The organism is Halomonas sp. AOP22-C1-8 (genome assembly GCF_052378905.1).
In the GTDB taxonomy this organism is placed as follows: domain Bacteria; phylum Pseudomonadota; class Gammaproteobacteria; order Pseudomonadales; family Halomonadaceae; genus Vreelandella; species Vreelandella citrativorans.
The window spans coordinates 1-112,239 of sequence record NZ_JBQSYD010000012.1; the positions used below are offsets into that span (position 1 = coordinate 1).

The 112,239-nt window shown below is 52.2% G+C and carries 93 protein-coding genes; 74 read left to right on the top strand and 19 right to left on the bottom strand.

Going from position 1 to position 112,239, the window contains the following annotated elements:
- The 3 genes from ACT3TY_RS08300 to ACT3TY_RS08310 all read left to right on the top strand — a co-directional run.
- Nucleotides 1-3,077 (top strand): type I secretion C-terminal target domain-containing protein (locus ACT3TY_RS08300; protein ID WP_444627865.1); only part of this gene is annotated, 3,077 nt, incomplete at its 5' end.
- A gap of 91 nt (nt 3,078-3,168) precedes the next feature.
- A complete protein-coding gene (locus ACT3TY_RS08305; protein ID WP_444627866.1) occupies nt 3,169-3,648 on the top strand; it encodes a hypothetical protein in 480 nt (159 codons plus the stop codon).
- A gap of 35 nt (nt 3,649-3,683) precedes the next feature.
- Nucleotides 3,684-4,004 (top strand): tryptophan synthase subunit beta like protein, encoded by a 321-nt coding sequence (locus ACT3TY_RS08310; protein WP_444627867.1) that lies wholly within the window; start codon nt 3,684-3,686, stop codon nt 4,002-4,004.
- Between the two features lie 34 nt (nt 4,005-4,038).
- On the opposite strand, the gene ACT3TY_RS08315 is transcribed toward ACT3TY_RS08310, so the two are convergent.
- From ACT3TY_RS08315 to ACT3TY_RS08325, 3 genes are all read right to left on the bottom strand, one after another.
- Nucleotides 4,039-5,952: an EAL domain-containing protein gene (locus ACT3TY_RS08315; protein WP_444627868.1), complete on the bottom strand. Its 1,914-nt coding sequence runs from the start codon at nt 5,950-5,952 to the stop codon at nt 4,039-4,041.
- A gap of 15 nt (nt 5,953-5,967) precedes the next feature.
- On the bottom strand, nt 5,968-6,672 hold the full coding sequence (locus tag ACT3TY_RS08320; protein ID WP_444627869.1) for a transglutaminase-like cysteine peptidase: 705 nt from the start codon (nt 6,670-6,672) through the stop codon (nt 5,968-5,970).
- Nucleotides 6,673-6,752: 80 nt separating this feature from the next.
- Nucleotides 6,753-7,424, bottom strand: a complete 672-nt coding sequence (locus ACT3TY_RS08325) for an arylesterase (RefSeq protein ID WP_444627870.1) — start codon at nt 7,422-7,424, stop codon at nt 6,753-6,755.
- Here ACT3TY_RS08325 and ACT3TY_RS08330 point away from each other — a divergent pair.
- The 3 genes from ACT3TY_RS08330 to glyA all read left to right on the top strand — a co-directional run bounded on the left by ACT3TY_RS08330 (nt 7,423) and on the right by glyA (nt 12,251).
- Complete coding sequence (locus tag ACT3TY_RS08330; RefSeq protein WP_444627871.1) at nt 7,423-8,247, top strand: ABC transporter ATP-binding protein; 825 nt, start codon at nt 7,423-7,425, stop codon at nt 8,245-8,247. The genes ACT3TY_RS08325 and ACT3TY_RS08330 overlap by 2 nt on opposite strands.
- On the top strand, nt 8,244-10,823 hold the full coding sequence (locus ACT3TY_RS08335) for an ABC transporter permease (RefSeq protein ID WP_444627872.1): 2,580 nt from the start codon (nt 8,244-8,246) through the stop codon (nt 10,821-10,823). Before ACT3TY_RS08330 ends, ACT3TY_RS08335 begins: the two co-directional genes overlap by 4 nt.
- 162 nt (nt 10,824-10,985) lie before the next feature.
- Entirely contained in the window at nt 10,986-12,251 is a 1,266-nt protein-coding gene (gene glyA, locus ACT3TY_RS08340) for a serine hydroxymethyltransferase (RefSeq protein ID WP_444627873.1), read from the top strand.
- Between the two features lie 167 nt (nt 12,252-12,418).
- Here the strand turns inward: glyA and ACT3TY_RS08345 are convergent, their stop codons facing one another.
- Nucleotides 12,419-13,585, bottom strand: a complete 1,167-nt coding sequence (locus tag ACT3TY_RS08345; protein WP_444627874.1) for a nucleotide sugar dehydrogenase — start codon at nt 13,583-13,585, stop codon at nt 12,419-12,421.
- Nucleotides 13,586-13,951: 366 nt separating this feature from the next.
- Here ACT3TY_RS08345 and ACT3TY_RS08350 point away from each other — a divergent pair, with 366 nt between their 5' ends.
- Complete coding sequence (locus ACT3TY_RS08350) at nt 13,952-15,331, top strand: undecaprenyl-phosphate glucose phosphotransferase (protein ID WP_444627875.1); 1,380 nt, start codon at nt 13,952-13,954, stop codon at nt 15,329-15,331.
- A gap of 254 nt (nt 15,332-15,585) precedes the next feature.
- Here the strand turns inward: ACT3TY_RS08350 and ACT3TY_RS08355 are convergent, their stop codons facing one another.
- Nucleotides 15,586-16,050, bottom strand: a complete 465-nt coding sequence (locus ACT3TY_RS08355; RefSeq protein WP_172116148.1) for a helix-turn-helix domain-containing protein — start codon at nt 16,048-16,050, stop codon at nt 15,586-15,588.
- On the bottom strand, nt 16,050-16,361 hold the full coding sequence (locus tag ACT3TY_RS08360) for a type II toxin-antitoxin system HigB family toxin (protein ID WP_172116149.1): 312 nt from the start codon (nt 16,359-16,361) through the stop codon (nt 16,050-16,052). Before ACT3TY_RS08360 ends, ACT3TY_RS08355 begins: the two co-directional genes overlap by 1 nt.
- 621 nt (nt 16,362-16,982) lie before the next feature.
- Between ACT3TY_RS08360 and ACT3TY_RS08365 the strand changes: the two genes are divergently transcribed.
- Nucleotides 16,983-18,266, top strand: a complete 1,284-nt coding sequence (locus ACT3TY_RS08365) for an O-antigen ligase family protein (RefSeq protein WP_444627876.1) — start codon at nt 16,983-16,985, stop codon at nt 18,264-18,266.
- On the opposite strand, the gene ACT3TY_RS08370 is transcribed toward ACT3TY_RS08365, so the two are convergent.
- From ACT3TY_RS08370 to ACT3TY_RS08380, 3 genes are all read right to left on the bottom strand, one after another.
- Nucleotides 18,203-19,222, bottom strand: coding sequence for a glycosyltransferase family 9 protein (locus tag ACT3TY_RS08370; RefSeq protein ID WP_444627877.1), 1,020 nt, complete (start codon nt 19,220-19,222; stop codon nt 18,203-18,205). The genes ACT3TY_RS08365 and ACT3TY_RS08370 overlap by 64 nt on opposite strands.
- Before the next feature lie 99 nt (nt 19,223-19,321).
- On the bottom strand, nt 19,322-19,903 hold the full coding sequence (locus ACT3TY_RS08375) for a FlgO family outer membrane protein (protein ID WP_444627878.1): 582 nt from the start codon (nt 19,901-19,903) through the stop codon (nt 19,322-19,324).
- Nucleotides 19,904-19,907: 4 nt separating this feature from the next.
- Nucleotides 19,908-20,645, bottom strand: coding sequence for a hypothetical protein (locus ACT3TY_RS08380; RefSeq protein WP_319022152.1), 738 nt, complete (start codon nt 20,643-20,645; stop codon nt 19,908-19,910).
- A 107-nt stretch (nt 20,646-20,752) separates the two neighbouring features.
- Here ACT3TY_RS08380 and ACT3TY_RS08385 point away from each other — a divergent pair, with 107 nt between their 5' ends.
- Nucleotides 20,753-21,784 carry an OmpA family protein gene (locus ACT3TY_RS08385; protein WP_444627879.1) on the top strand — a complete coding sequence of 344 codons (1,032 nt, stop codon included), beginning with the start codon at nt 20,753-20,755 and terminating at the stop codon, nt 21,782-21,784.
- A gap of 611 nt (nt 21,785-22,395) precedes the next feature.
- Here ACT3TY_RS08385 and ACT3TY_RS08390 read toward each other — a convergent pair.
- From ACT3TY_RS08390 to dsbG, 3 genes are all read right to left on the bottom strand, one after another.
- On the bottom strand, nt 22,396-23,973 hold the full coding sequence (locus ACT3TY_RS08390) for a methyl-accepting chemotaxis protein (protein WP_444627880.1): 1,578 nt from the start codon (nt 23,971-23,973) through the stop codon (nt 22,396-22,398).
- 207 nt (nt 23,974-24,180) lie between these two features.
- On the bottom strand, nt 24,181-25,791 hold the full coding sequence (locus tag ACT3TY_RS08395) for a methyl-accepting chemotaxis protein (protein ID WP_444627881.1): 1,611 nt from the start codon (nt 25,789-25,791) through the stop codon (nt 24,181-24,183).
- 177 nt (nt 25,792-25,968) lie between these two features.
- Entirely contained in the window at nt 25,969-26,850 is an 882-nt protein-coding gene (dsbG, locus tag ACT3TY_RS08400) for a thiol:disulfide interchange protein DsbG (RefSeq protein ID WP_444627882.1), read from the bottom strand.
- 346 nt (nt 26,851-27,196) lie between these two features.
- On the opposite strand from dsbG, the gene nrdR reads away from it, so the two are divergent.
- The 9 genes from nrdR to lon all read left to right on the top strand — a co-directional run bounded on the left by nrdR (nt 27,197) and on the right by lon (nt 36,582).
- A complete protein-coding gene (nrdR, locus tag ACT3TY_RS08405) occupies nt 27,197-27,685 on the top strand; it encodes a transcriptional regulator NrdR (RefSeq protein ID WP_444627883.1) in 489 nt (162 codons plus the stop codon).
- Nucleotides 27,685-28,845, top strand: a complete 1,161-nt coding sequence (gene ribD / locus ACT3TY_RS08410; protein WP_444627884.1) for a bifunctional diaminohydroxyphosphoribosylaminopyrimidine deaminase/5-amino-6-(5-phosphoribosylamino)uracil reductase RibD — start codon at nt 27,685-27,687, stop codon at nt 28,843-28,845. Before nrdR ends, ribD begins: the two co-directional genes overlap by 1 nt.
- Nucleotides 28,846-29,056: 211 nt before the next feature.
- Nucleotides 29,057-30,223: a bifunctional 3,4-dihydroxy-2-butanone-4-phosphate synthase/GTP cyclohydrolase II gene (gene ribBA, locus ACT3TY_RS08415; RefSeq protein ID WP_192527972.1), complete on the top strand. Its 1,167-nt coding sequence runs from the start codon at nt 29,057-29,059 to the stop codon at nt 30,221-30,223.
- A gap of 4 nt (nt 30,224-30,227) precedes the next feature.
- Nucleotides 30,228-30,716: a 6,7-dimethyl-8-ribityllumazine synthase gene (gene ribH, locus ACT3TY_RS08420; RefSeq protein ID WP_192527973.1), complete on the top strand. Its 489-nt coding sequence runs from the start codon at nt 30,228-30,230 to the stop codon at nt 30,714-30,716.
- Nucleotides 30,713-31,216 (top strand): transcription antitermination factor NusB, encoded by a 504-nt coding sequence (nusB, locus tag ACT3TY_RS08425; RefSeq protein ID WP_192527974.1) that lies wholly within the window; start codon nt 30,713-30,715, stop codon nt 31,214-31,216. Before ribH ends, nusB begins: the two co-directional genes overlap by 4 nt.
- A 36-nt stretch (nt 31,217-31,252) precedes the next feature.
- The gene (thiL, locus tag ACT3TY_RS08430) at nt 31,253-32,230 is read left to right on the top strand and encodes a thiamine-phosphate kinase (RefSeq protein WP_444622172.1); all 978 of its coding nucleotides are present in this window, start codon (nt 31,253-31,255) and stop codon (nt 32,228-32,230) included.
- Nucleotides 32,227-32,700, top strand: a complete 474-nt coding sequence (locus ACT3TY_RS08435) for a phosphatidylglycerophosphatase A family protein (RefSeq protein ID WP_087105686.1) — start codon at nt 32,227-32,229, stop codon at nt 32,698-32,700. The genes thiL and ACT3TY_RS08435 overlap by 4 nt, the downstream gene beginning before the upstream one ends.
- Before the next feature lie 66 nt (nt 32,701-32,766).
- A complete protein-coding gene (locus ACT3TY_RS08440) occupies nt 32,767-34,023 on the top strand; it encodes a DUF945 family protein (protein WP_444627885.1) in 1,257 nt (418 codons plus the stop codon).
- A gap of 93 nt (nt 34,024-34,116) precedes the next feature.
- Complete coding sequence (gene lon, locus ACT3TY_RS08445) at nt 34,117-36,582, top strand: endopeptidase La (protein ID WP_444627886.1); 2,466 nt, start codon at nt 34,117-34,119, stop codon at nt 36,580-36,582.
- Between the two features lie 122 nt (nt 36,583-36,704).
- Here the strand turns inward: lon and tnpA are convergent, their stop codons facing one another.
- On the bottom strand, nt 36,705-37,121 hold the full coding sequence (gene tnpA / locus ACT3TY_RS08450; protein WP_172116163.1) for an IS200/IS605 family transposase: 417 nt from the start codon (nt 37,119-37,121) through the stop codon (nt 36,705-36,707).
- Here tnpA and ACT3TY_RS08455 point away from each other — a divergent pair.
- The 4 genes from ACT3TY_RS08455 (at nt 37,014) to ACT3TY_RS08470 (ending at nt 42,408) form a co-directional block, all read left to right on the top strand.
- Nucleotides 37,014-38,204: an RNA-guided endonuclease InsQ/TnpB family protein gene (locus tag ACT3TY_RS08455; RefSeq protein ID WP_253926937.1), complete on the top strand. Its 1,191-nt coding sequence runs from the start codon at nt 37,014-37,016 to the stop codon at nt 38,202-38,204. The genes tnpA and ACT3TY_RS08455 overlap by 108 nt on opposite strands.
- Before the next feature lie 150 nt (nt 38,205-38,354).
- Complete coding sequence (locus ACT3TY_RS08460) at nt 38,355-39,290, top strand: methyl-accepting chemotaxis protein (protein WP_406565412.1); 936 nt, start codon at nt 38,355-38,357, stop codon at nt 39,288-39,290.
- 199 nt (nt 39,291-39,489) lie between these two features.
- A complete protein-coding gene (ilvD, locus tag ACT3TY_RS08465; RefSeq protein WP_172116164.1) occupies nt 39,490-41,334 on the top strand; it encodes a dihydroxy-acid dehydratase in 1,845 nt (614 codons plus the stop codon).
- A gap of 18 nt (nt 41,335-41,352) precedes the next feature.
- A complete protein-coding gene (locus tag ACT3TY_RS08470) occupies nt 41,353-42,408 on the top strand; it encodes an oxidoreductase (RefSeq protein ID WP_444627887.1) in 1,056 nt (351 codons plus the stop codon).
- An 893-nt stretch (nt 42,409-43,301) separates the two neighbouring features.
- Here ACT3TY_RS08470 and nudE read toward each other — a convergent pair.
- The gene (gene nudE, locus ACT3TY_RS08475) at nt 43,302-43,901 is read right to left on the bottom strand and encodes an ADP compounds hydrolase NudE (protein WP_172116166.1); all 600 of its coding nucleotides are present in this window, start codon (nt 43,899-43,901) and stop codon (nt 43,302-43,304) included.
- A 71-nt stretch (nt 43,902-43,972) separates the two neighbouring features.
- Here nudE and yrfG point away from each other — a divergent pair, with 71 nt between their 5' ends.
- The 10 genes from yrfG to ACT3TY_RS08525 all read left to right on the top strand — a co-directional run bounded on the left by yrfG (nt 43,973) and on the right by ACT3TY_RS08525 (nt 56,330).
- A complete protein-coding gene (gene yrfG / locus ACT3TY_RS08480; protein WP_172116167.1) occupies nt 43,973-44,635 on the top strand; it encodes a GMP/IMP nucleotidase in 663 nt (220 codons plus the stop codon).
- Nucleotides 44,636-44,649: 14 nt separating this feature from the next.
- Nucleotides 44,650-45,039 carry a ribosome-associated heat shock protein Hsp15 gene (gene hslR / locus ACT3TY_RS08485; protein ID WP_172116168.1) on the top strand — a complete coding sequence of 130 codons (390 nt, stop codon included), beginning with the start codon at nt 44,650-44,652 and terminating at the stop codon, nt 45,037-45,039.
- 93 nt (nt 45,040-45,132) lie between these two features.
- Nucleotides 45,133-46,008 carry an Hsp33 family molecular chaperone HslO gene (gene hslO, locus ACT3TY_RS08490; RefSeq protein ID WP_193057369.1) on the top strand — a complete coding sequence of 292 codons (876 nt, stop codon included), beginning with the start codon at nt 45,133-45,135 and terminating at the stop codon, nt 46,006-46,008.
- 314 nt (nt 46,009-46,322) lie between these two features.
- Nucleotides 46,323-47,879: a phosphoenolpyruvate carboxykinase gene (locus tag ACT3TY_RS08495; protein ID WP_444627888.1), complete on the top strand. Its 1,557-nt coding sequence runs from the start codon at nt 46,323-46,325 to the stop codon at nt 47,877-47,879.
- Nucleotides 47,880-48,505: 626 nt separating this feature from the next.
- Nucleotides 48,506-49,459 (top strand): glutaminase A, encoded by a 954-nt coding sequence (gene glsA / locus ACT3TY_RS08500; RefSeq protein ID WP_444627889.1) that lies wholly within the window; start codon nt 48,506-48,508, stop codon nt 49,457-49,459.
- A 171-nt stretch (nt 49,460-49,630) separates the two neighbouring features.
- Complete coding sequence (locus tag ACT3TY_RS08505; RefSeq protein WP_441679787.1) at nt 49,631-51,973, top strand: Tex family protein; 2,343 nt, start codon at nt 49,631-49,633, stop codon at nt 51,971-51,973.
- Between the two features lie 208 nt (nt 51,974-52,181).
- The gene (gene gshA, locus ACT3TY_RS08510) at nt 52,182-53,822 is read left to right on the top strand and encodes a glutamate--cysteine ligase (RefSeq protein ID WP_444627890.1); all 1,641 of its coding nucleotides are present in this window, start codon (nt 52,182-52,184) and stop codon (nt 53,820-53,822) included.
- On the top strand, nt 53,819-54,319 hold the full coding sequence (locus ACT3TY_RS08515; protein WP_193057371.1) for a disulfide bond formation protein B: 501 nt from the start codon (nt 53,819-53,821) through the stop codon (nt 54,317-54,319). The genes gshA and ACT3TY_RS08515 overlap by 4 nt, the downstream gene beginning before the upstream one ends.
- Nucleotides 54,320-54,450: 131 nt before the next feature.
- A complete protein-coding gene (gene rsd, locus ACT3TY_RS08520; RefSeq protein WP_193057372.1) occupies nt 54,451-54,921 on the top strand; it encodes a sigma D regulator in 471 nt (156 codons plus the stop codon).
- A gap of 254 nt (nt 54,922-55,175) precedes the next feature.
- Entirely contained in the window at nt 55,176-56,330 is a 1,155-nt protein-coding gene (locus ACT3TY_RS08525; protein WP_444622704.1) for a linear amide C-N hydrolase, read from the top strand.
- Nucleotides 56,331-56,432: 102 nt separating this feature from the next.
- Here the strand turns inward: ACT3TY_RS08525 and ACT3TY_RS08530 are convergent, their stop codons facing one another.
- The gene (locus ACT3TY_RS08530) at nt 56,433-59,510 is read right to left on the bottom strand and encodes an efflux RND transporter permease subunit (protein ID WP_444627891.1); all 3,078 of its coding nucleotides are present in this window, start codon (nt 59,508-59,510) and stop codon (nt 56,433-56,435) included.
- Nucleotides 59,510-60,592: an efflux RND transporter periplasmic adaptor subunit gene (locus tag ACT3TY_RS08535; RefSeq protein WP_444627892.1), complete on the bottom strand. Its 1,083-nt coding sequence runs from the start codon at nt 60,590-60,592 to the stop codon at nt 59,510-59,512. The genes ACT3TY_RS08530 and ACT3TY_RS08535 overlap by 1 nt, the downstream gene beginning before the upstream one ends.
- Nucleotides 60,593-60,814: 222 nt before the next feature.
- Here ACT3TY_RS08535 and ACT3TY_RS08540 point away from each other — a divergent pair, with 222 nt between their 5' ends.
- Both ACT3TY_RS08540 and ACT3TY_RS08545 read left to right on the top strand, forming a co-directional pair.
- Nucleotides 60,815-61,789, top strand: a complete 975-nt coding sequence (locus ACT3TY_RS08540) for a malate dehydrogenase (protein WP_216657922.1) — start codon at nt 60,815-60,817, stop codon at nt 61,787-61,789.
- Between the two features lie 137 nt (nt 61,790-61,926).
- Nucleotides 61,927-63,021: a hypothetical protein gene (locus ACT3TY_RS08545; protein WP_444627893.1), complete on the top strand. Its 1,095-nt coding sequence runs from the start codon at nt 61,927-61,929 to the stop codon at nt 63,019-63,021.
- Between the two features lie 348 nt (nt 63,022-63,369).
- Here ACT3TY_RS08545 and ACT3TY_RS08550 read toward each other — a convergent pair whose 3' ends face one another.
- Both ACT3TY_RS08550 and ACT3TY_RS08555 read right to left on the bottom strand, forming a co-directional pair.
- Nucleotides 63,370-63,498, bottom strand: a complete 129-nt coding sequence (locus tag ACT3TY_RS08550) for a hypothetical protein (RefSeq protein ID WP_444627894.1) — start codon at nt 63,496-63,498, stop codon at nt 63,370-63,372.
- A gap of 914 nt (nt 63,499-64,412) precedes the next feature.
- On the bottom strand, nt 64,413-65,069 hold the full coding sequence (locus ACT3TY_RS08555; protein WP_172116180.1) for an HAD family hydrolase: 657 nt from the start codon (nt 65,067-65,069) through the stop codon (nt 64,413-64,415).
- Between the two features lie 199 nt (nt 65,070-65,268).
- On the opposite strand from ACT3TY_RS08555, the gene ACT3TY_RS08560 reads away from it, so the two are divergent.
- The gene (locus ACT3TY_RS08560; protein WP_087105735.1) at nt 65,269-65,763 is read left to right on the top strand and encodes an RNA pyrophosphohydrolase; all 495 of its coding nucleotides are present in this window, start codon (nt 65,269-65,271) and stop codon (nt 65,761-65,763) included.
- Nucleotides 65,764-65,846: 83 nt separating this feature from the next.
- Nucleotides 65,847-68,108, top strand: a complete 2,262-nt coding sequence (gene ptsP / locus ACT3TY_RS08565; protein WP_444627931.1) for a phosphoenolpyruvate--protein phosphotransferase — start codon at nt 65,847-65,849, stop codon at nt 68,106-68,108.
- 13 nt (nt 68,109-68,121) lie between these two features.
- On the opposite strand, the gene ACT3TY_RS08570 is transcribed toward ptsP, so the two are convergent.
- Nucleotides 68,122-68,880, bottom strand: a complete 759-nt coding sequence (locus tag ACT3TY_RS08570; protein WP_444627895.1) for an NRDE family protein — start codon at nt 68,878-68,880, stop codon at nt 68,122-68,124.
- A 140-nt stretch (nt 68,881-69,020) separates the two neighbouring features.
- Between ACT3TY_RS08570 and ACT3TY_RS08575 the strand changes: the two genes are divergently transcribed.
- The 38 genes from ACT3TY_RS08575 (at nt 69,021) to ACT3TY_RS08760 (ending at nt 112,024) form a co-directional block, all read left to right on the top strand.
- Nucleotides 69,021-70,196 (top strand): response regulator, encoded by a 1,176-nt coding sequence (locus ACT3TY_RS08575; protein ID WP_444627896.1) that lies wholly within the window; start codon nt 69,021-69,023, stop codon nt 70,194-70,196.
- Nucleotides 70,193-70,990 (top strand): sulfite exporter TauE/SafE family protein, encoded by a 798-nt coding sequence (locus tag ACT3TY_RS08580; protein WP_444627897.1) that lies wholly within the window; start codon nt 70,193-70,195, stop codon nt 70,988-70,990. The genes ACT3TY_RS08575 and ACT3TY_RS08580 overlap by 4 nt, the downstream gene beginning before the upstream one ends.
- A gap of 56 nt (nt 70,991-71,046) precedes the next feature.
- Nucleotides 71,047-71,835, top strand: a complete 789-nt coding sequence (gene lgt / locus ACT3TY_RS08585; RefSeq protein ID WP_444627898.1) for a prolipoprotein diacylglyceryl transferase — start codon at nt 71,047-71,049, stop codon at nt 71,833-71,835.
- 474 nt (nt 71,836-72,309) lie between these two features.
- Complete coding sequence (locus ACT3TY_RS08590) at nt 72,310-73,137, top strand: thymidylate synthase (protein ID WP_444627932.1); 828 nt, start codon at nt 72,310-72,312, stop codon at nt 73,135-73,137.
- Complete coding sequence (locus ACT3TY_RS08595; RefSeq protein WP_444621941.1) at nt 73,134-73,673, top strand: dihydrofolate reductase; 540 nt, start codon at nt 73,134-73,136, stop codon at nt 73,671-73,673. Before ACT3TY_RS08590 ends, ACT3TY_RS08595 begins: the two co-directional genes overlap by 4 nt.
- A 191-nt stretch (nt 73,674-73,864) precedes the next feature.
- Nucleotides 73,865-74,476: a ProQ/FINO family protein gene (locus tag ACT3TY_RS08600; RefSeq protein WP_444627899.1), complete on the top strand. Its 612-nt coding sequence runs from the start codon at nt 73,865-73,867 to the stop codon at nt 74,474-74,476.
- Nucleotides 74,477-74,740: 264 nt separating this feature from the next.
- Nucleotides 74,741-75,850 (top strand): porin, encoded by a 1,110-nt coding sequence (locus ACT3TY_RS08605; protein WP_444627900.1) that lies wholly within the window; start codon nt 74,741-74,743, stop codon nt 75,848-75,850.
- Between the two features lie 530 nt (nt 75,851-76,380).
- Nucleotides 76,381-76,866, top strand: coding sequence for a Wzz/FepE/Etk N-terminal domain-containing protein (locus ACT3TY_RS08610; protein ID WP_444627901.1), 486 nt, complete (start codon nt 76,381-76,383; stop codon nt 76,864-76,866).
- Nucleotides 76,867-76,887: 21 nt separating this feature from the next.
- Nucleotides 76,888-77,160 carry a hypothetical protein gene (locus ACT3TY_RS08615; RefSeq protein WP_444627902.1) on the top strand — a complete coding sequence of 91 codons (273 nt, stop codon included), beginning with the start codon at nt 76,888-76,890 and terminating at the stop codon, nt 77,158-77,160.
- A gap of 74 nt (nt 77,161-77,234) precedes the next feature.
- Nucleotides 77,235-78,518: a lipopolysaccharide biosynthesis protein gene (locus ACT3TY_RS08620; RefSeq protein WP_444627903.1), complete on the top strand. Its 1,284-nt coding sequence runs from the start codon at nt 77,235-77,237 to the stop codon at nt 78,516-78,518.
- 36 nt (nt 78,519-78,554) lie between these two features.
- Entirely contained in the window at nt 78,555-79,553 is a 999-nt protein-coding gene (pseB, locus tag ACT3TY_RS08625; RefSeq protein WP_444627904.1) for a UDP-N-acetylglucosamine 4,6-dehydratase (inverting), read from the top strand.
- Entirely contained in the window at nt 79,554-80,714 is a 1,161-nt protein-coding gene (gene pseC / locus ACT3TY_RS08630; protein WP_444627905.1) for a UDP-4-amino-4,6-dideoxy-N-acetyl-beta-L-altrosamine transaminase, read from the top strand. It begins immediately after the preceding gene.
- Nucleotides 80,711-81,427 carry a pseudaminic acid cytidylyltransferase gene (gene pseF, locus ACT3TY_RS08635; protein WP_444627906.1) on the top strand — a complete coding sequence of 239 codons (717 nt, stop codon included), beginning with the start codon at nt 80,711-80,713 and terminating at the stop codon, nt 81,425-81,427. Before pseC ends, pseF begins: the two co-directional genes overlap by 4 nt.
- Before the next feature lie 11 nt (nt 81,428-81,438).
- Nucleotides 81,439-82,584, top strand: a complete 1,146-nt coding sequence (gene pseG, locus ACT3TY_RS08640; protein ID WP_444627907.1) for a UDP-2,4-diacetamido-2,4,6-trideoxy-beta-L-altropyranose hydrolase — start codon at nt 81,439-81,441, stop codon at nt 82,582-82,584.
- The gene (pseH, locus tag ACT3TY_RS08645) at nt 82,581-83,108 is read left to right on the top strand and encodes a UDP-4-amino-4,6-dideoxy-N-acetyl-beta-L-altrosamine N-acetyltransferase (RefSeq protein WP_444627908.1); all 528 of its coding nucleotides are present in this window, start codon (nt 82,581-82,583) and stop codon (nt 83,106-83,108) included. Before pseG ends, pseH begins: the two co-directional genes overlap by 4 nt.
- On the top strand, nt 83,105-84,166 hold the full coding sequence (gene pseI / locus ACT3TY_RS08650) for a pseudaminic acid synthase (RefSeq protein WP_444627909.1): 1,062 nt from the start codon (nt 83,105-83,107) through the stop codon (nt 84,164-84,166). Before pseH ends, pseI begins: the two co-directional genes overlap by 4 nt.
- Nucleotides 84,163-85,374: a hypothetical protein gene (locus ACT3TY_RS08655; RefSeq protein WP_444627910.1), complete on the top strand. Its 1,212-nt coding sequence runs from the start codon at nt 84,163-84,165 to the stop codon at nt 85,372-85,374. Before pseI ends, ACT3TY_RS08655 begins: the two co-directional genes overlap by 4 nt.
- A gap of 15 nt (nt 85,375-85,389) precedes the next feature.
- Nucleotides 85,390-86,700, top strand: a complete 1,311-nt coding sequence (locus ACT3TY_RS08660) for a DUF6418 domain-containing protein (protein WP_444627911.1) — start codon at nt 85,390-85,392, stop codon at nt 86,698-86,700.
- A complete protein-coding gene (locus ACT3TY_RS08665; RefSeq protein ID WP_444627912.1) occupies nt 86,697-87,812 on the top strand; it encodes a glycosyltransferase WbsX family protein in 1,116 nt (371 codons plus the stop codon). Before ACT3TY_RS08660 ends, ACT3TY_RS08665 begins: the two co-directional genes overlap by 4 nt.
- A gap of 390 nt (nt 87,813-88,202) precedes the next feature.
- Nucleotides 88,203-89,156 (top strand): glycosyltransferase, encoded by a 954-nt coding sequence (locus tag ACT3TY_RS08670; RefSeq protein WP_444627913.1) that lies wholly within the window; start codon nt 88,203-88,205, stop codon nt 89,154-89,156.
- Nucleotides 89,157-89,732: 576 nt separating this feature from the next.
- The gene (locus tag ACT3TY_RS08675) at nt 89,733-91,157 is read left to right on the top strand and encodes an undecaprenyl-phosphate glucose phosphotransferase (RefSeq protein WP_444627914.1); all 1,425 of its coding nucleotides are present in this window, start codon (nt 89,733-89,735) and stop codon (nt 91,155-91,157) included.
- 87 nt (nt 91,158-91,244) lie between these two features.
- Nucleotides 91,245-92,486, top strand: coding sequence for an O-antigen ligase family protein (locus tag ACT3TY_RS08680; RefSeq protein WP_444627915.1), 1,242 nt, complete (start codon nt 91,245-91,247; stop codon nt 92,484-92,486).
- A gap of 266 nt (nt 92,487-92,752) precedes the next feature.
- Complete coding sequence (rfbB, locus tag ACT3TY_RS08685; RefSeq protein WP_444627916.1) at nt 92,753-93,811, top strand: dTDP-glucose 4,6-dehydratase; 1,059 nt, start codon at nt 92,753-92,755, stop codon at nt 93,809-93,811.
- Nucleotides 93,812-93,853: 42 nt separating this feature from the next.
- Nucleotides 93,854-94,207: a four helix bundle protein gene (locus tag ACT3TY_RS08690; protein ID WP_444627917.1), complete on the top strand. Its 354-nt coding sequence runs from the start codon at nt 93,854-93,856 to the stop codon at nt 94,205-94,207.
- Nucleotides 94,204-95,139: a dTDP-4-dehydrorhamnose reductase gene (gene rfbD, locus ACT3TY_RS08695; protein ID WP_444627918.1), complete on the top strand. Its 936-nt coding sequence runs from the start codon at nt 94,204-94,206 to the stop codon at nt 95,137-95,139. The genes ACT3TY_RS08690 and rfbD overlap by 4 nt, the downstream gene beginning before the upstream one ends.
- A gap of 31 nt (nt 95,140-95,170) precedes the next feature.
- Nucleotides 95,171-96,055 (top strand): glucose-1-phosphate thymidylyltransferase RfbA, encoded by an 885-nt coding sequence (rfbA, locus tag ACT3TY_RS08700; protein WP_444627919.1) that lies wholly within the window; start codon nt 95,171-95,173, stop codon nt 96,053-96,055.
- The gene (gene rfbC, locus ACT3TY_RS08705) at nt 96,055-96,612 is read left to right on the top strand and encodes a dTDP-4-dehydrorhamnose 3,5-epimerase (protein WP_444627920.1); all 558 of its coding nucleotides are present in this window, start codon (nt 96,055-96,057) and stop codon (nt 96,610-96,612) included. The genes rfbA and rfbC overlap by 1 nt, the downstream gene beginning before the upstream one ends.
- Nucleotides 96,613-96,964: 352 nt before the next feature.
- Nucleotides 96,965-97,375, top strand: coding sequence for a DVU3141 family protein (locus tag ACT3TY_RS08710; protein WP_444627921.1), 411 nt, complete (start codon nt 96,965-96,967; stop codon nt 97,373-97,375).
- Nucleotides 97,375-99,126: a polysaccharide biosynthesis/export family protein gene (locus ACT3TY_RS08715; protein ID WP_444627922.1), complete on the top strand. Its 1,752-nt coding sequence runs from the start codon at nt 97,375-97,377 to the stop codon at nt 99,124-99,126. Before ACT3TY_RS08710 ends, ACT3TY_RS08715 begins: the two co-directional genes overlap by 1 nt.
- Nucleotides 99,127-99,268: 142 nt before the next feature.
- The gene (locus ACT3TY_RS08720; protein ID WP_444627923.1) at nt 99,269-100,078 is read left to right on the top strand and encodes an ABC transporter permease; all 810 of its coding nucleotides are present in this window, start codon (nt 99,269-99,271) and stop codon (nt 100,076-100,078) included.
- Nucleotides 100,079-100,081: 3 nt separating this feature from the next.
- Complete coding sequence (locus ACT3TY_RS08725) at nt 100,082-101,179, top strand: chain-length determining protein (protein WP_444627924.1); 1,098 nt, start codon at nt 100,082-100,084, stop codon at nt 101,177-101,179.
- Between the two features lie 478 nt (nt 101,180-101,657).
- The gene (locus tag ACT3TY_RS08730; RefSeq protein WP_192528017.1) at nt 101,658-101,999 is read left to right on the top strand and encodes a hypothetical protein; all 342 of its coding nucleotides are present in this window, start codon (nt 101,658-101,660) and stop codon (nt 101,997-101,999) included.
- Between the two features lie 552 nt (nt 102,000-102,551).
- Nucleotides 102,552-104,009: an MBL fold metallo-hydrolase RNA specificity domain-containing protein gene (locus ACT3TY_RS08735; protein WP_444627925.1), complete on the top strand. Its 1,458-nt coding sequence runs from the start codon at nt 102,552-102,554 to the stop codon at nt 104,007-104,009.
- 111 nt (nt 104,010-104,120) lie between these two features.
- Nucleotides 104,121-105,230 (top strand): ABC transporter ATP-binding protein, encoded by a 1,110-nt coding sequence (locus ACT3TY_RS08740; protein ID WP_444627926.1) that lies wholly within the window; start codon nt 104,121-104,123, stop codon nt 105,228-105,230.
- A 77-nt stretch (nt 105,231-105,307) separates the two neighbouring features.
- The gene (locus ACT3TY_RS08745) at nt 105,308-106,117 is read left to right on the top strand and encodes a DUF707 domain-containing protein (protein WP_444627927.1); all 810 of its coding nucleotides are present in this window, start codon (nt 105,308-105,310) and stop codon (nt 106,115-106,117) included.
- A gap of 371 nt (nt 106,118-106,488) precedes the next feature.
- Nucleotides 106,489-107,604 (top strand): UDP-galactopyranose mutase, encoded by a 1,116-nt coding sequence (gene glf, locus ACT3TY_RS08750; RefSeq protein ID WP_444627928.1) that lies wholly within the window; start codon nt 106,489-106,491, stop codon nt 107,602-107,604.
- Nucleotides 107,601-109,424 (top strand): hypothetical protein, encoded by a 1,824-nt coding sequence (locus tag ACT3TY_RS08755; protein WP_444627929.1) that lies wholly within the window; start codon nt 107,601-107,603, stop codon nt 109,422-109,424. Before glf ends, ACT3TY_RS08755 begins: the two co-directional genes overlap by 4 nt.
- A gap of 5 nt (nt 109,425-109,429) precedes the next feature.
- Nucleotides 109,430-112,024 carry a polysaccharide pyruvyl transferase family protein gene (locus ACT3TY_RS08760; RefSeq protein WP_444627930.1) on the top strand — a complete coding sequence of 865 codons (2,595 nt, stop codon included), beginning with the start codon at nt 109,430-109,432 and terminating at the stop codon, nt 112,022-112,024.
- Nucleotides 112,025-112,239 lie beyond the last annotated feature (215 nt).

Here is a 112,239-nt window from a genome sequence, read left to right on the forward strand (position 1 = left end):
CCGTGGGCGACGACGCCCGTGAAGGCGACACCGTCACCTTGACGGTGGGCGACGAGACCTTCACCGGCCAGGTAGACGCCGACGGCAACTACGCCATCGACGTGCCGGGCAGCGTGCTGGCCGACAACGACACCGTCACGGCGGACGTCACCGGCACCGACGCGAACGGCAACGGCTACGACGCCGAGACCAACCGTGGCTACGGGGTCGACCTAGCCCCAGTAGCTAAAGATGGACAGCTGGCAGGAAAAGAAGACAAGCCCTTGGACATAACATGGGATGCTTTCAATATATCAGACGCAGATTCTGCTGATGAAGAGCTGGGAGTAACCATCACTCGGTTGCCTGAAGCAGGAGCATTGCAATACAAAGCTGCCGATGGAAGTTGGAAGAGTGTTGAAGAAAATAGCCACTTCACTAAAGCCCAGATCGACGCAGACGAGCTGCGCTTTATGCCGGCAGCTAACGAATCCGGCTTCGACGGCTATGGTGGCGAAGGGGTAGGTAATCAGCAGGCTGATTACGCGCAGTTCAGCTTTATACCTACGGACGCGCGTAACGAGGGTAAAGAGGCAACGCTTGCTATTAATATCAAGCCCGTTGCCGATGCGCCTGATGTATCAATTACGCTAGGGGAAACGGTAGCTTCCGAGCGCGAAACAGCCATTACGGTCAAGCACGGCAACGTCACGATTGATATCCGGGGAGATGAGATTGCTGCTACGGGTATTGATGGCAAAATTATCAAGCCTCCGTTTAGCGATGGAAACTTGAACCCGGGAAGCGCCAATAATACGCATGGTGCTGATGTAATTGCCTTGATAGGCGACTTCAATAAGCTGGTAAGTGGAAACCAGCCTGTTAACTCTATCAACGGGGATAACAAGGATTATGTCTATCTGAGCAAACCTTATGGCAGTTACTCAGTGGCTTTTGGTGAGGAACATCAGAACTCTGGTTATGATGGAACTATTACCGATAAAGCTACTGGTATCCAAATCAGCCTAAACAACATCAAGGGCCTCATTTTTGGTGATGGGCATACCATGATGCCGATTGATGCGGAGACAACGATTACCCAAGAGGGCTTTGACATCGTTGAGCTGGATGTATCCGCGAAGCTTGTGGATACTGATGGCAGTGAGTCCTTGTCAGGCATCACACTATCGGGTATTCCAGATGACGTCATCGTAACCAGTCAAGCAGGTATTGAGGTCAGCAAGCAAAGTGATGGTAGCTGGTTCATCAATAATCCCGATGGTCAAAATCTCACCGATCTAGGCCTGCAGATGCAGGTGCCGCTTAGTGCCGGTGCGTTCGATGTGGTGGCAAGTGCAACATCGAAAGAGGTTGTGGGCTTCAATGATGACGGTACGCCGATCGTCATTGATACAGCAACCAGCACGGCGACCACAGGCATCGAGCAGTACAATATCATCGTCGGCTCGCCCGGGAATGACGGAATCGAAGGCAGTAGTGGCAACGATATCATCATCGGTGACGTGGCTGGCCTACAGCTCGTGCCGGGGGCGGATTACAACATTGCCTTTATGGTCGATACCTCAAGCAGTATGGGTGTCAAAGGCATCGAGGATGCCAAGGCCTCTCTGGCGGAAGTTTTCAATGCATTAAAGAACAGCGCCATTGGCGATGATGCAGGTAAGGTCAACATCTTCCTGACTGACTTCAATACGCAGGTGGGTAAGACCGTAAGCGTGGATCTGAAGGATGCAGGGGCGTTGGCAAAACTGCAGGAGGCTCTTGGTGGCATGAAGTACGTGCATAATAAGGGAACCAATTACGAAGACGTCTTCAAGACGGCCGCCAACTGGTTCCATGGTGACCAGGTTCAAGGTAACCCGGGTACTAATCTGACGTATTTCATCACGGATGGTGCGCCAACGTTCTATCAGAGAAATGAGGCAACTAAGGTCGAAGTAGGTATCAAAGGAAGAAATAGCTGGTCTGTTGATCTCGATACTTTTGATTACACACCAGGCACTGTCTATACATTAAATATCGGAGGCATCAATCGGGCAGTAATTAATTCAGAAGGAAGTGTTATAAAATGGACCTATTCTTCAGGAATTTTTGGCTGGGGAGCGGGCTGGTCTTCTGAAGTCATTGGTAAAGTTGGCGCTGATGGGCGAGGAGAGTACAAGATATCGGAACTTGGTGGCAACGGCAGCAGTACGACTGAGGAGGTGCTTACCAGCTCAAAAGCCGCATTTGCGCTGTTGGATGGACTGTCCGACATCAATGCTATCGGTATCGGGCCAAGCCTCAACGAAAGCTCACTGAGCCAGTTTGATTCTGACGGCATCGTGCAGGCGAACATTGACCCTGAAGATTTGGCTGATGCCATCTTAGGCCAGAACACTACGCTGCCATCGGGCGACGATGTCATCAAGGGCGGCGAAGGGAATGACATTCTCTTTGGCGACCAGATCAAGTTTGCAGGTATCGAAGGAAACGGCTTGCCGGCCATGAAGGCTTACATTGCCGATAAGTTGGGTATCGACGACCCCAATGCGCTGTCAGCACAGCAGATTCATGAATACATTACCGAAAACCATGATGAGTTTGGTCGTTTGGGAGGAGCTACTGGCGGTAACGATATTCTCATCGGTGGTGAAGGGGACGATATTCTCTTTGGCATGGGTGGTAACGATACGCTGGTAGGCGGAACGGGTAACGACATCATGTACGGCGGCAACGGTGCCAATACCACCTTCGTCTGGGAAAGTGGCGACCAAGGTTCTCTTCAAGCACCCGCTGTCGACCAAGTCATGGATTTCCACGTGGGGCGCTTTACCGGTAGTGATTCTGCCGACCGCCTTGATCTGGCCGATTTACTGCAAGGAGAAGACAGCGGCAACATCGATCAGTACATCTATGCTGAGCAACAGGGCAGCGATACGGTGCTGCATATCAAGTCAGATGGTGGCTTGAATGCCGGTGGCGACAATGCCGATCAGCGGATCGTGCTCAAGGATGTCGAGATGCCGCAAGGAGGCAACTCATCAGACTTCATTCAGAGCATGTTGAACGACGGGCAGCTAAAGATTGATCTCTGATATGCCATCGTAGTGTAACGAAGCTTCACCTGTTCTTAACGGGTGGAGCTTTCGCCCCTTTAGGATGCTAATGCTGAGGAAAGCTTGCAACATGTATTTCGACGATGAACAGTTATTACGCTGGATGAAAGGCGATAAATCCGCCGTTGAATTCATTGAAATGATCTGTGACGTAGCGCACAAATGGGATGATCTGATCGACAGAGATAAAGAGCTTAATGACGATAGCATCAATAAGCTCTTTTTCGACTTGCTGATCAGGCTGCCTCGCAACGTGTTTTACCGAAAGAATTTCGAGCATCTGAACTCGGTGCTGATGAATGCTATTTCCAACTGGCAGATTGCAACAGAGATGGAAAGGGAGGGAGGAGATTATGAAACAAGTATCGCCTTTATTCTGCGATCTTCCTATATTGATTTAATTACACAGGCTGCGATGCTCACAGGTGGTAATCAATGGGCATGTAATGTCGGCAAACAAGCACGGGCGATTACGCATAACGAGACCTACGAAGGCTATTTAAAAAACTTAACGAAGGAGAAGCAGGAACGAGCGGCAAGACAGTCGTAAGTATTGAGTGTCTATCCCCAACCTGTAAAGACACTATGTTCTATATCAAACGCAATACCCAAGGCGAGATCATAACGCTCAGCAACGAGCCAACGCCTGAGTGTCGTGAGTCTCTCTCCTCTGATTCGCCCGAAGTGCTGGCTTTTCTTGCCAACCAGCCAGGGTCAGCGGCTAATTTCCTTGCTTCTGACTTGGCCTTTGTGCGCGTAGTCGAAGATATCCTGGGTGTGCTGCTGGAGAAAGGGATTATTTCCTTTACCGATTTGCCCATTGCCGCACAGGAAAAGGTAATAGAACGGCAGTCGCTGCGGGCTAAAAATGAGGTCGGTTTATTAAGCGACGACGATACTATTTAAAAGCCGCCGTCGCTTGTTTCTGTTAAATCGGGGGCTAAAGACGTACACCCGGGCCAGTAACGCCATCCATACCACTTAAAAAGGCATGCATTAATTCCTGCGGTTCAGTGACACCCTCGGCAATGACTTGAATCCCCAGTGAATGACACAGCGTGGCCATCCCCCGCACGATGGTTTGTTGCTCGTGGGAGGTATCCAGCCCACGGATTAGGCTGCTGTCTATTTTAAGATACGACAGCCCTATATCGTGCAGTTCCGCAAGCTTGTTGAAGTCTGCTCCGACATGTTCAATGCCGAACTGACAACCCAGTGGACGCAGCGTGTTACACAGCCCGCGCAGGCTTGTGAGTGCTTGCAGGTTCAGCGTAGCGGGCACTTCAAAGCAGAGCCTAGCGGCCAGCATGGGTGCGCCTTCAAGCAGTGCTCGAAGCTCTGTGACAAATTGCGCATGGGTAATGGACGCCACCGAGAGATTAATGCCCAGGCGTTGCTCGGGTTGTGTTTCAAGCTGGGCCAGCGCGGCCTTCACTACTGCCAAGTCAAGCCTAGGTTCTAATCCGAACCGCGTCACCCAAGGGATAAAAATACCGGCGGCTTGCCACTGTTCGCCTAACGATAACCGGGCCGGGCACTCGTAATGAAGCACATGATTTTGCTCATCCACTACCGGGAAATAGGCGAGTTGTGGGCCTTGATCAATAGCGTTGATCAAAGCGGCTCGCCACTCTGCATGGGTAGTGAATAGCGAGTGATGTTGGTGATGTCGAATAACGATACGGTGATATGCGCTGTCACTTTCCGCCTCGGCCAGGGCTGCGTCCAGTGCTGCTAACAAAAGGCCACGTTGGTCATTCGCGGAGTAGGGCGTAATCGCGGCGGGTAGGACCACATCGCTTGCCAGTGCAGCCGTGTGATCGAGCGCTTGTTGTAGTGCTACTTTTAGCGCCTCAGCGTCTTCAGCTAATGGGATAAGTAAGGCAAAATCGCTTCCGTTCAAACGACCAATCAGCGGAGACTCGCTGGTAGTATCCAATGTCGCCAGTTGCATCACCAGTGCGCGCAGCAACTGGTCAGTTGTCTGATGTCCCAAACGCTCATTGAGCTTATCCAACTCATTGACGCGCACCATTACCATCAAGCCGCTGGCACGCGCTTCATCGCTTTCCAATAAAGCGCTTAATCGTCCCATAAACACATCGCGGCTTAGCGCATCGGTGACAGGGTCATGCTGCAAGCGGCGGCGTAGCTCATCAAGCTTTTGGCTTTCACTGTTAAGCATTTGATGCACATTGGCAGACAACTGGTTCATGGCTTGAGCCAACTGACGTAGCTCCAACGTGCGGGGTTCGCTAATGGTGGTAAAGCGCTGCGCGCTGATATCTTGAGCCTGAGCCACTACACGGTTAAGAGGCCGCTGGATACCACGTACAATGACCAGAGCCAACGCCAGGCTAACGGCACCGGCGAGAAGAAACCAGCCTGCTAATTCTAGTGTGCTGCGCCAGAGTGAGTCATAGGCAAAACTATGCTGGCTCTCTAGTTCCAGCGTACCAAACTGCCGCCAACCATCTTGAACGGTTGCTACACCGCTGGGTACATCAAAGTCAATTAGCTGCCGAAACCATTGTGGCACACTGCCCTGGTAGCTTTGTGCCGAGCGCTCAATCAACACGGTGCCGTCGGTGTCGCGTAGGCTGATCCGCCGGTAGTAGCCGGTATCAAACTGTGCCGCAACGAGTAGCTCCAGGGTAACCGTGTCTTTATCTAGCTGGCTCATGGAAAGCGCAAGGGCGGTGGCATTGTCTGAGTTTTTAATGCGCACTTCCTGCTCAATATAGTCACGGCTGGAGGTGATGCTGACCGCCAGACTGCCTATAAATGACAGCAGCAGCAGCGCAATAATCGCAAGCCAGAGCTGTTTGATGAGTGACAGGGCACCTAATGACATCGTTTCTGGTCCTTGTTAGATAAAGCCTTGTGATTGCATACGCTCAAGTACGCTGCGCCAGCGAGATAGCCTTGCCAATGGGTCAGCACGCGACTCGGACGAGCCGCCCGCCCATAGCCCTTCGCTATTAAAACTGAAGAGTGGATCAAGATCGGTACGTTGAGAGGCGGGGGTGATAGACGGTGCAATATTATCAAGTACCAGCGGCTCGGCATTCGGTGTCGAATAATAACCCAGCACCATGTGGGCTTGGGTGATCTGGCTGCGCCCGATACGGGCGCGCACGTAGATCATCCGCAGTCGTTCCCCCGGCACTCCTAGCTGCTTGAGCGTTATATATTTAGCGATGGAGTAATCTTCGCAATCTCCACGGCCATTACCCATCGCTTCAAGCGGTGTGGCCCAGTAGTCCTTTTCACCCCATACCACTATGTCATCGACCCAGCGGATACGGCGGTTGAAGAAGTCGTTGACCTCGCGCAGCTGCATTTGGACATCCTGACCCCGCAGACGCTCCAGCAGGGCAAACCACTCCTCAAGCACGGCAAGGCCTGCTTGCCCATACGCTTGCTGCATACTTTGGCGTAGGCGTTCAGGGTCAAACGCCGCCGCAGGCGTTGGGTGAATGCCTAAACCAGCACCTAATAGTAAAGCACCCGCCGTTGCCAGGAATTGGCGGCGGGGAAGCGTAAAAGAGGAAGGATGTAAAGGCGCGGGCATGAGTCGCCATCGTCATATAAGAGTCTGCCAAGACTACAAGCTGTCGCGCTGAACTTCTACCTTTGCTTAATGATATATAACTACTGTACCGATACCTGATAACCACCGCCCAAAAGCGGTTCAAGCTCAGGCCACACGTTATCCAGAATCATAGGCTGTGCCTCGGCCGTAGGGTGGATGCCATCCTCCTGCATAAGCTGTTCGTTAAGTGCCACACCCTCTAATAAAAACGGCAACAGCGGCACGTCATACTCTTCGGCCAGGGAGTGGTAAACGCCGGTAAAGGCATCCCGGTAGGCCTGGCCATAGTTGGGTGGGATATCGATACCTAACAGCAGTACCTGAGCATCAACCTCTTGGCTTTGCTCAATCATACTGGCCAGGTTAGAACGCATCTGATTGGGTGCCAGCCCACGCAAACCATCGTTGCCCCCCAACTCCAGTAGCACGATATCAGGCTGCTGCTTCTCCAAAATGGCGCTAAACCGCTGTAATCCACCTGAGGTGGTTTCGCCGCTAATACTGGCATTGACCACGTCTGCTTGGCCGCTCAGACGCTCTTCTAGCAGAGGAACCCAGCCTTGCTCGTGCTCAATACCATAAGCAGCACTCAGGCTATCACCCATAACGAGTACGGTGGGAGGCTCACTTGCGTTGAGCGCAGGAACGCTTAAGGTGACTATCAGAACCACCAGATAGCCGGTTACCATACGGTTACGTTTTTGCCATGTCACAGGGATGCCTCGCTTCATGCCTTACTCCTCAGATAAAGCTGCATACTCGTCCAGCGCTGATGCGTCGCCACAAGCAGACAGTCACTCTATCACTGACGGTATTGCGCAGAACAAGGTTCCCCATGCTGCGTTGGGTCGGCCTGTGCTGCATGCAGAAATGCTATCGAAGAAAGTGACCAGTGGCGAACGCACGCTAACCATTCTGGATCAACTGTCGTTAAGCGTAGCAGCCGGAGAGAGCGTTGCCATTTTAGGTAAAAGCGGGGCTGGAAAATCAACACTGTTGGGTCTGCTCGCCGGGTTGGATACCCCCAGCGATGGCGAACTCACGCTGTTTGGTAAGGCGCTTAGTCGTTTGGATGAGGATGGCCGCGCGGCGTTAAGAGCTGGGCGCGTGGGCTTTGTGTTCCAGAACTTTCAACTGCTACCCACCTTAAGCGCGCTAGAGAATGTGTTACTGCCTTTGGAGCTTTCGCCGCGCGCCGGAGAAGACCATATTGCCCAAACATGGCTTGCTAAAGTGGGGTTGGGTGAACGTGTAGACCATCTACCCAAGCAGCTTTCAGGCGGCGAGCAGCAGCGGGTAGCGATTGCCCGGGCGTTTGTCACCGACCCTGAACTGGTGTTTGCGGATGAGCCGACCGGCAACCTCGACCCTGATACCGGCGCTCAGGTGATCGACCTGCTGTTTACCTTGAATCACGAGGTTGGAACAACGCTTATCCTGGTCACCCACGACCACGCTTTGGCACGCCGCTGTGATCGATGCCTGCAGTTAACTCAAGGCAAGCTATTACCCTTTGTACCTGCTGAACCCGGTGTGGCAGGAGACGGGCAATGAGCGATATGCCATGGCGGCTGGCCGCCAGAAGCTTAAGGCGTGACTTACGCTCGGCGGATGTTCGTGCGCTCTTTGTCGCCCTTGTGCTGGCGGTTGCCGCCTCCACGATGATCGCTTTTTTTCTCGACCGGTTAGAGCGTGGCCTTGAGCGTCAGGCTGGGCAAATGCTGGGAGGGGATATCGTATTGGAGCAGCGCACCCCTTTTTCAGAAGAGCTACGCACGACGCTGGAAGAGGCAGGCTTTACGCTAAGCGACCAGGTCGGGCTGGTATCCATGATTAGCTTAGGGGACCGTTTTCAACCAGCTAGCCTTAAAGCCGTGGACGACGTGTACCCGCACTATGGCGTATCGCGTGTCGATTTAGGGGAGGGAACCGAGCAGATAGCCTCCGGGCCACCAGCGGGAGAGGCATGGGCAGACCCGCGCTTGGCGCAGCTCATTGAGATAGAGCTTGGCGACCGTGTAAAGGTAGGGCGAGCCGAGTTAACGATCAGCGGGATTATCGAACGGGAAGCGGATCAATCCGCGGGCTTTAGTAATTTTAATCCCCGTTTGATGCTCAATACGGCGGACCTGGAAGCAACCGGTCTTGTTCAGGAGGGCTCGCGTGTCGAGTTCGAATTATTGGCGGCTGGGCCTCCTCAAGCCCTCGACACTGTGCAGGGATTACTTACCGAGTTGCGCCAGCAAGGGGTCGAGGTGCGTGATGTTCGAGTAGACCGGCCGCAATTAGGTAACGCATTGCAACGCGCAGACAGCTACCTGGGGCTGGCAGGGCTCGCCGCCGTACTGCTGGCCGGAGTCGCGGTCGCCATGTCAGCAAAGCGCTATGTTGAACGCCATTTGGACACGGCAGCGTTGCTCCGCTGCTTTGGCGCCAGCCAGCAACAGCTTGTCATGCTGTTTAGCCTACAGCTTATCGGGCTGGCGTTGGCGGCATCCTTGCTTGGCGCCCTGTTCGGCGTGGCAGGGCAGGCGCTGTTGCTGCACTTACTCGCCAGCTTTTTACCTATAACCTTACCGCCGCCAGGCATTATGCCGCTATGGCTGGGCGTATTAACGGCAATGGCGGTGCTTGTAGGGTTTGCCGGGCCAACGCTATTACGCATTAAACAGGTAAGTGCGCTGAAAGTGCTGCGTCGAGAGTTGGACCCTTTGCCTCCTGCCGCCTGGTGGGTAGCCGGTGTTGCCGCTATCGTATTTGGCGGCCTGCTATGGCTCTATTCCGGTAGTGCGCCTTTGGCGGTCGCCCTGCTATTGGGGGGAAGCATCATGCTCAGTGCGCTTTGGGGCATCAGCGCGCTGCTACTCAATGGCATTCTTCACGGCATAAAAAAACTAACGGGCACAAGCGAGTGGATGCAGGCATTGCGCCTGGGCGGGCGCCAACTAGCGCGTCGCCGCCAAGCAGGCGTGGGCCAACTGCTGGCATTCTCTGTCACGTTCTTTGCCATGGCGATGATCGTACTGGTGCGTGGTGACCTGCTTTCAACCTGGCAGGCCCAGTTGCCCGATGACATGCCCAACTACTTCGCCATTAATATCCAGCCTGATGAGCGTGACCCCTTTGAGCAAGCCGTGGCGCCCCGTGTTGATATCCAAAGCACGCTGTATCCCATGGTGCGTGGGCGTATTACCTCTATTAATCAGCAGCCCCCAATGAACGCTGTGCCAGAGGATGCCAGAGGCGATGGCGCACTGCGCCGCGAGCTAAACCTGACCTGGCAGGCCGAGCTGCCTGAAGATAACCAGATAGTGGCGGGAGAGTGGTTCTCCAACGAAGCACCCGCTGATGAGCTACCTGTTGATAAACCACAAGGCTGGCTAGGCGCGGTTGATGCAGTATCTGCCGATACCGTGCCTGTTTCCATTGAAGAAGGCTTGGCGGACCGGCTGGGACTATCACTCAACGATACGCTCACCTTCTCTGTGGGCGGTGATGAGCTGATGACGCGTATCACCAGCGTGCGCAGCCTCAATTGGGATACTTTTAAGCCCAACTTCTTTTTGATTTTCCCGCCGGGCGTGTTGGAGTCGTTTGGACATAGCTATATCACCGCGTTTCATCTGCCTGATGAGGAGCAAGGCCTAATTCGCCAACTGGTGAGCGACTTCCCCGGTGTATCGTTAATAAACGTTGATGCCATTTTAGGCCAGGTACGTGATGTGCTAACTCAGGTAACGCGTGCCATCGAGCTTGTACTGGTACTGGTGTTGTTGGCGGGTGTCAGCGTGCTCTATGCTGCCTTGACCGCAAGCCAGCCGGTACGCGCCCATGAAAGTGGCCTACTGCGTGTCTTTGGAGCAGGTCAGCGAATGATTTCCCGCGTCCAAGGGGCTGAGTATGCCCTGTTGGGGTTTGCCAGCGGTTTAATGGGCGCTGTACTGGCCGAAGTCGCGACCGCCGCACTCTATCTCTACTGGCTAGAACTACCGCCGCGCTTTCACCTCACCCTTTGGCTAACGCTACCCCTTGGCGGCGCGCTACTGATCGGATTTATCGGCCATGCGTTATCGCGTGGGCTACGCCGTCAAGCGCCTGCGGCGAGCCTGGGTTTGCTCGGTGAGGCCTAGGGATATGACTGACTAAAATTAAATCCAGCAAAGCGATCCAACCGCCATGAGTGGCATTCATGCAGTACCTGACGCGGATGCGATGAAAGTCGCGTCCGGCTGCGTTATGATAGCGGCCTGATTTCTTCCTTGAACGATCCTTATCTACGAGGTTTCCCGCCAATGTTCAGCCGTGATATGACAATTGCCGGATTTGATGATGCGCTGTTTGACGCCATGCAGAAAGAAGTGGCCCGCCAAGAAGCGCACATTGAGTTAATTGCTTCCGAAAACTACGCAAGCCCCCGCGTAATGGAAGCGCAAGGCAGCCAGCTGACCAACAAATACGCTGAAGGTTATCCGGGCAAGCGCTACTATGGCGGCTGCGAGTTTGTCGATATCGCTGAAAACCTCGCGATTGACTACGCAAAAGAGCTGTTTGGCGCCACCTACGTGAACGTGCAGCCGCACTCCGGCTCCCAGGCCAACAGCGCGGTATTTTTAGCGCTGGTTAAGCCGGGCGACACCATTTTAGGCATGAGCCTGGACGCAGGCGGTCACTTGACCCACGGCGCCAAGCCTAGCTTCTCTGGCAAGCAGTACAATGCGGTTCAGTACGGCTTAAACGAGCAAGGCCTGATCGATTATGATCAAGTCGCAGAGCTTGCCCGCGAGCACAAGCCGAAAATGATCATTGCCGGTTTCTCTGCCTACTCTCAAATTGTCGATTGGGCCAAGTTCCGCGAAATCGCCGATGAAGTAGGCGCTTACTTATTGGTTGATATGGCACACGTGGCGGGTCTGGTCGCGGCAGGCGTGTACCCAAGCCCCTTGCCTCATGCTCATGTGGTCACTTCAACGACACACAAAACGCTGCGTGGTCCGCGTAGTGGCGTGATTCTGTCAGCTGAAAATGATGCCGATATTGAGAAAAAGCTGCAGTCTGCCGTATTCCCCGGCGGTCAGGGCGGCCCGTTAATGCACGCGATTGCGGCAAAAGCGGTCTGCTTCAAAGAAGCCATGTCGCCTGAGTTTAAAGCCTACCAGCAGCAGGTCGTTAAAAATGCCAAGGTAATGGCCGGTGTGTTTATGGAGCGCGGCTTTGATATCGTTTCCGGCGGCACCGAAGACCACTTGTTCCTGCTCTCATTAATCAAGCAGGGCGTGACCGGTAAAGATGCTGATGCGGCACTAGGCCGTGCCCATATCACCGTTAACAAAAATGCCGTTCCTAACGACCCGCAAAGCCCGTTTGTAACCTCAGGCCTGCGTATCGGTACGCCAGCGGTAACTACACGTGGTTTTGGTGAAGAAGAGTGCCGTCAGCTTGCTGGCTGGATCAGTGACATCCTGGACGTATTGGCCAAAGGCGAAGACACCGGCGCTATTGAAGCCCAAGTGGCAGAGAAAGTGGCAGAAGTGTGTGGACACTTCCCGGTTTATAAGTAATTTAGAGAAGCGTGCAATGCACGACTGCGTTAAAGGCTAAACAGTTCTCCGGCTAGGGACGGCCAAAAACGGGCACCCGCAAGGGTGCCCGTTTTCTATTGTGCCTATCCAGCCAGCATCATCAGCCGCCTTGCAGGGTAGGGCAGAGCAGGGCGGCGCACCGCACTTCAATCGCTACCAAACAGGTCGCGTGTATAAACTTTCTCAGTAATATCGCTTAATTCGCTTGTCATTCGGTTGGCCAATACCACATCGCACAAATGCTTGAATGATGCCAAGTCGTTAATAACGGTAGACCCGAAGAACTCGCGCTGCTCCAGCACCGGCTCATAAACCACCACCTTAATACCCTTCGCCTTGATGCGCTTCATTACCCCCTGCATGGCACTGGCGCGAAAATTATCTGACCCCGTTTTCATGATTAAACGATACACGCCCACAACCTGAGGGTTTTGTTTGATAATACAGTCAGCAATAAAATCCTTGCGCGTGCGGTTGGCATCCACAATGGCCTGGATAATATTGCTGGGCACGTTCTGGTAGTTTGCCAATAGCTGCTTAGTGTCTTTTGGTAAACAGTAGCCGCCGTAACCAAAACTGGGATTGTTGTAATGCTGGCCAATACGGGGGTCCAGGCCCACGCCTTCAATAATTTGTCGAGTATCCAGGTTTAGGCTCTCGGCGTAAGTATCCAGCTCGTTAAAGTAGGCCACGCGCATGGCAAGGTAGGTATTAGCAAATAGCTTGATCGCCTCGGCTTCCGTGCTGTTGGTAAGCAGCAAGGGAATCTCCTGCTTAACCGCGCCCGCCAATAACAGCTCGGCAAATTGCTGGGCACGCTCCGAACGCTCGCCTACCACAATGCGCGAAGGATGCAGGTTATCGTAAAGTGCCTTGCCCTCACGCAGAAACTCGGGAGAAAAGAGCAGGTTTTGCGTATTAAAACGCGTGCTTGCACTGAGGGTATAGCCCACCGGTACCGTCGATTTAATCACCATGACCGCATGGGGATTAACGCGCATCACCTGCTCAATGACCGCCTCTACGCTTGAGGTATCAAATGTGTTCGTATCCGGGTCGTAATCAGTCGGGGTTGCGATAATGACATAGTCAGCGTTTTCATAAGCGACCATGGGGTCAAGCGTGGCATTGAAGCGTAAATCATCACGCTGTAGAAACGCCGAAATGTCTGGATCCTCAATCGGAGAAACACGCCTGTTCAACATGGCTATTTTTTCAGGCACAAGGTCTACGGCAGTTACGTCGTTCCGCTGCGCCAGCAGCATCGCGTTGGAAAGCCCAACATAACCCGTTCCGGCAACGGCGATTTTCATATCCATCTTCCTGCAGCGTGGTCGGTCGTCAGCCTGCCTAAAATGTGGGCAGAAATGTAAACATGGAAGCTAAAAGCGCTGAAAGCAATATGGCGGTTATCTCATATTATGTTGATAGCTGGTAAGTACGTCTTTTAAAAAAAGACTTATTACTCCTAAGCTTCTCGGCGGACAAGCATCCAACCTACCGCTGCAAGGCATGTTCTGGTATGCTGCCGCGATTAATTTTTTCCGCACGTGACGCCTCTTCGATTCAACGGTGAACCCTTCATGTCAAAGCAACATAGCGCAGACCTTAGCGACGTAATGCAGCTGCTGATATCGCTAACCGACCTAACCGCCGCAACATAAAGGTAGGCGCATCGCATGGCTGCGTTGAAAGGACTCCAAAGCAACGATTGGCTGCGTCGCATTATGCGCTGTTTCGACGCAGCCATCGCGGTTGGGGTGTCCACGCTGGTGCTATGGTTAATGCCCCATATCACCCTTAACGGCGAATACTACCTCTTCCTTATGCTTATAGGGTGCCTGTTATTGCCTGCCATGGGCGAACTAATGGGGCTTTATCAGCCGTGGCGCGGGCGTAGCCTTTTCAGCATGTTGGGCGCTTATGCCGTTAGTTGGTTAATTACTATCGTGCTGCTGAGCCTTTTGTTGGTGGCCACCCAAAATACCCAAAATTTTTCACGACTTTGGATGGGCGTTTCGTCGACCGCCGTACTGGTAATGGGCAGCCTAATGCGTTCGGCGCTCTATGTTTATCTCAGGCACCTGCGTTCCAAAGGTAAAAACCGAAAGCAAATTATTATTATCGGGCGCGAGGACAATCTTATCCGATTGGAAGGGCACCTGAATGCCATGCTATACGCAGGCTATGTGCTACAGCACGCCTATCTGGATGATGACTCAGACGATTTCCACAAGCGCTTGCATACGCTGGCTGAAGAGAGCACGTTCGAACGCAGCTTTGACGAAATATGGTTAACCTATCCGCTAAGTGATGGTGACAAAGTACGTTTAGTGTCTGCCAGCCTGATCAATATCCCTGTTAATGTTCGTTACTTCCCCGATCTTTCCGATATTCGCCTGTTAAATCACCGCATGGCTCAAGTTGTTGGCCTTTATTCACTAGAGCTTAATTACAGCCCCTTGGATAGCAGCCCGCTACGGTTTATCAAAAGTGTGGAAGATCGTCTCTTGGGGGGCGTACTATTTATTCTCTTTTTTCCTGTGATGCTGCTTATTGCCGCGCTGGTGAAATGGAAAATGGGCGGGCCGGTTTTGTTCAAGCAGCATCGTCACGGCATTGATGGAAAATGCTTTAAAATTTACAAGTTCAGAAGCATGAGCGTTCATCAATCAGACAAGACCCTTCAGGCCCATCAAAATGACCCGCGTATTACTCCCTTGGGCGCTTTTCTAAGGCGCACAAGCCTGGATGAACTGCCTCAGCTCTACAATGTACTGCAAGGCAGAATGTCGCTCGTTGGCCCACGCCCGCACGCGCTTGACCATAACCAGTATTATCAAGGTGTGATCCAAAACTACATGCAACGCCACCGCGTGAAGCCAGGCATGACCGGCTGGGCGCAGGTCAATGGTTACCGTGGTAATACCGATACACTAGAGCAGATGCAAAAGCGCGTAGAGCTTGATCTTTACTACATAGATAACTGGTCACTAGGCTTCGATTTAAAAATCCTCGCCATGACCATCACCCGTGGCTTTATCAATTACCAGCCCTGACCTCTTTGGCATTGGTTTAACCCCGGGAGGCCCGATAAACATTGTAGGAGCAGGCTTCAGCCAGCGAAGGGGTCGGGCCGGGAGTCCTTCGGCCTCCTTCGCCCAATGAATTGGGCTCCCACAATGTTTACCCAGCCCCAAAGGTCTGACAAACATTGTAGGAGCAGGCTTCAGCCAGCGAAGGGGTTGGCCCCCTCTGCCCCGACACTATTTATCACGGCGCTCCGAGGCAGGCACTGTGCGGCTGTGTGTCGTTAGTGCGGATTATTTGAGCGTTTACGTTGCCCAGGAGACCATTGTTTAGCAGCTAAAAATAGAGCAGGTTCGACCCCAAATCGGGCTGATAGTGCCTCGATATGGCGGCGAGTCAGGTCGCGTTTCCGATTAAGCACTTTTGAAACATAAGATTTGCTGCCGATTTCGGGAAGTTCGGCAGTGCCTAAGCCGTTCTGCTCCATTAGGAATTTCAGCATATCCACGCCATCCAGCGCCGCTATGGACTCGTTGAAGGCTGAGAACTCATGAGCTGTGTCCTCCCACTCCTCGATCACATCGGTAAGCCGCTCGATGAGAAAATCATTATCCTCATTTTCCTCGTCTAGCAGCGTTTCCACCAGGGCCAGCGCTTCTTCGTACTCAGCGCGATTATGGATTCGCACGAGGAAAGGCGCCTCTTTAAATAGTTTGGCAGCGGGTTGGATAATAGCAATTGCATTCATTATCTCTTCTCCTGTGCGTATTTTTTGCACAGCTTGTTGTACTCGGCATGAGTCACCAGGTGCTTGGCAAACAACCGTTGTTTATCAAAGTCTATAAAGGCAATAAGCCTAAGATTGTTGCCCCCTATGTCAACCACCCACCATTTGTCCACGTATTTGAAGTTATCCAGGCTTGGGAACACGACTTTCATTTTTTCTGGGCTACTGAATCGGGATGACCTCAATACTTTGTAGGTTTTGTCTACTGCGGCAGCATCGTTTGGAAACTTGGCCATAGCGTCAGCGAATGGCCCTCTTGATATAACTCTCATTGATCTACCTGGCTGCCAGTTGATGCCATATTGGTCCTCGGTGTCCTATTTGTCAACCAGCATTCTTTATGGGCGAAGGAGGCCGGAGGCCTCCCGGGGTTGGTTCAATCCCATCGCTGGCTGAAGCCTGCTCCCACAATGTTTACCAGGCCTCCCAGGGTTGGTTCAACCCCATCGCTGGCTAAAGCCTGTTCCTACAATGTTTGCCAGGCCTTTTGGGGTTGGTTCAACCCCATCGCTGGCTGAAGCCTGCTCCCACAATGTTTATCAGGCCTTGGGGAGTGGGCAGATAGTGTGGAAGTCTAATTCACCAAGCCTCAGAACTGGGTAAATATAGGGAAAACCAATCCATTAAACCTTCGGGGCTGGGTAAACGTTGTGGGAGCCCAGTTCCACTGGGCGAAGGAGGCCGGAGGCCTCCCGGGGTTGGTTCAACCCCATCGCTGGCTAAAGCCTGCTCCCACAATGTTTATGGTGCCTCCCGAGGTTAAGCTCGCCTAAAGCTTGCTCCCATAATGTTCAACAAGTCTCTAAGGCTTGGCATTGAGGGCTTCATTTCGGTGACGATGGGGAGGCTATGCTACTATTTGTGGCTTCCTGTACTGGTTAGGTTTCCCCGTTATGCTGAGTTCTCCACTGCCTGGCGCTGATCCGTTGCGCACGTTTACAAGTGCTGCTGTATTTTTAATGGGTGCGCTGGCGCTTGTGGTGCCTACGGGTTACTCGGTCGGGGCGGCGTTGTTGTTGCTGGGGAGCGCGGCACTACTGTTCAAGCGCGCTCCTTATTCGCTTGGCGCCTCGGACCGTTGGGTGATCCTGGCGTTAGCGCTCTATGGCTGTGTGGTGGGGGGTCTTTCAGTGGTTGATTTGGGGAGCAGCGGGTTTGATATACCCATGCGCTTTTTATTAGCGATACCCGTGTTGCTCTTGATAGTACGTTTTCCTCCGCGGCAGGCGTGCCTGTGGGCGGGTATGGCGGTAGGTGCTGGGGGCGCGGGTAGCTGGGCGTTATGGCAGAAATCCGTGATTGGCGTTGAGCGCGCAGGGGGGTATCTCCACGTTATACAGTTTGGCAACTTGAGCATGCTAATGGGTGTGTTGTGCCTGGCGGGGTTGGGTTGGGCAATGGTTCAGCGCTATCGTTCGGTGTGGGTGAGCATGCTCTTGGCAGGTGCATTGCTTGGCATGTTAGGATCACTGCTTTCGGGAAGCCGCGGCGGGTGGATTGGCTTGCCGGTAGTGGGCTATGTGCTGTATCGCGGCTATGGGCGTCAACTGAGTATGAGTATCAAGCTGGCGGCCGTCGGGGCGTTATTGGCGATTGCCGTCACCATGTACGCGTTGCCTCAAACGGGTGTGCAGCAGCGTGTTCATGCGGGAATAAACGATGTTCACCAGTATGTGTCGGGGGCGGAGCGCGATACATCGCTTGGCCTGCGTTTTGAAATGTGGCGCGGGGCGTCATCACTGATTCGTGAGCGCCCGGTGCTTGGGTGGGGGGAGTCCGGTTACCAGGCAGAAATGGTGCGCTTGGGTCAGCAGGGCGATATCACGATGGCCGCCACGCAGTTTGGCCACGCCCACAATGAATTTGTTGATGCTTTTGCCAAGCGCGGCATGGTAGGGCTATTTGTGTTGCTCTTTTTATACCTGGTGCCCATGCGAATGTTTGCATCCGGCTTGCAGCATCCACATCTTGAGGTAAGAGCCTTGGCGCTGGCGGGTACGTTATTGCCGGTCGCGTACATTGACTTCGGGCTGTCTCAGGCGTTTTTATCCCATAACAGCGGGGCCATGTTTTATGCCTTCTGGCTTGCCGTGTTATGGGGGAGCTACCGTGCTTATGCCAAGGCATTTACTGAACAGGCGGGCTCGACGAATGACGCCATCGCTTCAAGAATTTGATCAACGTCAGGGATGCGCCCATCCTGGTTAAATAAACACGTATGCTGTGGCTCGTACCTGGGCCAATAGCGGTAAGGCAGCGTCGAATAAAAAATGCCTAAGGTGGGCGTGTGCGTGGCCAGTGCCAGGTTTCTTACGCCCGTATCGCCACAAACAAGTAAATCTGCTTGGGCCATGGTGTGCGCCAGCTCATCTAGGGAAAGTTTGTGCTGGATCGTAATGTTGGCGTGCTGCGAGGCCTCGGCGAGCAGGAAATCCCCTTTTTCACTCTCGTTGGCCCCTTCCAGCAAAATATGCTGATAATCAGGAAACTGTGAGGCAGCGCGTAACATAAGCGCCTTCCATACGTCCTGTGGAACAGATTTATTGGTTCCAGACGCGAAGGGGAAATAGTAGATAGCGCGAGCGCTCTCGCTTGGGGAGTGAGCGGGCAGCGCAAAATCGAGCGGATACGAGGGCTGGTTGCCGAATACGCTTAAGAAGTCGAGTAATACCTCGGCTTCGTAATGGTAGTTTGAGCGGGGCAGAGTAACATCATACAGCCAGCGGTTGTACCAGGGGCGATATGGAAAACCCATTTTTAAATGCGCACTGCTCAATAGTGTGAGTGCCCTTGAGCGAGAAGTATCCGCAAGGTCAAACACAATATCGAACTGACCAAGCGTTGTAAGCGATTTGTACTGTTCTTGAATGCCGGTTGATGTGTCATGGATGAAAATGTCATCGACCAGGTCTTCAGGCACGGCATAGCGGTATTTGCGGGTGGTTGCCAGCGTCACGTGCGCGTTAGGAAAGGTCCTTTTTAATTCAACCAGGAAGGGACGGGCCGCCATATAGTCGCCGAAAGCACATTGGCGTATCACTAAAACACGCTGGATATCCTCATGGCGTGTTTGGTTGGCCCACTGTAGAGATTTTTTCTTGAAATAACCTGACTTATCTTTCCATATCTTCATACTGCAGGGCCTGATAATAACGATTAAAACGACATTGCCGGTGAGACATACAGGGCAGTTGAGTAGGTGGCCCATAGTGAGTGTTCACTATGGGCGCGTTTACCAGCCCCCTTGGCCTTCCAGCAAGCTACGCATGTTATTATCCAGCTTTACTTGAAAATCTGCACTGCCCAATACCATGGCATCGCTTGAACGTACGACACGTGTGCTTACGTAGAGATAATCCTGCCCTTGGGCATAGGTGCCCATCAAAATAGAGCGTGCATTATATTGTGAGCTTAAGCTCTGTACCTCGCGAGAAAGAATCAACTCGCCCACTTTCTCCTCAATAAACATGCTGTGGCGCATTTTGACTTCACGCACTTGCATACCCTGCTGCACAAGGGCCGAGGCCATGATTTCCGAACTGATACGCCCAAACGTGGAGGATTGCGTGAGGTTGTCGATGTTGACAAAGGTCGCGGCAATCATGGGGTTGTAGCGCGTGATATCCGGGTTGCCAGCCACCATCTGTTGAGCGGCTTTATGCGCCAGTTCAGAGAGGTCGGGCTCTGGCGGGCGCGTGTTAGCACTGTTCGTGGCACAACCTGCTATGAAAAGCAGCAAAAGGCCCATCAATAACAGGCGGCTAGTCGCTAGAAACGTGTGCGGATGCGGTGATGTCGACGATATGAGATGCATGGCGTTACCAGGTACCTGTTACCGGGATAGAGGGGACAGCCGGCGCTTGCGGAACGCGATGCGGCGCATATTGGCGGCGGTCGCCTGCATTGATGTAATAGATATTCGATGAGGAGTAAAGAATACGCTCATCGTCGGTTATCTGAATGGTGATAATCACCTCTTCATTGCCTGTAGAGGTCCAGCTACCGCTAACGGCGTCGGCAGCAATCCCGGCGGGTATTAATCCAAGCGCGGGTTCTGTCCAGTGGTTATACGGAATAGTCGCGACCGCAATGCCTGCTGTTAGCGCTGTAAAGGTACCGACTGGCGGGCGAATAAAGCCCCGGTCTCGGTGTTCAACTACTTCCACGCCGATATGGACGTCGGCGGTGTTGGCCGTTGGCAGCGTAGTGAGGTTGGCGCCACGCGAAACGAGCTCGCTGGTCAGTAGCGTGCGGAAACCGCGTTCAAATTCGCCGCCGCTATACGTGCTCAGGCCTTGGTGGTCAGGCTCGGTAATATATAAATCCCGAAAACGTACGCGTTCACGCTGTAGAATGCGGTTGGTTTCATAGCGCGCCAGTACTTCCCAGTGGTGAGCGGCCTGCATACGTTGCTGCTCAGTATAGGGATAGGTGGTGGCGATGGGGGCCTGCGAGGTGTTGGCATAGAAGCAGCCGCTTAGCAGTAAGCTTGCAAACCCTGCACAGGCAATGCGGAATAATGGGGGCGTTAGTAAATGGCTTAAGCAGCTCTGCACCAGAGGTTCCTTATCGTGTCATAGGGTCTTTGATAGACTTGTCTAGTTTTACCATGCTTGGTAACCATCGGCCACGGGATTGAAAACTTGAATGAGCGATAACACGCATGCTTGAAGACCATCGCGGCGGCTCGCGCCATGATACGCTAATGTCCGCCTATCCTGCCGATGAAAGTGGTAGCGGATGGATGATTAGCTACATCGATATTATGACGCTGCTGGTGGCGCTATTTGTCATTATTGTGGCGGCAGCGGGTGCCAAGGCACCTGAACTGTTTCAATCATCCTCAGAAGAGGCGGCTCAAACGTCAGACCTTGCACTTGACATATCGCTTCCAGAGCCAATAGAAGATGCACGGCAGCAGCGCACTATTGAGGCGTGGCGGCGAGGGCTGGACCCTTACGCGCTGAGCGCGGCACTTGGCGTTGCCGGGTTGCCCAATCGTATTGCTGAACCTGAGGCTACACCCGAAGCGCCGCCGCCACTGCTGGCACTTGCCCCGGTGGAGGTTTTACCGCCTGAAGAGGTTGCTGAACCGTTAGCGTGGATGCCTCCTGTAGAGCTGCCTACGCTGTTAATGCGCACGGATGATGAGGCATTAGCGACGCCCTTGGCTGACTATATGGTGCTACTGACAGACCACCCTCCGGTTAACGTTCAGGAAGTATCCATGGATGCGATCAATAGTGCCCAGGTACTTCAGGCCTCCCTGGTCGAGCGTGTTGATGTCTCCCCCTATTTGCCCGACCTGGAAGGTGTTGAGGTTTCCCGGGTGGCGGAGGGGATTAGTTTACGCGTTCAGGATCAACTGCTGTTCCCTTCCGCTGAGGCACAGCTCACCAGTGGAGGAAGCTCACTGGTCGGCAGCCTGCTGGAAACCATTCAGCGATACGAAGGGGAGGTATGGGTAGAGGGCCACTCAGACAGCCAGAGTATTAGCACCGAGGAGTTTTCTTCAAACTGGGCACTCTCCAGTGCACGGGCCATTGCCATTGTCGAAGCACTAGAAGCGGAAGGCGTCGCGCCTGAGCGCCTAAGAGCGGTTGGGCTCGCCGCTACTCAGCCACTTGAAGATAACAGTACGCCAGAAGGTCGGTCACGCAATCGACGCGTCGAAGTCGTCATTCATATTGAGTAAAAAAGCCCGCCGGGGTGGGCGGGCAAAAGAGCTTGGCTCGAAGTAGCTCGCTAGCCTCAGGGGAGGGGGGGGAATTGCTAGCGAGTACAATTTAAGTATAGTTGTAGTGTAGGTTTTTCCAAGCGTTTAAAGTCGGCTTAAACGTTTTGACAAGGCTCACGTTTTTATAATCTTGCATGAATTGGTTTTCTTAATATTTGCCCAGCCCAAAAGGCCTGATAAGCATTGTGGGAGCAGGCTTCAGCCAGCGATGGGGGTGGTTCAACCCCGGGAGGCCTCCGGCCTCCTTCGCCGATGTGTCGGACCACCAGTGGAACTGGGCTCCCACAATGTTTACCTGGCCTCCAGAATTAATAAATTGGTTTTCTTAATATTTGCCCAGCCCAAAAGGCCTGATAAGCATTGTGGGAGCAGGCTTCAGCCAGCGATGGGGTTGTTTCAACCCCGGGAGGCCTCCGGCCTCCTTCGCCCAGTGGAACTGAGCTCCCACAATATATGCCAAGCTCCGAGGCTTAATGAACTGGCCCCCCCCGCAATGCTCGCCCACCCCCGGAAGCTTGATAAACACTGTGGGAGCAGGCTTTAGCCAGCGAATGGGGCTTGTGTGATTGTTAGTGGTATTGCGGGAGGGCTGCTTGCGCTTCTTCGCCGTTTTGATCTACACGAAAGTGGGCAACTTTCTGGCGCAGCTGAGTACTAAGCTGCGCTAACGTTTGGGTGGTATGGGTGCTCTGTTGCACCAGCCCGGCGTTTTGTTGGGTCATCTGGTCCATCTGGGTCACGGCCAGGTTGACCTGCTCAATGCCGCTGCTCTGCTCACTGGTGGCGGCGGATATCTCCTGTACCAGCGTACTGAGCTGTTGGATATCGGTGACCACGCTATTGATAATGTCACCGGTATTGCGGACTTGCTGGCTGCCTTCGGCGACTTTAGCGCCGGAGTTTTCAATCAGCTTTTTGATTTCCTGAGCGGCCGATGCTGAACGGCTGGCAAGCTGGCGTACCTCATTGGCGACCACTGCAAAGCCACGGCCCTGTTCGCCTGCGCGTGCTGCTTCCACCGAGGCATTCAGTGCCAAAATGTTGGTCTGAAATGCGATAGCGTCAATGGTGTTCACGATACTGCTCATTTCTGCCGAGCTTTCGTTAATCGTGGCCATGGTACTGACCACTGTGGTCATCGCGTCGCTTCCGCGCTGCGCATTATTCGCCGTGTTCGTGGCCAATTGGCGGGCATGCTCGGCATGGTCAGCATTCTGTTTCACGGTGGCCGTAAGTTCTTCCATGCTGGAGGCTGTTTCGGCAAGGGAGGCTGCCTGCTGTTCGGTGCGCGTTGAAAGCTCTTCGTTAACGCCCACAATTTGCTCAACACCACTGTTGACCTGGTCGGCACCGTGATGAATATCGCCAATCGTTCCGGCTAGCGTCTGCCGCATACGGTTAATATCATAAAGTAGGCTTGCTTGGTCACGGCTGGAGAGCTGGGTACTACGGGTAAGGTCGCCATCCGCAATATAACGCACCACCGTTGCCGCATAACGCGGGTCTCCGCCCAGGCGGCGAGAAACATCGCGAATTACCCAGCCCATCAGCAGAGTGGCCGGCAAGCCGATGATTAACAGCATGATGATGGAATGCAGCAAGTTGGCGATGAATGCTTCGTTAATATCATCCACATAAACGCCGGTTGCCAGTGACCACTGCCATTCAGGCAGGTAGGCCACATAGCTGATTTTAGGTAGATGCTCGTCACCATTGGCACGGCGGGCGTAGTACTCAACGTGGCCGCCTCCCGCTTGCGCTGTGCGAAGCAATTCGGGATATAGCAGCATGCCGCCGGCATCTTCATAGTGGCTCATATCATCGCCAGGTGTTCGGCTAGGGTGGGAGATGACAATTAAATCGTCATTGAAAGAGAAGATATATTCGCCAGCGCCAAAGCGCACGCTGGACATATTATCGATAGCGCGTTGTTGCGCTTCTTCAAGACTCAGTTCGCCAGTGGCGACCCTTTCTTGTAACACTTCAATCTGGTTATGCACGCTTTCGACGATGTACTGAATGCTGTCACGGCGTTCGCTTTCGATCGTTTGGCGGTTCTCCCAGGCAAGCCAGCCCACCAGCAGCAGCATGGTGATCCAAATAATGCCCAGCGTTCCCCAGAGTTTTTGTGTTGTTGTTATTTGCATTAATATTTTCCTATCACAGCTAAGTAAGTAACGAATACATCCTATACCTATATCGGCCTAACGCTCTGTTACTTAAGGCGAACTACATAAAACTCGTTAGAAGGGCGTTGAAAATTCGCTATAAGCGCGCTGAAAAGGCGGCGGCATACAATCAAAAACGCCCCCGTGGCCAAAGCCAAGAGGGCGCTTTTCTGCTGCTAGCCTGGTTTAAAAATCGCTATCGTCGTGTGTGGAGCGTGATGTTGATGAGCGTGATGGGAGAGGGGTTAAGGTCGACTGGCGATCCACTCGGAAGTGAGACACACGCTCGCGCAGTTGGGTGCTAAGCTGCGCAAGCATCTGGGTCGCGTGATTGCTCTCTTGCACCAGCCCGGCATTTTGTTGGGTCATCTGGTCCATCTGGGTCACGGCCAGGTTGACCTGTTCAATGCCGCTGCTCTGTTCACTGGTGGCTGCGGATATTTCCTGTACCAGCGTGCTGAGCTGTTGGATATCGGTGACCACACTATTGATAATGTCACCGGTATTGCGAACTTGCTGGCTGCCTTCGGCGACTTGAGCGCCGGAGTTTTCAATCAGCTTTTTGATTTCCTGAGCAGCCGATGCCGAACGGCTGGCAAGCTGACGTACTTCATTGGCAACCACCGCAAAACCACGCCCCTGTTCACCTGCGCGTGCCGCTTCCACCGAGGCATTCAGTGCCAAAATGTTGGTTTGAAACGCGATAGCATCAATGGTGTTCACGATACTGCTCATTTCTGCCGAGCTTTCGTTAATCGTGGCCATGGTACTGACTACCGTGGCCATTGCATCACTGCCGTGCTGCGCATTATTCGCCGTGTTTGTAGCCAGTTTGCGGGCATGCTCGGCATGGTCAGCATTCTGTTTCACAGTGGCTGTGAGCTCTTCCATGCTGGAGGCTGTTTCGGCAAGGGAGGCTGCCTGCTGTTCGGTACGCGTTGAAAGCTCTTCGTTAACGCCCACAATTTGCTCAACACCACTGTTGACCTGGTCGGCACCGTGATCGATATTGCCAATCGTTTCGGCCAATGATTCCCGCATACGATTAATATCATAAAGCAGGCTCGCTTGGTCACGGCTGGAAAGCTGGGTACTACGGGTAAGGTCGCCATCCGCAATATAACGCACCACCGTTGCCGCGTAGCGCGGGTCGCCGCCCAAGCGGCGAGAAACATCACGAATGACCCAGCTCATCAGCACCGCAACAGGAATGCCAATAATTAACAGCGCAATCAGCGAGCGAATGATACTGCTAACAAAAGCAGTTCTAATATCATCTACATACACACCTGCGCCAAAGGCCCAGTTCCATTCGGGAATATAGGCAAAATAACTGATTTTAGGGAACTGTTCGTCACCGGAGATTCGGCGCGAAAAGTAATCAACGTGCCCACCCCCTGAGCGTGCAGCATCAAGAAACGCGGCGTACAAATGCATGCCTTGTGTGTCTTGGTAACCACTCATGTCCTCGCCAAGCGGTCGATTTGGATGTGATACGATCTTTAGTTGGTCGTCAAAGGCAAACAGATACTCCCCTTCAGCGAAGCTGGCGTTTGCCAGGCTGTCAATTCCGCGTTGCTGCGCTTCGGCGAGTGTGAGCTCGCCGCTGGCTACCTTGCCTTGAAGGGCATCTAGCTGTGAGTGAAGGCTTTCAACGACGTTTTGAATAGTGTTACGACGTTCCTGCTCAATGGTTTGACGAGTCTCCCAGGTTAGCCAGCCAACCAGCGTTAGCATGGCAAGGCAAATAATTCCCAGGATGCTCCAGAGTTTTTGATTCGTGGTTAATCGTGTCATGGTGTTCTTATCATAGCCTTTCAAATAATGATTGAAGCTTGTATATCGGCCGAATTGGCGATGTATTTAAGAGAAAGGCCATTTAATTTTTCTAGAGGGGGGCACAAACGAAATGCCTGCGGTGCAGGCATTTTTAAAACAGCATGTTAGCTATTTTTATTAAGAAAAATTAATGTGTTATTGTGTTTCTGGCGCAGGGCTGCCCATCAGTTCGATCAGCTGTGCGTCCTCCGGCATTCCTTGAATGCGATCAATGCGCACAACGCCGTTGGCTACTTCACGCTGAAAAGCGCTGGTGGGTGTCGCGTATAGCCCTAATGCGTCAAACAGCTGGTTATTCGTGTACACCTGCTCTTCAATATCACGGGGTTGTGCGCTGGCTGTTATTGCTTCCCCCTCTTCATGACGCTTGAGGGCTGCACTTGGGTCATCAGCCGCCAGCAGCGTTGCGGCTTTGGCAGGGCTATCAGGCGCTAAAATACCCACCATGATATGGCGTAACTGTACCTCGCCAGCCTCCACCCACGGGCGGGTTTTCTTCCAAAATGCCTGACAGTAGGGGCAGTTGGCATCCGTGAAGGTGTATATCACCCTGGGGGCTTCGGTGCTGCCATCCTGTATCCAGTGACTATCTTCGAGTAGTTGCCATGTTTCGGCTTCCAACACTGCGCGGACATGCTGGTCCAACTGGGCTTCCGTCAGGTTCTCGCCCTGGTGATCCGTTAGCGTGCCGACAATCGCGTGCTCGCCATCGGGTGTTAAATAAATGGCTATTTCCTGGCCTTGGGCGCTCGCACCAAACCCGCTTAGCCCACCTGGCGCGTCAAACTGGCCGTGAATTTCCCAGCCCTGGTCAGCCAATGCCTGCACCGGTGCAGGTAACTCGTTAGCTTGGCTGATATTGAAGCCTGCTAACAGTATCAAGCCGCTGAGCGCGGCAGGCAGCGTGAGCGCAGAGCTCTGGAAGGCAGGAAGTTTAAACGCAAATAATTTAAAAGTAGGGCGTTTTTTAATAGAGTATTTAATAGAGCAGTTTGATGTGCCAAACGTAAGCGGCATTACAACATCCTTGCGTAAGAACCAGAATAAGGTGACTAACTTATCAGAGCTTGTTCTGGTGGCATACCTTAACCCCCCGTGAACGTGTTGATAGAAGAAAAGGCAAGCGCAGGTATTGAACCAATGCAGCGTGTGTGTCAAATCGTTACAATGGCGGGCTAGACACTGCTGTTATTGCATCATGGTCCGCGCTTAAACGCTGCAAGCATAATGTCTGGGGCGATTGATGAATGAAAACGCGTTTGAGAACAGTCTTGAAAAAAGTCTGAAAAACAGTGAGTAATAACAGGTTATAACATGCTTACTCGTGCGGCTTACAGCACGGACTGACAACAGGTTGACCGCTATGCATTGCCCTTTTTGTGGTGCTAATGATACTCGAGTGACTGATTCGCGTTTGGTAGCGGAGGGTGATCAGGTGCGTCGGCGCCGACAGTGTGCCAGTTGCCAGGAGCGCTTTACTACCTATGAAACGGCTGAGCTTTTGATGCCAAGGGTAGTAAAATCGGATGGCTCGCGCGAAAGCTTTAATGAAGTAAAGCTACGTGACGGAATGTTGCGCGCCTTAGAGAAGCGCCCGGTCAGCGCTGAAGCCATTGAAGCGGCGGTTGAGCGTATTCGCCAAACCCTGCGCGCCCGAGGCGATCGTGAAATCAATGCGCGTGATATTGGTGAATCTGTGATGCAGGCATTAAGCAACCTGGATCAGGTGGCGTATATCCGGTTTGCCTCGGTCTATCGTAAGTTCCAGGACATAGACGAGTTTCGCGCTGAAATTGATCGTCTCTCCCAAGCGCCCTCTTTGCCATCGGAGCGTGACAAGGAAGATACGTAATGAGCACCGTTGCCGCGTTTAGTGACGCTGACCACCGCTATATGGCTCGTGCCTTGCAATTAGCCAGGCAAGGGCTTTATACCACTGACCCTAATCCGCGCGTAGGCTGCGTCATTGTACAGCAGCCGCCTGGCCAGCCCGGGCATATTGTGGGGGAGGGTTTTCATGTGCGGGCGGGCGAGCCGCATGCGGAAGTTCATGCGCTCAATGCCGCGGGTGACAAGGCCAAAGGGGCAACGGCTTACGTCACGTTAGAGCCCTGTTTTCATACAGGGCGGACAGGGCCGTGTGCGTTGGCGCTTAAAAATGCCCAAGTGGCACGTGTCGTGGTCGCCATGGTCGACCCTAACCCGCAGGTCAGTGGGCAAGGAATTGAGCTACTAAAGGCGGCCGGTATCGACGTGCAAATCGGCTTGTTAGAGCAAGATGCACGGGCGTTAAATCCTGGTTTTATCGCTCGTATGCAGCGTAAACGACCCTTTGTGCGTCTAAAAATGGCCATGAGTTTGGATGGGCGTACAGCGATGGGGTCGGGTGAATCGCAGTGGATAACGGGCCCTGAAGCGCGCAGCCATGTTCAGCGCCTGCGCGCGCGTTCGAGCGCTATTTTGAGTGGCGTTGACTCGATCATTATGGATGATTCACGGTTGACGCTGCGGGCTGATCAATTGCAAGTAGAGAATGCTGACATCGTGGCGTTACGCCAGCCACTGCGCGTTATTGTGGATACGCGTTTGCGCCTGCCTTTAGCGGCGGCCTGTTTACGTGAGCCTGGCCGTACCTTAATAATGACCACGCCTGCACACTCGCCAGAAAAACGCGCCAAGTTAACGGCGGCTGGCGCAGAAGTGCATGTGTTTGAGGCGGGGAGCGATGGGCGTCTTCCGCTGGGCGAATTGCTTGGCTGGCTGGCTGAAAACGAACAGGTCAACGAGCTGCTGGTGGAGACAGGTGCTACGCTCGCCGGTGCGCTGCTGGATGCCAGGTTGGTGGATGAGTTGCAGCTTTTTGTGGCACCCACGTTATTGGGGGGCGAGGCAAAACCGCTCTTTGCGCTACCTGGGCTTTCACAAATGGCGGATCAGCGGCGTTTAAGCATTCATGATATACGAGCGATAGGGCGAGATTGGCGTATTATTGCCTCGCCAGAGCCCGACTAGCGCAGGCGGCGATAGCAAGGTACTCTGTCGCAATTGATCGTGTCGCAATTATCCGTATTGCAATTGGTTGTGTTGTAATTCAGTGCCGCTATCGGCTTTTGATGGTTGCCCGCTTATTGTTATCAATGTTGGCGGTACGATGGTTACGTAGTGCGCAGCCCCAGTGTTGCGCGGCATCGCATACGCTGCGAACTCATATTTAGGAGCTTCCATGGTGAATTCTTCCTCGGGGGGCTTAGCCTCTATTGCTGAACTGGTAGACGATATCCGCCAAGGCAAGATGGTCATCCTTATGGATGATGAGGGGCGCGAAAATGAAGGCGATATCATCATGGCGGCTGAAAAAGTGCAGGCCGAGCATATCAACTTTATGGCGCGGTTTGCCCGTGGCCTGATTTGTATGCCGATGACGCGCGAACGGTGCGAGCAGCTTAACCTGCCGTTGATGGTGCGCGACAATGGCTCGGGGTTTGGTACCAAGTTCACGCTCTCTATTGAAGCAACCCAAGGCGTGACCACGGGTATTTCTGCGGCAGACCGGGCGCGGACGGTTCAAGCGGCCTGTGCGCCTTATGCCAAACCGACCGACCTTGTTCAGCCGGGGCACATTTTTCCGTTAATGGCTGAGCCCGGCGGTGTGTTGCGTCGTGCAGGCCATACCGAGGCGGCCTGTGATCTGGCAGCGCTGGCGGGCTGTGACCCCAGCGGTGTCATTTGTGAAGTGATGAACGATGATGGCAGTATGGCGCGCCGCCCAGAGCTTGAGGCGTTTGCCCTACAGCATGGTATCAAAATCGGTACCATTGCCGACTTGATTCATTACCGTATTGTTCATGAGCAAACCATTGACCATGTTGAAACATCAATGGTCATGACGTCCCAGGGCGAGCTGGCGCTGCATGTTTTCCGTGATCGTATTCAGGGCGCACATCATTTGGCGCTGGTGAAAGGGCAGCCCACGCCAGAGCAGACCACGACCGTACGCGTTCATTTAGCCGATACGCTGCGTGACGTGCTTGGTTTGGCGAAAGATGATCAGGGGCGCTGGAACGCCCATCGCGCCCTGGAAGAGGTCGCGGGTTCTTCCGCCGGCGTACTGGTGCTTATTGATGATGGCCGCCCACATCAGGATTTGAAAGACCAGTTGGATGTGTTCTTGGATCGTGTGCGCGCCCCGCGCACCAGTGAGTCTGATGGCACAGGCAACTATTTAACGATTGGTACTGGCTCGCAGATTCTACGCCATCTAGGGGTAGGTAAGATGCGGCTACTAAGCTCACCGTGGAAATTTTCAGCGCTCTCGGGCTTCGACCTTGAAGTGGTCGAGCTTGTGGGGCCTGATGACATCACGTGTGAGCCAATTTCTCAGCAGGAATAAATTGATGCAATCCCTCTCTCAAGTAGAAGGCACGTTTGTCGACGTCGATGGTCGCTACGTTATTGTGGTTGGCCGGTTCAATCATCATGTGGTTGATAGCCTTGTGGAAGGCGCGATTGATAGTTTGACACGTCATGGCGTAGACGCCGAAAACATTCACCTTGTTCACGTGCCGGGCGCCTGGGAATTGCCGCTCGCTGTGAAGCGTGTTCTGAAGGTAATGAAACCTGATGCAGTGATTGCGCTGGGCGCGGTTATTCGTGGCGGTACGCCGCACTTTGAGTACGTGGCGGGCGGCTGTAATACGGCTATCAACCATTTACAGCTGGAGTTTGATACACCGGTTGCCAATGGCGTTTTAACCGTTGAGTCCATCGAACAGGCAATTGAGCGTGCGGGCACCAAAGCGGGTAATAAAGGAACGGAAGCTGCAATGGCGGCGATGGAGATGGTCTCACTGCTGCGCGCGTTACCGCCAGGAGAGTCACAATGAGCGAGCGCCGTGAGCGTAAGGCCTCTGCTGCCCAGCAGAGCCGCCATGCTGCCCGTGAGCTAGCCGTCCAGGGGCTTTACCAGTGGCAGATGACGGGTAAATCAATCACCGCCGTTGAAGCCGAGTTCCGCAGCCAGCTCGCCGATGACGACCTGGAAGACCATGAAAACTGGGTTAAGGTAATGGAGATTGCCGACAAGGCACTCTTTCATGAGCTTTTGCACAATACGGCACGCTATAAGACCGAGCTGGATCGCGAAATATCACCGTTGCTGGATCGCCGTCTGGAAGACCTGGATGCCGTCGAACTGGCTATTCTACGCTTGGGCGCCTATGAACTTTCTCGCCGTATGGAAGTGCCGTATCGCGTGGTGATTAACGAAGGCGTTGAACTGGCCAAATCCTTTGGCGCAACCGACGGCCATAAATACGTAAACGGTATTCTCGACAAGTTGGCTAACCGCTTGCGAAGTGCCGAGGTCAGCGCCCGCCGCCTGTAACGGCGCGCCGTCTGGTACTGTGGTTAAGGGGCCTTTGTGCTTGCTGAATTTGATTTGATTCGCCGTTATCTGATGCCGTCGCAAGCGCCACTCCCGGCAGATGGTGTCGCACTGGGTGGTGGCGACGACGCCGCACTGTTAGTGCCTAAAGCGGGTCATCAGCTAGCGGTGAGCGTTGATACCTCTGTCGTTGATGTTCACTTCCCGCATGATGCGCCCGCCTTTGCGGTAGGGCATCGTTCGCTCGCCGTCGCATTAAGCGATTTGGCGGCCATGGGGGCAGACCCTCGCTGGTGTTTTATGGCGCTCACGCTTGATCAGCGTACGTTTGCCAATGATCAAGCGATTCATGCCTGGCTTGAAGCGTTCGCCAAGGGGTTTCATACGCTTTGTCAGCGTCATGCCACCACCTTGGCCGGTGGCGATGTTACCTCAGGTGCGCTTACGATTGGCGTTACCGTGATGGGAGAGGCGCCGACGGGGCATGCCTTGACCCGCTCTGGGGCAACGCCTGGCGATATGATCGCCGTGACCGGCGCCTTGGGCGGCGGGGCGGGTGGGCTAGCCCTTTGGCAACGTGGCGAGCGTGATCTTCAACACCCCCTGCTACGTCGTTATCTCCTGCCTGAGCCACGTTTGGCCGCAGGCGTTGCGCTTCGAGGGCTAGCCAACGCCGCTATTGATATTTCTGACGGGCTGCTGGCGGACCTTGGTCATCTACGCAAGGCATCAGGCGTTGGGGCGGCGCTTGATATGGCATCGCTGCCGCTGGCTGAGGCGCTGGAAAGTACCCTTGGCCGTGACGCTGCCTGCAACGCTGCGCTCTCGGGGGGGGATGATTATGAACTGTTGGTTACTCTGCCTGCTGAGAACGTTGCCAGCGCGCAGCGTGCGCTTGGCAAGCTGGGGCTACCCTTAACCGTTATTGGCCAATGCAGCGACACGTTGGGTGTAAAAGGGATTGCACCTAACCTGGATACTGGCTGGCAGCATTTTCATGAGGGGGCGCCATGAACCGTGCACCACCAAGTGTGTGGCGTCGCCCAACGCATTTTTTTGCGTTTGGTTTAGGCAGTGGAACGGTGCCCTGGGCGCCAGGCACCTTTGGCACGCTGGCCGCTATTCCTTTCTACTGGATTATGGCGGAACTGCCCTTGGGTTGGTATTTGGGCATCGTGTTCGTGGCCTTTGTGGTTGGCGTTTGGCTCTGTGATAAAACATCGCACGATTTAGGGGTACATGATCATTCCGGCATTGTTTGGGATGAGTTTGTCGGCTACTGGATCACCATGGCTGCCGTTCCCTTCTCCTGGGAGGCGGCGCTGTGGGGCTTTATTGTTTTTCGCATTTTTGATGTGTTTAAGCCTTGGCCTATCCGCTGGGCTGACCGACGAGTGGCTGGTGGCTTTGGCATCATGATTGATGATGTCATGGCCGGGATCTATGCCTGGAGCACCATGCACTTATGGTATTGGTTGCACTAAAACGCAACCGCAGGTGACACTGGGCAACACTCACTTCCTATTCGTGCGGTTGCTCAAGGAGATGGCATGCGCAAGGAACGCTTAATTGTCCCTATTCTGGCCGCATTAGCCATTGTTTGGATGGTGGGGCAACTGCTATCCAGCGTGCTGTTTGAGCGCAGCCTCCGCCAAGCGCTGGAAGACCTGGAGGCACGGGGCGAGTGGCGCGTGTCTCGCGTCGAGCGCAGCCAGGGGTGGTTAAGTTCTCAGGGTCGCCTGCTGCTTTCCCCCTTGCTGGGACGCCCCTGGCAGTTGGAGCTTACTTACCGTGCACGTCACGGTATTTTAAGCACGGACGTTGAAGGTACGTTTCTGCCCCGGCTGGATTCGGCGTTACAGCAGGCGGTAGGGGAGGTGACTGCCACCTCTGCACCACGTTGGAAAGGCCGTTACCACACGCTTAGTGGGCATAGTGAGCTACAGCTGGCGCTGGCGCCGTTTATTATTCAGCAAAGCGGGCGGGAGCTTGAGGTCCGTGGAGGGCGGCTGCGGTTGGAGGGCGTGTTTGGCGATTGGCGATTACGCGTTCGTATGGACCAGTTGGCGCTAACCGATGGCGCGGCACAGTTAACCCTGGGGCCGTTGCTGCTTGAAAGCCGTTACACCTATATCGAAGATGCCCACCACTTCGCTCAGCGCGACCATCTGCATATTGACGCCTTGTCACTTCACTACCCAGCCTATGACGTAAAACTGGCACCGCTGGATATACACAGCTACATGGTGCTGGATGAAAGTGAGTTGCGTCTCACTGGCGAACTCATTATGGGCGACGTTATGGTGCCTACGGAGGCACCCGATACGGCGCTGCTTAATGGGCATATTGTCATGGAGCTATCACGCCTTAACGCTGATGCGATACGTCAGGCTATCCGTCGGCTGCGCCAGGAAGCTGCTTGGGGAGATGCCAGCTTGCCGATGGCCGAAGGGCTGCTATCCCGGCTTGAACCTGACCTGCTGCAAATATTGAGTGACTCTCCGCGATTGGATGTTATCACCGTAGACGCGGATAGCCCGCTGTTGGGGATTCGCGTTGACGCTGATGGCGCGCTCTTCTTCGATGCTCGAAAGCTGGATCAGCTCAATGTCACTTTGCTTGATAAGCAGGAAGAGCGTGCCCGTTGGCTTGAACGCCTTGACGGCGATTTTATTTGGCATGATGCACCGACGGTAGTTGCCTTATGGCTGGGCTTGCCGTTAGGAACCCGTGAGCTGCAGTTTGACGTTATACGCGGGAAGTGGCGTGTTAACGGTCGTCCCATGCCGGACCTCTGGTCGCAATAGGCGGCGCCAAGGGTTGAAGTTTAAGCCTGTTGCCCGCATTCCATAAGCAATGCTAAGCGGTATATCCGCTAGTCACTGTTTACCGGAGGGTATATGAGCGACCAGGAGTACGACCGCGATGACGACAATCTCGGCTGGCAGGGAGAAGATGTCCCGTCATCTGCTGAGACTGACCATATAGGTGAAGAAGAGCATCATCGCTCCGATGGCGAGCGGACAAACTCGCTGGTTCCTGCCAGTGATATGCTGCCTGAACGCATTTATTTACTGCCTATTCATAACCGCCCTTTTTTCCCCGCCCAGGTTCAGCCACTGGTCATTAATCGTGAACGCTGGGAAGAGACCATGCGTCGCGTAGGCAATACGCCTCATAAAACATTGGGCGTTGCCTTTGTGGGCGAGGGCGGTGTGGAGTCGTTGGGTCACGACGATTTTCCCGAGATTGGCACCGCCGTTAAAGTGCATAAACTAAAGGGCGAGGACCAGCAGATTCAGTTTATTGCCCAAGGCGTGCAGCGTTTTCAAATCAAACGCTGGTTGTCTAAAGAGCCGCCGTATCTCGTTGAAGTTACCTATCCCAAAGAGCCTGTTGATGCGGAAAACGAGGAGACGCGTGCGTATGCCATGGCGATTATTAACGGCATCAAAGAGTTGCTGCCGATTAATCCGCTGTATGGCGAAGAGTTAAAGCACTATCTGAACCGCTTTAGCCCTCATCAGCCAGGCCCCCTTACCGATTTTGCCGCCGCGATTACGTCAGCCAAAGGCCCTGAGCTTCAGGATGTGCTGGATACGTTGCCGGTAGAAGAGCGGATGCACAAGGTGCTGCCACTACTGCGTAAGGAAATTGAAGTCGCGCAACTGCAAAGCGAGATCAGCGAGCAGGTTAATGCGCAAATGCAGGACCGACAGCGTGAATTCTTCCTGCGCGAGCAATTAAAGGTCATTCAGCGTGAGCTGGGTATTTCCAAGGATGACCGCGAAAACGACGTTGATACCTTTAAAGGCCGTTTGGAGTCGCTGGTTGTTCCTGAGCGCGTCCAGAACCGTATCGATGATGAGCTTAATAAGCTAAGTGTGTTGGAAACCGGGTCACCCGAGTACGGTACGACCCGTAACTACCTGGATTGGCTAACGTCATTGCCCTGGGGGGTCACCAGCCAGGATAAGCTTGACCTAAGCCATGCGCGTGAAGTGTTAAACCGCGATCACGATGGTTTGCAGGACGTGAAAGAACGTATTGTCGAGTTCCTCGCGGAAGGCACATTTAAAGGCGATGTAGGCGGTTCCATCGTACTGCTGGTAGGCCCGCCAGGGGTTGGTAAGACGTCTATTGGCCGCTCTATCGCAGAGGCGCTGGGCCGCGAGTTTTATCGTTTTTCTGTCGGCGGAATGCGCGATGAAGCCGAGATTAAGGGCCATCGCCGTACCTATGTGGGCGCCATGCCCGGTAAGCTGGTGCAGGCATTTAAAGAAGTCGAAGTCGAGAACCCGGTGATCATGCTGGATGAAATCGACAAGCTGGGGCAGTCGTTCCAGGGGGACCCCGCCTCAGCGCTGCTTGAGGTGTTAGACCCTGAGCAGAATGTCGACTTCCTGGACCACTATCTGGATGTCCGGATGGACCTTTCCAAGGTGCTGTTTATCTGCACGGCCAACACGCTGGACTCGATCCCCGGCCCGCTTTTGGACCGCATGGAGCAAATTCGCCTTTCAGGTTATATCGCGGAAGAGAAGCAGGCGATTGCCAAGCACCACCTGTGGCCGAAGCTTCTTAAGCGCAATAACATGCCTAAAAAGCGCATCAACTTAACCGAGGCGGCGTTAAAGCAGGTTATTGAAGGCTACGCCCGTGAGGCTGGCGTTCGGCAACTCGAAAAGCAGCTTCACCGTATTGTACGTAAAGCGGCGGTTAAGCTCCTGGAAGAGGAGATCGAAACCGTCAAGATTTCGGTCAATAACCTGGAGGAGTTTTTGGGAGCGCCTCTTTTCCGTAAGGAAAAAGCCCTCAAAGGCGAAGGCGTGGTGACAGGGCTTGCCTGGACATCAATGGGCGGGGCTACCTTGCCCATTGAAGCGGGTAAAGTTCACGCGCTGGACCGTGGGTTCAAGCTAACCGGTAAGCTTGGCGATGTCATGAAAGAGTCTGCCAACATTGCCTACAGCTACACCCTGGGCCACCTGCAGGAGTATGGCGCAGATACTGACTTCTTTGATTCAGCGTTTGTTCACCTGCATGTGCCCGAGGGCGCAACACCCAAGGATGGCCCTTCGGCGGGTGTCACCATGACCACCGCGCTACTCTCGCTCGCCAAGCATCAGCCCATTACGCGGCCACTGGCAATGACGGGAGAGCTCACCCTGACCGGTCAGGTGCTTCCTGTTGGCGGCATTCGTGAGAAAGTGATTGCTGCCCGGCGTAGCGACATTTTTGAGGTGATACTGCCCGAGGCCAACCGCCGCGATTACGAAGAGCTCCCTGATTATCTTAAGAAAGGTATGACGGTACACTTCGCTAACCGCTATAAAGACGTGGCTAACGTTGTCTTTAAGAATTGAAACATACGCCAGGGAAGGGCTGAGCGAGGGTAGATGATTTAAAACATATTTTCTTATCGAACATCGCGAAAAACCTCGTACTTCTAGTGCGAGGATGGATAGCGAGGGGCGCGAGAGCGTCCCTAGTCCGGCCTCGATTGTTGCTCAATATACTGTTTGACCATGCTCAGGGGGGCGCCTCCGACACTTCCCGCAAAGTAGCTTGGACTCCACAGCGAGTTCTTCCGGTAGGCGGGCTGCACCAGTTCAGGGTGTAGTAACTTCATCCGCCGGCTGGATACCCCCTTCAAACTATTCACCAGCTTGGATACCGCCACTTTGGGTGGAAAGTTGACAAGCAAATGGACGTGATCGGTTTCACCGTTGAACTCCTGTAGCTCCGCCTCGAAGTCCCGACACACTCGGTCGAAAAGCAATTCGAGGGAGTTGAGATGCGCGCCGGTGAACACCTTGCCCCGATACTTGGTGACAAAGACCAAATGGGCATGGAGTTTAAAAACGCAGTTTCTTCCTGTTCTGATAGCTTGTTTGGTTTCCATAGACCAAGTATATTCGAAGCCATGAAGCAGACCAAGACCCTCAAGGTTCGAGTGAAGGACAAACACGCCGCCGAGCTTAACCGCATGGCCCGCAGCGTGAATTTTGTTTGGAACTACCTCAACGAACTGTCTTCTCGAGCCATTCGGGAGAAAGGTCTGTTTCTGTCTGCCTACGACATGCATCCCTATACCAAGGGTGCTGGCAAGGACCTCGGCCTGCACAGCCAAACGCTGCAATGCATCGCTGCTGAATACGTTGCCCGCCGCAAGCAGTTCAAAAAGCCCCGCCTGAATTGGCGCAAGTCCGGCGGTGTACGCCGCTCACTTGGCTGGATTCCGGTCAATACCGGCGCGGCCAAGTGGAAGAACGGGCAGGTATTTCACAACGGCACCTACTTCAAGGTGTGGGATAGCTACGGCCTGTCGACATACAAGTTCCGTGCCGGCAGTTTCAACGAAGATAGCCGGGGCCGGTGGTATTTCAATGTTGCGGTCGAGGTGGACGTGCAGCCAACGCTTGGGCAGGGCGCCGTTGGCATCGACCTTGGGCTCAAGGATGTGGCCACCTGTAGCGATGGAGGAAGGCTGGAAAATAGCCGCTTCTACCGCCGCATGGAAGACCAGTTGGCGACAGCCCAACGTGCGCGTAACAAGCGGCGGGTAAAGGCTATTCACGCCAAGATCAAGAACCGTCGCCAAGACGCGCAGCACAAGTTTTCCCGGAAACTCGTCAACCAGTACGGCGAAATCGTCGTGGGCGATGTTTCCTCAACCAAGCTCGCGAAGACCAAGATGGCCAAAAGCGTCTACGACGCTGGCTGGTCACAACTGAAAACGATGCTGGAATATAAATGCGCTCACGCAGGCATCGTCTTCAAGGTCGTTCGCGAAACCAACACCACCCGCGCCTGTTCGTCGTGCGGCTCGCTTAGCGGGCCGCAGGGCGTCAACGGGTTGCGAGTAAGGGTCTGGGAGTGCGTGGAGTGTGGTGTACTCCACGACCGGGACGTGAATGCGGCCCGGAATATCCTCAGCCTCGGGGCAGGACGTTGCCCTCAAGAAGTTGGAATCCCCGTCCTTTAGGGCGGGGAGGACGTCAATCTACGCAATGTACTCAACGGCTTAGCGGGTGCGCGCCACCTGACCTTTCAGATTGCGGCAGGGAACCTGGCGGCCAGCAACAAGCAAACTAGCCACGATGAGCTCGGGGAGCTGCTCTACTCACTGGATACCATGCGCTTTAGTTTGGCCAGTATCGTCACTGATCTGGATAGCCGAGTGTCGATCGTGACCCCGGCCGTTAGGCAGATTGCTGCTGAAAACGAAGAGCTTTCATCACGTACCGAGCAGCAAGCATCATCGCTTCAGCAAACCGCTGCCAGCATGGAAGAGATGACCTCTACCGTGCAGCAGAATACTGAAAACGCGCGCCAGGCAACCGAGCTTGCCATGCAAAATGCCGACAGTACACGCGATACTGGCAAACAGATGGAAGCCCTGGTTGAGCGTATGCAGCGCATTGCTCAAAGCGCAGAAAAAATGACCGAAATGATCAGCGTGATTGATGGCATCGCGTTTCAGACCAACATACTGGCGCTTAATGCCTCTGTCGAGGCTGCCCGCGCGGGCGATCATGGCCGTGGCTTTGCCGTTGTCGCCAGCGAAGTGCGTAATCTAGCGGGGCGGAGCGCGACGGCTTCCCAGGAAATTCGCAAAATGATCGACAGTACTACTCAAGAGGTCAGCGGCGGGCGGAGTGCTGTAGAGCAGGCAGAGCGCGCCATTGAAAATGTGATGCAGCAGGTAAACCGTGTCAGCGTGTTAATGGAATCCATTAGTGCAGCCTCTAATGAGCAGAGCAGCGGTATCGGACAAATTAATTCAGCCGTCGCTGAAATGGACCATGTGACACAGCAAAATGCATCAAAAGTGCAGTCAATCGCGGCGTCAGCTGACAATTTGGCGCTAGAGGCCTTTGAGCTGGCCAACGTGGTCGATGCGTTCCGCTTAAAAGGCTTTCAAGAAGAGAGTGCCAAGGCTGCCCGCGATAAGCTTTCGTTTACGCATAAGGCTCAGCAGAAAACAACCAGGCAACTGCCTGCCGCCAGTAATGCCGCACTTGGTAAACTCGCCGCCCAGCCTCAGCACGACCAGTGGGAAGAGTTTTAAGCGTCTAACGCCTCAACACGCCCGTACCTGATAGATGCCACCCTCCAGGGTGGCATTTTAGAAACGCGTCAGCGGATTAATCTCGTCGGACACTACATCTGGCGCTGTGGGCAGCGCTCATGCCACAATCATGGGCGCTGGATTCACCTGCCCACCGCCGAGTTGGCAGCGGGCCAAAAAAAAAGATGTAGAGGACACTATGCCTGAGTATCGCTCCCGTACGACCACCGCTGGCCGCAATATGGCTGGCGCCCGCGCTTTATGGCGCGCCACGGGTATGAAAGATGACGATTTTCACAAACCTATTATCGCGGTCGCCAACTCCTTTACCCAATTTGTCCCCGGTCACGTCCACCTGAAAGATATGGGCCAACTGGTTGCGCGTGAAATTGAGAAAGCCGGTGGCGTAGCCAAGGAATTCAACACTATTGCCGTCGATGACGGCATTGCGATGGGCCACGACGGCATGCTGTACTCGCTGCCCAGCCGCGACATTATCGCCGACAGCGTTGAGTACATGTGTAACGCGCACTGTGCCGATGCGTTGGTCTGTATCTCCAACTGCGACAAGATCACCCCTGGCATGTTGATGGCTGCCATGCGCCTGAATATTCCGGTCGTCTTTGTCTCAGGCGGGCCGATGGAGGCCGGCAAAACCAAGCTGTTAAATCATGGCCTGGATTTGGTAGACGCCATGGTAATGGCGGCTGACGACAGCGTGGATGATGAAATGCTGGCCGAAGTTGAGCGTAGCGCTTGCCCCACTTGCGGCAGCTGCTCAGGCATGTTTACCGCCAACTCAATGAACTGCCTGACCGAAGCGCTCGGCCTGGCGCTGCCGGGTAACGGCACTGTGCTGGCAACGCACTCGGACCGTCGTCGTCTGTTTGAAAACGCCGGCCACAAGATTGTTGAGCTGGCCAAGCGTTACTACGAAGGCGATGAGGCGCACCTGCTGCCTCGCGCGATTGGCTCGAAAGCCGCTTTTCGTAACGCGATGACCCTCGATATCGCCATGGGCGGTTCCACCAATACCATTTTGCACCTGCTGGCGGCCGCGCAAGAAGCGGAAGTCGACTTCACCATGTCGGATATCGATCAGCTTTCCCGTGAAGTGCCTCAACTGTGTAAAGTGGCGCCCAATACCCAAAAGTACCACATTGAAGATGTGCACCGGGCGGGTGGCATCATGGCGATTTTGGGTGAGCTTGATCGCGCGGGCGTGCTGGATACCTCGGTGCCCACGGTTTACGGTGATAGTCTCAAAATCGCGCTGGACGAGTGGGACATCATGCGCTCACCCAGTCCGGAAGTGGTTGAGTTCTTTAAAGCAGGCCCTGGTGGCGTGCCCACCCAGACGGCCTTCTCGCAAAGCACGCGCTGGCCGAGCCTGGACGGCGACCGAGCGACTGGCTGTATCCGTAACCTGGAGCACGCATTCTCAACCCAGGGCGGCTTGGCCGTGCTTTACGGCAACATCGCGCTGGACGGCTGTGTGGTCAAAACCGCCGGCGTCGATGACTCGATCCTGCTGTTTGAAGGCACGGCTCATGTGGTGGAGTCCCAAGATCAGGCGGTCGCCAACGTACTGGATGGCAAGGTAAAAGAGGGCGATGTCGTGGTAATCCGCTACGAAGGCCCTAAAGGCGGTCCCGGCATGCAGGAAATGCTTTATCCAACCTCATACCTTAAATCCAAAGGGCTGGGCAAGGCCTGCGCGCTACTGACCGATGGTCGCTTCTCGGGGGGTACATCCGGCTTGTCCATCGGTCACGTATCGCCTGAAGCGGCAGCGGGGGGCGCAATCGGCCTGGTGGAACAGGGCGATACCATCATCATTGATATCCCCAACCGCACGATTAACGTCAAGCTTTCCGATGCTGAGCTTACCGCTCGTCGCGAAGCGATGGATGCTAAAGGAAAAGAGGCCTGGAAACCGGTCGAGCAGCGCCCCCGCAAAGTGACGCCTGCGCTAAAGGCCTATGCACTGTTAGCGACGTCCGCTGACAAAGGAGCGGTGCGCGATCTTTCCAAGCTCGATTAAACGTTCGCAAGGAGCATTATGAAAGCAACGATCAATGTGGGCCTGGTAGGTTATGGGTTCGCGAGTAAAACGTTTCATGTACCGCTCATTCAGGCCACGGAAGGCCTGGATTTGGTCGCGGTGTCCTCAAGCGACGCCGCTAAGGTGCAGGCGGATTTGCCTGATGTAGAGGTCGAGAACGAGGCGCGGGCATTATGCCAGCGTTACGATATTGACCTTATTGTGATTCCTACCCCCAACGATACCCACTTTCAGCTTGCCAAAATGGCACTTTCTGCGGGCAAGCACGTGGTGGTGGATAAACCGTTTACCGTGACGCTGTCAGAAGCCAAGCAGTTAAAATCGCTGGCCGTGGTGAAAGAGCGTTTGATCTCGGTGTTTCATAATCGCCGTTGGGATAGCGATTTTTTAACGGTTAAGGCTTTGCTTGAGACAGGCACGCTAGGACGTGTGACCGGTTTCGAATCGCGCTTTGATAGGTTCAAACCAGAAGTACGCGACCGCTGGCGCGAGAAAGCCACGGCGGGTGGCGGTCTCTGGTTTGACCTGGGGCCACATCTGCTGGATCAGGCATGTGAGTTGTTTGGGATGCCCAACGCCATTTTGCTGGAGCTGGGCACACGCCGCGATGGCGCGCAAGCCGATGACGATTTTCTCGCGCTACTGGCCTACGATGACCGGCGTGTTCAGTTAAGCGCCAGTGCGCTAGTGGCCGAAGCGACACCACGTTTTCGGATACATGGCACGCAAGGCAGCTATGTAAAATACGGTCTGGACCCTCAAGAAGATCGCCTGAAGGCAGGGGAAGTGCCTGCTGTTAATTGGGGAGAAGATACCCCAGGCACGTTGACGCTGCGCGAAGGGCAGGGTGAACAGGCATCACTGACAAGCCATGAGCATCCTACTCAGCCGGGTAACTACCTGGCCTATTACCAGGGAATCGTCGAGGCTCTTCAAGGCCGTGCTGCGCTACCGGTAGATATCGAAGCCGCGCTACGCTCGATGACGCTTTTGGAAGCGGGGCAGGATAGCTACCGCCAACGCCGCTGGATAGCGCTTAAACCCCACTTTTAACCCAACATGAAAGTCAGCACCCGCTTCACGCGGGTGCCTTATTTGCTCGTTCCTCGCAAAACGTTACCACGCGCTACAATTCTCGCTAGGTCCGAAAATAGCGCAAATTCGTAGCGCGTGGTAAGCGCAGCGCACCCGCGGGAGCAACGCGAAGCATTGCCAGGTGATGAAGTGCAAAGCATAGACATAAGCACGGTGATAATGCCAAGGCGGCTTGGCGCCGCCACTCGCGGGTGCCTTATTTGCTCGTTCCTCGCAAAACGTTACCACGCGCTACGATTCTCGTTGGATCCGAAAATAGCGCAAATTCGTAGCGCGTGGTAAGCGCAGCGCACCCGCGGGAGCAACGCGAAGCGTTGCCGGGGTTGGGTGGCGGGGTGCAATAGCATAGGCATAAGCACGGTGATAATGCCAAGGCGGCTTGGCGCCGCCACTCGCGGGTGCCTTATTTGCTCGTTCCTCGCAAAACGTTACCACGCGCTACGATTCTCGCTAGATCCGAAAGTAGCGCAAATTCGTAGCGCGTGGTAAGCGCCAGCGCACCCGCGAGAGCAACGCGAAGCGTTGCCGGGGTTGGGTGGCACAAGCCAAGGCGGCTTGCGCCGCCACTCGCGGGTGCCTTATTTACTCGTTCCTCGCAAAACGTTACCACGCGCTACGATTCTTGCTGGATTCGAAAATAGCGCAAATTCGTAGCGCGTGGTAAGCGCAGCGCACCCGCGGGAGCAACGCGAAGCGTTGCCGGGGTTGGGTGGCGGGGTGCAATAGCACGGAGGCACAAGCCAAGGCGGCTTGGCGCCGCCACTCGCGGGTGCCTTATTTGCTCGTTCCTCGCAAAACGTTACCACGCGCTACGGTTTTTGCTGGATTCGAAAAGCGGGGCCGACATTACCTCACAACAAATCAGCAGCGTCCTGACGCTTCTCGTCACGTAATTTATCGCGGGCGATATACAGGGCTGCTATGGCACGGGCTTCATGAAAATCGTCGCGTAGCAGAAGGGCAGGCAGCTCTTCGATGGGGTGGGTCTCGACAATAAGCGGCTCTGGCTCATCGCCCGGCAGCCGTTTGGCATACAGGTCGGTCGCGATTAATACCTGCATGCGATGGCGCATATAGTTGGGGGCCAGTGAAAGCTCAACTAAAGGCTCGATGCAGTGAGCACCAAAGCCGCACTCTTCCATCAATTCACGGTTAGCCGCGGTAATAACATCCTCGCCCGGGTCCACCAACCCTTTGGGAAGCGTTAATACGTAGTCTTCAAAACCTGCCGCATACTCGCGTATCAGCAACACATGGTCAGGGTCAGGCATGGCCACAATCATTACCGCACCACGGTCGGCGCCGGTTAAACGCTCAAACTGGCGCTCCTCGCCGTTCGAGAAGCGTAAATCCAGCGACTCAATATGAAACAAGCGGCTTTTGGCTACGCTCTCACGGGCCAGTATCTGCGGCTTGCGCAGGTAGCCGGCGGGAGAATCAGATGCTGACATAAGGGCCTCCATGGCTGCTAAATAAGGGTTAGGCTACAATAGCACGCTTACTCTTTTAGACTGGAGCGGCAATGATTGATTGGCGCGAAATTGATACCGTGCTGTTGGATATGGACGGTACGCTGCTGGACCTACACTTTGACAGCCACTTCTGGTTGGAGCATCTCCCGCGCCGTTATAGAGAGCTTCATCAGCTTGATGAAGCATCTCAAAATGCACTCCAGCAGCGCATTATGGGCGAACAGGGCACGCTAAACTGGTACAGCCTGGCGTACTGGAGCCGAGAGCTGAATGTCGACGTCGTTGCGCTCAAGCGGGAAGTGCAACATTTAATTGGTCTACGTAGCGATGCACTCGACTTCTTAGCGTGGCTAAAGCAGGCCCATCCCCGAGTGATATTGGCCACCAACGCTGATAGAGCCAGCCTATCGCTTAAATTGCCGTTAACAGGGTTGGAAAACTACCTGGATGCCATCATCTCCTCTGAAGATGTAGGGGCAGCGAAAGAGGAGCAGGCATTTTGGTTTGCACTGCAAGACATCGAACCCTTTGACCCGGCCCGTACCCTGTTTATAGACGATAACTCCCGCGTGCTGGAAAGCGCCCGCGAATTTGGCATCCGGCATTTGCTGGGTATTAAACAGCCAGACAGCCAGCGCCCAGAAAAAGAGCTGCAGGAGTTTATTGCTCTGGATCGATTTGCCCAACTGCTGCCAGAAAACGTACCTGGGTAGCAAGGAGAGCGTTAATGAGCGACACCGTTCGCTTGGATAAGTGGTTATGGGCTGCGCGGTTTTTTAAAACCCGCGCGCTCGCTAAAAAAGCCATTGAAGGTGGCAAGGTGCATTATGACGGTGCGCGTGTCAAAACCAGTAAAAATGTCGAGCTGGGGGCGCTTATCCGCGTGCCTCAGGGGTGGGATATTTACGAGGTCGAAGTAATAGAGCTTTCTGACCAGCGTCGCGGTGCGCCTGAAGCCCGAAAACTCTATGCAGAGACCACCGAAAGTGTCGAGCGCCGCGCCCGTGAGACCGAAGCCCGCAGGCTTACTAATCAAGCCATGCAGCACCCCCTCAAACGGCCTGATAAAAAGCAGCGCCGCGATATACAGCGCTTTCAGCGTCAGCCCGGCGAGTAGCCGACGTTTCCTGCCTTGGGCTGTCTTCACGGCCAAGGCAGGCTAGCCCGCCAAGCGCCCATTTTAAGTACCCTTTTACTGCAGGACCTTGTTATGTCTGATCAAATTCAGCGGTTTATGTTTGACCAAACCAACGTACGTGGCGAAATCGTAACGCTAGCCACTGCCTACCACGAAGTGCTCACGCGCCACGCGTATCCGCCCGCCGTTAATGAGCTGTTGGGTGAGCTGTTGGCCGCTGTCGCGCTACTAACCGATACCATTAAGTTGGACGGCACCTTAAGCATTGAAGTGCGTGGCCAGGGCGTGCTGTCGCTATTAATGGCGGAGTCCAACCCAGGCGGTGAGCTACGTGCGATTGCTCGTGTGGCGGAGGATAGCCACTTGCCCAGCGAGCGGGCAGACTTTCGTGAATTGGTCGGAGAAGGGCAAATTGTCATTACGCTCGACCCGCGTGAAGGCAACCGCTACCAGGGCATTGTCGCGTTGGATCACGAAACGCTCAGTGGCTGTCTGGAAGCCTATTTTGGAAAATCCGAACAGCTGCCTACTCGCTTGTGGTTAGCGGCAGACGGCGAGCGTGCCGGTGGCTTGCTGCTGCAGCGCCTGCCTGATGCCTCGCAAAATCAGGATGTCGATGCGTGGGAGCGCAGCGTCGCGTTGGCCGATACGATCAAACCTGAGGAGCTTTTGGGGTTAGAGCAGCGCGAAGTGCTTTATCGCCTTTATCATGAAGAGACGGTTCGGGTCTTTGATCCTAAAGCCCTGCGTTTTGGCTGTACCTGTTCGCGGGAGCGAATGGCGGGAGGATTGATCACGTTAGGGGCTGCTGAACTGCGCGATATTGTGCGTGAAAAAGGCGCTATTGATACGCAATGCCACTTCTGTCACACGAAATATCACTACACTGCGGCTGATGTTGAGACATTATTGGAGAACCCGGATGCACCATCGCCGGTTATTCACTGATTATGTAGTCGTTTATCAAGGCGCTGATTAACGGGGTGTGCTCGCAAAAGGGCAGTAGCGACAACGGTTGTAGCGATTCCACCCTGAAAATAGTTAAAAGCTTACTGCGCTGCAATAAGAAATATTGTGTATTTGTAGTAGTTTAACTACAAAATGTTTGCTCAAAGCCCCCGTTTCCCGGGGGCTTTCTTTTTGCAATAATGCGCCTGACTTCAGCACACCCAGCGCAATGTAATGTTGTTGGGACGACCTTTTTTTGGTGGCGTTAACAGCGCCCGGTAACGAGAGAATGGCCGCAAGGCCCAGGAATCAAAATGACCACGACTCAAGCCGCTCCCCAAGCCCACGTGAATCTTAGCAGCGCCGAATTAATCGAGCGCGCCGTGGCCCGTGGTGAAGGCCGCCTGTCGGCAGATGGCGCTCTGGCCATCAATACTGGCGTACGCACGGGGCGTTCGCCAGCTGACCGCTTCATTGTCGATGAACCGTCGACGCGTGACAGTATTGATTGGGGCAGCGTCAACCGCCCGTTTGATGCCGCTAAATTCGACGCTCTCTGGGCGCGGGTTGAAGAGTATCTAAGCCGTCGTGAGTATTTTGTATCTGAGCTGCACGTGGGGAGTGATTCCACCCACTATCTGCCGGTTCGCGCGACCACTGAAACCGCTTGGCAGAATCTTTTCGGCCGCACCATGTTTGTACGTCCGAGCGCTTACAACCCGGCGGGTAAAGATGAGTGGGTCATTCTCAACGCGGCAAATTTTGAGTGCGAGCCGAGCCGTGATGGCACCAACTCTGACGGCTGCGTAATTATCAATTTCGCCGAGAAAAAAGTGCTGATCGCCGGTATGCGCTATGCAGGCGAAATGAAAAAAGCCATGTTCTCGGTACAGAACTTCCTGCTGCCAGCGTCTGACGTGCTGCCGATGCACTGCTCGGCCAACGTGGGTGAAGATGGCGAAACCTGTCTATTCTTCGGTCTTTCTGGTACGGGTAAAACCACGCTTTCCGCTGATCCGGCACGTTACCTGATTGGTGATGACGAGCACGCCTGGGGTGACGGTATCGTCTTCAATATGGAAGGTGGTTGCTACGCTAAATGTATCGACCTTTCCGAGAAAAATGAGCCGGTTATCTGGAACGCCATCAAGTTCGGCACGGTGCTTGAAAACGTGGTGCTCAATGACCGCCTCGAGCCTGACTACGCCGACGACAGCCTGACGCAGAACTCGCGTGCCGCGTATCCGCTTGAGCATATTGAAAAGCGCGTGCCGGAAAACCTGGCGGGCGAGCCCAATGCTATCGTCTTTTTGACCTGCGACATGTCGGGTGTGCTGCCGCCGGTGTCGGTGCTTTCAAAAGAAGCCGCGGCGTACCACTTCCTTTCCGGTTACACCGCTAAGGTTGGCTCTACCGAAATGGGCTCTTCAGAAGGCCTGGCCGCTACGTTCTCTACCTGCTTTGGTGCCCCGTTCTTCCCGCGTCCGGCGCGTGAGTACGCGGATCTTCTGATCAAACGTGTTGATAAGAAAGACGCTCAGGTTTACCTGGTCAATACCGGTTGGACGGGCGGCGCGTTTGGGGAAGGCGGTTCACGCTTCTCTATCCCGACGACGCGCGCGATTATCAGTGCGATTCAGTCAGGCGTGTTGCGCGATGTAGAAACGCGCCATATCGAAGGCTTGAACCTTGACGTACCGGTCGCCGTGCCAGGCGTTGATTCCAGCCTGCTTGACCCACGCGATACTTGGCAAGACCTCGCTGCCTACGATCAGCACCTGAAAGAGCTAGCGACTAAATTCGTGGACAACTTCAAGAAATTTGAAGGGGTGAGCGAAGCGATCCTTAAAGCAGGCCCGCAGTTGGGTTGATATTGAGTAGGGTGCAAAGCACGTCTTCCAGAAAGCCGCCTCACGTTGAGGCGGCTTTCTGCTATCCGCGTCGATGAACGGCGGGTAAAGAGCAAGCCTTTGCTGAACAATGCCTGAATACTGCAACTGTGTTATCGGTATCGCTGTACATTGGATACTCATTAGTGTGTGTTGTTGACATAAGGTTAATCATGATTAAGGTTAAGTATGTCGTTGATGGTCTCTAGAGGTAATAACGTAAAGAGAAATACCGCGCAGGGAGATAGCGTATGGCGGTAATTGCCTCTATGGGTTTTTAAACGACAGTGTTCTATCCGTTCGATATAACGTATTAGCGAGAACTGTCAAAATCCTTCAGCGGATTTTTTAAACGTAGTTTTTCAAAGACCACTGATTAAAAAAATGCTTAGAAGCAAGGAATAAACGGGACTTACAGAGAATAAATGAGTATTCCGAGCTGATGTTTAACACAGTAGTATCAGGCGCAGCCACGCTATCAACGGTAGCTAATGCGCTGAACCGTTCTGGCATGATGATCATGCTTCAGTATTGAAGCAGAGCTGGTAAATGGCTTCCATGATAACTGTCCAGAGCTGAATGAAATATGCCATTGGAGAGGCAAGCGAATGGGGTCATCTACTGGAATGAAAGCAGATATCGAAAGTGCGTTAAAGGCAGGTATGGAGGCGGGGCGAGCAGCGCATGGAGGCAAGAACGCTGATTATATCCCCTATCTAGCCTCTGTTGATCCTGAGCTGTTTTCACTTGCCATCATAACGGCAGATGGCCAAGTCTATACCGAAGGGGATTGCGACTATGCGTTTGCAATTGAGTCGATCTCAAAAGTATTTACGTTGGCGATGGTCATGGAGCATATCGGCCCTGACGCTGTTCGCGATAAAATTGGAGATAGCCCAACGGGACTGCCCTTCAATTCCATCATCGCACTGGAGCTAAATAACGACAAACCGCTCTCTCCGCTTGTCAATGCCGGCGCTATCGCGACGGTAAGCCTTGTGCCCGGGGAGAGTGCAGACGAATGCTTTGAAGCTATTCTCCAGTGCCAGCGTGAATTTGCGGGACGAGATCTTGCCATGAGTGCCGAGATTAATGCGTCTGAGCAGTCTACCAACGCCCATAATCGGGCTATCGCATGGCTGCTTGAAAGCGCTGGTGCGTGTTATAGCGACCCGGTACGCACTGTCGATGTCTATACACGGCAATGCTCTACCCTGATTAATTGCAAGGATCTTGCCACGATGGGGGCAACGCTTGCTGCAGGTGGTATTAATCCGTTAACCAAGCGACAGGTCATGGATGCGCGTTATGTCCATTATATATTGGCTGAAATGATGATGGAGGGACTTTACACGGCTTCTGGAGACTGGGCTTATGAGGTAGGCTTGCCCGCGAAGAGTGGTGTTGGTGGGGGTATTCTCGCTGTCATGCCGGGGCAGCTCGCGATAGCCGCTTTTTCTCCTCGCTTGGATGAGGCTGGCAATAGCATTCGTGGTCAGGCCGCTGTCAAGGCTGCTGCGGCATCGCTGGGTCTCAATCTCTTCAAGGCTCCTTGCCAGTAAATGCCTTGAAGAAAGAAGGTGACTGTTCATGGCAATTAAAAGGGCGGCCATGCCCTGAACGGTCTTTTATCCCCATTGCTATAAAGGGAGTCTTGTGCAGATACAGCGGTAGTAGGCTGATTGTGATACCTTGTCAGCACTAAAAAATGCTGCATGAGTTAGTTGCAATTTATGGATGTCAATCAGCGAATTATTTCCCGCTTAGCCGACGAGCTAGGCGTGCGTACCCAGCAAGTAGCGGCTACGGTAGAGCTGTTGGATGGCGGTGCCACCGTGCCGTTTATTGCCCGTTACCGTAAAGAAATTACCGGGGCATTAGATGATACCCAACTGCGTCAGTTGGATGAGCGGTTGCGCTATCTGCGCGAGCTTGAAGAGCGCCGTGCCGCTGTCCTGGAAGCCATTGATGAGCAGGGCAAGTTGGATGCATCGCTCAAGGCGAGCATAGACGCGGCAGAAACCAAGCAACGCCTTGAAGATCTCTATTTACCCTTTAAGAAAAAACGCCGCACAAAGGCACAAATCGCGCGTGAAGCGGGGCTTGAGCCGTTGGCGGATGCGCTGCTGGCGAATCCCGCGCTTGACCCTGAAGCGGAAGCAGCCGGCTACCTGCGACCGGCAGAGGGTGATATTCCCGCCGTTGAAGATGCCAAAGCGGCGCTGGACGGCGCTAAACAAATCCTGATGGAGCGCTTTGCCGAAGACCCCGAGCTAATCGGTCGGTTGCGCGAGCGCCTCTGGCAAGAGGGTGAGCTGAGTGCCCGTGTGCTGGAGGGCAAGCAGCAAGAAGGCGCTAAGTTTGCGGATTACTTTGAGCACGATGAAAAGCTTGCCAAAGTGCCTTCACACCGTGCGCTTGCCATGTTCCGTGGCCGCAATGAAGGCGTGCTGAGCCTCGCTATTCGCTTGCCTGGTGAAGATGATGCGCCTATTCATCCCGCCCAGGTGGCCATTGCCAAACAGGTGGGCATTAGCGATGAGGGCCGCGCTGCTGATAAATGGTTGGGCGAGGTGGTCCGTTGGACATGGCGAGTGAAACTCTACACAGCGCTGGAAACCGAGCTGCTGGGGCGTTTGCGCGAGCAGGCTGAGCAAACTGCCATCGAAGTATTTGCCGCCAATCTGAAAGACCTGCTGCTGGCCGCTCCCGCTGGGCAAAAAATTACCCTGGCGCTTGATCCTGGTTTGCGTACCGGTTGCAAGGTGGCGGTCATTGACGCAACCGGGCAGTTTATCGACCAGGCGACTATTTACCCGCATGCGCCACAAAACCGCTGGGATGAGTCGCTCAACGTACTGGCTAAGCTCGTTAAGCAGCATGGCGTTCAACTGGTTGCTGTTGGGAACGGCACCGCCAGCCGTGAAACCGACAAGCTGGCAGGGGAGCTACTGAAAGCATTGGCGCCTGAGTATCGGGTCAGCAAAGTGATGGTATCGGAAGCCGGGGCGTCTGTTTACTCCGCTTCGGAATATGCTTCTCGTGAGCTGCCGGATCTTGATGTAACAATACGCGGCGCGGTGTCGATTGCTCGCCGCTTGCAAGACCCGCTGGCTGAGCTGGTTAAAATTGAGCCCAAGTCGATTGGCGTAGGCCAGTATCAGCATGACGTTTCTCAGGTACAGCTATCGCGTAGCCTGGAGGCTGTCATTGAAGATTGTGTTAACGCCGTGGGAGTTGACCTTAATACGGCGTCAAGCGCGTTGCTCTCACGAGTGGCAGGCCTAAGTGCTGCGATAGCTGAGAATATCGTGGCCCAGCGTAACAGCCTTGGTGCGTTTAAAAGCCGTAAAGCACTGCTGGACGTTAGCCGCCTGGGCCCCAAAACCTTTGAGCAGTGCGCAGGCTTTTTGCGTATCAGCAATGCGGATAACCCGTTGGATGCAAGCGCCGTTCACCCGGAAGCCTATACCCTGGTTGAGCGCATCGCTAAACAGAGTGGCCGTGATGTTAAAGGCTTGATTGGCGATAGCGCTGCGCTGAAAGCGTTAAAGCCCGCTGATTTTGCCGATGAGCGCTTTGGTGTGCCCACGGTCAGCGACATTCTGAGCGAGCTTGATAAGCCGGGCCGTGACCCACGGCCTGAATTTAAAGCTGCAGAATTCCGTGAGGGCGTGGAAACGCTCAAGGATTTGAAGCTGGGTATGGTACTGGAGGGCACCGTGACGAACGTAACGCCCTTTGGTGCGTTTGTAGATATTGGCGTCCATCAGGATGGTCTGGTACATATCTCTGCACTGTCTGATCGCTTTATTGACGACCCACGTAGCGTAGTTAAAGCGGGTGATATTGTGTCGGTAAAAGTGATGAGCGTGGATATTGCACGTAAGCGGGTGGGGCTTTCCATGCGCCTGAATGATGAGCCTGAACGCGAGCAAGAGCGCGCGTCATCAGCCGTTAATAAAGGGTCGCAAAAGCCACCACGTAGCCAACGACCTGCCAGTAAGAGCACGGAAACTTCGGCGCCAATGGGGGCGCTGGGGGCGGCATTGCTGAAAGCCAAGCAGGGCAAGTAGACGCATACGTTGAACGCTTATGTAACTTGAAGGCTTGCGTGGCTTGAAAATACGTGTCTTGAAAATACATGTCTTGAAAATACGTGGCTTGAAAATATAAGGGCTGCCGCCATATCCTGCCTTTTATGATTGATGGATATGCTGGCGATGCCACCTGATTTCACCAGGGCTCGCCCAAAACGAGCCTTACTGACAAGGAGTGTTCACCTTGCCTGAACCACTCACTGTGCCATCTTCGCTGACCTCCCAGGTTGAGCGATTGTTGCCCAGCGCGCGCTTGGGCCGCATGGGACGCTTACGCCGCGGGCTGGAAAAAGAAGGACTGCGGGTTGATGCAAACGGCCATATTGCGCAAACCCCGCACCCAAGTGCTTTGGGTTCCAAGCTAACGCACCCGCATATCACCACTGATTATTCAGAAGCGTTGATTGAATACATTACCCCGGTGTATTCGCAGCCGCGTGAAGCCTTGGCCTTTTTATCGGATCTGCACACCTTTACCTATCAGCACCTTGACCAGGAGTGGGTCTGGCCGGGGAGTATGCCGTCACGGCTTTCAGGTAATGCCAGCGTGCCCATTGCGGATTACGGCTCTTCCAACGTCGGCACCATGAAGCACGTCTACCGTAAAGGGCTGGACGTACGTTATGGGCGGATCATGCAGGCAATTGCTGGCGTACATTACAACGTCTCGTTACCTGATGATATGTGGCACGCGCTGCGCGAGCTGGAAGGTGCAAATAATATCCCGTTTAACGACTATCGTTCGACGCGCTATTTTGGCCTTATCCGTAATTTTCGACGTCATAGCTGGCTGCTGCTTTATCTGTTTGGCGCTTCGCCTGCGGTAGATAAAAGCTTTTTGCCTAACGGCAATGTGCCTGAAAAGTTGAAGCCACTCAACGACGATACGTTTTATGCACCGTTCGCTACAACGCTGCGTATGTCGGATCTAGGCTATCAAAACAAGGTCCAGGCTCAGCTTAAAATCTGCTTTAACTCGCTATCCAACTATGTGAACACGTTGCGCCATGCGATCTCAACGCCGTGGCCGGATTATGAAAAACTCGGCGTTAATGTGGAGGGTAACTGGCAGCAGTTGAATGCCAATATTCTCCAGATAGAGAACGAGTACTACAGCGATATTCGTCCCAAGCGCGTCGCCAAGCATAACGAAACGCCTAGCCAGGCGCTTGAAGCGCGCGGTGTTGAGTATATTGAAGTGCGCTGTTTGGACCTGAACCCCTTTGACCCGCTGGGTGTCACCGAGACACAGATGCGCTTTGTCGACACCTTCCTGATGTGGTGTTTACTCAGCGATAGCCCGTGGATTTCTGATGATGAGTGCGACCGCCTGGACGACAACCGTCGTTGGGTGGTGGAGCGCGGCCGTGACCCAGAGTTAACGCTGATTCGTAATGGCCAGACCACCTCGGTTAGTGAGTGGGGCGAGCAGATTTTTGCAGAATTGCACGAAGTCGCCCGCCTGCTGGATGCTGTGGAAGACGATGCGCCTCACGCGGCAGCACTCAATGAGCTGGCCCCGCGTTTGCGAGATCCTTCGCTGACGCCCTCGGCTCAGCTGTTGGCGCTTATGAAAGAGGGCAATGGTTCGTTAAGTGATACGCTGCTTGGGCTGGCCAAGGAGCAGAGCGAAAAGCTTAAAAATACACCCATGCTACGCTCACGCGAAGCCTTGCTTGACCAGTTGATTGAGACCTCGCATCAGCAGCAGAAAGATATAGAAGCGGCAGACCAGGAGAGTTTTGCTGACTTCCTCGATACGTACTTTACCAAGGCGCGTGAATCGCGCGCGTTGTCTGCGTTACTACTTGAGGAGAGGCAATGAAGCCCACAGCACTTCGCCCCGTGGCCCTTGCAGGCTTGGCATTTTGTGTCTTGATGATGGCCGTCGCGCTTGGCCTTGAGCATATTATGGGTCTTGAACCCTGCCCGCTGTGCATTTTTCAGCGCGTAGCGGTCATTGCTGCAGGCGTGATCTTTGCGGTTGCGGCTATCCACAACCCAAACGGCCGTGTGGGGAAAGGCATTTACGGTGTGTTGGGGTTGATAGCGGTAGCCACCGGCGCGTTTATTGCCGGTCGCCATGTGTGGCTGCAAACCCTCCCGGCCGACGAGGTACCGTCCTGTGGCCCAGGTCTTGGCTACATGATGGATATTCTGCCCATGCAGGATGTCGTTGCCATGGTGTTGACAGGCTCTGGCGAGTGCGCCGAGATTGACGTTACCTTTATGGGGGCTTCTCTGCCTGCCTGGACATTCCTCGGCTTTGTTATCCTGGCGCTTGTACCTCTGCGGATATTGTGGCTAGCTATCAAGCGATAGATGGCTGTTTGTGTGGCCAGCGTTTTGGCTGGCCGTTAGCATCAAGGAAACGGCCCCTAACAGAATTGACAGAGAAAGGTGGAAACGCGAGCCTTACTCTGTTGTAGGTGGCTATTAGCAAGGAGAAACCCATGCTCGAAGATTGCAAAAATGCCCAAGAGCGCTGGGGAGGCGTTCATGGCTTGATCGACCGCTGGCTGGAGCAGCGCCGCGCGCTTTTGGCGAGCTTTATCGAGCTAAAGGAAGCCTGCGACACTGAACTAGAAGCCGTTAGCAAAGAGCGCATTGATACCTTTAGCCAAATGCTCATGGATTACATTAGCGCGGGGCATTTTGAGATTTACCCCCAGCTCGCGGAAGAAGCGAAAGCCTTTGATGATGAGAGTGCGCTGCACATCGCATCACGGCTTCTGGAGCGCCTTGAGATGTCTACGCAAATGGTGCTTGAGTTCGACCAGGATTACGAGTCACCTGTGCGTTGCCAGCAGCATTTGGTGCGCCTGCCCGCCTGGATTGATCGCTTGGCAAAAGGTCTCACTGAGCGTTTTGCGCTAGAAGATCAGCTCATTGCCCGCTTGCACGCCGCCAATACCCCCAGCTAAGCCTTTCCTCTTCATTGCTTGTTGTTGTTGTGCGCCAGATAAAAGCACCCTTGAAGGTGCTTTTTGTCGCATTTTATTCCGGCTAATCTTCCCAGACGCCCTGGTTTAATGGGGCGATACTTGCTGCTTGGTTGAGGCTTCCTAATACTGTTTCTTTTTATGAAGGAGACGTTTACATAAGTTGATTTAGTAATAAATAAGCTATAGTTTGCCTGAAGTGTGGTTTAACTATTAATAAGATGAGGAAGAGTAGTATGCGACGTTTTTCCAAGCCTTGTTTAGCAGGTTTTTGCCTATCGGCTATCAGTATTGCTCTCGCGCCCACAGTGGCCGCATGTACCTCCCTTCTTTATAGCGACGCAAATGATAAATTTTATGCGGGCCGCACCATGGAACTGCCCATGGAGCTACCTTATAAAGTGTCCTACTTTCCAGCAGGCACTAGCTTTGGCTCGCAGGCTGATAAACATCACGTGCTGGACTTTACCGGCCAAAACGCCTTTGTTGCCGTTACGGTGCCGGACCCCGTATCAAAAGATTTAAAAGTAGCTGAAGGTGTTAACGACAAGGGTTTGACGTTTGGCTTGCTGGCGTATGCCAGCACCGAAGGCCCCGCCGATATGGTTAACAATACGCAGGCGGTGCTGGCAGCTATCGACCTCGGCGCTTGGGCGCTTTCTCAGTTTTCTACCGTTGACGAAGTAAAGCAGGCGTTAGAAGAACAACCTGTTATGGTGACGTCGCTACTGCCGATGGGCGTGCTGGATACGCCGTTTCACTACACGTTGCACGATGCCACGGGCAAATCCATCGTGATAGAGTTTGCCAATCACGAGCAGAATGTTATCGACAACCCGCTAGGGGTCATGACCAACGGGCCAGAATTTTCCTGGCACATGACCAACCTGAATAACTACACGTTTTTAAGTAACATTGACCAATCAAAGCTGGAATTGAGTGGGGTAAAACTTGCTCAGCCTGACTCAGGAATTGCGACGGCCGGGCTGCCTGCGTCGAATACGTCAGTTGGGCGCTTTGTGCGCGCTATTTACTACTCCCAGTTTGCTGAAAAAGCAGAAAACGCAGACAGCGCCATCACTACACTGGCCCATGTCATGAATAACTTTGACCGGCCACGCGGTATTACCATCGACAACCGGTTCCGCGATTCGATTGAAAATATTGCTGCCCCCGGCGTTAATGATGACCGTGTCTATACCTCGGAGTACACCTCATGGACGTCACTGATTGACCTTCAACAGCGGACGCTTCACCTACGCTCTTACGATAGCCTTAACTACATCCATTTCGATCTGGATGAGCTCACGGATATTGATGAGATCCGTCATGTTGAACTCAAGGATGTGGTTCATGGCCCGCAAGATGCCACGCTGGCCCTGAGTCAATAAGCCAGGTTTACAGGGCCGACGTTTACAGGGCTGGTGTTTATAGGGCCAATGCTTATAAGAAAAGGGGGGGCGCTCAAACGGCCCCTTGTGTTCGTCTGGCCGCTACGGCTTGTGGCGGTGTAGTTTGCCACCCAGCACCAGCATGCAGGGCGTCAGCAGAAGGGTGAGGGCGGTCGCGAAGGTAAGCCCGCCGGCAATAGCGCTCGACATCTGTGTCCACCACTGCGCTGAAGGGGCGTTGAACCCAAGTGACGGTGCGAACAGGTTGACGTTCATGCCCAGTACCATCGGCATCAAACCCAGCACTGTGGTGATTGCCGTTAACAGCACCGGGCGAAGCCGCAAACAGCCTGCTTCCAATGCGGCCTCGGCCGGTGCCATCCCTTCAAGACGTAGCTCATTATAGGTATCGATTAGTACGATATTGTTATTCACCACGATACCGGCCAGCGCAATGACCCCCATACCGACCATCACAATGCCAAAGGCCTGACCCGTGATCAGCAGTCCTATCAATATTCCGGCTGTCGAGAAGACGATGGCCGAAAGCACTAGAATCGCTTGGTAGAAGCTGTTGAATTGAGTCACCAGGATCAGCGACATCAGCCCAATAGCGACAAAGAACGCACTGATCAAGAACTGCATCGCCTCCAGTTGGTCCTCCTGTTCACCGGCCACATTCACCATCAAATCATTGGGCAGCTTGTCTTGCGCTGCCTGAAACAGTGCCCTTAAACGTTCATCTGCCAGATACCCCGGCGCCAAATCAGCTTCGACGGTAATGGCTCGGCGCCCATTAATACGATTAAGCGTGCCTACTTTGGGTGCTGGAGTAATCTCCACGAAGTGAGAAATAGGCACCTGCCCGCGCGGTGTGTTTATCGTCATGCGGCCGAGTTGGTCGAGTGAGCGCCAACCTTCCGGTAACCGAATTCGAATATCGACCTCATCACTAACGTCAGGCGGCCGGTAGCTGGCCACCTGTAAGCCGTTGGTAAGCAGTTGCACCGCACTGCCAATGGTCGTGATATCAGTGCCCATGCGCGCAGCCGCTTCCCGGTCCACATTGATCCGCCACTCCACGCCTGGCAGGCTACGGTTATCCTGAATGGCAACGAACCCCCCTAGCTCATGCATGATGGCTTGTAACTGGTCCACCCCTGCATCGGCAACGGCTGGGTTCATGGCGCTGACTTCCAGAACGATAGGCTTTCCGCCTCCAGGCCCCATCTCCTGCTCCTGAAACTCCAGGCGAATACCGGGAATGTCGCTGGCGCGTTCGGCCATATCGGCCAAAATTTCTCGGGAAGGGCGGCGCTCATACCAATCAATAAACTGAAACTGGAGTACGCCGATAACATCGTTCCCCAGTTGCTCGTTAGGAACGGCAAACGAACGCGCGTAGAGCGCCTGTACTTCGCTCATCCCTGATAGCCGTGCCTCCACGCGCTGAACAATGGCATCCGCCTCCAGGGCAGAGAAGTCGCCACGGGCGCGTACCAACACCTGGGCGCTGTCCGGCTCAACGTTGGGGAAGAAGTCGACCCCGTGATTGAGGCGCCCGTAGGCTGTGTAAATTAATGCCAGCAGCAGCACGGCAATGATAAGTACCCAGCCAGGGCGGGCCAGTAGGCGAGAAAGTAAGCGCCGGTAGGCGCGGCCCAGCCGAGTACTTTGGTCGGGGCGAACTCCGCCCTGCGCTGGCTCGGTGGCCGTACGGGTAAACAGTCGCCCAAGCGTGGGTAAGAAAATCAGCGCCATGGCCAGCGACGCCAGTAAACAGAGAATAACGGTTGCCGGCAGATACTTCATAAACTGACCGACCATGCCGGGCCAAAACAGCAGGGGGATAAACACCGCGAGTGTCGTGGCGGTAGAGGCGATCACCGGCCAGCTCATACGTGAGGCAGCATTCAGCCATGCCTGGTGGGGCGATTGCCCCTCGCGCAGGTGACGATCCGCCAGCTCGCTCACCACAATCGCCCCATCTACCAGCATGCCCGCGACCAGAATCAAGGCGAAGAGCACCACAATGTTGAGCGTGAATCCAAACGCCCAGACCAGCAGAATACCGGTTAAAAAGGCGCCAGGAATAGTCAGGCCCACCAGAAGCGCCATGCGCAAGCCCATCACGGCGACCACCACGATGAGCACCAGTACTACCGCAGTCAGCACGTTATTGAGAAGCTCTGAAAGCATATCCTCAACCGTGACCGATTGGTCGAGAATGGTGGTGATATTTAACTGCTCAGGCAACAAATCACTTGCCTGGTCGAGTGTTTCGCGCACCGCAGCAATGGTGGCAATAATGTTGGCACCAGCGCGTTTGGATATTTCCAGTACTACGGCGGGCTGGTCATCAATACGGGCAAAGCCTGCGGGGTCTTTAAAGGTGGGGTGAATCCAGGCGACGTCGCCAAAGGTAACAACGCGGTCCTCATCCACCTTCACCGGCATGTTCATAACATCTTCAAGCGACTCGATAACGCCGGGCACCTTCAACGCCATACGGCCTGCGCCAGTATCCAGGCTGCCCGCTGCTACCAGTCGGTTGTTATTGGAGACGATGTTAAACAGCTCGTTGAAATCGATGCCGTAACTCTCCAGCACCAATGGGTCGACCACGATCTCCAGCAAGTCCTCCTGCTCACCACCAATATCCACTTCCAGCACATCGGCGATGCCTTCAATCTCCTCCTTTAAGTGGCGCGCAACGGTAATCCGTTCCCGGGTATCCAACTGCCCGGAAAGGCCAATACTAAGTACCGGAAATTCCGACACATTGACTTCCATGACCCGTGGTTCATCCGCTTCGGAAGGTAAGTCGCTGCGAGCGATATCAACGCGGTCACGAACGTCGGAAAGCGCCGTGTCAGGGTCAAAGCCTGGGTCAAACTCCAATGAAATAGAGGCGTGGCCTTCGTTGGATTGGGCCGTGAACTTGCGCAGTCCTGCAATGCCGCGCAGTTCCTGCTCCATAGGACGAATCAGCAGGCGCTCACCATCCTCCGGGCTCACACCCTCCAGCGTCAGCGAAACGTAAATCAGCGGAATCGTAACGTCGGGGTTGGCTTCCTTGGGAATGACCTGCCAGGCAACCACGCCTGCCAGCAGTAGGCTAACCAGCAGAAACAGCGTGGTGCGCGTATGGTGAAGCGCGGCATCAATCAACTGGCGCATTAGCGGGCCTCGGATGCAGCATCAACAGAAACAGGCTCGACAACCTCGCCTGGATTCACAAGGCCAGCGCCCAGCGTGATTAAGCGCACCTGATCGGGCAGCCCACTGACATAGGCACTTTCAATCGTCGCGCTAACCAGCTCCACCGGCGTCTCAATCACTTCGTTATCGGCATTGATATGCTTGATAGTCAGCTGGTTTTCATGGCCAAGAGACAGCAGCGCAGGCGAGAGGCTGTGTACAGAGCGGGGCGGCAGGGTAATCGTAAGCTCCGCGCTACCGCCGGACATGGGCAGCTGCAAAGGGTTATCCAGCGTTGCTTCGACATAGAACGTACGCGTCGCTTCATTGGCCCGGCGGCTAATAAAGCTCAGCTCGCCCTCAAGATGAGCACCATTGAGCAAGCGAGCCGTAACGGGCAGGCCAACGGCCAGGTCACCCACTTGTTGCTGAGACACCCAAGCGGTGCCGGTTAAACGGCGATCATCTACCAGTCGCCCCCACTCTTCGCCGGGTTGAACGAGATCACCCAATTCAACCTCAATACGGTCCAGCGTGCCGCTAAATGGGGCTTGAGGGCGTGAGTCGGCAAGCTGTTTTTCAAGCTGAGCGACTTGCGCTGCACTCGCGCTTAACGAGGCTTGTAAACGCAGCAGTTCGGGCTGGGAAATAAGCTGACGATCACGCAAATTCTGGGCGCCGGAGTATTCGGCTTGGGCGAGCGAAAGTTCATCGCGGGCTTGCTGTAAGCGTTCTGGCAGGGCGTCGTTATCCAGCACCAGTAGCGTATCCCCGGCCTCAACAGGGCTCCCTTGGGCAATAGGTTTTTCAACGACAAACCCACCGACGTTGGCGCGCAGGGTGACCTCACGCTCGGCGGTTAGCTGGCCTTGAAGCATTTGCTGAGGGATGTAGGGCACGCTGTCGAGTGTCATCACTTCAACGCGCGGACCGCTTACGGAGCTACTTTGTGCCTCGGGAGGCGCGGATTGAAAGCGCTGGAAATCGCCCAGCACTAACCAAATGACCAGACCCAATACCAGTAAACTGGCCAGCATATAAGAAGAGGGAAGTTTGCGCATAAAGGGGGATCTATCCCTGGCAACTGTGTGCAACGACACACGAACAAGAAAAAAGGTGCAGCGATACAATAGCGCAACCAACGGCTTGCAGCGAGTGATTGGCAGGCCCGATGAAGGCAAAGTCACCGTATGGATGATTGAGTTTTTGCATGACTGCGCATAACATCTTGGCATCTTGAGTTCTGTCGACCCATTTGAAGGCGAACCAACCAAGGAGCAATGATGAAAGATCCAGTACGTATTGCGATTACCGGCGGTGCCGGCCAGATCAGTTACTCTCTTATTTTCCGCATCGCCGCTGGCGATATGCTGGGGCCGGATCAGCCTGTCATTCTTCAGCTGCTCGAAATTCCGCAAGCAATGGACGCGCTGAACGGCGTAGTAATGGAAGTCAACGACTGCGCCTTCCCGCTGGTACAAGACATTGTTGCCACTGACGATGCCAACGTTGCATTTAAAGATGCTGACTTCGCCCTGTTAGTCGGCGCGCGCCCGCGTGGCCCGGGTATGGAGCGTAAAGATCTGCTGGAAGCCAACGCCGCGATCTTCTCTGTACAAGGTAAAGCGCTGAACGATCACGCTAGCCGTGACGTTAAAGTGCTGGTGGTGGGTAACCCGGCCAACACCAACGCGTTGATTGCTTCGTGCAACGCGCCGGACCTGGACAAAGGCCAGTTCACTGCCATGACGCGTCTGGACCATAACCGCGCCCTGACGCAGCTGGCCCAGAAAACCGGCAAGCACGTGACCGACGTTGAAAACATGATCATCTGGGGCAACCACAGCGCGACCCAGTACCCCGATATCGCTCAGTGCAAGGTTGACGGTAAAGCGGCGTTTGATCTGGTTGAACGTGACTGGTATGAAAACGACTTTATCCCCACCGTGCAGCAGCGCGGCGCGGCGATCATCAAAGCACGTGGCGCGTCTTCTGCGGCCTCCGCTGCCTCTTCTGCCATCGACCATATGCACGACTGGGCGCTGGGCTCCAAAGGTATCGTCAGCATGGCGATTCCGTCTGACGGCAGCTACGGCATCGCCGAAGGTATCATCTACTCCTACCCGGTGCGTTGCCAGGGTGGCAAGTATGAAATTGTTCAAGGCTTTGAGCTTGACGAGTTCAGCCAAGAGAAGATGAAAGCAACCGAGAAAGAGTTGCGTGAAGAGCGCGCAGCCGTTGAGCACCTGCTCGGCTAAACGCGCTTCTGATTCTGTTAGTAACAACAACCCCGCAAGCCCAGGCTTGCGGGGTTGTTGTTTTATAAGTAACGCTTATTATTTCTATAATATGGACAAGATACGATGATTTTAAAGTAAAGAGAAAGGTGCTTCGGATGAGCTTAATTACTCAAAAGCAGGCTGCAAGGACAAATAAGAAGGGCCAGTCGCCTGAGCAAGCGCTTCATCGGGAATGGGAGCGTATTATCAAGCTGAAAGCGGGTAACGAACGGCTTGAGGATGATTTGAAAACCTTTGAAAAAGAATGCCTAGAGGTTATCGGGCCAGTAGAAGAGCAGGCGGCAGAGGCAATACTGGACCAAACCCGGCATTTAGGTACCTTTTTGTCGCGTAAATCATTAGCCCAGTGGCAACGCGCCGAGTTGATGGGCTGGATTGAAGAAAATCTAAACGATCTTCTGGCAAATCCTTTCTGTGATAGGCAAGTGCTTGAGGAGGTGCTTCAGCATATCGTTGATATGGATAACAGTAGGCTATCGCCGGAGCAGAGGCACGCGTATCAAAATAATAATGAAGATGGCATGAATGATGGTGCTCAGTATGCGCAAGAGGACTCAGAAGATATTGACAGTGAGAGCTTTGAGGCTTTGGAAGAGGAGCTTTTTGAAGAGTTCTTTCATCAGCAGCAAGAGCAGCAGCAAGAAAGAGAGCAGGAGCAAGAAGGTCAACAATCCTTGCAAGCGATGCTGGGAAAGTCATCTGTCAATATGATCTTTCGACGCTTAGCTCGCCTGCTGCATCCTGACCGAGAGTTGGATGCTGATCTTAAGCAGCTACGTGGCGAGCAGATGGGGCGAGCGACTCATGCAAGAGACAGCAACGATCTATTCACGCTGTTTTCAATGTATGAGGAGCATGTCGGCGAGTCACCCTTGGCTGACTTGGGGGATGATAAAAAGGTGCTAAAATTGCTGAAATCTTACTCGCGGACATTGCGGGAGCAGCGTGACGATATTATTAATGTTACTCCTATACGTGCGGGTTTTTATCAGCATTTTTATGATGCCAAACCAGAGATTAGAAAGCGTAAACTGCAGGAGTATTGCAAGAAGGCAAGAGATCAGGCGAAGCGAGAAAAAGAGATTACTCACTCCATTCGCAGTATTGCGACACTCAAGCCTCATCTGGAAGAACGCTATGACATGGGGATGTCTCAGTTTGCTGTCGAAAGCTTGCTAGCATCCTATTAGCGCGTTTTTTGATCTCGCGACGGTGTGCAACCATTTGAGGGGATTCTTGTAGCGCGTGGTAAGCGAAGCGCACCCGCAGCGGCGGCCCGGCGCGGGAGCAGCGCGCAGCGGTGCCGGGGTTGATTCTGTGCCTTTAGGCGTCGTACCGCCGCCATTCGCGGGTGCCTTGCCGCTCGTTCCTCACGGCGCGTTACCGCGCGCTACTATATGTGGCCATTTGGGGGGGATTCTCGTAGCGCGTGGTAAGCGCAGCGCACCCGCGGGAGCAGCGCGCAGCGTTGCCGGGGTTAATTATGTGCCTTTAGGCGTCGTACCGCCGCCATTCGCGGGTGCCTTGCCGCTCGTTCCTCACGGCGCGTTACCGCGCGCTACGATGTGTGCAGCCATCTGAGGGGATTCTTGTAGCGCGTGGTAAGCGCCGCGCAGCGTTGCCGGGGTTGAATGCGGTGGCACATCCGGGCGACGTACCGCCGCCATTCGCGGGTGCCTTGCCGCTCGTTCCTCACGGCGCGTTACCGCGCGCTACGATGTGTGCAGCCATCTGAGGGGGTTCTTGTAGCGCGTGGTAAGCGAAGCGCACCCGCGGGATCAGCGCGCAGCGGTGCCGGGGTTGATTCTGTGCCTTTAGGCGTCGTAAGGCGTCGTACCGCCGCCATTCGTGGGTGCCTTGCCGTTCGTTCCTCACGGCGCGTTACCACGCGCTACGATGTGTGCGGCCATCTGAGGGGATTCTTGTAGCGCGTGGTAAGCGCCAGCGCACCCGCGGGAGCAGCGCGCAGCGTTGCCGGGGTTGAATGCGGTGGCACATCCGGGCGTCGTACCGCCGCCATTCGCGGGTGCCTTGCCGTTCGTTCCTCACGGCGCGTTACCACGCGCTACGATATGCGCAGCCATCTGAGGGGATTCTTGTAGCGCGTGGTAAGCGCAGCGCACCCGCAGCGGCGGCCCGCCGCGGAAGCAGCGCGCAGCGGTGCCGGGGTTGATTATGTGCCTTTAGGCGTCGTACCGCCGCCATTCGCGGGTGCCTTGCCGCTCGTTCCTCACGGCGCGTTACCGCGCGCTACGATGTGTGTAGCCATCTGAGGGGATTCTTGTAGCGCGTGGTAAGCGCCAGCGCACCCGCGGATGCAGCGCGAAGCGGTGCCGGGGTTAGGTGGCCCGGCCCGGGCGGCTGGTGTCGCCATTCGCGGGTGCCTTGCCGTTCGTTCCTCACGGCGCGTTACCACGCGCTACGATGTGTACAGCCATATGAGGGGATTCTTGTAGCGCGTGGTAAGCGCAGCGCACCCGCGGGAGCAGCGCGCAGCGGTGCCGGGGTTGATTATGTGCCTTTAGGCGTCGTACCGTCGCCATCCGTGCGCAGCCACCTGACGGTGATTCACGTTAAAGCGCTAATCACGAAGGCTCATGATTCGCCATTGGCGCTGTTCGGCTACCTGGCGGAGGGTGTTGTCCGGGTCAACGGCTACCGGGTGATCAACCTCTTCAAGCAACGGCAGGTCATTATGTGAGTCGCTGTAAAACCAAGCGCCGTCCAGCGTAAAGTCCTTGTCTTCTAACCATTCATGCAAACGGGTAATTTTGCCTTCCCGATAACTGGGGATGCCGGAGACGCGCCCGGTATACCGGCCATTCTCCATTTCCGGATTCACCGCGATCAAATAATCAACGCCCAAGCGCTCAGCAATGGGGGCGGTAATAAAATGGTTGGTCGCGGTCACAATAAGCAGCGTGTCGCCCCGGGTGCGGTGCCGCGCCAATAACTCTTCGGCCTTGGAAAGAATATGCGGTTCTATTTTGCTGGCCATAAATTGCTGATGCCAGGCCGCTAACTGTTCAGGTGTGTTATCCGCTAACGGCTTAAGTGCCACTTCCAGAAACGCCGCCATATCCAGCGTGCCCGCCTTGTAATCGGCCATAAAACGCTCATTGGCTTCGCGATAGGCGATGGGGTCTACAGCGCCTTGCTCGAGCAAAAACTCACCCCATGCATGATCGCTGTCGATGGATATCAGCGTATTATCCAGATCGAAAATAGCCAGGCTCACGGCGCTCCCCTTATGGTCGATTATCGTTTGAAAGTTATAGGTATGAACGGCAAAACAAAGAGGCGGATTATCGCAGAGTCCTTGGTTCTTTCCCACCCGGGCCGCGCACGCGTTCACGACTTGGCGTTATATTGTATTGATACGCTTGTCACCCTTGTGGAAAAATGGGGATAACTGAAAATTTAATAAGGTGATGTCCGTGATCGACGCTGACGGCTTTCGCCCCAATGTTGGCATTATCATTGCCAACAGCCAGGGGCAGCTGCTTTGGGCGCGTCGTGTAGGACAGAATGCGTGGCAGTTTCCCCAGGGAGGCATTAACGCAAGCGAAACACCGCAACAGGCTCTTTTTCGTGAGCTTTTTGAGGAAATCGGCCTAACCGCCGATGATGTTGATATTATCGCCTGTACCCGGGGATGGCTGCGCTACCGTCTACCACGACGCATGATTCGTACCCATTCACGGCCAGTGTGTATTGGCCAAAAACAGAAATGGTATTTGCTAAAAATTCGCTGTCAGGAAAATCGAATTTGTATGACGGCAACGCCCAAACCTGAATTCGATGGTTGGCGGTGGGTGAGCTATTGGTACCCACTCGGGCAAGTGGTACCGTTCAAACGAGAGGTGTATCGGCGCGCGCTAAGAGAGCTTTCTCCCCGCGTTCAGCGCTTGGCACAAGATGATGAAAGATAACGTGCTCCACGGCTCTGGATGAGCGGTGAAAGTCTGTCGAAAAGATCCTCAGCGAGGCAAACAATGTGAAAAGTAAAACGTCCATGCTTGAGGTATTGCGTCGTGTTATTCAGGAAGTAAATGGTGCACGCAACCTGGACGTCGCGCTGTCGACGATGGTGCGTCGTATCCGTAAGGCCATGCAGACCGATGTGTGCTCATTCTACCTTTATGATAAAGAGCTTGAGTCGCTCGTTTTAATGGAAACGATTGGTCTGCGTACTCAAGCGGTAGGACACGTTGTGCTGCCGTTAGGGGAGGGTCTGGTGGGCCTGGTAGCCAAGCGCAGCGAGCCCTTGAACCTGGAAGACGCACGGCTCCACCCTCATTTTCGCTATTTTGAAGCGACGGGTGAGGAGCGCTATTCCAGCTTTCTAGGCGTACCGATTATTCACCAGCGTCATATGCTGGGTGTGCTGGTTGTTCAGCAGGCTGAAAAACGCCGCTATGATGATCAAGATGAAGCCTTCCTGGTCACCATGGCCGCTCAGTTGGCAGGCGTGCTGGCTCATGCGCTGGCAACGGGTAACCTTGCGCGGCCTGCATTACCGGGCGGGCAGGCCATGTTTAAAGGGGTCGCAGCGTCACCCGGTATTGCCATGGGCGAGGTGGTCGTTATTACGCCACCGGCTGACCTTAATAGCGTGCCAGACCTTATTCCCAATAATGAAGCGTATGAAATTGCGCGTTTAAAAGAGGCGATCGGTAAAACGCGCGATGAAATTCGTGCAGCGGCCGAGCGTCTAGCCAGTCGAATCTCCACCCAGGAACTGGCGCTTTTTGATGTTTACCAGCAAATGCTGGGTGAAGCAGCCCTTTCTGAAGAGGTCGAAAAGCGTATTCGTGAAGGGCAGTGGGCGCCAGGTGCGCTGGCCGATGTGGTGCGCCGCCACGTTCAATATCTGGAACGGGTAGATGACGATTATCTCCGCGAGCGCGCTGCGGATATTCGTGATTTAGGCCGCCGGGTATTAGCTCATTTGCAAGAGGGGGCGCCTTCAACGCCCGAAACCTACCCCGATAATGCCATTTTAGTGGGCGATGAAATTAGTGTCGCCATGTTGGGCGAAGTGCCGCGAGAGAAGCTCAAAGGGCTGGTTTCTGTGCGAGGTTCAGGTACATCGCACGTTGCCATTGTCGCCCGTGCTATGGGTATCCCCACGGTATTGGGCATGATGGATTTACCATTGCCACGCTTAAATGGCGCACCGGTTGTGTTGGATGGTCACCGTGGGCGGCTGTTTGTTCGTCCGTCGGCTGAGCTGACGTCGCGTTATGAAAGCTTAATTGCGGAAGAGCAAGCGTTAAGCGAGCTTCTAGAGCATGAGCAGGACCTGCCCAGTACGACCCCGGATGGCCATGAAATGCCGCTGATGGTCAATACGGGGCTAGCGGTAGATGCCACCGCACTGCTTAAAAGCCGTATTGCAGGTGTTGGGCTTTATCGTACGGAAGTGCCGTTTATGATTGCTGAGCGCTTCCCCGGCGAACAAGAACAGATGCGTATGTATCGAGAACAGTTGGAAGGGTTTGCGCCCTTGCCCGTGGTGATGCGTACACTGGATATTGGGGGCGATAAAGACCTGCCTTACTTCCCTATTGAAGAAGCCAATCCTTTTCTAGGCTGGCGCGGGATGCGGGTAACGCTGGATCATCCTGAAGTGCTTATGGTGCAGCTGCGTGCCATGCTCAAGGCTTCTCATGGTCTAAACAACCTCTATGTGCTTTTCCCGATGATTACCAATGTTGAGGAAGTGGATGAGGCGCTGCGACTATTGGATCGCGCGATTATTGAACTGGGGGAAGAGGGCATCATCATAAAGCGTCCCAAAGTGGGCGTGATGATTGAGGTGCCGGCAACCATTTATCAAATGGATGCGCTGGCAAAGCGGGTCGACTTCTTCTCTGTGGGTAGTAACGATCTCACCCAGTATTTGCTGGCGGTTGACCGTAACAATGCACGGGTTTCCAGCCTTTATGATGCGATGCACCCAGCACTTTTAGGCGCCCTGCAGGAACTTTCCCAGGATGCCAAGCGGCTTAATAAACCCATTTCTTTATGCGGAGAATTGGCCGGTGACCCGGCGGGGGCGCTGTTATTGATGGCTATGGGGTTTAACACGCTTTCAATGAACGCCCCCAGCTTACCCAAGGTGCGTGCGGCCATTCGACGCGTGACACTTCAGGATGCCAAAACTCTACTGGCTGAAATCATGGACCTGGATACGCCTTCCCAGGTACACGAGCATCTTAATAAGCGCATGGACGAGTGGCAGCTTTCGCATCTGTTGCCTCCACGCGATTAATGCTGCTGCCTCACTATATGGCCAGGGTCGTTTCGCCTTTGAAACGACCCATGGGCCCAAAGCGTTGCTCGGTGATGTCTATATGGCCTTGGTGATCAAGCGTTAACCAGCTCGTGGCGCGCGTGCCGTAAGTCTCGCCCAGAATAAACGCGGCAGAAAGCCTTCGCTCAAGCGCAAGCTCAACACCTGTCTTGGGTAGCTGGGAGTCCGGCGCTTGTTGAGCATTATGCAGCGCTTGGCTCAAAGGGGAGTGCCAGTTATCCAGCGAGCTTTGCGCTAGTGCTTCTCGCACGCTTTGCACTTTTGGCCAGGGAGTGTTCAATTCCGCATTAGAAAGGCCATGCACGCCGGGCGGCACATCGCAGAGCGTAATGCCGTGCTGGCCGCGATGGAGATACCAAAGTCGCTCTGTGGTGGCGACTAACAAATTAAACCCTGCGTAGCGCTGAGCTTTATGGTGAGCAAGGTCGGTTAGCCACTGCTCAATATTGCTGCACTGAAGCGCATTAGCGACAAGTTCGCCTCGGCTGGGCGCATCGGCTGGTGTCATCATCGCAAGGTCGCGTACATTGGTAAGCGCCGCGACTCTACCGCCTCGTGTGGCTGCAAGCCATGAGCCGCCTGCTTCAAGGTCACGCCCGCCTAAAAGGGAGGGGGCGTTATCCCAATAGCCTAAAGGCGCCGTTGGCCGGACATGAAGCTCATCACGATTACCTGCCAAGCGTAAGGGCAGCGCTGTGCCAGGTTGCCAGGCGAATGCCATCAAGCACATAGAGAGTCCTCAGCATTGGTCATTATCGACACGCTCAGCATGACAGCTTAAGGGCATAGTCGTACACTTGTGCGAGTAACGTAACACTCATCACCTCATCGGGGTGAATTGTCTCTAGCCAATCAGGAAGGCGCGAACGCATGCAACGCAATCGCGAAGAACATTTCTGGAACGCCATCGTTTGGCCTATTCTCTGGCCAATGTTGCTTGTTCAGGCCGCGCTAGTCGTGCTGTGCATGCTGGTTGGGCTCGCCGTTTGGTGGATGTCGCCTACACAGGCGCCATGGAGTACCACCCTGTGGGTGGCGCTTGCACTGCTATTGGGCAGTTCCATGAATGTATCCGCCTTTCTGATGCTGGTTAAAGTACGTACAAAACAGAAAGAGGCCTATTTTATACAGGAACTGGACGAACTTGAACGGCATAGTGAGTCGCTGCGGTTTAGTGTCTTGCAAATGTTGCCTGACAAAAAGCACACCGTACCTGAACTCAACAGGGCACCTGTTCGACCGCTGAGACGCCTGGCCCAAATCAATGAAATGTTTTCAGGGCTTGGGCGCTATATTGAAAGCGTTCAGCGATCACGCCACCCCACCGAGCAAGTAAAAGAAGATCAGGCACTGTTGGATGATATTCATCATCAACAGCAGCAGCTCAAGCGGCTTGTTGCCGGGCGTGACCGGGCTCGAGAAGAGTCACGTTTAAAATCAGGTTATTTAACACTGCTTCAGAGTGAAACTGATGACTTGGATGAGCAGTTAGGACGCATCCTGGAAAGTGACGAGTGTTCGCAGTGTCGTCGTCAGGTTGTGGGTATTCGTGAGCACTTGGCGGATGTGCGCACGTTGCTGACCAATCTGGTTTATCAACGTGTTAATGAGAACGACGTGACACCTGCCAATACCGTACCAAACCACGTTTTACGCGTTCTTGTGGTTGATGATGGTCCGGTTAACCTGATGCTGGCACGGCAAATGCTGGAAGTTCACGAGTTAGATGTCGAGGGCGTAAGCAGTGGCGAGCAAGCGCTTGAGCGCCAACAATCTAGCTCGTTTGATTTAGTCTTTATGGATATTTTTATGCCTACTCTTGATGGCTTGGAAACCTCCCGGCGCTGGCGGGCTTATGAACAGGCAAGCGGAAAGCGCCCTAGCATCCTGATTGCGCTAACGGCCAATGCGGACAACGCAGGCTTTGCCGAGTGCAAAAATGCAGGCATGAATGACTTGCTCACCAAGCCTTATCAACCTGAAAAATTACTGGGAATGATTTCCAAATGGCTGCCCGATAGCCCACACAAGGCACCTGGCCAATGAGTGTGATGACTATCTTGTTGGGTTACTTAGCCTTGGGCGCGGCGGCAGGTACGATGGCGGGGCTTTTTGGTGTCGGTGGTGGGCTTATTATCGTTCCGGTACTGGTTTTTGCATTTGGCCTGCAAAACATACCGCCAGAGATCACCATGCATCTTGCCGTAGGCACGTCGTTGGCCACTATTGTCATCACCGGGGCCTCTTCTGCGCTGGGGCATTTTCGTCAAGGAAGTGTTTGTCGCCCCTGGTTTTTAGCGCTGCTCCCGGGCTTGATGGTGGGCGCCATTGGCGGCGTGTTTATTGCGGGTAGTCTTTCGGGTGGCGTATTGGGCACGCTCTTTGGCATCTTTGTTCTGCTGTTAGCAACCAAGATGGTTTTTGGTCTATCGCCCAAGCCAGACTCTATTGCCCCAGGAAAATTTGCGATGGTCGTGGCCGGCGGTATAGTAGGCGCCATATCCGCTTTATTTGGCATCGGCGGCGGCGCAATGACGGTACCATGGTTGTCTCGGTGTGGGGCTACCATGACACAAGCCGTAGGTACCTCTGCTGCATGTGGGCTGCCTATCGCATTAGTGGGCGCCATTACCTTTATGGTAATGGGGTGGGGTCATCCCCTCTTGCCTGCCTGGGCCACCGGGTTTGTGATGTGGCCTGCTTTTTTTGGCATTGTCGTCACCAGCGTACCGTTTGCGCGTGTTGGCGTTCGCCTGGCCCATGTGCTACCTGCTCATGTATTAAGGTTGTGCTTTGCGCTGTTGTTGGCCGTGGTCGGTCTACGCTTCGTTTTGGCTTAACCGATGTAGTAATGGTCATAGTAACTTTCTTCTTCCTCCGTAATTAGAGTATTTCAATGATTAATTACCCAGCAATTGACCCTGTGGTGTTCTCCCTCGGGCCGCTTCAAGTGCATTGGTACGGCCTTATGTATGTCGTGGGGTTTATCGCCGCGTGGTGGTTGGGCTGTCGGCGAGCTTCTCGGATAGGGCTTACTAAAGACGATATTGGTGACCTGATCTTCTACTGTGCGATAGGTGTGGTCGCTGGTGGACGGCTGGGGTATGCACTTTTTTACGGCTTAGGACAGTGGTCGGCTGACCCGCTATGGATATTCCGGGTGTGGGATGGCGGCATGAGCTTTCATGGCGGATTGCTCGGTGTGCTGTTGGCAGCCTGGTGGTTTGCACGCCGCAAGCAGCTTGCCTTTTTTACCCTGACGGATTTTATTGCCCCGCTGGTACCCATTGGCTTGGGCGCTGGTCGAGTAGGTAACTTTATTAACCATGAGCTTCCTGGGCGAGTAACATCGTTGCCGTGGGGGATGCCGTTCCCCGGGATGGGGCCAGAGCCCCGCCATCCCTCAGCGCTTTACGAAGCCCTGCTTGAGGGGCTAGTGCTGTTTGTGATTTTGTGGTGGGTATCTGCCAAACCCCGCGCGCGAGGGTTCATTTCAGGGCTGTTTTTACTCGGCTACGGCGCATTCCGCTTCCTGGTTGAATTTGTCCGCATGCCCGACGCGCATATTGGCTACCTTGCATTTGGATGGGGCACCATGGGAATGTTGCTGACGGTGCCCATGATCGCACTAGGATTAGTCCTTATGGCATGGTCACGCTCGCAACCGGTGGATGCTAAGGTTTAAACGTTAGTAGTGAAGTAAGTACCAAAGCAACGACGCGTTACACCTAAATAATCAAAGCGTTAGATGAATTTGTAGCGCGTGGTAAGCGCAGCGCACCCGCGGAAGCACCGCGCAGCGGTGCCAAAATGCAGAGAGGTGCCAAGGCGAACGAGGTACCCATGGGCGTCGTTCCGCCGCCTCCCGCGGGTGCCTTGCCGTTCGTCCCTCACGGCGCGTTACCACGCGCTACATCTAAATAATCAAAGCGTTAGATGAATTTGTAGCGCGTGGTAAGCGCAGCGCACCCGCGAGAGCACCGCGCAGCGGTGCCAAGGTGAACGAGGTACCAATGGGCGTTATTCCACAAGGCTTGCGAATGCTTCATCAGCCATTAATCCCTTGCGCTAGACCCTTGCTGCCAAGCGGCCTAGAATACGCCTCTATATAGCCTGCAATTTTGGAAACTCTGTGACTGTTACCACGCCTACATCAAATATGACGACGAATGCCAGCGCTCAACCTGCGCTTGAACAGCCGTATTTGGATCTAATGCGCACTGTGTTGGAACATGGCGTTGACCGCAACGACCGTACCGGGGTGGGCACACGCTCGGTGTTTGGTCATCAAATGCGGTTTGATTTATCACGCGGCTTTCCACTGATAACGACGAAAAAGCTGCATTTGCGCTCTATCATCCATGAGCTCTTGTGGTTTCTGAAAGGCGATACCAATATTGCCTATTTACAGCAAAACGGTGTACGCATTTGGGACGAATGGGCTGATGAACACGGCAATCTTGGCCCTGTTTATGGCTATCAATGGCGCAGCTGGCCTGACCCTAAAGGAGGCAGCGTCGACCAAATTGCCAACGTGTTGAAGCAAATTCGTACCACACCACAGTCGCGCCGGTTGATAGTCTCCGCCTGGAATCCTGCTCAGGTTGATGAAATGAAACTGCCGCCTTGCCACTGTCTGTTTCAGTTCTATGTAGCAAATGGGCGCCTTTCCTGCCAACTTTACCAGCGCAGTGCCGATATTTTTCTTGGCGTACCGTTCAATATTGCAAGCTACGCGCTACTGTTGGCGATGGTGGCGCAGGTAACGGGGCTTGAGCCGGGAGAGTTCATTCATACGCTGGGGGATGCACATCTCTATAGCAACCATTTTGAGCAAGCGAAAGAGCAGCTCACGCGTGAGCCGAAAGTACCGCCTCGGCTGGTGCTGAATCCTGAGGTGAATGACCTGTTTGCATTTACCTTTGATGATATCCACATCGAAGCGTATGACGCCCACCCCCATATAAAAGCCAAGGTAGCGGTATGAGCCTTACCAGCAATGAATTTGAGCCCTTAGTCCCTGTTGCCATGATTGTAGCAATGTCCAAAAACCGTGTTATTGGTGTGGATGGTAAGCTGCCTTGGCATCTTCCGGAAGATCTTAAATTCTTCAAACGTATGACTCAGGCAAAACCGTTGGTCATGGGGCGCAAAACGTATACCTCCATTGGTAAGCCGCTGCCGAATCGGCTTAATATAGTCGTAACACATAATAAAGAGTTCGCACCCGACGGTGTTCGAGTCTGCCACGACTTGCCCGCCGCTTTGGCACTGGCAGACCAGCAGGCAACGATTGATGCGGCTGAAGAAATTATGGTGATGGGGGGAGGAGAGATCTATCGTCAAGCGCTACCATTCGTACAGCGGCTTTACATCACAGAAGTGGATGTTGAAGTGGAAGGTGATGCTGCGTTCCCCGAATTGGCAGCAGATGAGTGGCGGGAAGTGCAGCGTGTGGCTGGAACGCCTTCTGATGGCAAGCCGGCGTACGATTTTGTAGTTTATGAGCGCACTGCTGACTAAAAAAGGTCAAAGGAGAAGGTATGGCCGCCAGCGTAATGCAGTTATTAGACAGCCTGGAATCGCGCCTTGAGCAGGCTCAAAGGGAGTTGCAAGCCCTGCGGCGGGAGAACATACAGCTAAAAGAGCAACTCATGGGTCAAGCCGTCGCGCTTGATAGCGCCAACACGTCAGGCCAGCTAAGTGCGACGAGTGTGGGTGAAAATGTTACACCGCCGTCTTCTCAATATCCGGCCGAGCAGCCTCAGCCCGTGCCAGCCAGCTCAGGTGCTGAAGCGGTAGCAAAGACGGCTGAGGCGGGGGCGCAGCCACCGTCTCCTCATGCCCTTCTAAAAGAGTGGTATAAACGTTACCCGGATACATTTTTCAAAGGCCATACGAAGCCCTTAAAAGTCGGTATTCATCAAGACCTGGCAGTGTGTGAGCCCTGGTCAGGAAAGCTGATTCGCCGCGCCTTGGCTAATTACGTGAATTTACCGCGTTATTTAAAATCGGTACGGGAAGGGGTAGAGCGTATTGACTTGGATGGCCAGTTGGCCGGAAAGGTAGATAAAGAAGCAGCTTTGCACGCTGCGGAGAAACGTAAGGCTAAACAAAAAGGAGTAGAGGCAACAGAGCGTGTACAGCGCACGCCACAAAGAAAGCCTTTAGAAAAAAAGAGTGCCCACCTATCAGCACCGGCACCGGCGATAACGACGCAAACCATCCAAGCCAAGGATGAAGAGGCGGATAAAGTTAGACAAGAGAAGCCGTTGAGCATGGAAGATAAATTAAAAGACCTACAGCAAAGGTTCAAAGCGCGCTGAGACCTGATTATGCTGGTGGGGTTCCTTGAAATTGCTTATTTCATAAAAAAACACTGTTTTTTTTATTGCGTTAAGTGAAATCCCGGTATAGAGTTTGACGTGCGAGCATTGGACTATAACAAGGTTTGTTTGAGGACGTGCCACATACCACTGGGAAAAACCAGAGGATGAGAAAACGAGTACGGCCCGCAAGCCAACTGCTGAAGGCCTATATAAGCCCGGCAGCTACGATCGAAACAGTAAGCTAGTTAAGGAACCTATATCATGAAAAAGACACTTTTAGCGACTGCTATCATCGGCGCCCTGAGCGCCACGGCTGCCGCTCAAGCAGCTACCGTATATGACCAGGACGGCACCAAGCTGGATATCTATGGCCGTATCGGTCTGGGTATTGAAGGCGGTGGTAAACAGTACAACGACAAAGGCCAGCGTATTAACCGTAGTGGCGACTTCGTCAACGTTGGATCGCGTCTTGGTCTGCGCATGAGCCAGGCGATCACTAGCGACATGACTGCATTTGGTCGTCTTGAGTGGCGCTTCAAAGCCAACAGCAAAGAAGATGCTGGCAACGGCTTTGACGAGCTTCGCCAGAGCTACCTGGGTATTCAGAGCCAGCAGTACGGTACCTTCCAAGCGGGTAACTTCGACAGCTTCTACCTGCAGTTCGTTTCCAGCCCGTTCGATGTTTACATCAACAACGGTCTTCAGTTCGCTGGTAACGGCAAACAGTCGCGCGGCGACTCCATTGGTTACTACACGCCTGAATTAGAAGGTTTCACTGCCTTCCTGCAGCTGAAAAACTACAGTGAGCGTGGTTACGTCGAAGACCCGAATGCTCCGTTATCAAGCGGTCAGCACCGTACTACTGAACAGGGTAACGTTATTGCTCCTCAGGGTGGTATTCGTTATGAGAACGGTCCTGTTACGGTAGGTTTGGGTTTTGTTGAAGACGTACGCCGTGGCGACGGTAACGGTGAGATGATGTATGGCCTGATCGGTCAGTACCAGTTCACCGACCAGTTCTCTGCACGTCTGGGTTATGAGAACCGTCAGAATAATGACAGCGCAAGCTACGCTAGCTACTTGGATGCGAACCCAACTAAAGAAAATGGTTATAATACCGTTGGTTTAGGTGCTACGTACACTACTGGTCCTTGGGCATTCACGGGTGATTTCTACAACATCAACCGTGACGGTCAGGACAACAGCAAAGCATGGTCTCTGGGTGGTTACTACAAAGTTTCCAGCGCTATGGATGTGTTCCTTGAAGTTAACGATAACGATGCCAAAGCTGGCAACGGCCGCACACATCAGCAGTTTGATAACCTGACTGACGATGCATACTGGCTGACGGGCGTTCGTTACTTCTTCTAAGCCTGGTTTAATAACCTTGCTTTAAGGGTAATCTGCCTAGCAGACCTAATAGAACCGGCCTCTTGTGAGGTCGGTTTTTTTGTAGCTTTAGATTGCGTTTCAAAACGGCTTGTCATTAATTCAAAACGCGAGCAGGCATTCAAGGTGCATAAATGCCTGGTGAATCTCGCCCTGCTCCGTTCCAGTGGTGAGTAACAACCGTCGGCTGTCTTCCTACCTTTAATGCTTGTTTGGCCCCTCGGTGAAATATGAGTGGTTTGCATGGCATTGCCTTGGTTGGAGAGGCTACAAAAACTAAAGGATAGTCTATAATGCGTTGGGGATAATTTTCGGATAGGCTCTTGAGCTATAAATAAAGCAGCTGTTCAAGGTCTTAAAGCGTGCCATAAGTCAGCATTTGAAATCTTGGCTTTGCATAAACCGCAAGGCTTCCTCCCTGTACGTTACTTTCTAGGGCATGGGAATGCGTCCGATAATCCCCGGGCGGTAGCGTGTCTATGATTTTTCTTATCTTATAACGGCGATACAGAATGAACCCATCAACTTCACGCCATCCGCAACACTACTCTCAAGACGATGAAATCTCTTTGATTGATCTCGCCAAGATACTAATCAAGCGATGGAAAGCCATGGTGGCGGTCTTCTTCGTCGTTGTGTTCGGGGGCTTGGCCTATACCTTGCTGACAGAGCGCTCCTATGAGTACGTCTCGATCTATCAGATAGCAGAAGAAGCGCCCGGACGCGCCCTGGAAACTCCGAATTCGGTGTTGGCCAAGGCTAATAATCTCTATGTCGGGTCAGAGACGCGTAAACTCAGGGAGTCGGCAGGATTGAAGGGGTTACCCTTCCAAGTGGCAGTGGCCAATCCCGACGACACTTTGCTTATTAGTTTAGGCTCGACAGCGAGTGAGGCTAATAATGAGCTGGTTACCCGGTTGCATGAGGCATTACTGACTCGTATGGCGGAAGAGCAAGCCAGCCGTTTTGAAAGTCATCAGGCTGCACTTGAACAGTAGTTACAGAGCCTCGAACGTGCTTTGGAAGCTGTCGAGCAGTCCACCAGCGAAATGGCGGGTGAGCTGATTGCCAGCTATACGGAACGCTTGGCTGAAATACAACAGAGTCTCGCTCAGTTAAGCGAAGGCGAGGTCGTACAGGTGGCAGTGCAAGGTCTTGAACAATCTGGTACGGGCCGTAGTATTATTATGGGCTTGGCGCTGGTGTTGGGAAGTATGCTGGCAGTTATAGCGGCGTTCTTCTCACACTTTGTTGCGTTAGTAAGGGATAGTCTGTTGGAAGATGTCTCATAAGATATAATGGCCGGAGCGGGATACGAGAAATGCTACTCCTCTCTTTTGTCTCATTTGTTTATAAGGCATAAGCTTTGCTAGCAATCCCTGTGGAGCGTTTTATTAATATTGGGCTACGTGGTAGCACATTGTTAGCCAAATTTGCGTTGTTATTCCTTCTGGCATATTTTCTAGAGCCAGTTGAAGTGGCCTTATACGGCCTGTTGGTTGCTACGATTGGCTATTCACTCTTTGGGCTAGGTTTTGACTTTTACTCCTACAGTACGAGAGAGTTAATTGCTACCTCGCCAAAGCAGTGGGCTAGACTGCTACGTGACCAGGGTGTGTTTTTTGGTGTGACCTATCTCGTCATCTTGCCTTTATTGCTCTCGGTGTTTTACCTGGAGCTTTTACCTTGGTCAGTAGCTCCCTGGTTTTTTGTGATACTTGTGCTGGAACATCTCGCGCAAGAGCTGAACCGGTTGCTGGTAGCCATGAATCGCCAGCTTCTTGCCAGTATAGTACTTTTCTTTCGTGCTGGGCTTTGGGCATTCGTCGTTGCGATTTGTTTTTGGTTTTTTGATGCAGCGCGCTCTCTTGAGTTTGTATTCACTGCCTGGTGTCTAGGAGCGCTGGCAGCCTGCGTGCTGGGTTCAACAGCGTTGCTGGCCTTGGACCGAAGATGTTTGCAGCAGTCGATAGACTGGAGGTGGATTGGACGTGGAATCAAAGTGGCATTTCCGTTACTGGTGGCGACATTAGCGCTTCGGGCGATATTTACAACTGATCGATATTGGGTTCAAAGTGTTGCAGGGGCCGATATTTTGGCGGCGTATGTGCTTTTTGCTGGTGTGGCCAATGCAGTGATGTCCTTCTTGGATGCCGCAGTATTCGTGTTTTTATACCCTAAAATTATCAAGGCTTATAAAGAACAAGATCTGAAGGATTTTAATGTTGGAATGAAAGCGCTGCTTCGCCAAACTTTTTTTATAACAGTATTATTGAGTATATCCGCGGCGCTGTTTATTCATCCTGTTCTTTTTTGGTTGCAAAAAGAAATATATATTCTGAATGTGAATATTCTTTACGTTCTTCTTATAGCAATTTTTCTATTTGCCATGAGTATGGTTCCCCATTACGGACTTTATGCAATGTCTATGGACAGGCATATTATAGTTAGCCATATAGTAGCTTTTATTGTTTTTCTCATATTTGCAACATTGTTTTCATTGATGCTCCCTGTGTACGGCATACCGCTGGCATTATGTTGTGCTTTCGCTACCATGCTTGTATCTAAAAGCATGGCCTACATAAGGCTGAAAAGAAAGCAACCCTGGGTTGGGTCAGGCGAGTTCACTGCCGAAGCAGGTTCGCTTTAAGTGCTTGTGATTCTTACTTAAATAGGTAGTAAATAAATGTTTGATAATTCCTCCATCCTCGTTACTGGTGGTACAGGTTCTTTTGGTCATACCTTTATTCCCATGTTGCTTGAGCGCTACAACCCCAAACGGGTGATCATCTTCTCGCGCGACGAGATGAAACAGTGGGAAATGGCCAAGAAATTTGATGGTGATCCTCGTGTGCGCTTCTTTATTGGCGATGTGCGTGATCGTGAGCGGGTCTACCGTGCGCTGGATGGGGTAGACTATGTAGTACATGCTGCTGCGACTAAGATTGTACCTACTGCCGAGTACAATCCCTTCGAGTGCGTCAAGACAAATGTCATTGGTGCCATGAACCTTATTGATGCCTGCATCGATAAAGGCGTCAAAAAGGTAGTGGCACTTTCTACGGATAAAGCCAGCAGTCCGATCAATCTCTACGGCGCGACTAAGCTTACTTCCGACAAGTTGTTTGTGGCTGGCAACTCCTATGCGGGTGGCCACAATACTCGTTTTGCGGTGGTACGCTATGGCAACGTCATGGGCTCGCGTGGTTCGGTGATTCCGTTTTTTATGTCGATAAAGGATAGGGGCGTGCTGCCAATTACCGATGCACGCATGACTCGTTTTATGATCTCGCTGGAGCAAGGAGTCGAGCTCGTTTGGCACGCCTTTGAAGATATGGAAGGTGGCGAGATATACGTGAAGAAAATCCCCTCCATGAAGGTTACTGATCTTGCACACGTAGTGGCCCCAGAAGCGAAGCAAGAAGAGGTAGGCATCCGCCCCGGCGAGAAGTTACACGAGCAGATGATCGGAGCTGAGGATGCCTACTATACCTACGAGTACCCCGAGCACTTCAAAATTCTTCCTGCCATCAACAGCTGGGATAAAGATGCCAACCGCATCAAAGATGGTAAAAAGGTGCCGGAAGGCTTTGAGTATGCCAGCGACAGCAACCCTGAATGGATGAGCAACGACACGCTCAAAACGTGGATCGATGTTAATTGGGAAAAAATTGGAGCCATCTGAATGATTCCCTACGGACGTCAAGATATCCAGCAGGCCGATATCGATGCCGTGTTGGCGGTGCTTCAGTCAGACTTCCTGACCCAAGGGCCGATGGTGCCGTGCTTCGAGCAGACTGTAGCGAATAAAGTCGGTGCGCGCCATGCGCTGGCGGTGAATAGTGCCACCTCAGCCTTGCATATAGCTTGCCTTGCGCTGGGTCTGGGGGAGAGTGACTGGCTGTGGACCTCGCCCATTACCTTCGTCGCTTCCGCCAACTGCGGCTTATATTGTGGTGCTAAGGTAGATTTCGTGGATATCGATCCACGGACTCATAACCTCTGCCCAAAGGCGCTAGCGGCCAAGCTCGAGCAGGCCGAGCGGGAAAGGCGCCTACCCAAGGTGGTAGTGGCAGTTCACCTGTGTGGACAACCTTGCGATATGCAGGCAATTCATGCGCTTAGTCAGCGCTATGGATTTAAGCTCATTGAAGATGCCTCGCATGCCATTGGCGGTAAGTATCAGGATGAGTACATTGGCAACGGTCGCTACAGTGATATCACTGTCTTTAGTTTTCATCCAGTCAAGATCATTACCACTGCCGAAGGCGGCATGGCGTTGACTAATGATGATTTGCTGGCTGAAAAGATGAATCTGCTGCGTAGCCACGGGGTGACTCGGGATCCAGTACTGATGACTCATGAGGCAGATGGCCCATGGTATTATCAACAAGTAGAGCTAGGCTTCAATTACCGTATGACCGAGTTGCAAGCTGCTTTGGGGGTTAGCCAGCTTGGCCGTTTGGATGAATATGTAGCTCGGCGCAACGCGATTGCCGTCCGCTATGATGGCCTGTTGGCCATATTGCCGGTAACTATTCCTTGGCAGCTTCCAGAAAGTTATTCTGGGCGACATCTTTACGTGATCCGACTCAAGCTTGATCAGATCAACACGACTCACCGCAAGGTATTTGAGGCGCTGCGCGAGCAAGGTATTAGCGTCAATCTTCACTACATTCCAGTACACACTCAGCCTTACTATCAGGCCATGGGCTTCCATGCTGGCGAATTCCCAGAGGCTGAACGTTACTATACCGAAGCCATCAGCTTGCCGATGTTCCCCACCATGAGCGAGGCTGAGCAAGATCAAGTAATCGCCTCCTTGCACAAGGCATTGAGGCTATGATGAGTGAGATGTCAGCCGCTGGCTCCATCGCAGTGATCCCAGCTCGAGGTGGCAGTAAACGCATTCCGCGTAAAAACATTAAAAGCTTCTGTGGCAAGCCAATGATCGCGTGGTCGATTGAAGCGGCTTTTGCTAGCCAATGTTTTGATCGGGTGATAGTTTCAACCGACGATGACGAAATAGCTGCCGTGGCGCGCGAGTGGGGGGCTGAAACACCGTTCAAACGTCCAGCAGCATTATCGGATGATTATACCGGCACCATTCCAGTCATTGCTCATGCGATTGAATGGCTGAGAGAGCGTGATCGGGTCCCGCAAGCCGTTTGTTGTCTTTATGCAACCGCTCCCTTTGTTCAGCCCGATGATCTTCAAGCCGGATGGCAAGCGCTGCAGAGCATAGATGTTGAGTATGCTTTCTCAGTGACCAACTACGCTTTTCCCATCCAAAGAGCCTTACGGTTAACTGCTGCGGGTCGCGTCATGATGTTCCAGCCTGAGCATTTCACCACCCGTTCCCAGGATATGGAGGAGGCTTGGCACGATGCCGGTCAGTTCTACTGGGGCCATGCCGAAGCTTGGTTAAAAAATCAACCTATCTTCACCGAAGGCGCTGTGCCGGTACGATTGCCACGCCATCGAGTGCAGGATATTGATACTCCTGAGGACTGGCAGCGCGCTGAATGGCTTTTCAAAGCTTGGCAAGCGGAGAAGTAAAGGTCTCATGCATGAATAAGCCGGTTTACCACAATCAAAAAAGTAGCATGGTCGCATTTCGTGCTGATGCTTCCTTACAGATTGGCTCTGGCCATGTAATGCGCTGTTTGACGCTAGCTGCGGCACTGAGAGAGCAGGGCGCCGAGTGCCATTTCCTGTGTCGCGAGCATCCCGGCCACTTGATCGAAATGATCGAGGCCCGTGGCTTTACAGCGCACCGGTTGCCCATGGTGCACCAAGACGGTGTCGCCGTGCAGGAAAGTGACGTTCAATCAGGGCATGCGCATTGGTTAGGTGCCAGTTGGCAGGCAGATGCTAAAGCCTGTCGGTCGTTGCTAGTACATTTAGCGCCGGACTGGCTGGTTGTGGACCACTATGCGTTGGATGCGCAGTGGGAGGCGGTTGTGCTGCCCAAGCCAACTCGTTTGATGGTGATTGACGATTTGGCCGACCGACCGCATCGCGCCGCCCTGCTGCTCGATCAGAATTTAGGCCGTGATATTATCGATTACGCCGACTTAGTGCCGGTAAACTGTCAGGTGTTGGCAGGTCCACAGTTTGCCCTGCTGCGCCCCGAATTTGCCAGCTTACGTGATGTGAGTTTGGCCCGCCGTCGCCAGCATCCGCAATTCAGGCGCCTGCTGATCAGTTTAGGTGGAGTAGATAAAGATAACGTAACTGGCCAAGTACTTAGTGCCTTACGTGACTGCGAATTGCCCCCCATCTTGAATATAGAAGTTGTGATGGGTGCCATAGCTCCCTGGTTAGATGATGTCAAAGCTAGAGCGGCCGAGTTAGACTGTCAAGTTGAAGTGGTGGTCAATGTAACCGATATGGCTCAACGTATGGCGAATGCTGATCTGGCCATTGGTGCAGCAGGTAGTACAACTTGGGAGCGCTGTTGTCTTGGCTTGCCTACACTGATGATTGTTTTGGCACAGAATCAGTGGCCCATTGCGCAAGCACTTGCAAAAACAGGTGGCGCGATATGTCTCGGTACGCCCGATCGTATGGATGACTTAGCTACCAAGCTTACCGCAATGAGTTCGAAGGACATGCTTCATACAATGAGTTTAGCAGCAGAAACAGTCACTGATGGGAAGGGTGCTAAACGCCTAGTCAAATTTATAAAAGAAAACGAGACAGGCCCTTTATGACATCTTCTGTCACTGAACTCTGGCCGCTTCAGGAGGCTGACCTCGAGCTAGTACGTGAATGGCGTAACCATCCCGATGTACGCCGTTTTATGTATACCCAGCATGAGATTACCAAGGAAGAGCATCGCGCTTGGTTTCAACGCACTCAAGCTGATCCTCAGCGTCACCTGTTGTTGGCGAAGCGGGAGGGTAAGCCTTTCGGCTTCGTCAATTTTTTCGTGCTCGATGTTACTGCGAAACGAGCAGAGTGGGGGTTTTATCTTGCTCCTGATGCTGAGAGTGGCAGTGGCCAAATGTTAGGTAGCACTGCGTTAAATCACGCGTTTTGCCACTTGGCACTGCATAAACTTTGTAGTGAAGCTCTCGCTTATAACCTACGTTCAATACGTTTCCATGAGCGTCTAGGGTTTACTCGTGAGGCTCAGCTAAGAGACCATCACTTTGATGGAAATACCTATCATGATGTCATTTGCTTCGGACTGCTTTGCAGCGAATGGCAGGTCAAGGAGCATAACTATCCATGAGACTTTCCTATATTGAAATCGCTGGCCGACGTATAGGCTCCGACCACCCTCCATACGTTATTGCTGAACTTTCGGCTAATCATAATGGCAGGTTAGAAAATGCTTTACGCATTATTGAAGAAGCTCAAAAAGCGGGGGCTGATGCGGTAAAGCTGCAAACCTACCGGCCCGATACTATTACGCTCAATTGCGACAACGACGATTTCAAAATCAAGGGTGGTCTTTGGGATGGGCGTACGCTATACGAACTTTACGAAGAAGCCCATATGCCTTGGGAATGGCACCGCCCGTTATTTGAGCATGCTCGCAAGCTCGGTATTACCATCTTCAGCTCGCCCTTTGATACTACAGCAGTTGATTTGCTCGAAGACCTTGGTGCCCCAGCTTATAAAATCGCCTCTTTTGAAGCTATAGACCTACCATTAATTGAATACGTCGCGCGTACCGGTAAGCCGATGATTATTTCAACCGGTATGGCGGATGCCGAGGAAATACAGGAAGCGATTGATGCGGCCCGCGGTGCTGGTTGTGAGCAGTTGGCAATTTTGCACTGTGTTAGTGGCTACCCGGCTCCGCCAGAGGACTACAACCTGCGAACCATTCCAGACATGATTGAGCGTTTCGGGTTGGTAACGGGCCTTTCTGATCACACCATTGACAACACAACGGCCATTACCAGCGTGGCCCTTGGTGCAAGCCTCATCGAAAAACATGTGACTCTTGATCGTAAAGGTGGCGGACCGGATGACAGTTTTTCATTAGAACCCAAAGAGCTCGCGGCCCTATGTCGTGATGCCAAGACTGCTTGGCAGGCGATGGGTAAGGTGGATTACGGAAGGAAGTCTAGTGAGCAAGGCAATGCTCAGTTTCGTCGGTCGCTGTATTTTGTTAAGGATTTGCAGGCAGGAGACCTAATTACAGAAGATGCAGTGAGAAGCGTTAGACCGGGCTTCGGGTTAGAGCCTAAATATCTAAATAAATTGGTAGGAAAAAAAGTGTTGTTTAGTATCGAAAAAAACACACCTGTTAAAATTGAAATAATTAGTGGTTGTCAGTGAAAATGCCTGGTAACTCTGCAGAAAAAACTCAAAATGATCACTGGCAGCTTTTTGATTATGTATTTAAACGAGATGCAGGTGAAAGAGGATTTCATGATTCAATTTTGTCCATGTACGAGCGAAACGCTAGATGGTCTAATGTAATTGTTAGAGCTTTCGTTATCTTCTTGGGTTTTTTTCTTAAGCCTCGTGCTAAGTCAATGAAGTATATTTTCTGGGGAACAAAATATGATGAGCTCATCCTATCCCTTCCTAAGTCTGAGACATGTATTGTAGGCGGGCCAAAGCAATTGCTTTTTTGTCTTAAAAATGGACGATCTTTTATTCCTGAAATGAAGTTATGGCAACCACTGTGTAAAGGATTGAAAATAGGCGAAGTGACTGGTGAAGATAATCTTCTTACTTTAGTTATTTTATCTCTTGAATTAAAGATTCGGCAGTACTCATCTAAAGACGCAGTTGTTATTGTGGACAATGATTCTCTGCCTGCACAACGGCTGGTAATACAAATAGCACGTCAGGCGGGAATTAAGCAGAGTATTTGTATTCAGCATGGGGTTTTTCAGCGAAAGTCACCAGGTTATATACTTGATGGATGGTTCGCAGACCGTTTATTTGTGATGAATCAAAAACAAAAGAAACTGCTTATCGAAAAAGGCATGTCGGCTGAAAAAATTAGTGTGATGGGATTTCATTCATCACCTTATATTCCCATTCGACCTCTTTCACTACCCAGAGAGAGAAAAATATGCTTCTTAGGGCAGCCTTGGCCAAAATATGGTGAACCAAAAGGAGGAAAATATCTAAAAATTATTGATAAGGTGACTAGAGAGATCATGGCTAATGGTTTTGAATTGGTGTTCAAGCCGCACCCTTGGGAGAAGCAAGAGGATTATTTAAAACACCTTCCGAATATTGTTAATTGTACCATGAAAGAGGCAATTGAAAATTATGATATATTCATTTCATTGACTTCTACAGCTTTGTTAGAAGCGAAAGTTTCTGGTCGAATAAGCATACAGCTTTATGATCCTCTTTTTGAGTCAGATTGTTTTGATAACATGTATGGTATAAAAACGCTTTTTATATTAGATAAAGAGTTTGAAAAGAGCTTGATTGAAAGTCTTGAGGAAGAGTATTCGCCAGAGTTTGACCAGCAACATGCTCCGTTGCGGGACAGATTTTTAAAGCTAATCTTTGATTTATAATTTGATGATATCTTTATGAGCTTTATCTTGATAATTCTGGCTACGTTATCGTCGCTTCTACTGTTTTATTTTTCTATTAATATATCCAGTGGTATTCTTAATTCTATTTCTATCCTCATGCTCGCTATAGTTCTGTTTTTTTTGATGAGTATTAGAGGGGGGATTGTATTTTTCTTGTATGCGTTTGGGGTTTTTGGTGCGCTTCTTAGTAGCGTGTTTTCTGAACAGTTTGGGTTGTATCTGTTTGAAGCAGGAGAGTATGCGACAATAACGGGAGGAGCCGCTAGAAATGCGTTTCTTTCAATCCTTTTTTTCACCACTATAATAGGTGTTTTTAGGTGCACTTATTATTTTAAAGGTGATGTTCCACGTATTAAATATTTAGATGTTATTTTTCATAAAGCATTTCTGGCTATAGCATTTTTGGCAATAACCTATCTCTCTTTTAACTTGATGATGCACGGTTCTCCGTTATTTCTTGAGGTGGATAGGTTTCATTTTTTCACAACAATGCCCCCTTTATATAGAAAGGTCTATAATTCATTACCGTTACTTGGGTTTGTCATGGGTATGGCTTTTTATACGAGAATAATGCCTCGTTCATATGCTTATCTATGGCTCTTTATAGCTCTCGTAGTGTGTATTTTTTTAGGAGAAAAGTTTTCAAGAATTTTATTGTTGCTCTATATGTTCTTCGTTTCTTATTTCTTGTTGGAGCTTCAGGGGAGAGTAAAGATACGTCATTATTTTTATCTCATAGCTTTAATGGCGGTGGGGGGATGTTTAATAATTTTTAATTATTATCTAATATACGGTTCATATGATATTTTCTGGACTCGGCTCGCTGCTCAAGGTCAGATGAACTATACATTGGATAACGTGTCAGGGCATTACAAAAGTATTGATGTTATAACTAAGCATTTTGTTGGCTGGGGAGCTGCTGAAGCAGAGAGGGGAAGCGGTATATCCTACCTAATGTACATTATTGCGCCACGAGAATTGGTTGAATACAGGCTGTCTCAGGGAGCTAGCTTTACAGCACCATTTCCTGCAAATTTTATATACTTTTTTGGCTATACAGGAGCTCCATTGTTGATAATAGCTACTGGAGTTGTTGTTGGAGCAGTAGGTGGCGTTTTTTATAAATCTATAACGAGTTTGAATTTTATACTTTCTCTCATTTCTGGAAAGACTCTGTTGTTTTTATATTATGCTGTCGTGATGGGACAAATGCACCTTGTTTTTTCTCTTGAAGGCGGTATTCATCTTCTTGCCACCTTTGGCTATTTTCTGATCACTATTGTAAAGTCGAGGAGCTTGTTGTGACTAAAGTTTTATCTTTTTATCTTCCACAGTTCCACCCTATCCCTGAGAATGATAAGTGGTGGGGTAAAGGATTTACCGAATGGAGCAATGTTGCTCAAGCTAAACCACGCTTTAAAAAGCATCACCAGCCACATATACCATCAGACTTAGGGTTTTATGACTTGCGCTTATCTGAAACAAGGCAAGCACAGGCAGATCTGGCAAAAAAATATGGTATTGACGGCTTTTGTTATTACCATTATTGGTTTAACGGTAATCAACTACTTGATCGCCCTCTTCGAGAAGTATTGGTAGAAAAGGACCCAGACTTTCCTTTTTGTATGTGCTGGGCTAATGAAAATTGGACTCGGGCTTGGGATGGTCTGGATCGGGAAATTCTAATCGCCCAAAATTATACTCAAGAAGACTCTCTTGAGCATATTAATGAGCTTATAAAATATTTTCTAGATTATAGATATATTAAAGTGGATGGGCGGCCTTTCTTCCTTGTTTATCGACCGGATCATATTCCGGAATCGAAGGAATATTTTTCAATCTGGAGGGATAGGGCTGAAAAAGCTGGTCTCCCAGGCCTTTATATTTGTGCAGTGAAGGGCGGTTTCGTTGAATTTTCAGACTCCGACCTGCTGGATATGGGGTACGATGCAATAATTGATTTTCAGCCGGATCGTCGCGATTTTCCTATTGCTAGTACTCCCTCGCAGGCCTTGGTAGATATAGCACGGAAAACGTTGCCTGATCGCTTGTTTCAGTTCGTCAAGAATAATGCTTCAGCGATTAATAGTGTTGACTATAAGGCAATGGTAGAGAACATGACAAGCCGAACTTGGCCGAAGGACTACAGAAAGTTTCCTGTTGTTTTTCCGAGTTGGGACAATACAGCCAGAAGGAAAACTCCGACCATTATTCAGAATTTAGATCCTGAAATTTATAGTCGTTGGTTACAATATGCTGTAGAAAGCGTTTCTGAATACCCAGAAAATGAAGCTTTTGTTTTTGTTAACGCATGGAACGAATGGGCGGAAGGCTGTCATCTTGAGCCGGATAAAAAAGTGGGTCATGGTTTTCTACAGGCTACTAAGCGAGTTATTGATTCTTCTAAAAAAGTATAAGAAATTGAAAGACAAATGAATTTGCAGCCCAATGAGATGAGTGCTGAAAGAGCAAGATGCTAATTGAGAGCAATTACATTTTGTATAACGTATCCAAGAACTCTAGGCTTTCTATTGTAGAGTGTGTCAATACGATGCAAAACTGTCGACCGTCAAACGGCGAGTGCTTAGCATTGCGGATGTTTGATGCTACTTATCTTATTTAGTTGATTGCAAGAAGCTGAGAATTAAATGATTTTTCAGTTCGGCTCAAGTTTGAAAATTGATGGTTTCCATAATTTCCTCCATCTATATTTTGTAGGGGGGGCTACTTATACAACTTGGGAAATGAGCTAGCTAGCTGGCTGGAAGGTAAGCTGCCCAGACGAATGGCGCTAAAAGTGAGAGATGATGTCGCATATTATTGTAAATGGCTCCATGCGTGTTGCCTGTATCATACCTACATATAATGGTTGTGATGTTCTGAGGCGGCTATTGGACTCACTAGAGCGTCAGAATGCCAGATTCGATCTATTTATGGTAGATTCGAGTTCAGTAGATGGTACGCAAGAGTTGGCTGGTAGCCGTGTTGAAAATCTCACTATTATTCCAAGTAGTGAGTTCAACCATGGCGGCACGCGGCAAATGATGATCGATAAGTATCCTGGTTATGACATCTATGTGTTCATAACTCAAGATGCTTATCTAGAAGATTCTGAAGCGGTTGAGCGATTAGTTCAGCCATTCACTGATGAAAGTGTCGGCGCTGTTTGTGGAAGACAGCTACCACATCTTGATGCAAATCTATTGGCTCAGCATGCTCGGTTGTTTAATTATCCTGACGTGTCACGAATAAAGTCTCTAGACGATGCTTCTCAGCTTGGTATCAAAACTCCATTCATGTCTAATTCATTTTCTGCTTACCGAGCAAGTGCTCTCAGGGAGGTTGGTGGATTTCCTGATCATGTAATCTTGTCTGAGGACATGTACGTTGCTGCCAGGATGCTGTTATCTAATTGGAAAGTTGCTTATGCTAGCGATGCAAAATGTAGGCATTCTCATGATTACTCGCTTGTACAAGAATTTCATCGCTATTTTGATCAAGGTGTTTTTCACGCTCGTGAACCGTGGATTCGACAGAGCTTCGGTGGTGCAGGGGGGGAAGGGTTACGCTACGTCAAATCTGAAATTGAATTCCTTGGTCTTTCTAAATGGTATATTTGGCCCTCGATAATCGTGCGTAATTTCTTAAAACTTTCCGGATATAAACTTGGGCAACAGGAAAAGAAGCTCTCAAGTAGCTTGAAGAAAAAGTTAAGTATGCATAAGCACTATTGGGATAGTCCCCATGCGGAGAAATATTAATGTTTATTTAACTGCCTGTGAAAAAAGTTAATCGAGCAATCAGTTCCGTAACTGCCGAGCAGGCGGTGTTCCTCATCGCACAGGCGATCTAACGAAAGATAAGCACTTAAAGGCAGCGGTAATCCCCAGACCTTTCCCCCGAAAAACCAGGGGTGGCGGACTCGACCGGTCAGCGTAACACTATTAATTTTTCTTCCAATTGGGAGTAATGGTGATGCAGATACAAAATCGAATGAATGATGAGCGAAGAGCTATAATTTGGCATGGATGGAGGAAGGGTAGTCTCATGAATGTCATATGCCGAATCATCGAAAAGTCAGCTGCTACAGTGTTTCCTATTTGCATTATCACGGTGGAATTGAGTCAAGGCCGCAGGTGAGGCGATTATTCACACTAACTTTCCGGGAGAGAGAAGAGATCCCAAGAGGATTGGCCGTTGGTGTCTCAATACGCCCTCTTAGTGGCAATGCGTTCAAGGCATAATGAATGTACACGACGAAATTGAAAGCGTTGTTTATGGTCGCTGCAATTAGCGAGCCGTGGGGCTCAAATATTTTTCTTAATTAATTTTTGAACATGAATAGTGATTTTCAATTAAGGCCAACAACGGATTTAACAATGTTAGGAAAGACCAAAGGGCTGACTGAACGCTATCCGGCCCAATTGATAGTGCCGATAGTCGATTTTCTCGCTGTTATAACAGGAAGTTTGCTCTCCCACTTTTGGAGATTCGAACACTTTATATTGCATGAGCGCTACGTTCTTGCCGTCATCATTATTTCATTACTAATTCTGCTGCTAAATGGCCTGTTAGGTGCTTATGCTAGATGGCGGGTTACCCGTATCTCGACCTTACTCGCTAGACTGTTTATTGTTTGGCTGGTTGTCGGTGTTTTAGCCACTTCAATTATTTACTTTGCCCACGCTGCTGAACGTTATTCTAGACTTTGGGTCGGTGTGTCGCTCCTCTTGTCTTTTATCATGGCTGGAGGGGCTAGGGTATTGCTGCAACTTGTACTTCGACAGGCGCGCTTAAGGGGAAAAGCACGACGCTCTATATTCCTGGTTGGCCCCTCTCATCATCTGATCAATGTTGCCCGAGGGATGCGAGCCTCTCCAGGTGAGGGCTATTCCATCGCTGGGGTGGAACGGCTATCTCATACACCTGATGATGCCTGCCTTGAGCGTTTATCTCGCCGAGTGGCTGTTTCGGAAGCTCGCGAAGTATGGATTTGTGTACCTTTGGAGATGGGCAGTACTGTACGTTCGATTTTTTTTACATTACGTAATCAAACAGCAGAGGTACGGTTTATTCCAGAATTTCGGGATATGCACTTGTTAAACCATCGTATGAGCGAAGTGGCAGGGCATTATGCTATTGATCTGAGTGTAACCCCTATGAATGGAATGGCGCAGGTGATCAAGCGCTTGGAAGACATATTCGTTGGGGGGCTTATAAGCCTTCTAATTTTGCCAGTGTGTATTGGCATTTCTATTGCGATTAAAATCACCTCCCCCGGACCTGTGCTGTTCAAGCAGTATCGAACAGGGGCTAATGGTAGGCAGTTCAAAGTTTATAAGTTTCGTTCCATGGAAGTGCATGAGGAAGATAGCGGTACAGTCACTCAAGCTAGGCAAGGTGATCCACGAGTGACAAAATTGGGTGCTTTTTTGCGGCGCACTTCACTGGATGAATTGCCACAATTCTATAATGTGCTTCAGGGACGTATGTCAATTGTTGGGCCGCGTCCGCATGCCTTGGCTCATAATGAGTACTACAAGGATTTGGTCGAATCCTATATGTGGCGCCATAAGGTCAAGCCGGGCATTACGGGCTGGGCACAGGTTAATGGGCTTCGTGGCGAAACTGACACACTTCAAAAGATGGAGCGTCGTGTCGAGCATGACCTTTGGTACATTGATAATTGGTCACTTTGGTTGGATCTACGTATTATCTTCTTAACTATATTTAAAGGCTTTACCAACGAGAACGCGTACTAGGTTTTAAGTGGTCAGCGTTAAGGCAGGAACATAACAGTAAAAAGCTGCTATTATTCGCCCCCTTAATCCACTGCTGGTGAGGCGAATGTGCCATCTACTGATATAGAAAGCTCTAACGTTACAATTTATACCAGTGTTTCGGTGTTGTTGTTTGGCGCACTTTCCTTGGTGGTGCCCTCGGGTTATTCAATCGGTGCACTGCTGCTTTTACTGGGTGGTCTTGCGCTTCCTTTGCTACGGCCAGGTTTATCGTTAAGTCGGCAGGACTGGCTCGTCATGCTGGTGATGGCGCTCTACGCCTCAATATTTATGCTGATGGCTTGGCTTAACGGGGATGGTTCACGAGAGTTTGACCGGCCCAGTCGTTTTTTGCTCGCTATCCCTGCGCTTCTGCTAATAATTGGTTATCCGCCCCGCTTGGCTTTCATGTGGAGTGGCTTTGCATTGGGTGCCATCGGGGCTGGTAGTTGGGCTATATGGCAAAAGCTTTTTATGGGTATTTCCCGTGCCAGCGGTTATACGCATGTCATTCAGTTCGGTAATTTAAGCATCCTTCTAGGCATTCTTTGCCTTGCGGGAATGGGGTGGGCCGCATTGCAGCCACACAGGAAAAGCTGGTTGCTGCTGCTTGCTTTTGGCGCCGTGATGGGAATGATCGGTTCACTTTTTTCGGGAAGCCGTGGCGGCTGGGTTGGCTTTCCCCTCATATTATTTGTTCTCTACCGTAGCTATGGCCAAGTGTGGTCAACTAAATGGAAAGCTGCGGCTGTATTAGCCATTGTGGTAGGGGGGGGCACGGTTTTCGCACTGCCGCAAACGGGTGTGCAGGAGCGCGTGTTTCAAGGGGTTGATGACATTTCGCGTTATGTTTCTGGTGAAACTCAAAATACCTCCTTGGGTGCGCGGTTTGAAATGTGGAAAGGCGCTAGCTACCTAATTGCTAATAAGCCACTGTTTGGCTGGGGGGAGAGTGGATACAAAGATGGAATTGCCACTTTAGCAGAGCGGGGAGCCGTCAACCCTGTTATTTTACAGTATAGCCATGCCCATAATGATTTTATCGACACATTCGCCAAGCGTGGCTTGGTAGGGCTTACCGTGCTTTTACTGGTGTATCTTGTGCCAATGAAGCTATTTGGTGAGTATTCAAGACATGCTAACCTGGAAGTACGCTCGGTGGCCGTAGCAGGAACTTTGCTATCCGTGGCCTATATCGATTTTGGGTTAACGCAAACCTTTTTTGGGCATAACAGTGGTGTAATGATGTATGCTTTTCTTTTGGCTATTTTATGGGGCGTTCATTCAAGGCACCGCAAACAATTAGCCTAAAAAGCCATAGATGGATAATGTGCCGAACGTTTTCCAATGCAAAATGGCTCTTAAGCGAGCGCTTATCAACAACCGGCCATTGAAAAATGGTCGGTTGTTTAGTTAATAAGGCTAGCCCATGCCACCGAGCTGCCGCTTCGTTGCTTCTTCACGGAGGGAGGCATAAATTTTCTGGCGCTTATCTGGAAAATTTTCGGTGCTGAGCGTAGAAGGAATTACTTAAGCTCCGGAAGAAATACTATGAATTACCTACCAAGGGACCTTCAATGAATATTCTAGTAACTGGTGGAGCAGGATTTATCGGTTCTGCAGTGATTCGCTATCTGATTGAGCATACCGATCATGAAGTCGTCAATATCGATGCGTTAACCTATGCCGGTAATTTAGAGTCGCTAGCAGCGGTTGAAGGCAACGAGCGCTACGCTTTTGAACAGGCCGATATTGGTGACGCATCGCGTATGGCGGCTATTTTTGAGCGCTACCAGCCGGATGTGGTGATGCACTTGGCGGCAGAGTCGCACGTAGACCGCTCTATTGATGGCCCAGCGGCGTTTATTCAAACCAACATAGTGGGTACTTACACACTATTGGAAGCGGCTCGCCACTACTGGAAAGGCTTGCAAGCAAGCGCGTCGGAAAAAGCCTCAGTGTTTCGTTTCCACCATATCTCGACCGACGAGGTGTATGGCGACCTGGAAGGCCCGGAAGACCTCTTCAGCGAAGAAACGCCGTATGCGCCCAGCTCACCCTATTCCGCCAGCAAGGCAAGCTCGGACCACTTGGTGCGTGCTTGGCACCGCACCTACGGCCTGCCGGTGCTGGTAACCAACTGCTCCAATAACTACGGGCCATACCACTTCCCTGAAAAGCTGATCCCGCTGATGATTTTAAACGCTCTGGCGGGCAAGCCGTTGCCGGTATATGGCAATGGCCAGCAGGTGCGTGACTGGCTGTACGTAGAAGACCACGCCCGTGCGCTGGTAAAGGTCGCGACCGAGGGCATGGTAGGCGAAACCTACAATATCGGTGGCCATAACGAAAAGGCGAACCTTGAGGTGGTCGAAACCTTGTGTGATTTACTGCAGGAACTGGTGCCCGCTGAGCATCGTTACCGCGATTTGATCACCTTCGTACAAGACCGCCCAGGCCACGACCTGCGTTACGCGATTGATGCCAGCAAAATCGAACGCGAACTTGGCTGGCGCCCGGAAGAAACCTTTGAAACCGGGCTGCGGAAAACCGTGCAGTGGTACCTTGATAACCGCGCATGGTGGCAGCGCGTGCAAGACGGCAGCTACCAGGGCGAGCGGTTGGGTAGCTTGTAAAGGGTGTAAGCGCTTCGCTTGTAAGGTGAGAGGAGAGAGTTCGTGAGAAAACATCAACAGCTTCGTGCATGGCAACAAGCCATGGATCTTGTTGTGTTGATTTACTCAATGACCGCTAATTTTCCTTTGACTGAGCAGTACGGGCTTACTAGTCAAATGCAGCGTGCAGCCGTATCCGTGCCAAGCAATATCGCGGAAGGGGCAGCACGCGGTAGTAAGCGCGATTTCTTAAGGTTTTTACACATAGCGCGAGGATCGCTCAGTGAACTTGAAACGCAGTGCCAAATTGCCCAACGGCTAGGGTATACGGCTGATATTTCAGCTCTGGAAATGGCGATTAACGCACTATTTTCTCAGCTGGGCGGACTCATTAAGCACTTGAAGGCTTCATTATGATATCTGAACGCTCACTATTACCCCCTCACACTTCACCCCTCACAATTCTTGTAACCGGTGGCAATGGCCAGGTCGGGTTTGAGCTCAAGCGCCAGTTGGCAACACTGGGTAACGTGCTGGCACCCGGCAGAGCGGCGCTGGACCTTTCCGATGCTGATGCGGTTGCGGCGTACTTGGAAACGCATCAGCCTGATGTGGTGGTGAATGCGGCGGCTTATACAGCGGTGGATAACGCTGAATCCGACCAGGCAATGGCTGAGCGCCTGAACGCGGCGCTGCCCACTCAACTGGCTGAATACTGCCAGCAGCAATCCAAATGGCTGATTCATTACTCTTCCGATTATGTATACACCGGCCAAGGCAGTGAGCCCTGGCAGGAGAGTGACACCACCGGGCCGTGCAACGTCTATGGTGCGACCAAGCTTGCCGGTGATGAGGCGGTAGCGAATAGCGGCTGCCAACACCTGATCTTTCGTACCAGTTGGGTCTACAGTGCTTTTGGCAAAAGTTTTTTAGCCACCATGCTGCGCCTGGGAGCGGAGCGTTCGGCGTTAAGCATTATTAATGACCAAGTGGGCGCGCCGACGCCTGCGCGTTTGATCGCGCTGGTAACGCAGCAGGCGCTAACGAGGCTGCTAAGCGAAGGTGCCACCCTGGCAAGCGGGGTATACCATTTGGCACCGCGTGGCGAGACCAGCTGGCATGGTTTTGCCTGTGAGATTTTTAAGGCGGCAAAACAGTGCGGTTTACCGTTGGTCATTACGCCGGACGGCGTTTCGGCTATTCCAACCACGGATTACCCGACGCCCGCTGCGCGCCCGCTGAACTCGCGGCTCTCCGTTGATAAGCTCGAAAAAGCGCTAGCAGTACAGCTGCCGGATTGGCAAAGCCAACTGGCTCTGACCGTGGAAGAAATAGCCCGCTCGCGTTAACCGCGCAGCTATAAGCAAGGAGCAAAAAACGATGCAACGTAAAGGTATTATTCTGGCAGGGGGCAGCGGTACACGCTTGCACCCAATTACACGCGGTGTTTCAAAGCAGCTACTGCCTATTTATGACAAGCCGATGATTTACTATCCCATTTCGGTGCTTATGTTGGCCGGGATTCGGGAAATTCTGATTATCTCTACGCCTGAAGATCTTCCTCAGTACGAAAACCTGCTGGGCGATGGCAGCGCGTTCGGCGTACGTTTTGAGTACGCGGTGCAGCCAAGCCCGGATGGCCTGGCGCAAGCGTTTTTGATCGGTGAAGATTTTATTGGTGATGCGCCGGTCTGTTTGGTGCTGGGAGATAATATCTTTCACGGGCAGCACTTTTCGGACCAACTGAAACGGGCTTCTGCGCAGCAAAGCGGTGCCACTGTGTTTGGCTATTTAGTAAAAGACCCCGAGCGCTTTGGCGTGGTCGAGTTTAATGATGATGGCAAGGCGGTCTCCATTGAGGAAAAGCCTGCCGAGCCCAAGTCGCCCTATGCCGTTACTGGCCTCTACTTCTACGACAACGATGTGGTGGACATTGCCCGCCAGGTGAAACCTTCAGAGCGCGGCGAACTGGAAATTACCAGCATCAATAACGCGTATCTTGAGCGTGGCGACCTGCGTGTTGAGCGCCTGGGGCGCGGTTTTGCATGGCTGGATACCGGCACGCACGATAGCTTGCTGGAAGCCAGCCAGTACGTACAAACCATCGAGCACCGCCAAGGGCTGAAGGTAGCCTGCCTGGAAGAAATTGCCTGGCTGCAGGGGTGGCTGAGCGATGCCCAGCTGCGCGAAAGCGCGAATGCACTGTCTAAAACCGGCTATGGTCAGTACCTATTGACGCGGCTGGATGCCAAAGGGAGCCTGTAATGCAGATTGAAGAGACCTCGCTGCCCGGCGTGGTAGCGTTAACGCCTAAGGTATTTGGCGACGAGCGCGGCTTCTTTATGGAAAGCTTTAATCAGAAGGCGTTTGAAGAGGCCACGGGCTGCACACGTAAGTTTGTGCAGGATAACCACTCGCGTTCTCGCCAGGGTGTATTGCGTGGCATTCATTATCAGTTAGAGCAGCCACAGGGCAAGCTGGTACGCGTGGTGCAGGGCTCTGTGTGGGATGTGGCGGTCGATTTGCGTAAACACTCGGCTCACTTTGGCCAGTGGGTAGGCGTTGAGCTTTCTGCTGAGAACAGCCGCCAGCTGTGGGTGCCAGAAGGCTTTGGTCATGCGTTTGTGGTGCTGTCTGAAACAGCGGATTTCCTCTACAAAACCACCGACTTCTACCATCCTGAATCCGAGCGCTGTATCCGTTATGATGACTCGGATCTGAACATCCAGTGGCCAGAGCTACCGGTACCCTTCGCGCTATCTGAAAAAGATCAAGCGGGAAAGGCGTTTAAAGCCGCAGAGGTGTATGACAACCCCCTGTAACATTGTTCTTAAAGCCTGTTCTTAAAACATTGTTCTTAAGGCACTGTTCTTAAAGCATGTGTGCCACATCATGCCGCTCTGACAATCCGAGCGGCATTTTTATATCGCCCGCAGCACCGGGGGTTATTGGGCTTTGTTTGCTCATGCAGTGGTGAGCCTTAACGTTTAGGGCGCCACATAAAATCTGTGCCCAGCAAAAAAGTCTCAAGAGTAGAGCCAGGCCCACTAATCCCTTACAATGCCTGAGCATTTAAATAGCATTGATTATCAAATTTCATCCGCACAGCGTTGGGCAAGGGAATGCGCCCGTTACAATCCCTGGGCGGTAGCGTGCCTTTTTTGGAAAATTATTATGCCAAATACCTCATTTTTAATAGCGCGACCGGCCCGCATGCTGCTGGCCGCGTTAAGTATGGTCGTCATCAGTGGGTGCGCCACAAGCTATCCTTCCGGCAGCGCCTCTGAACAGCCGCGCTATGTCCTTAATGATGACACCGCGAAGCCCATTCTTGATGAAAGCGTGAATGGCTTTCTGGACCAAACGCCTGCCGGTGGCGTTATCAGCGTGGCTGCAAGCCCGTGGGGCGACAATGTTGAAATTGTGGCCGACGAACCCTACCTGGCAGCCAGTGGGCGTGAATGCCGTCGCTTACAAGTGATTGGCATGAGTGGTGAAGCACGCCGTGCACTGGTATGCAAAGCGTCGTCAGAAGAGTGGGTAAACCAGCGAGTCATAACGCAAACGGCAGAAGGGCGCCTTTAATGAATCTCTTTGAAGCATGCAAGCGCGCTTGCCTATCGAAAGCGCTGACTACCGTATCGCTCGCCTGTTTGGTCGTGCTCAGCACGCCTGCCTCCGCCCAGATTATCAGCCTGCCGGACGACACCCTCTCAGGCCAGCGCAGTAGTCAGGGGGCATCGTCTCAAGGCCAGCAGGGGCAGCAGCAAGGCCAGATAGACGACATGCCCCGCGCCGACTGGCGCAGTGGCACTTATGGCCCCATTGCCACACCGCCCCGCGACCCGGATGCGCTGCCCCCGTTTGGGTATAACCTCTTCACAGGTGGTTTTCGTGGCGCCATGGGTGATGGCCTGAACGCCGACTACCGCATTAAACCAGGCGACCAGGTCACCGTGCGTGCCTGGGGTGCATTTGAGTTAGACCGTGTGCTGCCAGTTGACGCCCAGGGCAATATCTTCATCCCTGGTTCTGGCCCCTTGAATGTGGAAGGCCAGAGTAGCCAAGAGGTCGATAACAGCGTTCGCCGCGCGATTACCTCGGTATATCCTGACAACGTTGAGGTTTACACCAACCTGCAAGGCGTCCAGCCCGTTGCCGTTTATGTCACAGGCTATGTGCAAAACCCCGGGCGCTATGCCGGTACGCCCGATGACTCGCTGCTCTACTTTCTTGATCAGGCAGGCGGGATCGAGCAAGACCTAGGCAGCTACCGCCAAGTACGCGTAATGCGCAACGATCGCCTGGTTGCAACGGTTGATCTCTACGACTTTTTACTTAACGGCACGATTGCACGCCCGCAATTCCAGGACGGCGACACCATCGTTGTGGAAGAGCGCGGCCCGGCGATTGCCGTTATTGGAGACGTACACCGCGAGATGCGCTACGAGCTAACCAGTAACACGCTTAGCGGCGCCGAGCTTTTAAACCTGGCGCGGTTGAGAAGCGGAGTGTCCAATGTGTTGCTACGTGGTCATCGCAAGGATGGCCCTATTGCGCACTATTTCCCCATCGCCCTGTTTGCTGGCCAAACCATTCGCAGTGGCGACGAAGTCACCTTCACTGCAGACCAACGCAATGAAACCATCGTAGTTGAAATAGAAGGCAGCTACTTCGGGCCTTCACTCTATGCCTTGCCGCGCAATGCTCGCCTAAGTGAACTGCTTGATGCCATTGCCGTGCCACAAGGGCTTACCGCCGTTGAAAGCGTCTCCCTCCGGCGTGAAAGTGTGAAAGAACAGCAGGAACAGGCGCTGGAAGATAGCCTACGCCGGCTGGAAACCACCTACCTGGGGGCCACCTCACGCACCGACGAAGAAGCCCAGATTCGTCTACGTGAAGCCGAGCTGATTGAACGCTTTATTGAACGCGCAGGTGAACTTGAGCCCAGTGGCCGCCTGGTAGTCGCGCAAGGCGGCAAGATTTCAGATATCCGCCTGCAAGACGGCGATGTCATTACCATTCCTGAAATCAGCGATTCGGTTCTGATCAGCGGTGAAATAGTGGTGCCCCAGGCCGTGGTGTACCGCCCCGGTCTAAGCGTGATCGACTACGTCAACGGCGCCGGTGGCTTTACCGAGCGTGCCGATGAGAGCCAGATTCTACTAGTGCGCCAAAACGGTGCTGTGGAACACGCGCGTAATTCACCGCTACGCCCGGGTGATGAAATCCTCGTAATGCCCAAGGCGCCGGTACACAACTTGCAGCTGGCTTCTACGCTAACGCAGATCCTCTTCCAGATCGCCGTGACCACGCGCGTCGCGCTTGATCTCTAAGGAAAATTCTCGGGTGCCCTTGTAGCGCGTGGTAAAGAGCGCAGCGAGGCACCCGCGAAAGGCGGCGCCCGCCGCCCGAAGCCGCACCCGCACATGCAAAAATTCATGACAAACAACACGAACCTAAAGGCGGCAACCCGTCATGGCTGATACACAAGCAACGCGCCGGGGCGCCCGCACGCCTTGGCAAGTGACCCGCAGCGTGTGGTACGCCATGTTCATGCGTGAAGCTATTTCACGCACCATGGCCGACCGCATGGGCTGGTTTTGGATGATCTTCGAGCCGTTTGCCCTGGTCGCTATTATGGTCGGCATCCGCAGCTTTGTTAGTGGTGATCGGTTAATCGTAAATGCCCCCTTTATACCCTGGATGATTACAGGAATGATGGGGTTCTTCCTGGTAAGGGAAGGCATGTTACGCGGCATGGGGGCGATTGAAGGCAACAAGGCACTGTTTGCTTATCGCCAAGTACAGCCCGTAGACCCAGTTTTAGTTCGCAACTTCCTTGAGGGGATGCTGCGTACCTTTATTTTCTTACTGTTTATGGCGGGTGGCCTGATGCTGGGGTTGGATATGTACCCCGATAATGCCATCAGAGCCATGGCTGCTTGGCTATCGCTTTGGAGTCTTGGAGTGGGCTTGGGGCTAGTAACCTCTGTAGCCTCCGTCTTGGTGCCTGAAGTCGGCAGAGTGATACGGATGCTCTCACTGCCCCTATTAATTATCTCCGGCGTTATATTTCCGCTTAATCAAATGCCGCACTGGCTGCTTGAATACTTAATGCTTAATCCGATTCCTCACGGATTAGAAACCCTGCGTTTAGGTTTTTTCGAAAACTATAAAACCATTCACGGCACCAGCATGCTGTATTTTTGGATGGCAACCCTTACGTTGAACGCGCTAGGGCTATTAATGCACCTGCGCTTTGTTGACCGATTAAAGGCCCAATAACCCATGCCTGTTTCGTTACGTCGTTTTTTTAATAAATCGCCTCAGTGGGCCATCGCTATTTTGGCGATTTTGCTTGTGTCATTTTACTGGTTTGTATGGGCGCAAGAACGTTATGTTTCCTATGCCACGGTAGTGCTTGAAAGCCCCCAAGTGGCCACGCCGGAATTTAACCTGTCATCGCTAATGGGAGGAGGTGCAGGTAACACTGCTGATCTGCTCCTGCTACGTGAGCATTTGCTTTCAGTCGATATGCTGCGCCTGCTTGATGAGCAGCTTAACGTTCGTCAGCATTACAGTGAGCGCGGCGATTTTTTTGCCAGGTTGCGTAATCCTGATGTGCCTATTGAAGACCTGCATAAATACTACTTGCGCCGAGTGGATATAGAGCTGGATGAATATGCGGGCGTACTCAATATTCAAGTGCAGGCTTATACCCCAGAGTTTGCTTACGATATGGCATCGCTACTACTAAACGCGGGCGAAGACCATATGAACCAAATGGGGCATCGTTTGGCGGATGAGCAGGTACACTTTTTAGAACGGCAAATGGTAGGCTTGGAAGAGCGCTTTACAGAAACGCGTGCCCAGCTACTTGAGTTTCAAAACGAATATGGCCTGGTATCGCCCACTGCTACGGTAGAAGGGATTAATCAGGTTGTCGCATCCTTGGAAGGCGACTTGGCACGTCTTCAAGCGCAGCGTAATGCACTGGCAAGTTTTCAAAGCACACAATCCGCCGAGTTACGCCAGGTAGAAAGGAACATTACAGCGCTGCGCGACCAAATTGAGGAACAGCGTGACCGCTTGGCCCAGGCCACCGGAAACTCGCTTAACCGGGTTTCATCAGAGTACCAAACACTAGAACTACAGGCTCAGTTTGCCCAGGAAACCTACTCAAACGCGCTAGCCGTATTGGAAAACACCCGCCTGGAAGCTGCGCGTCAGCTTAAACAGGTAAGCGTATTACAAAGCCCGCTATTTCCTGAATACCCCACTGAACCCAATCGACTTTACAACAGCAGTGTCTTTGCCATCATCACCATCTTCCTCGCCTTTATCTTCAGCATGATTCTCATGATCGTAAAAGATCACCGAGACTGATAGCGGTGAAGGGTGAAGGGTGAAGGGTGAAGGGTGAAGGGTGAAAACCAAACCCCTGTAGCGCGCGGTAACGCTTTGCGAGGCACGAGCAAAAGGCACCCGCGAAAGGCGTCGGAACGGCGCCCCGGATACGCCCCAACGCTCAACCCCGGCACCGCTTTCGCGGGTGCGCTGCGCTTACCACGCGCTACAAAATACCAACCCTGCTGATTGTGTAGCGCGCGGTAACGCTTTGCGAGGCGCGAGCAAAAGGCACCCGCGAAAGGCGGCGGAACGACGCCCCGGATGCGCCTCAATGCCTACCTCGGCACCGCTTTGCGCTACTTCCGCGGGTGCGCTGCGCTTACCACGCGCTACAGGTTGTCTAACTCTTTGATTATTCAAATGTAGCGCGTGGTAACGTTTGCGAGGCACGAGCAAAAGGCACGAGCAAAAGGCACCCGCGAAAGGCGGCGGAACGACGCCCGAATGCGCCACCATGCCCAATCCCGGCACCGCTTCGCGGCGCTCCCGCGACATAAAAATGCACGTCCTTGAGCAGTACTCTTCAATGAACGGCGGAAACGCAATTGGGTCTATACTGCTGGTAAATGCTGGTCGATCAACAAATTTTCGCGCAGTAAAAAAGCATATCCAATTATTGGAGGAGCGCTTTGGTGATGAAATCAAAAATATCTTCGGAATACAAACCTCAGCCCTCACCGCCAACGAAGCAAGTTATCTCGTCGGCTTTAGAACCGCTGACGAGATCCGAAATCGATGCGTTAAGGCAGAAAAAGAAACAACTAAGCGGTTATTATCAAAAAATTATTCAAGCTAGGGTCGCTAGTGGGCGCTAAGCGCGCTAGTAGATGTTAGGCACACCTTCGAGTAGCGCGCGGTAACGCTTTGCGAGGCACGAGCAAAAGGCACCCGCGAAAGGCGGCGGAACGACGCCCCGGATGTGCCCCAATGCCCAACCCTGGCACCGCTTCGCGCTGCTCCTGCGCCGGGCCGCCGCTGCGGGTGCGCTTCGCTTACCATGCGCTACAAGTTATCTAATGCTTTGATTATTCAAACGTAGCGCGAGGTAACGCTTTGCGAGGCACGAGCAAAAGGCACCCGCGAAAGGCGGCGGAACGACGCCCCGAATGCGCCTCCAATGCCCAACCCCGGCACCGCTTCGCGCTTCGCTCGCGCCAGGCCGCCGCTGCGGGTGCGCTGCGCTTACCACACGCTACGAAATATCTACCCTGCTGATTGTGTAGCGCGCGGTAACGCTTTGCGAGGCACGAGCAAAAGGCACCCGCGAAAGGCGGCGGAACGACGCCCCGGATGCTCCACCAATCACTACTTGGCTTCGTGCCCCTAACAACACCAAAAAAGGAGCCACATGCTCGACATTATTCACCACGGCGGCGCAACCGGCGTTACCGGCAGCTGCCATCAGCTCATACTGAATAGCGAACACTCACTGCTCATCGACTGCGGCCTCTTTCAAGGTGAAGACGCGGAAAAAGACAGCTTCGAACAGCTACAAATCGAATTTGATATCAGCACCGTACAGGCGCTTGTTATCACCCACGTACATATTGACCACGTAGGGCGGCTACCGTACCTGCTGGCAGCCGGATTCAAAGGCCCCATTATCTGTTCAGAGCCTTCTGCTAAGCTATTGCCTCTGGTCATTGAAGACGCGCTAAAAATTGGCTTTACCCGCAATACACAACTGATCCAACGTTTTCAGGAACAGCTGGAAAAGCAAATCGTTAGCGTGCCTTACAAAACATGGCACCGCATCGTTGAAGATGAAAACGGCACCACCCGCATCAAACTCAAACGGGCAGGGCACATATTAGGCTCCTGCTACGTTGAAGTAGCGCACCAGGCTGCCAATGGTGAAAAAGAGCGCATCGTTTTCTCCGGCGACCTGGGCGCACCTCACGCGCCACTACTACCTGCACCGAAATCGCCCCACGGCTGCGACCAGCTAGTGCTAGAAAGCACCTACGGCAACCGTACCCACCCGGACCGCCGTCAGCGCCGTGCCGTTTTAAGAAAAGCGATAGAACAAGCGCTAGCCAACGGCGGCACAGTCATGGTGCCCGCCTTCAGCATAGGCCGCACGCAAGAACTGCTTTACGAACTGGAAGGCATTATTCATGAAGCCAAAAACCACCAGTGGAGCACGCTAGAAATTATCGTCGATTCACCGCTGGCGGCTCGCTTTACCAAGGTATACCGCGAGCTAAAACCCTACTGGGACGATGAAGCCCAAAAGCGGCTAAAAGGGGGCCGACACCCGCTCAACTTTACCAGCCTCTACACCGTAGAAAGCCACACCGAACACGAGCAAACGGTTGAGTATTTAGCCAAAACCGGCAGGCCCGCCGTGGTGATAGCCGCCAGCGGCATGTGTGCAGGTGGGCGTATTATGAACTACCTAAAAGTCATGCTAGGCGATGCCCGCCACCAAGTGCTGTTTGTCGGCTACCAGGGCGCAGGCACCCCAGGCCGCGCTATACAGCAATACGGCCAAGGCGGCTGGGTAGAAATAGACGGCCAGCGTATCGACATTAACGCAGGCGTCACCTCCATCAGCGGCTACTCCGCCCACGCCGACCAAAACGACCTGCTAAACTTTGTAAAGCGCATGCGCCGCTGGCCCAGCACCATCCGTTTGGTACACGGCGACCAAAACGCCCGCGCAGTGTTGAAAAGCAAGCTAGAAGCAATGTACGAACGAAAGGGCAGGGAAGTGAGAGTTACCAGCTCTTCGTTGCGCGGTAACGAATCTCGCGAGGAACGAGCGAATGAGGCACCCGCGGAAGGCGTCGGCACGACGCCCTGATCTCGCCATCGTGCTCACCTTCAGCACCGCTTCAGGTGCTCTTCAAACATCTTCGCCCCCCAACACAATCATTGCACTCTGTTTTGAATTACCATCGGTTACCAACACCAAATGATTGAAATCAAAAACCTCTATAAGCGCTACCACAACCACCATGGTAGCGATTGGGTGCTCAAAGACATTAACCTGACGATTCCCACAGGGGTTAGCGTGGGATTGATTGGCGCTAACGGCGCGGGAAAATCCACCCTATTACGCCTGATAGCGGGTATGGATACGCCCGAGCGAGGCGAGGTTATCCGCCGCAGCCGGGTCTCTTGGCCAGTAGGGTTAACTGGCGGTATGCAAGGCAATATGACCGGGCGGCAGAATGTTAAGTTTGTGGCACGTGCACAAGGCCATGGAAATGATATAGTCAGAATTATACATTTTGTCGAAGATTTCGCAGAAATAGGTGATGCCTTTGATGAGCCGATTCGTACCTACTCATCGGGCATGAAGTCACGCCTTTCGTTTGGATTATCGCTTGCGTTTGATTTCGACGTATACATTTCAGACGAAGCCACCGCTGTAGGCGATCGTGCTTTTAAGGCCAAAGCCCAAGCTTTGTTTAAAGATCGTGTAGGAAAAGCCTCTTTAATCATGGTGTCACATGGAGAAGGAATACTAAGAGATTTATGCAAAGCAGGTATTTATCTTAAAAATGGCAGTGCCGTATGGTATGACGATATTAACGAAGCCATTGCAGATTACCATCAAGATACTGATGATAAGACACTGATACAAGCGTTAAGTGAAGAGTCTTTTGATATTGATCCCTTAACCTTAAGCGCTGTACAAATTAATTCGATACGAAAGGAATTGGCAAATATTAGGCAAAGATTCAATGGCTTGGGTGTGATTATTCAAAAGGCCAGGGATGAAAAGTGGGAAGAAGAAGCAATAAATGTGTTACGTAAAGCCCATGGTCATGCAAAAAAAAGGATAGACGAACTAGTTGGGATAATCAGTGTCACACCTGACGGAATATTTAAAGCAGCTAAAGCAGAAGTAGCTAAATATGATCGTAGTGTTTTAGGTGTGGAATATGGTCTTAGTTTAGCCGAAGCGCAAAATTGGGCAGAAAATGATTTTTTAGTGCTGGAGAAAGCAAAAAAACTTGCTTATCGCTATAAAAGTGAACAAGAGGCAGAGCTAGAAGATATAAGTGGTGATGACTAACTAGAGGGCTGTTAGTCGTGGTATACACCTGTGCTAAAGTTTAGCACTACTTTATTTTATCGCGTTGATGGTTATGTATGAAACCAGTTTTAATTGTTTGCCGCGCTGAGAGCGCTCAACAAGCTCCTGAATGGCTCTTTGCGTCAAATTTAGGTTATCGAGGAATGGTTAGCCAATATGGTGCAAATGCGGACACAAGACACCACATTTGCACAGGGGGTAAATGGATAGGCATATGCAATCTTCTTCAAACACATCCAGAACTGTTGAATGAGTATGAATATTTCTGGTTTCCTGATGATGATATTGAAACAAGCCCGGAAGACATATCTCAGTTTCTGAAGTTAGCCCAAAATGAAGGTTTTAAATTAGCGCAACCTTCTCTTACTCCACAAAGTGTCTATGCATATCGTCTTACGATCAGCAACCCACGTTTTAATTTCCGGCGAACCAATTTTGTCGAACTGATGATGCCGCTGATCCACAGGGATCTGCTGCTTCAGCTTCTTCCTATCATGTCAGATAAGCATGCTGCGCTTGGGGTTGATTGGGTATGGCACACGTGGGTATCAAGCCCAATGAAGCAAGTGGCAATAGTGGATAGCGTACAAATGGGGCATTATCGCCCCAGAAATAAACATCTTGTATCTCAGATGAAAAAGAGAGCAATTGACCTTGTTCAAGAGCGAGAAAATACCGTTAAAGAACTGAACGTAAAACCCTATCAGCAACGTGCGCACGAAGGAGAGCTTGTACAGGGGGAGCGAGTGAAAGGAGCGCGTCTGAAGCTACAAGTTGTTTTGGGGTATTTTTCGATACGCCATGAGGTTACTCAGCAGCGTTGGGGATTGAAGCAGTATCTGACCTTCATTCGCACAGAAAAATGAGTATGCCAATTTTTCCTGATGATGTATGCAACTAATAGACATAGCCACTTTCAGAGGGTACGGCTTCTCCAATCAATGTTACGCTATGCCTATGCGGGTTTATTGGCGAGTCAAACATCCTAAGCTTATGATTTACAGTAATGATATGAGTACAAGACTGCTACGCAACCTTATATTGATCGCCCCAGTATCCGTAAGTGCTAAATATGAGATCGCGGTGCTTGGGTTAGTCTGTCGTTATCTCATACGTTTATTCACTTGGGTGGTAGGGCAGAGAGGGGTGCGCTACAGGCCTTCTTGCCTCCATCGTATGGTCTAAAATACTACGGTTATTCTATTAATTCAGGAATGAATCAACAGGACGAATTGTAATGAAACGAATATGTATAGTAGGTGCAGGTTTTAGTGGGGCTGTAATCGCGCGTAGTTTATCTGAGGAAGGCTATAAGTGTCTTGTGATTGACGAGCGCTCTCATTCTGCTGGTAACTGTCATACGGAACGCGATGAAGAAAGCGGCGTAATGGTACATAAATATGGCCCCCACATATTCCATACAAATGACGAGCGGGTATGGAAATATATAAATCGTTTTGGCGAAATGATGCCGTATGTCAATCGTGTGAAAGCTACGGTGAAAGGGCAGGTCTACTCTATGCCTATTAATCTGCATACTATTAACCAATTCTTTGGGAAAAGTATGTCGCCTTCTGAAGCCAAAACTTTCATTGAAAGCAAGGCCCGGATGGATATAAAAGAGCCTGAAACGTTCGAAGAACAAGGGTTACGGTTTGTTGGCGATGATATATACCAAGGTTTTTTTGCAGGATACACTCGTAAGCAATGGGGAGTAGAACCTAGCCAACTACCTGCTTCGATATTGAAGCGCTTGCCATTACGTTTTAATTACGACGATAACTATTTCAACCATCCTTTTCAAGGTATGCCGCGCCATGGTTATACCGCAATAGTTGAGAACATACTTGATCACGAAAATATTGAAGTCCGCCTGGAAACTAAATATGAAGATTTAACAGAAAAATTTGAACACATTTTCTACTCAGGTCCACTTGATCGTTATTTTAATTACGAGTTTGGGCATTTAGGCTACCGCACCCTTGATTTTGAGCCGGTCCGTGGAGAAGGCGATTACCAAGGAACAGCTGTAATGAATTATCCAGATAGTGATATTCCCTTTACACGCATTGCAGAGCATAAGCATTTCGCACCCTGGGAAAGTGAAAGTTTTACAAAGACAATAGCGTTTAGAGAATACAGCCGCGCGTGCGGGCCAAATGATATCCCTTATTACCCCATTCGCTTGGTAGAAGAAACCCAATTACTTGAACGTTATCAAGCGCGGGCACAGCAAGAAAAGAACGTGACGTTTGTAGGTCGCTTGGGCACATACCAATATTTGGATATGGATATTACCATTGGGCGTGCATTAGATGTAGCAAAGAACTACCTTGATGGCGCTCATAAATGAGTACAGTGGGTGAATCAATAACTAACCAGTCAGGTCAATACATGGAAGTTAAAAACATAGTTCAGCGCCTTGTTTTACCCGAGCCGGGAATTAATAGTGAGTACCCACTTTTTTTTCATGGAGGTAAAGGGGGTACAGGCTTTGATACATTAAAGAAAGCTTACTTTGTACATTGTGGTGCAACGATAAGTTTTGATAGTTATTTTAATTCTTTCCCTGCGCACCTATATGACTTTGATAACCATAATGTTGATATAGTAATTAAGGCATCTGGCTCTTTTATTATACAAATTGTCATGGCTAGGCATGGACGCAGTTGGGAGCAATTGTACCAGAGCCGCATTGAGTTGGGTGAGGGGGGGACGGAAAGTATCCGCTTACCTGAAATGTTGCTTGATGGCTTAATTTATGTAGAAGTTATTGCGGTCACTGACACGTATGTTTATGAAGTTGATTATAGTGTTGTGGGTCAAACGCACCAGGACGTATCGCTTACAGCGGTAATTACGACGTTCAAACGCAATGATGCTGTTCAAAGTACGGGGCATCGGATGCAGGCCTACTTTGATGCTAACTCTGATCTGTTAGAAAAATTTCAGTTGTTAGTTATTGATAATGGTGGCGATACTGACACAATTCCTTTTGAAAAATCCAAAGTAATAAAAAACCGAAACTTGGGAGGGGCTGGGGGGTTTACTAGGGGGTTAATGGAGACGGTAGATAATGAGTTGTCTACGCACGTCTTGTTTATGGATGACGATGCTAGCTTCTTCCCTGAGTCTTTAAGACGAACGATTTCAGTCTTGCAATACTCAAAGGCAGAAAACCGCGCGGTGAGCGGCGCAATGATTACCGAGGCACACAAATGGCGCATGTGGGAGAATGGGGCCACTTTTGACCAGCGGTGCATACCCCTTGATAGTGGGCGTGATCTTCGTGACTTTAATCAAGTTGTTGCGATGTCGATAGGACAGCCACGTAATGTTGAAAACAAATATGCAGGGTGGTGGTACTTCTGTTTCCCTGTTGCATCAGTAAAAGTATGGCCGTTCCCCTTCTTCGTTCGTGGAGACGATAGCTACTTCTCGCTGGCTAATGATTTCGACATCATGACAATGCCCGGTGTGGTAGCAATACAAGAAGACTTCTTCACCAAACAATCCCCCTTAACGCTGTATTTAGACATGCGTTATCACATTGTTCACCACCTAACGTTTGATAACCTGGAAATCGGCAAAAAATCCCTGCGTAAAATGATGACGCAGTTCTTCAACCGATTTAACAACAGCTACCACTACGAATCTGCCGCTGCCATTTGCCAGGCAATTGAAGACGTACTTCAAGGCGATGCCTTTTGGGAACAAAACGTTGATATGGCCGAACGGCGCAAGCAAATCAACGAATTGACCAAAAACGAAAAAGTGCAAGACGGCCTACCCATAGATTTCAGCAAGGTAACGCACCACTCGCCGCATCGTAATAAAGGGCGTTGGGCAACGTTACTGCGTCGCTTAAGCTTCAATGGGCACTTACTCCCCGAATCGCTCCAATACAAAAAAGGGGTAGCATTGCCGTTGGACGCACGCGCTATTGAACACGACACCTTCCTGCGCCCCCATACCATTACGCTGGATGGAGCAACAGGGCGTGGTTATATGTGCAAGATTGATAAACAAGCATATTTTGCCAACCGCAAGCGTTTTAAAGGTTTAGTAAGTAGGCTGGAAGGTAATTACGAAAAATTGAGCAGTCAATACGAAGAATCATCTAAAACCCTTACTGCAAAAGCTGTTTGGGAAGAACGGTTTAAGTCGGAGTGAAAATAATGAGCGCGAAATATGAATATGATGTAGCTATCTTGGGCTGGTGGTATGGCGCTAATTATGGCTCTATGACCACCTATTTTGGTTTGCATCAGGCGATCTCTAGTTTAGGTTACAGTGTGCTTATGGTTCACGAGCCTTTAGGTTATAACGGTTATCGTGTGAAGTGGCCGCATGACTTACTATCCATGAAGTTTGCGGATCGGATGGGGTATGAGTATACGAACCAGTTTCATTTTAGCGAATTACCGCATTTAAACGATAAAGTTAACACTTTTGTTGTGGGCAGCGATCAGCTTTGGAACCCGATGATCGGACGCGTCAACGATGATCTGTTTCTTGATTTCGTATCGGACAAAAACGGTCGAGTCGCCTATGCAACCTCGTTCGGCAACAAGGGCACCAAGAAATTCGATGGTGAGTTCGGTGAGAAGCATTCAAAAAATCTACAGAAATTCGATGCGATTTCGGTGCGGGAAGAATACGCCGTAGATATTGCGCGTGATGTCTTCGGTGTTGAGGCTGATAAAGTTGTAGACCCTGTCTTCCTGTTGGAAAAGGCCGAGTACGAGAGGCTTGCTGATAGCGCCAACTGGCAGCCCGAGGGCGATTATCTGAATGTTTTCTACCTTGATCCGACACCTGAAAAGCGCCGGGTGGCTGAGACTGTTGCCGATAAACTGGGACTGTCGAAGATTGTTATTATACCTAATCCCGACAAGGGACGTGCGCTTTCAATGGAGATATTCTCGGGCGACCGCTTTGAGTACGTACCAGAGGATGCGGTAGAGAATTTCTTGGCCGCTTACAAGAATGCGAATTATGTAATTACCGATAGTTTTCATGGTACGGCTTTCAGTATCATTTTTGAGCGTCCGTTTTCATCAATCTACAATACGAAACGTGGTGCTGATCGTTTCGTGAACATCCTGAAACATTTCAAGTTTGGCGAAAGCCGCCGACTGTATGAAACTGATGATGCGACTACGGTTGCCCAAAACAGTAATGTATCGACTACATTGGATTTCACGGCTGCGAGTGACGTCTTGAAAGCGGATCGTGAGTCATCTATGGCATGGCTCAAAGATACGCTTGCTACAACCGTCGCGCGTGTTCAGAGTGGTGCCGCTCGTACTGGTATCGGGGCAAGCGAGCAGAGTCAGAAGCATTTTTCACCGCCATCTGATAGCGCAACGATAATCGAAGCGCCCGAGTTTCATCCTAGCAGCAATGCATGGAAGGTGACTAAGACACATAGCGAGACTTCCATTACTGTTATTCCGGGTGGTTCGGTTAAGGGAAATCGGGTTTGGTGTGATTTGCCCCAACCTTTAGTGAAAGGCCGTCCCTATCGGCTTACATTTGATTGGGCACCAAATACCAATGCGCGAGCGATCAATATTCATTTGAGGAATTCAAGGACTGGTACGTTCAAAGTTATTGGAACATTGCCTGGAGGACGGAAAGGCAACCGTGAACAGAACTTTATTGATTTTATTGTTCCCCAGGATGATTTTTCTCAAGTGATGTTGGGGGCGGTTCATTTTGTAGGTGCTAATCCGGGGGCACGTTTTTATAAAATAGTGCTTGACCCGATTAATAAAGAGGACATGACAAGACCACAGCAGATAAAGGGTCCAACACCTGCTGAAAAGGTTAAAAGGTTGTCTGAAGCTGATAGTGACCGCTACATCAGGTTTTACGCGAAGAATATGGTATCACAAAGCGAAGGCAATGAACGCGCTGTGATTATGTTCAATGCTCATGCTGTTGAAAAGGGGCTAAGCCGTACAAATTTTCGCCCAGGATTTGGGAAAATAGCAATTCCAAAGCTGGCAGCAGAGATGAACCGTTGGCTCGATAGTGGAAAATCAGCAGATGATAGTTTTTTTAAAATAGGTGCAGCTGTCATGCAAGCCTATTTCGAGCGCCATAAATTATTAGACTATAATGTTTCCGAGTTTAAGGCTTTATTTAAGCCGGAAGTTCTAGGGTATGTCGAAAAAGCTGATGTTCATGCAGGTGGCGTGCAAGCTGCACATTTGGAGCGCTTCACGTCTGGAACAGAATGTTGCGAGAAGTCCTTCTCCGATGTTGCATTCGGGCGTCGCAGTGTACGTGAGTTTCTGGATCAAAAAGTTGACAGTACTTATCTTCTGGATGCGATCAATGTTGCCGCGCAAGCGCCTTCTGTTTGTAATCGGCAGCCAGCAAGGGTTTTCCAGTTCGATGACAAAGAACTGATGCAAAAGGTCTTAAAGCTACAGGGAGGATGGTCCGGCTATGACATGCCACCAAAGTTACTCTTGGTAACTAGTGATTTGTCTGCGTATGTGTTTGCGGATGAACGTAACCAAGCGTTTATTGACGGCGGCTTGTTTTTGATGAATCTGCTTTTAGGCCTTGAGAATGTGGGGTTTGGTGCATGTCCGCTTAACACTGCAATGAGCACGGATCAGGTTAATCAAGCACGTAGACTGCTAGGTATCCCAGAATCCCACGTATTTATAGCATTCGTTGCGGTAGGCTACCATGATAGAAGCGCTTTTGTACCGAAATCCATGCGCTTGGATGCAACTGACATCATGTCGAACTAGAAACGCTCTCAAGTAGGGCGGATGCGAGTTATATGGTGCAGAGTACAATGCTTAGTGGCTTTGTTTTAAGTGTTGTGCTCGGCCTTTTATAGTCTATGTTAGGAGTGGTGTTATGCCATCTATTGATGATTTGAATATAAACATAAATTTGTCGGAATCTTTTGAGGAAAAGATTACTGAGGTCAAAAAAAGCCATTTGGCGCATGTGAAAAGGC

What these genes read in the sequence shown, in the direction of transcription:
- ACT3TY_RS08305 (WP_444627866.1), top strand. Translation starts at nt 3,169, where the DNA reads ATGTATTTCGACGATGAACAGTTATTACGCTGGATGAAAGGCGATAAA.
- ACT3TY_RS08310 (WP_444627867.1), top strand. Translation starts at nt 3,684, where the DNA reads ATGTTCTATATCAAACGCAATACCCAAGGCGAGATCATAACGCTCAGC.
- ACT3TY_RS08315 (WP_444627868.1), bottom strand. Translation starts at nt 5,952, where the DNA reads ATGTCATTAGGTGCCCTGTCACTCATCAAACAGCTCTGGCTTGCGATT.
- ACT3TY_RS08320 (WP_444627869.1), bottom strand. Translation starts at nt 6,672, where the DNA reads ATGCCCGCGCCTTTACATCCTTCCTCTTTTACGCTTCCCCGCCGCCAA.
- ACT3TY_RS08330 (WP_444627871.1), top strand. Translation starts at nt 7,423, where the DNA reads ATGCCTTACTCCTCAGATAAAGCTGCATACTCGTCCAGCGCTGATGCG.
- ACT3TY_RS08325 (WP_444627870.1), bottom strand. Translation starts at nt 7,424, where the DNA reads ATGAAGCGAGGCATCCCTGTGACATGGCAAAAACGTAACCGTATGGTA.
- ACT3TY_RS08335 (WP_444627872.1), top strand. Translation starts at nt 8,244, where the DNA reads ATGAGCGATATGCCATGGCGGCTGGCCGCCAGAAGCTTAAGGCGTGAC.
- glyA (WP_444627873.1), top strand. Translation starts at nt 10,986, where the DNA reads ATGTTCAGCCGTGATATGACAATTGCCGGATTTGATGATGCGCTGTTT.
- ACT3TY_RS08345 (WP_444627874.1), bottom strand. Translation starts at nt 13,585, where the DNA reads ATGAAAATCGCCGTTGCCGGAACGGGTTATGTTGGGCTTTCCAACGCG.
- ACT3TY_RS08350 (WP_444627875.1), top strand. Translation starts at nt 13,952, where the DNA reads ATGGCTGCGTTGAAAGGACTCCAAAGCAACGATTGGCTGCGTCGCATT.
- ACT3TY_RS08355 (WP_172116148.1), bottom strand. Translation starts at nt 16,050, where the DNA reads ATGAATGCAATTGCTATTATCCAACCCGCTGCCAAACTATTTAAAGAG.
- ACT3TY_RS08360 (WP_172116149.1), bottom strand. Translation starts at nt 16,361, where the DNA reads ATGAGAGTTATATCAAGAGGGCCATTCGCTGACGCTATGGCCAAGTTT.
- ACT3TY_RS08365 (WP_444627876.1), top strand. Translation starts at nt 16,983, where the DNA reads ATGCTGAGTTCTCCACTGCCTGGCGCTGATCCGTTGCGCACGTTTACA.
- ACT3TY_RS08370 (WP_444627877.1), bottom strand. Translation starts at nt 19,222, where the DNA reads ATGAAGATATGGAAAGATAAGTCAGGTTATTTCAAGAAAAAATCTCTA.
- ACT3TY_RS08375 (WP_444627878.1), bottom strand. Translation starts at nt 19,903, where the DNA reads ATGCATCTCATATCGTCGACATCACCGCATCCGCACACGTTTCTAGCG.
- ACT3TY_RS08385 (WP_444627879.1), top strand. Translation starts at nt 20,753, where the DNA reads ATGCTTGAAGACCATCGCGGCGGCTCGCGCCATGATACGCTAATGTCC.
- ACT3TY_RS08390 (WP_444627880.1), bottom strand. Translation starts at nt 23,973, where the DNA reads ATGCAAATAACAACAACACAAAAACTCTGGGGAACGCTGGGCATTATT.
- ACT3TY_RS08395 (WP_444627881.1), bottom strand. Translation starts at nt 25,791, where the DNA reads ATGACACGATTAACCACGAATCAAAAACTCTGGAGCATCCTGGGAATT.
- dsbG (WP_444627882.1), bottom strand. Translation starts at nt 26,850, where the DNA reads ATGCCGCTTACGTTTGGCACATCAAACTGCTCTATTAAATACTCTATT.
- nrdR (WP_444627883.1), top strand. Translation starts at nt 27,197, where the DNA reads ATGCATTGCCCTTTTTGTGGTGCTAATGATACTCGAGTGACTGATTCG.
- ribD (WP_444627884.1), top strand. Translation starts at nt 27,685, where the DNA reads ATGAGCACCGTTGCCGCGTTTAGTGACGCTGACCACCGCTATATGGCT.
- ribBA (WP_192527972.1), top strand. Translation starts at nt 29,057, where the DNA reads ATGGTGAATTCTTCCTCGGGGGGCTTAGCCTCTATTGCTGAACTGGTA.
- ribH (WP_192527973.1), top strand. Translation starts at nt 30,228, where the DNA reads ATGCAATCCCTCTCTCAAGTAGAAGGCACGTTTGTCGACGTCGATGGT.
- nusB (WP_192527974.1), top strand. Translation starts at nt 30,713, where the DNA reads ATGAGCGAGCGCCGTGAGCGTAAGGCCTCTGCTGCCCAGCAGAGCCGC.
- ACT3TY_RS08435 (WP_087105686.1), top strand. Translation starts at nt 32,227, where the DNA reads ATGAACCGTGCACCACCAAGTGTGTGGCGTCGCCCAACGCATTTTTTT.
- ACT3TY_RS08440 (WP_444627885.1), top strand. Translation starts at nt 32,767, where the DNA reads ATGCGCAAGGAACGCTTAATTGTCCCTATTCTGGCCGCATTAGCCATT.
- lon (WP_444627886.1), top strand. Translation starts at nt 34,117, where the DNA reads ATGAGCGACCAGGAGTACGACCGCGATGACGACAATCTCGGCTGGCAG.
- ACT3TY_RS08455 (WP_253926937.1), top strand. Translation starts at nt 37,014, where the DNA reads ATGCGCGCCGGTGAACACCTTGCCCCGATACTTGGTGACAAAGACCAA.
- tnpA (WP_172116163.1), bottom strand. Translation starts at nt 37,121, where the DNA reads ATGGAAACCAAACAAGCTATCAGAACAGGAAGAAACTGCGTTTTTAAA.
- ACT3TY_RS08460 (WP_406565412.1), top strand. Translation starts at nt 38,355, where the DNA reads ATGCGCTTTAGTTTGGCCAGTATCGTCACTGATCTGGATAGCCGAGTG.
- ilvD (WP_172116164.1), top strand. Translation starts at nt 39,490, where the DNA reads ATGCCTGAGTATCGCTCCCGTACGACCACCGCTGGCCGCAATATGGCT.
- ACT3TY_RS08470 (WP_444627887.1), top strand. Translation starts at nt 41,353, where the DNA reads ATGAAAGCAACGATCAATGTGGGCCTGGTAGGTTATGGGTTCGCGAGT.
- nudE (WP_172116166.1), bottom strand. Translation starts at nt 43,901, where the DNA reads ATGTCAGCATCTGATTCTCCCGCCGGCTACCTGCGCAAGCCGCAGATA.
- yrfG (WP_172116167.1), top strand. Translation starts at nt 43,973, where the DNA reads ATGATTGATTGGCGCGAAATTGATACCGTGCTGTTGGATATGGACGGT.
- hslR (WP_172116168.1), top strand. Translation starts at nt 44,650, where the DNA reads ATGAGCGACACCGTTCGCTTGGATAAGTGGTTATGGGCTGCGCGGTTT.
- hslO (WP_193057369.1), top strand. Translation starts at nt 45,133, where the DNA reads ATGTCTGATCAAATTCAGCGGTTTATGTTTGACCAAACCAACGTACGT.
- ACT3TY_RS08495 (WP_444627888.1), top strand. Translation starts at nt 46,323, where the DNA reads ATGACCACGACTCAAGCCGCTCCCCAAGCCCACGTGAATCTTAGCAGC.
- glsA (WP_444627889.1), top strand. Translation starts at nt 48,506, where the DNA reads ATGGGGTCATCTACTGGAATGAAAGCAGATATCGAAAGTGCGTTAAAG.
- ACT3TY_RS08505 (WP_441679787.1), top strand. Translation starts at nt 49,631, where the DNA reads ATGGATGTCAATCAGCGAATTATTTCCCGCTTAGCCGACGAGCTAGGC.
- ACT3TY_RS08515 (WP_193057371.1), top strand. Translation starts at nt 53,819, where the DNA reads ATGAAGCCCACAGCACTTCGCCCCGTGGCCCTTGCAGGCTTGGCATTT.
- rsd (WP_193057372.1), top strand. Translation starts at nt 54,451, where the DNA reads ATGCTCGAAGATTGCAAAAATGCCCAAGAGCGCTGGGGAGGCGTTCAT.
- ACT3TY_RS08525 (WP_444622704.1), top strand. Translation starts at nt 55,176, where the DNA reads ATGCGACGTTTTTCCAAGCCTTGTTTAGCAGGTTTTTGCCTATCGGCT.
- ACT3TY_RS08530 (WP_444627891.1), bottom strand. Translation starts at nt 59,510, where the DNA reads ATGCGCCAGTTGATTGATGCCGCGCTTCACCATACGCGCACCACGCTG.
- ACT3TY_RS08535 (WP_444627892.1), bottom strand. Translation starts at nt 60,592, where the DNA reads ATGCGCAAACTTCCCTCTTCTTATATGCTGGCCAGTTTACTGGTATTG.
- ACT3TY_RS08540 (WP_216657922.1), top strand. Translation starts at nt 60,815, where the DNA reads ATGAAAGATCCAGTACGTATTGCGATTACCGGCGGTGCCGGCCAGATC.
- ACT3TY_RS08545 (WP_444627893.1), top strand. Translation starts at nt 61,927, where the DNA reads ATGAGCTTAATTACTCAAAAGCAGGCTGCAAGGACAAATAAGAAGGGC.
- ACT3TY_RS08550 (WP_444627894.1), bottom strand. Translation starts at nt 63,498, where the DNA reads ATGGCGGCGGTACGTCGCCCGGATGTGCCACCGCATTCAACCCCGGCA.
- ptsP (WP_444627931.1), top strand. Translation starts at nt 65,847, where the DNA reads ATGCTTGAGGTATTGCGTCGTGTTATTCAGGAAGTAAATGGTGCACGC.
- ACT3TY_RS08570 (WP_444627895.1), bottom strand. Translation starts at nt 68,880, where the DNA reads ATGTGCTTGATGGCATTCGCCTGGCAACCTGGCACAGCGCTGCCCTTA.
- ACT3TY_RS08575 (WP_444627896.1), top strand. Translation starts at nt 69,021, where the DNA reads ATGCAACGCAATCGCGAAGAACATTTCTGGAACGCCATCGTTTGGCCT.
- ACT3TY_RS08580 (WP_444627897.1), top strand. Translation starts at nt 70,193, where the DNA reads ATGAGTGTGATGACTATCTTGTTGGGTTACTTAGCCTTGGGCGCGGCG.
- lgt (WP_444627898.1), top strand. Translation starts at nt 71,047, where the DNA reads ATGATTAATTACCCAGCAATTGACCCTGTGGTGTTCTCCCTCGGGCCG.
- ACT3TY_RS08590 (WP_444627932.1), top strand. Translation starts at nt 72,310, where the DNA reads ATGACGACGAATGCCAGCGCTCAACCTGCGCTTGAACAGCCGTATTTG.
- ACT3TY_RS08595 (WP_444621941.1), top strand. Translation starts at nt 73,134, where the DNA reads ATGAGCCTTACCAGCAATGAATTTGAGCCCTTAGTCCCTGTTGCCATG.
- ACT3TY_RS08605 (WP_444627900.1), top strand. Translation starts at nt 74,741, where the DNA reads ATGAAAAAGACACTTTTAGCGACTGCTATCATCGGCGCCCTGAGCGCC.
- ACT3TY_RS08610 (WP_444627901.1), top strand. Translation starts at nt 76,381, where the DNA reads ATGAACCCATCAACTTCACGCCATCCGCAACACTACTCTCAAGACGAT.
- pseB (WP_444627904.1), top strand. Translation starts at nt 78,555, where the DNA reads ATGTTTGATAATTCCTCCATCCTCGTTACTGGTGGTACAGGTTCTTTT.
- pseC (WP_444627905.1), top strand. Translation starts at nt 79,554, where the DNA reads ATGATTCCCTACGGACGTCAAGATATCCAGCAGGCCGATATCGATGCC.
- pseF (WP_444627906.1), top strand. Translation starts at nt 80,711, where the DNA reads ATGATGAGTGAGATGTCAGCCGCTGGCTCCATCGCAGTGATCCCAGCT.
- pseG (WP_444627907.1), top strand. Translation starts at nt 81,439, where the DNA reads ATGAATAAGCCGGTTTACCACAATCAAAAAAGTAGCATGGTCGCATTT.
- pseH (WP_444627908.1), top strand. Translation starts at nt 82,581, where the DNA reads ATGACATCTTCTGTCACTGAACTCTGGCCGCTTCAGGAGGCTGACCTC.
- pseI (WP_444627909.1), top strand. Translation starts at nt 83,105, where the DNA reads ATGAGACTTTCCTATATTGAAATCGCTGGCCGACGTATAGGCTCCGAC.
- ACT3TY_RS08660 (WP_444627911.1), top strand. Translation starts at nt 85,390, where the DNA reads ATGAGCTTTATCTTGATAATTCTGGCTACGTTATCGTCGCTTCTACTG.
- ACT3TY_RS08670 (WP_444627913.1), top strand. Translation starts at nt 88,203, where the DNA reads ATGTCGCATATTATTGTAAATGGCTCCATGCGTGTTGCCTGTATCATA.
- ACT3TY_RS08675 (WP_444627914.1), top strand. Translation starts at nt 89,733, where the DNA reads ATGAATAGTGATTTTCAATTAAGGCCAACAACGGATTTAACAATGTTA.
- rfbB (WP_444627916.1), top strand. Translation starts at nt 92,753, where the DNA reads ATGAATATTCTAGTAACTGGTGGAGCAGGATTTATCGGTTCTGCAGTG.
- rfbD (WP_444627918.1), top strand. Translation starts at nt 94,204, where the DNA reads ATGATATCTGAACGCTCACTATTACCCCCTCACACTTCACCCCTCACA.
- rfbA (WP_444627919.1), top strand. Translation starts at nt 95,171, where the DNA reads ATGCAACGTAAAGGTATTATTCTGGCAGGGGGCAGCGGTACACGCTTG.
- rfbC (WP_444627920.1), top strand. Translation starts at nt 96,055, where the DNA reads ATGCAGATTGAAGAGACCTCGCTGCCCGGCGTGGTAGCGTTAACGCCT.
- ACT3TY_RS08710 (WP_444627921.1), top strand. Translation starts at nt 96,965, where the DNA reads ATGCCAAATACCTCATTTTTAATAGCGCGACCGGCCCGCATGCTGCTG.
- ACT3TY_RS08715 (WP_444627922.1), top strand. Translation starts at nt 97,375, where the DNA reads ATGAATCTCTTTGAAGCATGCAAGCGCGCTTGCCTATCGAAAGCGCTG.
- ACT3TY_RS08720 (WP_444627923.1), top strand. Translation starts at nt 99,269, where the DNA reads ATGGCTGATACACAAGCAACGCGCCGGGGCGCCCGCACGCCTTGGCAA.
- ACT3TY_RS08725 (WP_444627924.1), top strand. Translation starts at nt 100,082, where the DNA reads ATGCCTGTTTCGTTACGTCGTTTTTTTAATAAATCGCCTCAGTGGGCC.
- ACT3TY_RS08730 (WP_192528017.1), top strand. Translation starts at nt 101,658, where the DNA reads ATGCCCAATCCCGGCACCGCTTCGCGGCGCTCCCGCGACATAAAAATG.
- ACT3TY_RS08735 (WP_444627925.1), top strand. Translation starts at nt 102,552, where the DNA reads ATGCTCGACATTATTCACCACGGCGGCGCAACCGGCGTTACCGGCAGC.
- ACT3TY_RS08740 (WP_444627926.1), top strand. Translation starts at nt 104,121, where the DNA reads ATGATTGAAATCAAAAACCTCTATAAGCGCTACCACAACCACCATGGT.
- ACT3TY_RS08745 (WP_444627927.1), top strand. Translation starts at nt 105,308, where the DNA reads ATGAAACCAGTTTTAATTGTTTGCCGCGCTGAGAGCGCTCAACAAGCT.
- glf (WP_444627928.1), top strand. Translation starts at nt 106,489, where the DNA reads ATGAAACGAATATGTATAGTAGGTGCAGGTTTTAGTGGGGCTGTAATC.
- ACT3TY_RS08755 (WP_444627929.1), top strand. Translation starts at nt 107,601, where the DNA reads ATGAGTACAGTGGGTGAATCAATAACTAACCAGTCAGGTCAATACATG.
- ACT3TY_RS08760 (WP_444627930.1), top strand. Translation starts at nt 109,430, where the DNA reads ATGAGCGCGAAATATGAATATGATGTAGCTATCTTGGGCTGGTGGTAT.